Raw genomic sequence first — 108,625 nt, forward strand, 5'->3', positions numbered from 1 at the left:
GCCGCGGGCAGCCACCGCCGCCCGCGGCCCGCCGCCGCACCGTGCGCGGGGTCACGCCCCGCGCGGGGTCACGCCTTGAGGGGTGCGAGCTCCGCGGCCCCCGCGTACCGCGCCAACCGGTGCGGCAGCCGCCCGTACCACGCGAGGGTCAGCGCGTAGCCGAACGCCAGGCACAGCACCCCGCCCAGCGCGTCCAGCCAGAAGTGGTTGGCGGTGGAGACGATCACGGTCAGCGTCGTGGCCGGGTAGAGCAGGCCCAGCAGCTTGGCCCAGATCGGCTTCGCCAGCAGCGCGATGGTGAGGCCGCACCACAGCGACCAGCCGATGTGCATCGACGGCATCGCGGCGTACTGGTTGGACATCGACGCGAGGTTCCCGGACGCCATCGAGCCCCAGGTGCCGTGCTGGATGACGGTGTCCACGAAGCCGCCGTCCGGCATCAGCCGGGGCGGCGCCAGCGGGAAGAAGTAGTAGCCGACCAGGGCGACGCCGGTGGTGGCGAAGAGCGCCAGCCGGGCCGCCGCGTACCGCCCGGGATGCCAGCGGTAGAGCCAGACCAGTACGCCGATCGTCATGATGAAGTGCAGCGTCGCGTAGTAGTAGTTCATCGAGACGATCAGCCAGGTCACCGAGTTCACGGCGTGGTTGACGGTGTGCTCGACGGCGATGCCCAAGGAGTGCTCGGCCCGCCAGATCCAGTCGGCGTTCCGCAGTGCCTGCGCCTTCTGCTCGGGCACCGCGTTGCGGATCATCGAGTACGTCCAGTAGCTGACCGCGATCAGCAGGATCTCGAACCAGAGACGGGGGGAGCGCGGGGATCTCAACCGGGCCAGTCGCCCCTTGTCCGCCGGACGGACCGCGCGCTCCCCACTGGCTGGCGGGGTGGCTGACAGGTCGTCCAGAGTCCTCACATGCGCATCACCCATAGGCAGACAGTCTGCCAGAAAGCGACGCGCGACCGATCATCCTCCAGTCGGGTTAACGGCCCCCTGAATCGATCCGGAGGAGGAGAGGGGATCCCCCCTAGGGGGCTGCCCCGGCGGGCCGCCCCTCACACCCCCTACGGGCTCCGGGGGCGTCCCTCACCGCGAGGCGCGCAGCGCCCGGGGCACCTTCGCCGCCCCGGGCGTCGCCTTCGGCGCCGATGCCGTCGAACCCCGCACCACCAGCTCCGGATGGAAGACGAACTCACTGTGCGGCGCCGGGGTACCGCCGATCTCCTCCAGCAGCGCCCGCACCGCCGCCTGCCCCATGGCCTGCACCGGCTGCCGGATCGTGGTCAGCGGCGGGTCGGTGAACGCGATCAGCGGGGAGTCGTCGAAGCCCACCACGGACACCTCCCGCGGCACGTCCAGTCCGCGCTGCCGGGCCGCCCGGATCGCGCCCAGCGCCATCATGTCGCTGGCGCACACGATGGCCGTCACCCCCTGCTCGATCAGCGCGGCCGCCGCGGCCTGGCCGCCCTCCAGGGTGTAGAGGGAGTGCTGGACGAGCGGCTCCGCCGCCACCGGATCGATGCCCAGCTGCTCCTGGACGCAGCGCAGGAACCCGTCGATCTTCCGCTGCACCGGCACGAACCGCTTGGGCCCGAGCGCCAGCCCGATCCGCCGGTGTCCCAGCGCGGTGAGGTGGGTCACCGCCAGCTCCACCGCGGCCCGGTCGTCGGGGGAGACGAACGGCGCCTGCACCTTGTCGGAGAAGCCGTTGATGAGGACGAACGGCACCCCCTGGCCGCGCAGCCGCTCGTAGCGCCCCATGTCGGCGGAGGTGTCGGCGTGGAGTCCGGAGACGAAGATGATGCCGGCCACCCCGCGGTCCACCAGCATCTCGGTGAGCTCGTCCTCGGTGGAGCCGCCGGGGGTCTGGGTGGCCAGCACCGGGGTGTAGCCCTGGCGGGTCAGCGCCTGCCCGATGACCTGGGCGAACGCCGGGAAGATCGGGTTCTCCAACTCCGGGGTGATCAGTCCGACCAGGCCCGCGCTGCGCCGCCGCAGCCGCACCGGCCGCTCGTACCCCAGCACGTCGAGGGCGGCAAGCACGGACTGGCGGGTGGTGGCGGAGACACCGGGCTTCCCGTTGAGAACCCGGCTGACGGTGGCCTCGCTGACACCCGCCTGCGCTGCGATATCGGCCAGCCGGGCGGTCATGGAAATGGACTGTACCGGTCGTATGTCAGATTGCCCACCAGGTGCAGCTGTCCCCGGGCAGCACCGCCGACGCCTCGCCGGCCGGCACCGGCGCGCTGGCCAGCAGCAGTTCCCCGGGCAGCGGGATCTCGGCGTCCTGGGCGCGGGTGTTGACGGTGCACAGCACCCCGGGACGACGGAACGCCAGGACGCCCTCGGGGGCCGGCTGCCACGTCATCTCCCCGTCGCCCAGGCCCGGCAGACGGCGGCGCAGCTCCAGCGCACTGCGGTACAGCTCCAGGGTGGAGGCCGAGTCGCCGGTCTGCGCCGCGACGCTCAGCCGGTCCCAGTCGGCGGGCTGCGGCAGCCAGCTGCCACCCGGCCCGAAGCCGTACGGCGGCAGCTCGCCGGACCAGGGGAGCGGCACCCGGCAGCCGTCCCGGAAGCCGTCCTGGCCACTGACGCCGGAACAACCGTCGGCCGCCTGCCCGTCGCCGCCGACCCGACCGCGGAAGAACGCCGGGTCCTGGCGCACTTCGGCGGGCAGGTCGGTGACCTCCGGCAGCCCCAGCTCCTCGCCCTGGTAGAGGTACGCGGATCCGGGCAGCGCGAGCATCAACAGGGTGGCGGCGCGGGCCCGGGCCAGGCCGCCGCCGAGGCGGGTGGTGTGCCGGACGACGTCGTGGTTGGAGAGCACCCAGGTGGTGGGCGCGCCGACGGCGACGGTGGCGGCCAGCGAGGAGTCGATGACCCCGCGCAGCGCCTCGGCGTCCCACGCGGTGTTCAGGAACTGGAAGTTGAACGCCTGGTGGAGCTCGTCCGGGCGGACGTAGAGGGCCAGCCGCTCGATGCTGGGGGCCCATGCCTCGGCGACGCCGATGACCTCCCTGCCGGAGTTCTCGCCGTAGCCGTCCAGCAGTCGGCGCCAGGCGCGGTGGATGGCGTGTACGCCGTCCTGGTCGAAGAAGGGCAGCACCTGACTGCCGATCAGCCGGGCCTGCTCGCCGTGGCCGATGTCGGGCAGGCCGGGTGCCTTGACCATGCCGTGCGCCACGTCGATCCGGAAGCCGTCCACGCCCAGGTCCAGCCAGAAGCGCAGGATGGCGGCGAACTCCTCGTGCACCTCGGGCCGTTCCCAGTCCAGGTCGGGCTGTTCGGGCGCGAAGAGGTGGAGGTACCAGTCGCCGCGGTCGGTGCGGGTCCAGGCCGGGCCGCCGAAGACCGACTCCCAGTCGTTGGGCGGGAGTTCGCCGTGGTCGCCCTTGCCGGGACGGAAGACGTAGCGCTGCCGGGCCAGGTCCGGGTCCTGGAACCACGGGTGTTGGTCGGAGGTGTGGTTGGGGACGACGTCCACGATCACCCGCAGGCCCAGCGTGTGCGCGACGCGGATCAGTTCGTCGGCGTCCTGGAGGTCGCCGAAGAGCGGGTCGACGGCGCGGTAGTCGGCGACGTCGTACCCGCCGTCGGCCTGCGGCGAGGCGTAGAACGGGGTGAGCCAGACGGCGTCCACGCCCAGTTCCTTGAGGTAGGGGAGCCGGTCGCGCACCCCGCGCAGATCGCCGATGCCGTCGCCGTCGCTGTCGGCGAAGGAGCGGACGTAGACCTGGTAGATGACGGCGTCGCGCCACCATCCCCGACCTCGGTCCGGTCCGGCGGCCTGGGGGGCGGGGCTGGGGGAAGTGAGCTCCTGGGTCATCTGCCGTCCCTGTCAGGTCATGAGGCGAAGGTGCTTCCACGGAATCAACGCTCGGGCGGGCGGCGGGTGACGGTGCGCCAGGGGCTCGGTGGGTCCCGTTCCGGCCATCGCACCGCAACCTCTTCCAGATTTCTTGCAGAAAAATCTCGCAACATCTTTCGGTTTGTTTTCGGCGCTGTTACGTTCCAGACCGCCAACCGAGGCTTTCCCTAAGGAGTTCACATGCGGCGTGGCATACGTGGCGCTCTCGCCACCGCGCTGGTAGCGGGCCTGGCACTGGCGGCGACGGGATGCGGGAGCGGGGGTGACGGCGGCAGTGCGGCGGGCGGTGAACTGTCCGGAACCGTTACCTTCTGGGACACCTCCAACGACGCCGAGAAGGCCACCTACCGGAAGCTTGCGGAAGGCTTCCAGAAGGAACACCCCAAGGTCCACGTCTCCTATGTGAACGTCCCGTTCGGCGACGCCAACGCCAAGTTCAAGAACGCCGCGGGCGGCGGCGCGGGCGCCCCCGACGTGATGCGCACCGAGGTCGCCTGGGTCGCCGACTTCGCCAACCTCGGCTACCTCGCCCCGCTGGACGGCACCCCGGCCCTGGACAACACCGGCGACTACCTCCCGCAGGCCGTCGGCTCGACCAAGTTCGGCGGCAAGACCTACGCCGCGCCGCAGGTCATCGACACCCTCGCGCTCTTCTACAACAAGAAGCTCCTCAAGGACGCCGGCGTCCCCGTCCCCAAGACCGTCGCCGAACTCACCGCCGCCGCCCAGAAGATCAAGGCCAAGACCGGCGCCACCGCCCTCTACCTGCGCGGCGACGACCCCTACTGGTTCCTGCCCTACCTCTACGGCGAGGGCGGTGACATGGTCGACGCGGCCCATAAGAAGGTCACCATCGACAACGCCGCCGGCGTCCGGGCGTTCCGCACGCTCAAGCAGCTCGTCGACTCCAAGGCCGCCGTCACCGACGCCACCGACGGCCAGGAGAACCAGCTCAAGGCCCTCAAGGACGGCACCGCCGCGATGGCGATCGACGGCCCCTGGGACATCGAGGGCGCCCGCGCCGGCAAGGCGTTCCAGGACAAGGACAACCTCGGCGTCGCCCCCGTCCCCGGCGGATCCGCCGCCCAGGGCTCCCCGCAGGGCGGCTGGGACCTCTCGGTCTACGCCGGCAGCAAGAACCTCCAGGCCGCCTATGCCTTCGTGAAGTACATGAGCTCCGCGAAGGTCCAACAGGAGACCACCGAGAAGCTCAGCCTGCTGCCCACCCGCAAGTCGGTCTACGACGTTCCGTCGGTCAAGCGGAACGAGATGGTCGCCTTCTTCAAGCCCGCCGTCGACAGCGCCGTCCAGCGCCCCTGGATCGCCGAGGGCAACTCGCTCTTCGAACCGCTCAAGGTCCAGATGAACAAGGTGCTCACCGGCACCGCCACCCCCGAACAGGCCGCCAAGACCGTCGGGGACGCCTACCGGAAGCTGCTCAAGGACTACACGTGACGCTCACCGCCCGGATCCGTCGGGCGTTCGGCACCCACTGGTACGCCTGGACGATGGCCGCCCCGGTCGTCCTCGTCATCGGCGTCATCATCGGCATCCCCCTCGTCCGCGGCGTCTACCTCTCGCTCACCGACGCCAACGAGGCCAATGTCGAGCGCTCGATCGGCATGAACCACATCCCCGCCACCTACCACTTCACGGGCCTGGACAACTACCGGGCGGTGCTGACCGACGGCGTCTTCTGGGACCGCCTGGGCTGGACCGTGCTGTGGACCGTCGGGTGTGTCTCCCTCACCTTCCTCACCGGCCTCGCCCTGGCCAACCTGCTCAACCGCCAACTACGCGGCCGCACCGTCTACCGCCTGGCGCTGATCCTGCCCTGGGCCGTCCCCGCCTTCATCTCCGTCTTCACCTGGCGGATGCTCTACAACGAGAAGAACGGCATCCTCAACAAGCTGCTGACCGGCGGCGGCATCGACGCCGTCCCCTGGCTCAACGACCCGACCTGGGCCAAGCTCTCGGTCATCGCGGTCAACGTCTGGCTGGGCGTGCCCTTCATGCTCGTCGCGCTGCTCGGCGGGTTGCAGTCCATCCCGGGCGAGCTCTACGAGGCCGCCGAGATGGACGGTGCGGGCGCCTGGCAGCGCTTCCGCCACATCACCGTGCCCGGTCTGCGCGCGGTCAGCGGCACCGTGCTCCTGCTCTCCACCATCTGGACGTTCAACATGTTCCCGGTGATCTTCCTGCTCACCAGAGGCGGACCCGGCGACGCCACCGAGATCCTGGTGACCTACGCCTACCGGCTCTCCTTCGTCGACAGCCCCCGCAACTTCTCCGCCTCCGCCACCTGGGGCGTGGTCATCCTCGTCCTCCTCGCACTCGTCGCGGTCGGCTACCGCCGGGCGCTGCGCAAGCAGGGAGAGGTGTGGTGACCATGGCGCGCAAACGCTCCGAACGGCACTGGCTGGCCTCGGTCGGACTGCACCTGACCCTCACGCTCGCCGCGGTCATCGCGGTCTTCCCGCCGCTGTGGCTGCTGGTGACCTCCTTCAAGCCCAAGAACGACGCCTTCACCACCAGCCTCGTCACCCACTTCACCCTCGACAACTACACGCACGTCCTGACCGGTACCTCCTTCCTGACCTGGTTCGGGAACTCCGCGGTCGTCGTCGGCCTGACCACCGTCATCGGGGTCTTCACCGCCGCCACCACCGGCTACGCCGTCAGCCGCTTCCGCTTCCCCGGCATGCGGCCGCTGATGTGGCTGCTGCTGATCACCCAGATGTTCCCGGTCGCGGTGCTCATCGTCCCGCTCTACAACCTGCTCGCCTCCCTCGGTCTGCTCAACCAACCCCTCGGTCTGGTCCTCACCTACCTCACCATCGCCGTCCCGTTCTGCGCCTGGATGATGAAGGGCTTCTTCGACACCATCCCGGTGGAGATCGACGAAGCGGGCCGGGTCGACGGCCTCAACCCCTTCGGCACCTTCTGGCGGTTGGTCCTCCCGCTCGCCCGCCCCGGCCTCGCCGTCACCGGCTTCTACACCTTCGTCACGGCCTGGGCCGAGGTCGCCTACGCCTCCGCCTTCATGACCGGCGAGGAGAACCTCACCCTCGCCGGCGGGCTGCAGACCTTCGTCAACCAGTACAGCAGCGACTGGGGTTCGATGACCGCCGCCGCCGTGATCATCGCCGTACCGGCCGCGCTCGTCTTCGCCTTCGCCCAGCGCCACCTCGTCTCCGGACTGACCGCCGGCACCACCAAGGGATGACATGACCCGACAGCACAGCCCCACACCCGACGCCGCCCCTTCCGGGCGCTCCCACCCGGGGAACACCCCCGCCGGGACGGCCGCTCCGGCCACGGAGTGGTGGCGCGACGCCGTGATCTACCAGATCTACCCGCGCAGCTTCGCCGACGGCAACGGCGACGGCATGGGCGACCTGCCGGGCATCCGCAGCCGGCTCGGCCACCTGCGAGACCTGGGCGTGGACGCCGTCTGGCTGAGCCCCTTCTACTCCTCCCCGCAGGCCGACGCCGGCTACGACGTCGCCGACTACCGCGCCACCGACCCCCTCTTCGGCACCCTCGCGGATGCCGAGGCGGTGATCCGCGAGGCCCACCACCAGGGTCTGCGCATCATCATCGACATCGTCCCCAACCACTGCTCGGACCAGCACGCGTGGTTCCGCCGCGCGGTGTCCGAGGGGCCCGGCTCGGTCCTGCGCGAGCGCTTCCACTTCCGCAAGGGCCGGGGCGACAACGGCGAACTCCCGCCCAACGACTGGGAGTCCGTCTTCGGTGGCCCCGCCTGGACCCGCCTGTCCGACGGCGAGTGGTACCTCCATCTCTTCGCCCCCGAACAGCCCGACTTCAACTGGGACCACCCCGCCGTCCAGGACGAGTTCCGCTCGATCCTCCGCTTCTGGCTCGACCTGGGCATCGACGGCTTCCGCGTCGACGTCGCCCACGGCATGGTCAAGGCCCCCGGCCTCCCCGACATCGGCCACGGCGAACAGGCCCGCTTGATCGGCTCACAGGTTCTCCCCTTCTTCGACCAGGACGGCGTGCACGCCATCTACCGCTCCTGGCGGGCGATCCTCGACGAGTACCCGGGGGAGCGGATCGGCGTCGCCGAAGCCTGGGCCCCCAGCATCGAGCGGCTCGCCCGCTACGTCCGCCCCGACGAACTCCACCAGGGCTTCAACTTCCACTACCTGAGCACCCAGTGGGACGCCGGCGAACTCCGCACCGCCATCGACACCTCCCTCACCGCCCTGGGCGCCGTCGGCGCACCGGCCACCTGGGTCCTCTCCAACCACGATGTCGTACGCCACCGCACCCGCCTCGGCGACGACCTGGACCGCGCCCGCGCCGCCACCCTGCTGATGCTGGCGCTGCCCGGCTCGGCCTACCTCTACCAGGGCGAGGAACTCGGCCTCCCCGAGGTCACCGACCTCCCCGACGAGGTCCGCCAGGACCCGTCCTTCTTCCGCGCCAGCGGCCAGGACGGCCTCCGCGACGGCTGCCGCGTACCGCTTCCCTGGAGCGGCACGGAACCCCCGTACGGCTTCGGCGCCGGCGACACCTGGCTGCCCCAACCCGACGACTGGGCCACCCTCACCGTCGAGGCCCAGACCGGCGACCCGGCCTCCACCCTGGAGCTGTACCGCAGCGCCCTGGCGATGCGCCGCGCCCACCCCGGCCTCGGCGCGGGGGACGCGGTCGAGTGGCTGGCCGCCCCCGACGGCGTGCTGGTCTTCCGGCGACCCGGTGGTCTGCTCTGCACGGTGAACACCACGGCGGAGGCCGTGCGACTGGCGCTGCCGCCCGTACGCCAACTCCTCTCCTCCCGCGCCCCGTTCGCGGCAACCACCCCGGCTGCCCCGTCCACGACGTCCGCCCCGGCTCCGTCCCTTTCTTCTCTCGCATTCCCCGCATCCCCTTCCTCTTCCTCGTCGCCAGCCCCATCCCCGTCCCCATCCCCATCGCCTTCCCCTTCGTCCTCCGCTTCGGTGTCTCCGTCTCTCTCCGCCGCCTGTCAACTGTCCAACGCCCCGCGCGACAAGGCTGTTCCCGGAAATCGCGAAGTTTCTGAACTTCGTGAAATTCCCGCCGACACCACGATCTGGTGGGCGGAGTGACCCGTCCGGCATCCCGACCCACCCCGCGCCTCTCCGACATCGCCGCCCAGGCGCAGGTCAGCGAGGCGACTGTCAGCCGTGTCCTCAACGGCCGGGCCGGCGTGGCGGCAGGTACCCGCCAGCGGGTGCTCGCCGCGCTCGACCTCCTCGGCTACGAACGCCCGGTCCGGCTGCGACGGCGGAGCGCCGGACTGGTCGGCCTGGTCATCCCGGAGCTGACCAACCCGATCTTCCCGGCCTTCGCCCAGATCATCGAGCAGTCCCTGGCCGGCCACGGCTACACACCGGTCCTGTGTACCCAGATGCCGGGCGGCGCCACCGAGGACGAACTCGTCGAGCAGTTGGAGGAGCGCGGCGTCACCGGCATCGTCTTCCTGTCCGGCCTGCACGCCGACACCGCCGCCGACCCTTCCCGTTACACCCGCCTCACCTCCCGGGGTGTGCCCTACGTCCTGATCAACGGCTACAACGACCGGGTCGACGCGGCCTGCGTCTCGCCCGACGACCGGGCCGCGGCCCGGATGGCCGTGCGCCACCTCGCCGAACTGGGCCACGAGCGCATCGGACTGGCCGTCGGACCCGTCCGCTACGTGCCCTCCCGGCGCAAGGCGGAGGGCTTCGTGGCGGCCCTGGAGGAGTCGTTCGGCCTGTCGAGGGGGCAGGCCGAACGGCGCGTCCAGCACACCCTGTTCAGCGTCGAGGGCGGCCACGCCGCGGCCGCCGCGCTGCTCGACGACGGCTGTACGGCCATCGTCTGCGGCAGCGACCTGATGGCGCTGGGCGTGGTGCGCGCGGCCCGGCAACGGGGGATCGACGTCCCCGGCCGGCTCTCCGTCGTCGGCTTCGACGACTCCCCGCTGATCGCCTTCACCGCCCCGCCGCTGACCACGGTGCGGCAGCCGGTGCAGGCGATGGCGACCGCGGCGGTGGGTGCGCTGATCGAGGAGATCCAGGGAAATCCCGTCCAGCGCACCGAGTTCGTCTTCCAGCCCGAGCTGGTGGTGCGCGGCTCCACGGGGTCGGTCCGTAGCTGACGTTGCGTCAATCGGGCTGGTTGCGTCAATCGGGCTGTGGGGGGAGGGCCTCACTTGGCGGCCGGTCCGGCCGGCCGGGCGCGTAGGGACCACCGTGCGGTGGACCTCCGGCCGGCCGGACCGACTCGCCTGGAACGTAACACCGTTGCAATCTCTTGCGAAAGGTCTTGCAGCAATCCTTCGTCGCGACTACAACCAGGGGCCATGCCCTCCACCGCACACCGCGTCCGCCGCCGGATAGCCGCCGTCCTCGCCCTGTTGGCCGGCGCCGCCGCGCTGGCCCTCCCGCCGCAACCCCGGGCCCAGGCCGCCCCGCCAGGCGACCAGGCAAAGGCCGAGGCCCAGTGGATCGACCGCACCACCGTGGTCTGGAAGGGCGCCCAAGTTGCCGACGCCCAAATGGAGTTCGGTGAACCCGGAGCCCCTACAGGGCGCACCGCGGGCCGCATCCGCCTCACCCCCGGCACCCTCAGCCCCGCCGAACGGGTCGCCTACCCGCACCTGACCGGCTACCCGGCGTTCACCGTCGACCCCCGCGACCGCGCCCTGGCCCCCACCGCCCTACGGGAGCGGCTGATCGCCACCCAACGCACCACCGACGGGCCCCGCACCACCGGAGTGCAGATCCCCGGCGTCCTCGACGACCTCTACGGCACCCGCGCCCAACACGCCGCCCTGGGACCGGTGTTCCACGCCGGCCGCCCCACCCTCGCCGTCTGGGCGCCCACCGCCCGCACCGTCGCCCTCGAACTCGCCGGCCGCCGCGTCCCGATGCGCCGGGACGACGCAACCGGGGTGTGGAGCGTACGGGGCGGCCGGGACTGGACCGGGAAGCCGTACCGCTATCTGGTCACCGTCTGGGCACCGAGCGCCGGCCGGACCGTCACCAACGCGGTGACCGACCCGTACGCCACCGCCCTGACCGCCAACTCGGCCCGCAGCCTCGTCGTCGACCTCGCCGACCCCGAACTCGCCCCCAAGGGCTGGGCGACGCTGCGCAAGCCCGCTCCGGTACCGCTGCGCCGGGCGCGCATCCAGGAGCTGCACATCCGCGACTTCTCCATCGAGGACCGCTCCTCGCGCCACCCCGGCCAGTACCTCGCCTTCACCGACACCGACTCCGCCGGGATGCGTCACCTGAAGGCCCTGGCCGCGGCCGGTACCTCCCACGTCCACCTGCTGCCGGCCTTCGACTTCTCCTCCGTCCCCGAACGCCGCGCCGACCAGCAGCGCCCCGACTGCGACCTGCCCGCCCTGCCCGCCGACTCCGAGCGCCAGCAGGAGTGCGTGGCCAGGACGGCCGACCGGGACGGCTACAACTGGGGCTACGACCCGCTGCACTACACCGTCCCGGAAGGCTCCTACGCCTCCGACCCCGAAGGAACCGCCCGGACCGTCGAATTCCGCCGCATGGTGCAGGGCCTCAACGGCATCGGCCTGCGCACCGTCATGGACGTCGTCTACAACCACACCGCCGCCGCCGGACAGGACGACCCGCACTCCGTCCTCGACCGCATCGTGCCCGGCTACTACCACCGCCTGCTCGACGACGGCACCGTCGCCACCTCCACCTGCTGTGCGGGCACCGCACCCGAACACACCATGATGGGCAAGCTCGTCGTCGACTCCGTGGTCACCTGGGCCAGGCAGTACAAGGTCGACGGCTTCCGCTTCGACCTCATGGGCCACCACCCCAAGGCCAACATCCTCGCCGTCCGCAAGGCCCTCGACGCCCTCACCCCGGCCCGGGACGGCGTCGACGGCAAGTCGGTGATCCTCTACGGAGAGGGCTGGAACTTCGGCGAGGCCGCCAACGACGCCCGTTTCGTCCAGGCCACCCAGCGCAACATGGCCGGCACCGGCATCGCCACCTTCAGCGACCGGGCCCGGGACGCGGTCCGCGGCGGCAGCCCCTTCGACGCCGACCCCCGCATCCAGGGCTTCGCCTCCGGCCTGTACACCGACCCCAACTCCGCACCGGACAACGGGGATCCGGCCGCCCAGCGCGCCCGCCTCCTCCACTACCAGGACCTCATCAAGGTCGGCCTCACCGGAAACCTCGCCGACTACGCCTTCACCGACACCACGGGCCGACGGGTCACGGGCGCCCAGATCGACTACAACGGCGCCCCCGCCGGCTATGCCGCCGCCCCCGGTGACGCCCTCGCCTACGTCGACGCGCACGACAACGAAACCCTCTACGACGCCCTGGCCTACAAGCTGCCGCCCGGCACCCCCGCCGCCGACCGCGCCCGGATGCAGGTCGTCGCCCTGGCGACCGCCGCCCTCTCACAGGGCCCGGCGCTCTCCCAGGCCGGCTCCGACCTCCTGCGCTCCAAGTCCCTCGACCGCAACTCCTTCAACAGCGGTGACTGGTTCAACGCCCTGCACTGGGCCTGCACCGACGCCACCACCCGGGGCGGTACGGCCGACAACGGATTCGGCCGCGGACTGCCCCCGGCCGCCGACAACAAGGACAAGTGGCCCTACGCCAAGCCCCTGTTGGCCGACCCGGCCCTCCGCCCGGACTGCGCCACCCAGAACGCGGCCTCGGCCGCCTACCGCGACCTCCTGCGCATCCACGCCACCGAACCGGCCTTCGGCCTGGCCACCACCGCCGCCGTCCAGTCCGCCCTCTCCTTCCCCCTCTCCGGCCCGGACGAGACCCCCGGCGTCCTCACCATGCGCCTGGCCGACCTCGTCATCGTCTTCAACGCCACCCCACAACGACAGGCCCAGACCGTCCCGGCACTCACCGGCCGGCCCTACGCCCTCCACCCCCTCCAGGCCCACGGCGCCGACCACACCACAGCGACCGCCACCTACGACCCGGCCTCGGGCACCTTCACCGTCCCACCCCGCACCGTCGCCGTCTTCCGCCGCGGCTGACGCGGGGGTCGGGGAGGGGAGCGGGGGAGCAGGGGGAGGGGGAGGGGGCAGGAAGGCCCCCACCTACCCCACCTGCTTCTCCAACAACGTCACGCCGTACCGGCTGCCCCCGTTCCCCTCCTTGAACGGCTGCTCTCCCGCCACCGCATAGCCCGCCCCCTCGTAATACGTCCGCAGTCGCGGATTGCTCGTCATGCAGTCGAGGCGCGACCAGGCCCGCCCCGACTCCGCGATCCGCTGCTCGGCCCGGGCCAGCATCGCCCGCCCGGTCCCGGCCGGAGCGCACGAGCGGTCCACCATGAGCCGGTGCACATATCCCGCCACCGGCGGCTGCGGACCCCACGCCGGTTCGTCCTCCCACCACAGCTCGAAGCCGCCGACGACCCGCCCGGCCACCTCCGCCAGCCAGACCTCCCCCTCTTTGATCCGCAGCCGGAAGTGCTCCTCGTCCTTGCCCCCCGGCTTCCACTGGTCGATGCCGTGCTCCACCATCCAGCGGGCCGCCGTGTCATGTAGGCCGACCAGAACCGCCGGGTCGTCCCCCGCATCGGCCAGCCGATAAATGATCTCGTCCATGTCCGGATTCTGCCGCAGCCCTGCCCCCTCCCGTCACCCCCTCCCGTCATCCCCTCCGCACCGAGGTCCGCCCCGCTGACCTCGTCCTCCCGCCCGCACCACAGGCGTGGCTCGGCGGCCGTCCCGTGCGCGGTGTCGAGGACGAGCTCGCCCTCCGGAAGCGCCAGCCCCAGCGAACCACCGCTCGGATCCTCCGCGATCGCGAGCAGCGGACCGACCGGCGCCGCAGATGAATTCGCTGTCATGCCAACGACGTTAGAGCAGGGGTCTGACAATCGACCCCGACCATGATCGACACGGACACCACTCCCCGAGGCGTCCTCCGTGGCGATCCCGGAAGCACTCCGGAAGCACTCCGGAAGCACTCCCGAAGGTCTCCCGGAAGCACTCCCCGAAGCGCCCCCGAGACGCCCCCGAAGGGAAAGCGGGTTCGGCTCAGCCAGGGTCACGGCCGCTCACCGGCATCACGCCGGCTGCGGGAGCTCCAACAACCGCCCCACCAGATCCGCGAACATCCCGTCCGCGGGCTCGTCGGCCAGCATCCGGCGCACCACCTGCGCCATCCGCTCGTCGTACGCGGCGCTGACCGCCGCCAGGGCCGCGAAGTCGTGCACCAGCTGCCGTTCCAGCTCGGCGCGCGGTATCCGCCGTCCGTCCAGCCACAGCAGCGCCGTGGTCTCGGCGAGCGAGACCCAGGAACGGACCACCAACTCCAGCCGCGGCGAGGGGTCCTGGACGTCCAGGTGGGCGACGATCTGTGTGAACGCGGCCTGCCGTACGCCGTCGATGAGCGCGCCGGTACGGGTCGAGCCGATCGCCGGTCCGCCGCGCATCAACGCGGAGAATCCGGGCCCGTGCTCGTCCACGAAGTCGAAGAACCGCTGCATGACGCGCAACAGCCGGGCGCCGAGCGGGCCTTCGTGCGGCTCGACGAACCGGGCCGTCAACTCGTCCGCGGCCCGCCGCAGCGCCGCCTCGTAGAGCTGCTGCTTGCCCGGGAAGTAGTGGTAGACCAGCGGCCGCGATATGCCGGCCGCCTCGGCGATCTCGTCGATCGAGACGTCTTCGGGGGAGCGGTGGCTGAAGAGGTCGAGCGCAACGGCGATCAACTGCTCCCGTCGCTCCTCGACCCCCATCCTGCGGCGTGCCCCGGTGGTCATGCGCCCACCCTAACGACCGGCCGCACGGCGGCACCACCGCCCGAACCTCCCCCTCCTGCCTGCCTCCTGCTTCCCTTGCCCCTGCCTTCCCCTGCCTCCCTTCCTGACCCGCCCACCCCCCGAAGGGGGGTGGGCGGCGGGGGAAAAACCAGAGGCCCGGATGGGCGGCGGGGAAAACCCAAGGGGCGACCCCCTCCCACCAGCGCCCAAAGGAGCACACGCCCACCGGCCCCCAGGGAGAAAACCCCCACCAACCCCCAAGAGAGCACACTCCACCGGCCCGAAGGGAGACCGGCCCCAAGGGTTGAACGCCAACGCCAACGCCAACGCCAACGCCAACGCCAACGCCAACGCCAGCGCCCACCTCAGCCGCCCGGACTCAGCCGCCCGGACTCAGCCGCCCGGACTCAAAGGTCCAGCACCAGCCCCGTCCCCCGCTTCGCCCGGGACACACAGACCAGCAGCGAGTCCTCGCGTTCCGCGTCCGTCAGGAGTTCGTCGCGGTGCTCGACCTCACCGGCCAGGACCCGCTGCTGGCAGGTGCCGCAGAAGCCCTCCTCGCAGGAGTACGGCAGGTCCGGCAGGGCCTGTTCGCGGAGGGCGCGCAGCACGCTGGTGCCGGCCGGGACCGTCACCGTACGGCCGGTCCGGCGCAGTTCCACCTCGAACGCCACGTCCTCGAACGCCACGTCCTCGGTCGGCACTTCCCCCGACCCCGGCACGTCCTCCGCCCCTGGCGCGGCCCCCGACCCTGAGGCCGCCCCGGAGCCGACCCCTGAACCGGAAGCAGAACCCACCCCCGTGCCCCCCACCACGCGCCCCGTCGCGCCCCCCGCCGGTGCGAACCGCTCGGTGTACAGGGTCAGCCCCTCCGGCCCGTTGGGCAGCAGGTCGGCCACAGCGTTCATCAGTGCCTCGGGACCACAGCAGTACACGGCGGCGTGCGGGGGCGCGTCGGCGAGCGCCGCGGCCAGATCGGGCCGCCCGTCCTCGTCCTCCGCGACCACGGTCAGCCGTCCACCACCGGCCCCCGGCGCACCGCCGCCACCGGGCTGGACGCCGCCCCCGGCCCCGGCCCCGGCCAGCTTCTCGACCTCCTCCAGGAACGGCATCGAAGCGCGCGAACGCCCCGAGTACAGCAGCCGCCACGGCACCCCCTCCGCCTCGGCCTGCCGCACCATCGGGAGGATCGGGGTGATGCCGATGCCGCCCGCGATGAAGAGGTAGGCGTGGCAGTCCTCCAGGGGGAAGCGGTTGCGGGGACCGCGCACCTCGACGGTCAGGCCCGCGCGCAGCGCCTCGTGCACCTCCCGCGAACCGCCCCGACCGTCCTCGATCAGCCGGACCGCGAGGGTGTACGACCCGCCGTCCGCCCGTACGGCGTCGGCCGGTTCGCCGCACAGCGAGTACTGCCGCACGGTGCCCGAGGGCAGCACGAGATCGAGGTGCGCGCCTGGTTCCCAGTCGGGGAGCCGCTCACCCTCCAGGCGGACGGCCACCACCCCCTCGGCCACCTCCGTCCGCTCGGCCACCCGCAGCCACAGCGGGGCCGGACGCCCCTGCTCCGAGTCCGGCGGCAGGTGTGTCAGGTCGCGTTCACGGCTGGTCGCCCAGGCCCTTCCCCGGGCCGCCCCCCGGCCCCTTCCGGATATCGGCTGTTCCAGCGCGGGCAGCGGCCACAGCGGCGACCGCCGGATCCGTCGCCGCAGCGCCCGCCGGACCACCAGGGCGGTCCCGGCGACCGCCAACACGGTACGGAGCCGCGGCACGCCCGTGAGGGACGGGCCACCGCGGCCGGCGGGCTGGGGGACACGGTCAGGCGCGGACATCTCAGGCTCCTCCGGAGGCGGCAGCGGCGGCGGTCGCGGCGGGCGAACGGTCGAGGTAGGCGAGGGCCTGCTCGGTGCTGCCGTGCTGCGAGGGGTGGTAGGCGCGGCTCAGGTACTGGGGGATGGAGCGCGCTATCGCCCCGGTGGTGGGCAGGACACCCTGCCGTCCGCCCCGTACGAAGTCCTTCACGGCGGCCTTCCCGCCCACGAGCGTCGGGTCGTTCTCCATGAAGAACCGGGTGCCGCGCTGCCACAGGAATACCAGCGCGGAGAAGGCCGTTGCCCAAGTGCGCACCCGTCGCCGGTACCCGCCGTCCAGATGAATGAAGAGGTCGAACGCCACCGAGCGGTGCTCGACCTCCTCCGCGCCGTGCCAGCGCAGCAGGTCGAGCATGGTCGGATCGGCCCCCTTGGCGTCCAGCTCCTGGGCGTTGAGCACCCAGTCGCCCAAGAAGGCCGTGTAGTGCTCGATGGCGGCGATCATCGCCACCCGCTCCCGCAGCCACCACTCCCGGGCCCGCCCCGGCGGCAGCGTCCGGTCGCCCAGCAGCTTCTCGAAGAGCCAGTCGACCTGCGCGGTGTACGGGGTCGGGTCCAGGCCCTGCTCCTTGAGGTGCGGCAGGACGTCGTCGTGCGCCTGCGAGTGCATGGCCTCCTGGCCGATGAACCCGATGACGTCCGCGCGCAGTTCGGGGTCTCGGATATAGGGCAGCGCCTGCTTGTAGACGTGCACGAACCAGCGCTCGCCGGCCGGCAGCAGCAGGTGCAGGACGTTGATCGTGTGGGTGCTGGACGGATCGCCGGGGATCCAGTGCAGAGGGGTGTCCGCCCAGTCGAAGGCCACGTTGCGGGCCTTCAGCGGGGTGTGCTCGGACGCGACCGGCTGGGGCCGCAACGAGGCCGTATTAGACATGGCGTCAATGTACTGGCGGGTAAGGAATGCCGGTACCCCCCGGACACCGAAAGACGAGGAAACGGGAGGGGGAGAAAACGCCAGCGGGAGAGAACGGAAAAGGAGGAGCGGAAGGGGCGGGAGGAGGAGACGAGGAGACGAAGCGCCGGGCGGAGATGAAGATGCCGGCCGGCCGCATCGGCCGCCGCCGGCGCGACCGATGCCGCCGCCGGCGTGCCTGATGCCGGCGCCAGGGCTCAGCGCAGCGCGCGCATCTTCTTGCCGCCGGCCAGTTCGCCCTTCAGGTCGGCATGGGCGCCCGCCGTCGCGGGGACCGTCAGCAGCCGGCCGGACGTCCGCCCCTGCACCCCGCCGCTCACGCTGATCGACGTGACCTGTTCGCTGCCCGCCGCCAGCAGCCACCACTGGCCGCCGGTGCTCTTCCACAGCACGCCCGACAGCACCCGGGGCGCCCGCGGGCCGCAGGCGGTACCGCCGTCCGCGCGGGCGGTCACCGCACCCGCCGCGTACGGCTGCCCGCTCGGCGGCGGCGCCTGGAACTGCGCCATCGTCCGACTGCCCGCCCCGCGCCAGGTCTCCGCCCGGGTGCACAACCAGGCCGCGACGCCCGTGCCCCCGGGGAGCTGTTGCTGGGCGAACCGCCAGGTGTTCACCGTCCGCACGCCCTGCGAACGCACCGCGGGCAACTGGCAGGCGGTCCGCGCCCAGGCCGTCCGGCCCTCCGGCCCGGACACCGCGCCCGGCGCATCCGGCGGCCCGTAGGTGAGCCGGGCGGGGGACAGCTCCCCGAGGTCGGTCAGCAGCTCGCCGTCGGACCGGCCGCCCGGCACCCCGCCGGGCTGCCCGTCCAGACGGCCGCCGACCCGGAGGGCGGGCCAGCCGGTGCAGTTCTCCTCGGCGCGCGGCGCCGGAACGGGCGCGGTCAGACCGCCGGCGCCGACGGCGACCGGCTGGCCCGCCGCGGCCGGCTTCAGCAGGTCCACCAGGCGCACCGACGTCACCCAAGGGGCGGCCAGATAGCGGACGTTGCCCTCGGTGCGGCCCGCCACCAGGACGCTCGCCGCTTCCGCGGTCGCACCGTCCGTCCGTGCGAAGTCCAAGGTCGCCCCCGAGCCGTCGGCCCGCCCCTGGCCGTCGGTGGGCTCGGCGTACCGCACCACCCGTAGCCCGTCGTGGAAGAGCACCACCACGGCGTGGTCCACCACGCCCGCGAAGAGGAGTTGGGGCGGCCCGGCCGCGGGGCCGGTGGGCGTGCCGGGCGTCGCGGTGACCGGTACCCGGGCGCCGGGCCGGGCCCACACCGCCAACGCCCGCCGGAGCAGCGCCTTGTCGCCGGTCCGGTCGCCGCGGGCCGGCCAGGCCGAGAAGTCCGGCCGGGCCGCGGTCTTCCAGGCGGTCGCCGAGGACACCGTCAGCCGGCCCGGGTCCAGGGCCGCCTCGGCCGCGGCATTCTGGGCGTACGGCGGGGCCGCGGCGCCGTCCGGGCCCCACCCCTCGCCCGGCAGGCCCAGCAGCGCCCCGCACACCAGCACCGCGACGCCGGCCGCCAGCGCCGCCCGGCCGTGCTGACGGCGCCGGATCAGGTCCGTCGGGCGGGCCTGAAGGGCGCACGGGTCGAACTCCACCGACTCCAGCAGCGCCCGGTCCCGGCTCCCGGCCGGCAGCGCCGCCCGGTCCGCTTCGGCCAGTGCCTCCTGGGTGTCGGTGACGCCCGCGGCCTCCAGCACCCGCCGGGTCTCCTGGAGTGACAGCCGCTCCAGGTCGCGCAGCACGAACGCCGCCCGGGCCGGCCCGGAGAGCGTCGACAGGGCCTGGTCCAGGGCGAGTTCGTCGGCGCCGCCGGAGCGCGGGAACAACCGCAGGCCCCAGACCTGGGGGAGTGGTGCCGGCGGCTGCCACCGGCGCCGCCCGGCGGTCAGTGCCGCCCGCAGCACCCGCAGCCGCATCAGGGCGTAACCGGGGTCGACGGCCGGATCCCCGCCGCGCTGCGCGGGCAATACGGCCCCGGGGTCGGCCCGCCGGGGCAGGGCCCGCTGCACCACGGCGTGGGCGGCCAGCACCCGCCGACCGCGGCTGGGGCCCGGTGGCAGTACCAGATAGGCCAGCCGGGCCAGCCGGGGGTAGTGCTCGACCAGGGCCGCCTCGGCCTGCTCGACATCGATGGGCTCACCCCCGTCGGCGTGCCCGACGGGGGAGGTGCGGTCCGGGCGCGGGGTTGCCGCCTGCTGCTGCTCCACATTCCGTGGAACGAGTGAATCCTGTGATGGTCACCGGGTGGCCGGCCGACCCGGACGGGTGACCGCACCCCGAGCGGGCCCGATGGCGGGGTCAGGCCGACTGGTGACGGTCCAGGTCGAACTCCCCGTCCCGGGCGCCCAGGACGAACGCCCGCCACTCCGCCTCGGTGTAGCGCAGGACGACGTCGGGGTCGGTGGAGTTGCGCATCGCCACCGCGCCGCGCTCCAGGAAGGCGATCTCCACCGCCTCCGCGTCGGGGTCACCGGGCGGGCGCTGCCAGGTGACGTCGGAGATGTCGAGGCCGTAGAGCCATTCCTTGTCGGCTGCGGTGCCCATGTCTGCTCCCCTTGCTCGTGTGCAGTGCCGGTCAGCGTACGCGGCGCTCAGGAGACCTTCCAGCGGCGGAACCCGGCGGTCCGCGGTGCCCGTCACGGGAGTTGGCGACACACGGCGGCCGGTGCAGGGGAGGCGTGCCCCTCGGTTCACCGCGCCAATTGGCCGAAATTCGCCGCACCGGCGGCGACCGTACGCGGCAGCCGTACGCGGCGACCGCTCGGCGGCGCGTAGCGGGTCCGCGAGCGAGGCGTCGCCCGCGCACGCGAGCGGGCGTCAGCCCCTCGCCGTCCCTTTCCGGGCCGTTCAGCCGCGGTCCAGATAGGCCAGGACCGCCAGCACCCGGCGGTTGTCGTCGTCCGACGGCGGCAGCGCCAGCTTCCCGAAGATGTTGGAGGTGTGCTTGGCGACCGCCCGCTCCGTGATCACCAGCCGGGCCGCGATCGCCGCGTTGGACCGGCCCTGCGCCACCAGCTCCATCACCTCCACCTCGCGCGGCGTCAGCTTCGCCATCGGCCGGTCCCGGGCGCGCCGCGACAGCAGCTGCGAGATGACCTGCGGATCCATCGCGGTCCCCCCGGAGGCCACCCGGCGCACCGCGTCGACGAACTGTTCCGCGTCGAAGACCCGGTCCTTGAGCAGATAGCCCACCCCGCCGCTGCCGTCCGCCAGCAACTCCCGGGCGTACAGCTGCTCCACGTGCTGCGACAGCACCAGCACCGGCAGCCCCGGTCGGGCCTTGCGGGCGTGCAGCGCGCACTGCAACCCCTCGTCGGTGAACGACGGCGGCAGCCGGACGTCCACCACCGCCACATCCGGCTCCAGTTCGGCCAGCGCCCGGCTCAGCTCGGGTCCCGACGCCACCGCCGCCACGATCTCGAAGTCGAACGCCTCCAACATCCGGACCAGCCCGTCCCTCAGCAGGAAGAGGTCTTCGGCGATCACTACGCGCACGGGATCTCCATCGTCACCAGCGTCGGGCCGCCCGCGGGAGAGCTGACGGCGAGGGCGCCGTCGAATGTACCGAGCCGGCGCTCCACCCCCCGCAGCCCGGACCCTTCCGTACCACCACCGGCCGCCGCGGGACGCACCCCGGCGCCGCCCCGCCCGTTGTCGCACACCGTGACCAGCAGCCGCCCGTCGACGTGCCGGATGTCCACCTCGACCCGGTCGGCCCCGGAGTGCTTGGCGGCGTTCGTCAGCAGCTCACTGACCGCGAAGTACGCCGCCGACTCCACCGGCGCCGCCAGCCGCCGCGGCAGCTCCACCGTCACCTCCACCGGGACCTCCGCCCGTAGGGCCAGCGCCCGCACCGCGTCCCCCAGGCCGCGCTCGGCCAGTACCGGCGGGTGGATCCCGCGCACCAGGTCGCGGAGTTCGGTGAGGGCCTCCGCGGACGACGCCCGGGCCCGGCCCACCATCTCCTTGGCGCGCGCCGGATCCTTCTCGATCAGCGCCTCGATCGTGCCCAGGCTCATCCCCATCGCCACCAGCCGCGCCTGCGCCCCGTCGTGCAGATCGCGCTCGATCCGGCGGAGCTCGGCCGCGGAGACGTCCACCGCGTCGTGCCGGGTCTCGGTCAGCCGCGCCACCCGGGCCGCCAGCTCCGCCTTCGGCGGGGTCAGGAACGCCGCCGCCAACTGGAAGTGCGCCCGCAGCAGCGCCGGGTTGGCTCGCCACGCCAACGCCAACAGCCCCGCGCCGAGCACCGGCGCGACCGCCAGCAGCACCGGGTGGTCGGTGGTCAGCGACCCGAAACCGAGCAGTTCGCTGCCCAGTCCGGTCAGCCCCTGCGCCGCCGGCAGCAGCACGAACCCGGCACCGTAGACCAGCAGCGACGACGGCAGCAGCGCCAGCGCCAGACCGGCCGTCAGATCGACCAGCAGCCACAGCAGTTCACGCCACGTCGCCGGGTCCCGGAGCAACACCGCACAGCGCCGCCACTGGCCCACCGGCCCGCGCCGCAGCCCCGGAGGGAACGGGCGGTACCCGGCCGGGATCCGCACCCCGGTCTGCTCGTCCGCCCACACCCGTCGCAGATCGGCGTAGCCGCGGGCCCACGACAGCACCAGCGGCGTGGTCAGGATCCCCACGCCGATGACCATGAGCGCCATCGACAGCAGGATCAGCACCAACAGGACGACCGATCCCGCCTCCACCGCCACCGCCAGCGCCAGCCCCCTCGCCGCGACGACCAGTGTTCTGCGGACCCTCATCCGTACGCTCCCTGGGCTTCACGCGACCGGACCTCGGGCGCGGGGACAGTCTGCCGCGTAGGAGAACGCCAGGTCATTGGGTTGCGCACCCCTGAGGGGGTGTACCCAGCACCACCTACGGAGGCTCTGATGAGCACGGCACCCACCACGACCCGCGGAGCGGGCACCCCGGACACCCACGCCCCCGGTGCAAGCACCGTTCCCCAAGCTCTCAACTCCTCCCCCACTCCCAACTCCGTTCGAGCGGGTGGGCCCCCATGCGCAGGGGAGGCCCCGATCACCGGAGCGGCCGCCGCCGCACAGCCCGCCGCCCCGGCCGCCGCCCCCGACTACACCGCACTGATCGCCGACACCCCCGCCCTGGTCCGGGCCGCCCAGCGGCTGCGCCACCAGGTCTTCGGAGACGAGCTGGGCGCCACCCTCGACAGCTCGCTCCCCGGCCACGACATCGACCCGGTCGACGACCTCGCCGACCACCTCGTCGTCATCCACACCGCCACCGGCGCCGTCGTCGGCACCTACCGTCTGCTGCCCCCGGGCCGTAGCCAACGCCTCTACTCCGACGGTGAGTTCGACCTCACCGCCCTCGACGCGGTGCGCCCCGCCCTCATCGAGGCCGGCCGCTCCTGCGTCCACCCCGACCACCGCAACGGCGCCGTCATCAACCGGATGTGGGCGGCCCTGGCCCGCTACACCCTGCTCTCCGGCCACCGCTACCTCGCCGGTTGCGCCTCCGTACCGCTCGCCGACGGGGGCACCGCCGCCGCCCACGCCTGGGCGCTGGCCCGCACCCGCTACACCGCGCCGCCCGCGTTCCTGGTCGCCCCGCGCCGCCCCTGGCACCCCACCGCGCCGCTGCCCGAGCGCCCCGCCCTCGCCCAACTGCCCCCGCTGCTGCGCGGCTACCTCCGCATCGGCGCCTGGATATGCGGCGCGCCCGCCCACGACCCGGACTTCGGGGTCGCCGACTTCTTCACCGTCCTGGACATCGAGCAGCTCGGCGACCGCTACCGCCGCTTCTTCCTGGGGGAGCGGTGAACGGCCCCTTCGACGTCAGCGCGGTCTGCACCCCGCACTGCGCCGCGCACACCGCCCGGCCCGTCCCGCTCCCCGGAACAGCCCGCCGCGCCGCCGCGTTCACCGGCGCGGTGGGACGTGCCCTGGCGGCCGGCCCGCACCTGGCGGACCCGGTACGGCTCGGGGCGCACGCCCGGGCGTTGCTGGCGGCGCTGGCGGTCGGGCTGGAGGTCCGCGGGGCGGGCGCGACGGGCCGGCTGTCGGTTCCCGGGCCGGAGGAGCGCGCCCCCGGCACGGCCCGCGTCCCGGGCACCCTGATCGTCCTCAACCACGTCTCGTGGCTGGACATCGTCGCCCTGCTCGCCGTCGAACCCGCCGTCCTGCTCGCCAAGCGCGAGGTCGGCCACTGGCCGCTGGTCGGCGGCCTGGCCCGCCGCGCGGGTACGCACTTCATCGACCGCACCAGCCCCCGCCAACTCCCGCGCACCGTAAGGGAGCTGTCCGCGCTCCTGCTCGCCGGCCGTTCGGTGGCGGTCTTCCCCCAGGCCACCACCTGGTGCACCGCCGACCAGGGCGGCTTCCGCCGGGCCACCTTCCAGGCCGCACTGGACGCGGGCGCCCCCGTCCGCCCGGTCACCGTCGACTACGCGCAGCAGGGCCGCCCCACCACGGTGGCCGCCTTCTGCGGCGCCGACACCTTCGCCGCGTCCCTGCGCCGGGTGATCGCCGCCCGCGGGCTGACCGTACGGTTCACCGTCCATCCGGCGCTGCCGACGGCCGGCCGCGGCCTGGACCGCCGCGCCCTGACGGCCGCCGCCGAGCGGGTGGTGCTCGGCGGCGGCCGAGCGGCGCTCGACGCCGGCCAGGTGCCCGACCGGACCGGCCAGGTGCCCGACCGGACCGGCCAGGTGCCCGACCGGACCGGCCAGGTGCCCGACCGGACGGGTCAGGCGCTCGGCACGTACTTGTAGCCGACCCGGCGGACGGTGACGATCGATCCGCGGTACTCGACGCCCAGCTTCCGCCGCAGCCGGGCGACGTGGACGTCGACCGTGCGGCCGTCGCCGACGTGTCCGTAGCCCCACACCGTGGTCACCAACTGGTCCCGGGTGTGCACCCGGTGCGGATGCGCGACCAGATGGGCCAGCAGCTCGAATTCGAGGTACGTCAGGTCCAACTGCCGGCCCTGGACGTGCACGGTCCGCTGCTCGGGGTCGATCCGGACGGTCTGGTCGCCGGTCCGCGCCTCCGCGGCGGGCCCGGCGGGCGGCTGGGGCGCGGCGGGGGCCTGCTCGGCCGGCACCAGGACGAGGTAGCCGACCATCGGCGGCTGCCCGGGCAGGGCGGGCAGGCTGTGCTGCGGCGCGGGGAGCCAGGTCGCACCGGAGTGCAGCAACTCGGCGACCAGCTGGGCACTGTGGCGCGGAGCACCGCCAACGGGGGCGGTGGCGGGTGAGGGGAGGGCTTCGTCGGGTGCGACGGCGCGCAGCCGGTGGCGGTGGAGCGGATGCGGAACGGCGGCCGTGGCGGAACCGGCAGGAACGGTACGGAGATTGGTCATCGAACGTCAGCTCTTTCGCGCAGGGGATCGTCGGGGGACGTCATGCGCGCGGGCAGGGCTGGGGACACCGGTCAGCGGTGTCGGAGAGGGAGGTGCGGGCCCGCGCTCAGTGCGCGCGGCAACACAGACGGTCGAAAGCGTGCGCCTGCCGGGACGGCCAGAAAGGCTCAAGGTCGCTGCGACCCGTCGCGGTATCAGTAAGGCTGGCCATGGCCCTATTGAACCAGACAGTCATAGATCTGTCTTTCACACCGCCCCCCGTGGTGACGCGATCCCGCCGCGCGCCGGCCCCACGGTCCGCTGCGCCGGTGACGGGCCGGCCCCGACTGCCCGTGCCCGTACCGGAGTTGTGGACCGGACCGGTCCGGCGGCGCTCCGTCCGGTGGCCGGAATTCGCCCTCGGACGGGTATCCCGGCGGCCCCCATGGCCACTCCGAGCACCAGCGCCGTCAGATGTCCGGCGTCGGTGAACGTCCGGCCGCGGCGGACCACCGGCATCGCGCCCAGCGCCAGCAGCCCGCCGGTCGCCGCCGCCCGCGCGCCCCGGTGCGGCAGCGACGCGGCCAGCGCGCCGAGGGTGGCGTAGAAGCCGTAGCTCGCCCCGACGTCGATGGCGTGCGCGGTGCCGCCGGTCCCGCCGGGCGCCTCGGATATCTGCGGTGGGGTGGCGGCCCGTCGGGCCCCCGGGCGCGCCCGCAGACCGGCGTGGACCAGCAGGCTGGCGCCGAGGTGCCCGGCCGCGAACACCGCTGCCGCGCGCCCGGCGCCCCACCGCGCCTCGGCCGTCCCGAGCGTCGCCAGCAGCGCGGCCCCGTACGCCGCCGGCAGCGGCTCCTCCACGAGGGCCGCGCTGGTGGCCAGCGTGCTCCACCGGCCGGCGCGCAGATTGGCCACATTGGTGGAGTGCGCCCGGAGCAGCTCGGTGCGGCGCGGCCCCGGCAGCCGGGCGGTGGCACACGCCCCGAGGTGCAGCGCCCCCACGTACAACGGCGTCACCCAGGGCGGCAATCCGCGCCACGGCCCGCTCCGCACCCGGTGTCCGCCTTTGGTTCCGTACATCCCCGTGCCCCCTCCTCGTCGTCGCCTCACACCCCGGCCGGCAGCCGCTTGCGCCACTGGAGCGGGGTGACCTCGATGACCTTCGCCGGGTCGCCGTTCCACTCCACCGCCAGGCCGGCGTCGGTCAGCGCGGCCGCCACCGTCCGCCCGACCGCGGCGCCCTCCGCCCCGGAGTCCGCGTACGCGCCGTAGCGCACCGAGAGGCCGTACCCGTCCGCCGCGGCCGCGGTGTCCTGGTAGTGGAAGAAGGCGAAGCCCCGGTCGCCGTCGGCTCGTTCGGCGCCTATCTCGGCCAGTCCGCAGCCGCTGCAACAGGTGAAGTTCATCCGGGCCGTGAGCCCCTGCGCGGTCAGCGCGCCGAACGCCCGCGCCACCCGGTCCGGGTCCGTCTCCCGGGGCCACTGCGCCTGCTCGGCGAGCCGCTCCTCCCACAGGCCCGCCACGATCCGCCGCGCCTCCTCCAACGTGACCGGGGTCCCGTCGGGGTCGAAGGCGTCGCACACCCCCTGCGCGACCTCCTCGGACGTCCGGAAGCCGGACCGGATGTCCGTGCGGGCCTGCCGCTCGGCCGCCGCGCGGGTCGCCGGATCCAGCCCGGGCGTGGCGTACAGGTCCGCCGGCCGCCAGTCGAGCGCGGTCCGCCAGGACTCCGGGCCGCGCGCCCAGGCGAGGAAGACGTCGGTGACCGCGTCGGCGTCGGCGCATTCGGCCCGGAAGTGCCGGTCCGGTCCGCCGTCGCGGTACTCCACGGCGAACGGTCCGTCGCCCTCCCGCCAGGTCTGGAGGAAGACGTGGTCCGCGCCGGGGATCCGCTCGACGACGGCGAAGTGGTCGCCGTCGGCGCCGAGCCGCCGCAGCAGCGCGGCCAGTTCGTCCGCGGACGGGCGGGCGAGGGCCGGTCCGGACTCGGTCGTGACGGTGATCGCAAGCATGGGTCCAGCGTGCCATCCGGCACTGACAACCGGCCCCGGCCGTGCGGTCCGTGGCCGCCCGCCGGTGCTGTCCGGGCATGCGGAAGGGGCCGGACCCGCCGGTCCGGCCCCGTTCGGCCCCGCGCTCCGGCGGGCGGTGGGTCACACCTGCGCGCGCCGCTCCAGCTCCGTGCAGCAGGTTTCCACGATCAGCCGCGTCACCACGTACGGGTCCACGTTGGCGTTCGGCCGCCGGTCCTCGATGTAGCCCTTCTTCTCGACCTCGACCTGCCAGGGGATGCGCACCGAGGCGCCGCGGTCGGAGGCCCCGTAGGAGTACTGGTGCCAGGGCGCGGTCTCGTGGGCGCCGGTCAGCCGCTCCTCGATGCCGGTGCCGTACTGGCGGACGTGCTCCAGGGGCTTGTCACCCTCGCCCAGCGCCTCACAGGCGGTGATGATCGGGTCGTAGCCCTCGCGCATCGAGCGGGTGGAGAAGTTGGTGTGCGCGCCCGCGCCGTTCCAGTCGCCCTGGGCCGGCTTGGCGTCCAGGGAGGCGGTGACGTCGTACTCCTCCGCCGTGCGGCGCAGCAGCCAGCGCGCCACCCACATGTGGTCGGAGACCACCAGCGGCGCCAGCGCGCCCACCTGGAACTCCCACTGGCCGGGCATCACCTCGGCGTTGATGCCGGACAGGCCGAGGCCGGCCGCCAGGCAGCGGTCGAGGTGCTGCTCGACGATCTCCCGGCCGAAGATCTCGCCGGCGCCGACCCCGCAGTAGTAGCCACCCTGCGGAGCGGGGAAGCCGCCGCCCTCGGGGAAGCCCAGCGGGCGGTCGCCCTTGAGGAAGGTGTACTCCTGCTCGATGCCGAAGATCGGCTCCTGCCCGGCGAAGCGGTCCGCCACGGGGCGCAGCAGGGCCCGGGTGTTGGAGGAGTGCGGCGTGAGGTCGGTGTTGAGCACCTCGCACAGCACCAGCAGGTGGTCGCCGCCGCGGATCGGGTCCGGGCAGCTGAACACCGGGTCGAGCACGAGGTCCGAGGAGTGGCCTTCCGCCTGGTTGGTGCTGGATCCGTCGAAGCCCCAGCGCGGCAGCGAGCTCGCGTCCGTCAGGATCCTGGTCTTGGAACGGAGCTTGGCGGTCGGCTGGGTGCCGTCGATCCAGATGTACTCGGCCTTGATGGTCACGGGGGTCCTCTTATACGGGTCGGTGCGGGTACGCGTGCGGGCGTACTGGAGCACTCTTGCAACAGGCCGTTTCCCGTCCGTTGCCCGTATGTGAACCGCAGGTTACCCAGTCGGACATCCTCTGATTCTGCGACGATTCGGCGCAAAACGCCTAGCATTCCGTTGTGTGGCGCTCAGCCGTGCTCCCGCAGCAACCCCTCGAACCCCAAGTGTCGGACCCGGCGCATCAGTTCCGCGGCGTCGATGCCCAGGGTGGCCGCGGTGTCGCCGACGTGCCATGCGTGGGCGGCGAGCTGGTGCAGCACGTGGCCGCGCCGCACCTGCTTGTCGGAGAGCCGGAACGTCATGAGATACGCCACCTCACCCCGTTTGTCCGTGATGACCTCGCCGATGTGCTGCGGACGGTGCAGCGCGAACGGCGGCAGGAACCGGGACAGCCGGAACCGACCCATCCGGTACACCTGCCGCACGTCGTACGACGCGTCGAGCAGCTCCCCGGCCATCAACTCGGCGTGCTGCGCCTCCCACTCCTGCCGGGCCCGCTCGGCCGCCGCCCGCAGCTCCCCGAGCGAGGTGACGTACTCCCCGCCGATCCGGGCCGAGAACTCCGGCACCGGCCCGCCGTACAACGCGTACTGGTACATCAGCTCGCCATAGAGGTGGTGCAGCAGCGACGGGTGCAGCGCCCGGTAGTCGTCCGGGTGCGGCACCACGAACGCGGTGGCCAGCGCGTCCGCCACGTACACCAGCACCCCGCACTGACCCGGGTGGATCTCGAAGATCCGCAGCGCATCGGCCAGTCCGGCCACCTCCTCGCCGCGGTACGCCGTCTCCGCACGCGGTGACAGTCCCGCCCGCACCGCCCGGTGGGTCCACTCCTCCCACACCACGGACGGGCCGCCGAAGTGCAGCGCCAGATAGCCGTCGAGCGCCAGGTGGAGCGGCAGGAACCGCAGCCCCGCCGGGCCGGCCCCGTCGCGCGCCGGTCGCCGACCGCGCTGCTGCTGCCGCTGCACCAGCTTGCGCGGGAAGTGCAGCGGCGCGCAGGCCACCGGGCGGCTCCCGTCGCTCAGCTGCGCGCCGTACGAGGCCGCCGGCGACCCATCGGCCGTCCAGTTCGCCACGAAACCATGCGGAATGTACGAGGTGTACGCGGCACCCCGGTCCGCCGCCACCGTGGCCGGCCCCCCGCCCCCGTACACCTCCCGGTGCAGCCGCAGGTCCTCGACCGGCACGTCACGCACCAGCGGAACCAGCCGGACCGCACCCCACACCTGCGCCGGACGGGCCCGCAGCCCACCCAGATCCAGCCTGCTCACCCCGCACCGCCCCTCGTACCCGCCGCGGCCTGGGCCGCCCACAGGAACTGCCGCACCCGCTCCTCCAGATGGGCCCGCAGCTCCGCCAGCCCGGTGCGCCCCTCCGCGAACCGCGCGAGCTGCGCCAGCGCCGGAAGGTCCTCCGCGCGCCGCACGCCCACCGTGGGCACCGCGGCCGACAGCCGCCGGACGGTGAAGTCCGCCGCGTCGTACACCGGGTTGAGGTGCAGCACCGCAACCTCGCCCCGGGGGTCGAGCCGGGTCCGCCACACCCGTAGCACCTCGCCGGCCAGACCGGGCGGCGCGTTGTCCCAGCCGTCCGAGACGATCACCAGCCGCTCCGGCCCGGTCTCCAGCGCGTCCAGCACCCGCGTCCCCAGGGGCGTCGCCCCGTACGGGTACACCAGGAGCGCGTCCGCCCGCCGCGAGGTCCACAGCGGGCGATATGTCCCCGCCAGCGCTTCCAACAAGAAGTGACAGGCCAGCGCGACCGCCAGCGGGCGCTGCCGCTTCTGCCCCGACCCCGTCGCGGAGAAACTGTCGTCCAGGACGGCCGTCACCCGCCCCCAGGTGCCCGCCCACGCACCCGCCGCGCGCCGGGCCGCCGCCCGCAGCGCACCGGTCAGTTCGGCCCGGCGCGCGACCCGGTCGTCCAACGGGAGCCCGAGGACGTACGACGCCAACCGGGTCAGCGGCAGGGCGGCCAGATCGGTCGCCACACTGGCCCGATGGGTACGCGCCGACCCCTGGATCCGCAGCCGCTCCAGTCGGGTCATCCGGGGCGCGATCCGCTCCAGGAAGGCGCGGCGGTCGATCCCGTGCCGGGCGGCGAACCCCTCGGCCACCGTGAACGGCAGTGCGTACAGCGCGGCCTGCTCGTAGTGCGCCCGCCGCCAGGCATCCAGCAGTGGGGTTCCGTAGTGCGCGCGCCGGCCCGGCGCGAACAGGAAGTCCCCCAGCTCACCACCGGCGAGACCGGCCAGCGGCAGGTGCGCGTGACGCGCCGCCCCCGCCAGCCCCGCGCGGTACTTCACCGCGTCCAGCGCCGGGTCCGGGCGCGCGGCGAGCCAGTCCCGCATGATCGCGCGGGTCCGGCGGTTGTTCACCCGGGCGTCCCGCAGCGCCCGGAACAGCCGGTACACCCGAGGGGCCGGCAGCCGCGCCAACCGGGCCGCGATCAGCCGCCCTTCGGTGCGCCGCTCCTCCGGGGTCGCCGCACCGGCCGTCTCCAGCAGTCGGCGCACGATCAGCGCCGCGTTGTGGTCGTTGACGTCCAGTGCGAGCGAAGCGGCGTACAGGGGGCGGTAGTTGCCGCATACGTAGGCGTGCAGGAAGTCCAGCGACATCCGTTGCTCCGCCGCGTCGGACCGGAACTCGCGCTGCCCGGTGGCGGTGACCGCGGCATTCACGAACAGCAGCACGTCCTCGGCCGCCAGCGCCTCCGCCCGCGTCTCCCGGCTCCCCACGGCGTCCCCCCGAACCCGACTCTTCCCCGTTGCTGGAAACCGGCCGGGGAATAGGGGCGCGAACAGCGAATCGTTGCTTGACAGAGCAGGTCCGGAAGTCGCGCCGGAGTCCCGCGGCCGGCCCCGGGAACCTAGCACCGGCACCTCCGCACGGTCATGCGGAATCCCACCGTCACTGCGCCACCCGCTACCCCCTCCGGGCGCCACCTCATAACGCCAACTGCATGATCACATGGCGCATTTGGTCATGGAATACATGACCAACCCCGCCTAACGTCACAACCAACCGAGATGTCCCAGACCGCCCGCCCGAAGGAGCCCACCATGACCACCCACCAGTCCACCACCCCCGCCCCTCCCGCATCCCCCGACACCACGCCCTTCACCAGCTACGTCGACCTCGTCCTCACCGCCCTCGCCCGCGACCCCGACCGCCCCGCCGTCACCGCGGCCGACGGCCACGAGGTCACCGCCGGCGCCCTGCACGCCACCGTCCACCGCATGGCCGCCGTCCTCCGCACCCACGGCGTCGGCCGCGACCGGACCGTCTCCCTCCTCAGCCGCAACCGCCCCGAAGCGCTCGCCGCCCGCTACGCCGTCAGCCTCCTGGGCGCGCGGGTGGTGCTCCTCTACGACGGGATGGCCGCCGAAACACTGTCCGTGGTGGCCGAGAGCGCGGAGACCGCCGTCCTCCTGGTCGATCCCGAACTGCACGACACCGCCCGCGCCCTGCTCGACGGACTCACCGGCCCCCACCCCCGGGTCATGACCTTCGGCCCGCTCACCGCCGGCGCCGCCCCCCTCGGCCCCGACCTGCTGGCCGACTGCGCCGCCCTCCCCGCCACCCCGGCCGTCACCGGCGCGGCCCGCCCCGAAGACGACTGGTGCATCCGTCACACCGGTGGCACGACCGGTGTCCCCAAGGGCGTACGGATGGCGCACGGCCCGATGGCCGCGATGCTCGGCGGCTTCCCCTGGGAGGCCGCCGGCGACCCGCCCCGCCTCCTGGCCTGCACCTCACTGGCCCACCTGGCCGGCATCGTGGCCGACGCCACCCTCGTGGCCGGCGGCAGCGTCGTCCTCCACCAGGACTTCGACCCCACCGCCGTCCTGGCCACCGTCGCCCACGAACGCATCACCCACCTCTGGCTGCTGCCGCCGCTCCTCTACCGCCTCCTGGACGACCCCACCCTCCCCACCACCGACCTCAGCTCCCTCACCCGCATCTCCTACGGGGGCTGTCCCGCCTCCGCGCCCCGGATGCGCCAGGCGGCCGAGGTCCTCGGCCCGGTCCTCTACGGCTTGTACGGCCAGTCCGAGGCGCTGTCGATCACCGAGGCCGGTCCCGCCGACCACGCCGACATCCGCACCGACGGCCCGATGACCGTCGGCCGCCCGATGTCCGGGGTCACCGTCGCCATCCGCGACACCGAGGGCCGCGACCTGCCGCCGGGGGAGAGCGGCGAGATCCACGTCCACTCGCCCGGCGTGATGAGCGGCTACTGGAAGCGCCCCGACCTCACCGCCCAGGTCCTCCACGACGGCTGGGTGCGCACCGGTGACGTCGGCTACCTGGACGCCGACGGCCGCCTCTACCTCGTCGACCGCCTCAAGGACGTGATCATCGTCGTCGGCGGCCACGTCCACCCCGCCGAGCTCGAAGACCTCCTCCACACCCACCCCGCCGTCGCCCACGCAGCCGTCTACGGCGTCCGCACCCCCGACGAGACCGAGGAGGTGCACGTCGCCGTCGTCCCCGCCCCCGGCCACCCCGCCGACGCGGTCTCCCTCACCGCCCTCCGCGCGTTCATCACCACCCACAAGGGCACCCTCTACGCCCCCACCGCCGTCCACGTCCTCGACGCCATCCCCCTCACCCCCGTAGGCAAACCCGACAAGAAGCTCCTCCGCACCCGCACCGCCCCCACCTCCCGAACCGCCCCGGAACCCACCCCATAAAACCCTCCCTCCCGCTTCCTCCCCCGCACCGGCAAATCCCCCCTGGCCAGGGGCTTTTGTCAGTGCCCGGCGGTAAAATGGGAACCAGTAAGTGAGGGTTCATCGAAGCTCCAGGAGGTCCGCCGGATGGCTGCTGCCACACTCATGACGAAACCCCTCCCGGCCCACCCGCTGCCCAAGAAACCGCTCCCGGCCGGCTGGCCCCGCGAGCGGTACGAATCCCACAACCGCCGCCTGAAGGCCATGCGCCTGGCCATAGCCCTCCTCGACACCGGCGTCTACCGCCCCGAGCACGCGACCAACACCACGATCCGCACCACCGCCCTCGCCATCGGCGTCCACCGCCCGTCCGACACCACCTGCCGCCTGGTCCGCGCCTTGATCTACGACAACTGCTGACGGTCACCGCCCGGTTCACCCGATGGCCGCCCGGGGCGCTCAGTGCCCCGGGCGGCCATCGAGGCACGGTCACTGTTGGTCCGGCGCCGTGGGGCCGTCGTGGTGGATGTGCAACTCCCCGTTCATGACGGTGAAGACGCTCGCGTGATCCTTCGCGGTGTTGGTCTGGGTCGGGCCGGGCGGCTGCTCCTCCTGGGCGGGCGTGCTCCCGGTCCGGGCGTCGGGCGGGTCTTGATGGACCTCGACGTGATTCTCGTGGCCGGCCACGACGGGACCGGAGGCGTCGCCGCCGATCCGGATCGTGAACCGGTCGCCTGCTGCGGGTGCCATGGCGCAAGCTCCTTCGGGGAGATCGTCGTTGATCGGGGAGGTAGTCGTTCAGGGGGAGGAGACGCGGGTCCACGTTTGCGTCCCGCAGTTGTGGCACTCTCCGTGCAGACCTGACGGCAGGGTCTGCACGGCCTCGGCACTGGCGCCGTCGGAAGCGAGGGTGATCGTGATGCCGGTATGGGCGAGGACCGAGCTGCAGCCGCTGCTGTTCTCGTCGAATAGGGGCACCGAGCCGCTGTAGGTGCCGTCGCTGCCGGTGACCTGTGCGTCTTCTCCGGCGGTGCTACCAGCGCAGGGCGGGCGCACCCGGAACATGTACGAGTCGGATCCCGACGCGACGATACTGAACTCGTTGCCCTGGCCGTCCCGCCAGTTTCCCGCCAGGTCGGCGGCCCCCCGCGCGGGGCTCAGGAACGCGATTCCCCCGATGACGGCGGCGGTGACGGCGGCGGTCACGGCAAGGATCACGCTGAGCAACGAGACCCCCTTGGTGCCCACGGCGACCGCGGTGCCGATGGAGGCGGTTCCGGTGGCTCCGGCGGCTCCCGTGGCTCCCGCGGTTCCGGCGGCGATGCTGCCGGCGTGCCCCACGCCGTGCCCCAGGCCGTGCACCACATGCGGAGCGGCGCTCTTCCCGAGCGCTGCCATATGCGCCGCCGCCGGGTGGGCTGTCGCACCGTGTCCCACCGCGGCATGACTCGTTGCGGTCCCACCGTGCCCGGCTACGACATGGGTACCCCCACCGTGCCCGGCCGCGGCGTGGGTACCTCCACTCTGCCCGGCCGCGGCGTGAGTGCCTCCACTGCCACCGCCCTGCCCGGCCGCCGTATGGCTCCCCGCCGCGTGGCTCCCCGCGCCGTGTCCGGCCCCGCCGTGCCCGGCCGTCCCATGCCCGGTCGCGGCGTGCCCTCCGGCGTCGTGCGGTGCGGGAGGCCCGGCAGGATGCGCCGGCGGCGGTGCGTACTGCTGAGCGTGCACCGCGGCGTTCGCGCCGTGGGTGTCGCCCAACTCCCGCCACAACAGCACCGCCTCGGCCAACAGGACCGCGGAGATGACGCGCCGGCCGGTCAGCAGGGAGCGGATGCCTTCCTCGTGGGTGAAATACGCCATGGCGTTCTTGTCGCCCGCATGGTTGGCGGCGACCCAGCCACGGCCGAGCAGTCGGCCCCACACGCCGAACCGCAGGGAGCGGGCCAACGTGGGCGAAGCGGCCCTCGCGACCTTCACTGCGAGGTCCGGCCGGCCGGTGAGTTCGGCCAGCTCCACCGCCGCCTCCAACGCCCGGCCGTGGGCGGCGACTTGGTCGGGAGTCGTCGTCGACTGCGTCGCCCACCGGGCGAAGTATCCGCACAGCCGGTCGGCGGGGAAGGGCTTGGGGAGCCGCTGACGCAGGGCCTCGACGGCATCCGGCGCACAGCGGTACCCGAGCTCCGTGGGCATGACCAGGCCGAGGTCGGCCAGCCGACCGCACAGTGCGGCCGGGCCCGGTTCGTCGGTCAGGGCACCGACGTGGGTCGGGTCCAACTCGGCGTCGCCCAGCGTCGCGAAGAGATGCAGGGTGTTCATCGCCGCCGTGTCGAGCTGGTCGAACAACAGCGGCAGCAGGTCCGCGATCGCGCCGGGCCTGGGCAGTGCCGCTTCCCCCGAGGGGTCGAACCGGGCGAGCCCGGCGGCCCGCAACAGCAGCAGGGGCCGGCCGAGCGCGGTGCGCCACAGGTCGCCGGCGACATCGATTTCACTCTCCAGCAAGGGGCGTTGAAGCTCCCGGGTCAGCAGATCCAGTCCCGCCGCACGGCCCAGGCCCTTGATCTCCAGTGTCGTGCCGTCGCCCAGCAACGACCTCTCGCGGCTGGCGACGACGAAGGTGGCATCGGGGGCCGAGTCGGCCAGTTCCGTCAGCTGCTCGGAGGTCAGGTCGGCACTGTCGACATACACGGTCACCCGCACGCCGGTCATCAGCCGCCGCAGCTCGGCGGTCGACGGCGCGTACCCTGCGGCCTCGTAACAGGCTTCGAACAGCTCCTGGGCCAGGTCGCCGACCTCCCGATGCGCCGCGGTCAGGAACAGCACCCCGTCCGGTCCCGGCGCCAGGTGGCGTGCCGCATGCCGCAGGAGCGTGCTCTTGCCCACCCCCGGCGGCCCGAACAGCTGCACCGGACCGCCGGTTCGGACGGCGCCGGCCAGCGCGGCGACGTCGGCGTCCCGGCCCACGAGGTCGTGCTGGCGCCGCGGCAGCAGCGCGACCCGGTCCCGCCGCACCGGTCGCGGGCGTTCCTGTTCCACGAGCAGGGTCACGGTCGAGCCGTGCTGCGCATCGACCACCACGTTGTGGTTGCCCGCGATCACCGGCCCTGCCGCGTTCCCGCCGATACCGATCCGGTACGCGGCGCGTGCGTTTCCGTCGGGGCCGTCTGCACCCGGACCGCCTGTCCCCGGACCGCCTACGCCCGGAGTATCCGCACCCGGACCGGCCGCCGTGTCACCGGCCTCACCAGTTTCACTGGACTCACTGCACTCACCGGATTTGTCGGGCTCTTCGATCACCACTCCGCCTCTCCCGGTCGCGAGGAGTGCGACCGCCCCCTGACGGCTCGCCATGGCGAGTGCGCCACTACCGACACCTGTTCCGCGAGGGAAGGGCGGCGCCGCGCGAGTCCCATCCGCGCACCCGCTACCGGCCGTCGGCCTCCCAGCGCCACGCTAAGGGCCGTCCCCGGCGGCAAAACCGTCACACGACGGTTTCTGCTCAATTGCTCCACCGTCGCGCGCCCGCACCACCGGGCCCGGGCCACAACCGACGGTCGTCCCCCCTCCCTCTCCCCCTCCCCCCTCAGTCTTGATCGAAGGCGAGGCTGCTCAAGAGGGCGAGGTCGTCGACTCTGATGGACCGGTAGCCCGTGGAGACCACGCCGGTCTCGCGAAGTCTGCGCAGCGCCTTGTGCACGGTGGGCTCTGCCGCGCCGGACAGCGTGGCCAGTTCCGGTTGCGTGATCGGCCAGCGGATCACGGCCCCTTGGCCGGCCCGCTCCCCGTAGGCCATCGCGATCTGATGGAGCACCCGGGCCAACCTGGTGGAGGCGTCGCACCCGGTGAAGTCGATGCGATGGCTGTTGGCGGCGCGAAGTTTGGTGACGATGGAGGCGTTGACCGCGTGGGCGATCCCGGGATGCCGTCGCAGGCAGTCGAGGAAGTCGCCACGGGTGACGATCCGGGCGGCAACGGGCCCGCAGGTGGTGACCGTCGCGGAGCGCAACCCGCCGTCCATCACGGCGAGTTCACCGACCAGATCCCCGCCCATCCGGACGGCCAGCAGGGCATCCCGGCCGTCGTGGGTACGTCCGGTCGCCTTGACCACACCGTCGAGCAGGATCACCACGAAACCGGCCTGCTCCGACTCCCGCATGAGCACGCGGTCGGCCTCGTACCGCACTTGGGCGCCGAGGGCGAGCAGCCGCTCCCGCTCTCCCCGGACGAGGCCACCGAGCAGGCCGGACGCCGGCCAGGCCCACTCGTCCCGCGGCCTCCGACCACCGGTTCCTCGGCCGGTCTCCCTGTTGACCATGGATGCTCCGCCCCCACCAACGCCGAAGGTGTACCACCGGCGCCATTGTGCGCCTCCAGCACACCGACGACGCCGTCCCCGCCGACACACGCCCCGCCCCTCCGGACCGACACCCCCGTCGAACAACCCGTATCAGGCACCCGCACCGGACACCTCCCATACGGACATCCCGTATTGCGACGGGATGTCCGCCCCTCATCCGGGCCAGAGTGGCATGAGGCAGCGAGGGGTACCGCCGCGTCGGACGCAGCCGGACACTTGGCTCCGACGGCTACCTGCCCCAGGAGGAGCGCATGGCGCAAGAGGTGGAGTACCGGGCCTTGTTGGCCGTGGACATCGAGCACTCGGCCGGACGCGGAAACGTCGCGTTCTGGCAGATCCGCGACGTACTGTCGACGGCACTCAGGTCGTCGTTCGAGCAGAGCGGGTTCGACTGGGAGGCGTGCCTGCGCGACGACCTCGGCGACGGCATGCGGGTCACCCTGCCGCCCGGTGGGCAGAAGAGCGCGCTGATCCACCCCCTGGTGCACGAGCTCTCGGTCCGGCTCCGCGCGCACAACCGCACGGCGGGACCGCTGACACGGATCCGGGTACGGATCGCGCTGCACGCCGGTGACGTCCGCCTCGGTCCGGCAGGCGAGGTCACCGGCCACCCCCTGGAGGTCCTGGCCCGGCTGCTCGACGCGGCACCGGTGCGGACCGCCCTGGCACAGGCCCCGGAAACCGTGACCGCCGCGCTCCTCGTCTCACCGCACTTCTACGACGAGACGGTGCGGCACGGCTATCCCGGAGTCGATCCGGACGCCTTCCGCAACGTCACGTTCACCGAGAAGGAATACACCGCGCACGCCTGGCTCCACCTGCCCGGCGGCACGGCCGTGCCGCCGGCACCCACCCAGGACCGCGCGGACAGCGAACAGGCTGACGGCCGACCGAAGATGGTGAACAACGCATCGGGAAACGGCGTCGTCTACGCGACACAGCACGGTACGCAGAACATCCACATCACCGGAAAGCCGTGAAGGAGCGCTTGTGAACGACGAGCTGACCACGCTGGCCGAAGCGGGAGCCGCGGCAGTGGTCACGGCAATGGCCACAGACCTGTGGCAGGGCACAAGGGACGCCGTCCTCAGGCTCTTCCACCGGGCCGACCGAAATCGCCGGCCCGCGATCGAGGCCCAACTCGACGGCAACGCCGCCCTCGTGCGCGAGGCCGCCCTCCCGGACGACGTCCGGCAGGCGCTGTTCGGCTACTGGGTCCTGGAACTGGCGGCCCTGCTGCGCAGGGACCCTTCCTGCCGCGAGCCCCTCGCCCACCTGGCCGCCGAGGTCGGCGCCGCCCTACCGGACGCTCGCCCGGCATCCGTCCGCGCCCAGACCAACACCGCCCACGACTCCGGCAACGTCTTCGCGGTCCAGGGCGGCAACCTGCACGTACACAAGCCCGCCCCGTCCGCACCCCCACAAGCCCCAGGAGGCCCGGTCCCCGCAGAGATCCCACCCACGTGAATCCCACCACGCGACCGCCCCCGAGCCCTCCGCGAGCCAACACACCCCACACAGCGGCACGGCGGAATCCTCCGCATCCCGGAGGCCAGACACCTCACCGCGCCGCTGGCTCGCTGGGAGGTAGCTCGTCCCGCGGCTCTGCTCTCCCAGCCGTGTGCAATGAGGCAGCGAGGATCCGGCAGACCTCAACTCGTTGCCCTTGGTCACAGCCCGCTAGAAGTCGTTCCAGGCGGCGAAGCACCGCCAGATCCCGTACGTAGCGTGCGACGACTCCCAGGACCATGCACGCCGGTACTACGAGCGCCATCCCGGACAGGGTCATGACTCGTAACCCTCCTTGATGGACTCCACGACATCCTCAGCACTGCGGCCGTACAGACATGACCCGTGGCGATTCAAGATCACAGTGCGATCGCCGAGATGAGCAGAGTGCCGTGAGATCAACTCGATCGCCTTCGCCCGGGGCACGTCGTCAGCGAAGCCGTGGGCCAAGAGAACCGCACAGAGCGCTTCAACGGTGTCGCCGCAGCACCACTCGATCACGAGATCACCGGCGTGATGTGTGTAGCAGTTGGCGAATCCGTGTGGCTCTGCAGCCCTGTTGACCAACCCTGGGAGGCGCAGAATTCGACTCAGCAGCAAATCCCGCACCCGCAGGTCCTCGATCCCTCGCGAGACTGTCCACTCCTCAGCCTCCTGCCTTTCGTCGCGAGAGAGGCCACCGGGAACTCGTTTCCAGAGAAGCACCTCGCCGTCGCGCGCGGAAGGCAGACGGATGGGGCCACCATCCGCACGCGTTACGGTGACGTGAGCCGAGCTGGCCGCGTCATGGAGGTTCAACTCCCTTTCGTTGCCCCGAACGCGCAGGCCGGCGACCCCGCGCACGCCACCGTAGTAGTGGTCGAACCGCGGGAGGAGTTCACGTAGAACCTCGTCCGCCATGTCGGACTCCAGGGCCAGCTTCACGCTCTGACCCTCCGGCTCTGCTTCTCGCACACCAAGAAGAGCACCATTGAGCTGACGATCCTTGAAGCCGCTGGCCAACACGTGGGCAATGTGTGCTTCCAGACAGCGCTGGCGTGGGTCGGGGGAATCTACGACCGAGGACCCGAGGTAGACATGGACCTGCTTCGCCAGTCTTGAAGCAGTCGCCTGTTTGAGCGGCGTCCGGCGAACAAATTTCTTCGCCAGAGTGTTGGCATTGCGCGACTTGGACATACCTTGCCCCTTCCACTTGCCGCCCGGCGACGACAGGAGAGACAGATCGGATGTCCTGATGCGTACTAACTACCAACTGCGGGTGACTCTCAAGAGCCCACTGCTCGCTCCGGCGCCGGGACCGGATGCAGCGAGACACGCTGCCGCAGCGGCGCTGCGCCCAAACTACAGCAACAAACCCTTGGCGAGAACGTCAACGGGCGCCCGGCTGACGCAATGGTGCGGGATGCCGACGGCACCACGCACAGTGCCGTGCTCTTCGATCCGGGACCGGAGGAGACCGGCGATCCGGCACACCACCTACGGCTGAAGTCGCATCGTAGGAAGCTTCTGGACGGCGGCGAGCAAGGCAGCGCTCGTCGCTACCCAGCCTGGAGGCTTTACACGACCAACGTTGACTGAGAACAACCATAAGACGGCCTCGCGCTCGTGCGAGGCCGTCTCTCGCCGTACGCCTGCTTCCCGTGTGCCTGGGTGCTGTCATCCAGCCCTTCAGGACTTCGAATCAGCCGAAATGCGTGGGTCACAGGACGCCGGTCTTGCTTGCCCGTGACCATGTGCCCAGTGCACCGAAGGGGCGGGAGGGCACATGGCCAAGCAAGTCAAGTGCGGATCGACCAAGACCACGACAGGCAAGCCGTGTCAGAAGCCAGCGATGATCGGCTACTCCCGCTGCCAGCTCCACCGAGGTGAGTGGACGGCGAGGCAGAAGAGGAAGACCAAGAAGCGCTGACCGGGCCTGGGCCCGGACGCCACGCGCGCTGACGGCTGGGCCCCGGACGCGTCCCTGCGTGACCGACTCCCAGTGATGTGCACTCGGAGATGTGCACTCGGAAGTTCTCCACCCGTTCCGATCGCACTTTTGACCGCGTTCCCCCGTCCGGCTCGTTCGCTGGCGTTCCGGCTCGGTCCCTGGCGCGTGCCGGTGTGGTCTTCCGTGCCGCTACCGACTGACATCACGGCGCGCTTTGTCGCTCGAGGCGAACTTCGACCTGTGGAAAACGCGATGAGTGGTTGCTTCCATCGATGACGGACGGAAGCAACCACTCGAAGGCTCTCGGCTACTGCACGCCGAGTTCGAACTTTACTTTCTAGATGTCGAAGTACAGCACGGAAGCCATTCTGACCTGCGAATATGTGACCTTGATGACGGGCCTGGTGCACAACGGGTGCACACTGTGCACCCGCCGGGGGCTGCGGACCGGAGGGGCACCATCCGAGTAGCAGTCCGCCTACCGGGAGACCCCTGAGCGCCCATGCGCACTTGCGTGCGCCCGCTCTCCCCTCCATAACGTGACACACCATGTCAGTACCTGCGGAAAGCATCCTCGCACTACTGCGTCACCAGATCCCCGTACGCGTCAATTCGACAGCCTCGCTGGTGATGGACACCGACAGGGCAGCCACAGCCATCGCCCGCAAACGTGCACGCGAGCGAGGCGAGGAGGAACGAGTTCCTCGTAAGCCCGGGCTGGAACCGCTACAGACGGCCGAACAGAACGATCTCGCTACCACGCCTTGGGAGTTGCTCGGCGTCTTCGCACGAGCCGCCACCTTGGCTCGTCATGGGCGCGGAAGAGGCTTGGCCGAGCACTGGCAGGCCCTGAAGTACTGCCAGGCCCTGGGAGCCGGTGCCAGTGGCTACCTGGCTCTCACCGAGGAGGGGCAGAACCCAGAACTCTCCTACAGGGGGATGCAGGCCCGGGAGTTGGGACGAGCGCTGGGGTTGGCAATCGCAGAGCGCACGGTGCGGGCCCGCTTCCCGGATCACCTGGTCTCGACTGTCGACGCCGAGTCGGTGCTGCTGGCTGGATTCGCGCGCTCCGGCCCGCGGCCTTCCCTGGGCGCTCGACCACGGCCTGACTTCTTCATCGAGGCATGGAAGCCCGGCGAACCGTCCCGGCTCTTCGTGGTGACGGCCAATGGAAATCACCAGAAGACGACCAAGCGCACGGGGAAGACCGACCGCTCAGCCTTCAAGCAACTGGCCAGGGCCAGTGAGCGCGCTGAACATTTCCACCTCGCCGAGTGGAACACCACACCCTGCCTCTTGATGTCCACCGAGCTGCTGGCCAAGGAGGGCACCACAGTCCACGCTCTGCAGGCACCGGGCCAGGGGCTGTTACCTGAGCGATCGGTCACAGGACGCGATAGTGCGGACGCAGTGCCGTCGAAGAGGAACCCTCCGTATGCCAACGCTGTGAGGGTGCCTGCCCGCGCTGGCGAGGAAGGCTTCCACGACGGCTTCCTCATTCCACGAAAAGATCGCGCATGGTTCGGTCAGGTACTTGCCCGAACCGGTGCCGCGGGCCAACTGGCATTCGCCGGCGCCGGCATGGAGATCGCTCAGTACTTGACCAGCGATCAGGGTCGCAAGCACTACGAACAGCGAACATTCGCAGGATCATCCAGCGTCCGGGACGCAGAGCACTGCTTCGGCGCGACCCGCTTCTTCGGTACTGACCAGGTCTTCAGGTTGAACAGGACCCGCGTCGAGGCGTTCTCAGGGATGGCAGAGGACCTGTATCAGCTTCTGGTTGAAGGGAAGGTCGAGGCGTACCGGCGCCGCGCATACAAGCTCCGCCCCACGCTGCCGAATGGTGCGACCGCTCCGAAGTGGGGCGCGGTCTCCTTCGGTGAGGACGGCACTGTCATGGCTTTGCGTATTCTCCCGGAAAGAGACAAACGATGTGCTCCGTGAACCAGACCCGGAATGTCCGCGCTGGTGATACCACGCTGGAGACTGACTCAAAGCCCTGTCGGAGGTCGCTCGTAAGCTCTGGAGCATGGGGAGCACTGGAATCACTGAAGCCGATGTCGACAAGGCGATGGCCGTCGTCGAAAGCAGCAGGCAGTCACTTCGGCGGGATGATCCCGCCGTCCAAGCACTCGCCGCAGCGGTATCCGTGCGGCGCCGCTTACAGGGAGGAGAGGCGGTCACGGACGATGAACTGCTCGCGGCGCATGACCAGTTGCACGCAAAGATGCCTCTCAGGAACGGCGGCAGCCTGGAGGCACTTGCCGACGCGCTACTGGGCCGCGGGATGGCGCCCTCGCCAGGCGACTACGACGGCGACTGGTGGCTGTGGTGGCCCAAGAAGGGCTATGGGCCGTGTCGTGACTGCCGACAGAGTCGCTCACTAACGCGCTACTCCGCCAAGTGGGGCAAGCCGTACAGATACTTGTGCGCACGCTGCCGCAAGCAGGAACTGGCAGACGATACGGCGTATCTCAACAGCGTCACCGGTGTCACCCCGGAGGAAGGCGAGTCGGCCGAATCGCTCTTCAGCAGACGTACGGCAGCTCTCATCGGCCAGCTGGGAAGCCAGGAGGCAGCAGCACCCGAGAGGCAAGCGGGTCGCCCGGACACCGAACAGTGGGGCGAGTACGTAGACCGGCTCATGGAAGTGCTCGGCCCGCTCGACTGGGCTGGCTGGGAGGTCCCGGACGAATACGATTCGGACTGGGATGCCGAAACTGGCCCGATGCTCTTCGCCACGCTGTGGCGTACCAGCGCCGCGCTGGACATCGAGTACTACCCGCGTGAAAGCCGGCTCCGATTTCTTCCCTATGAAGACGTATGCGGCGATTTCCCGGAGTCTTTTTCCGCACTCGATGAAGAGGTCGAACTCACGGTCACCCTCCAGGGCGACGAGGCGGTCACGGTGGTCCAACATCAAGCCGGCGCGTTGGGATTGCTCGATGCAACTCGCGTCCGTGTGGTGGAGGGGGCTGATCCAGAAGCCGCGGAGGCGTTCGAAGCAGAATCGCTGCTGTCCCTCTTCAGCCCGGCAGCCTCCTACCGGAAGATCCCGGTTGCAGACGTCGTCAAGGAAGCTGTACAGCACCCCGATCTCAGCACCTATCTGCGCTGGGTTGTCGGTATGGCGGGCCGCAACGTGCACCCGGATCCGGTGCCCGATGCGGCGGCTCTGGGTATCGCGGCCTGGTGCTGGCGCAATGAAACGGCTGTGGAGGCTCACCATCTTCCCTCGGACGTGCTGATGGCTCGAGTGAACATTGCGGTGACTCGCGCGGTGCTGCCTCATGTCTGCCCGTACGAAGGTATCGACTGGGACGGGATCGAGCAGTCATTGACTGATACGGACTGGGAACTCCCCAATGGTCGGACTGTCTCCTCCCTGTTCGGCGACGGATGGCCGGAGGTGCAGTCGACGGTGCGTGACCAGATCCGTAAATGGCAACGCCTCGACAGCGAACTTCTTGGTCCGGATACCACTTTGAGGCTGATGACGATCGGGGGCTCGACAACCTACACGTGTCATTGGTGGGGCCAGGGACGGTGGCGCGCGATCTGCGAAGAGATTGTCCGCGATGCTGTCGAAGCTGGTTTCACGCTGCCACAGCCGTACGATTGCCGTGGTCCTGATGCCTTGATCGACGACTTGGAACACCCGGACATGCAGTCCGATGCCGTGCTGGACTGGCTTATCGACATGCCCGAAGCCCCCGTTTCAGGGCCTCACGGATTGCGCCACCATCCAGCTACCCAGCCGCTCGTGCGCGAATACGATCCGTGGTGGGCAATGGCGGAGGGAGACTGACTCCGCAGGCGTCGGCAGCCCAGTGCCCCTACGAGCAGATCGAGCGTCTGCCTCCAGCAGGACCTGCTGGAGGCAGACGCTCGGGGAGTCCTTCGGCCAACTACCCGCCGAGTTCGAGCTTTACTTCTAGATGTCGAAGTACAGCTCGAACTCGTGCGGGTGCGGGCGGAGCTGGATCGGGGCGATCTCGTTGGTGCGCTTGTAGTCGATCCAGGTCTCGATCAGGTCGGAGGTGAAGACGCCGCCCTGCTGGAGGTACTCGTTGTCGTCTTCGAGGGCGTGGAGGACCGCGGGGAGGGAGGTCGGGACCTGGGGGACGCCGGCGTGCTCCTCCGGGGCGAGCTCGTAGAGGTCCTTGTCGATCGGCTCGGCCGGCTCGATCTTGTTCTTGACGCCGTCGAGGCCGGCGAGGAGGAGGGCCGAGAAGGCGAGGTAGGGGTTGGACGACGGGTCCGGGGCGCGGAACTCGACGCGCTTGGCCTTCGGGTTGGAGCCCGTGATCGGGATGCGCATGGCGGCCGAGCGGTTGCGCTGCGAGTAGACCAGGTTGACCGGGGCCTCGAAGCCGGGGACCAGGCGGTGGTAGGAGTTCACGGTGGGGTTGGTGAACGCCAGCAGCGACGGGGCGTGCTTGAGGATGCCGCCGATGTAGTAGCGGGCGGTGTCCGAGAGGCCCGCGTAGCCCTGCTCGTCGTAGAAGAGCGGCAGGCCGCCCTGCCACAGCGACTGGTGGACGTGCATGCCGGAGCCGTTGTCGCCGAAGATCGGCTTGGGCATGAAGGTGGCGGTCTTGCCGTTGCGCCAGGCGACGTTCTTGACGATGTACTTGAACAGCATCAGGTCGTCGGCCGCGGCGAGCAGCGTGTTGAACTTGTAGTTGATCTCGGCCTGGCCGGCGGTGCCGACCTCGTGGTGCTGGCGCTCGACCTGGAGGCCGGACTTCTCCAGCTCCAGGGAGATCTCGGCGCGCAGGTCGGCGAAGTGGTCGACCGGCGGGGCCGGGAAGTAGCCGCCCTTGTAACGGACCTTGTAGCCGCGGTTGTCCTCCAGGGCACCGGTGTTCCAGGCGCCGGCCTCGGAATCGATGTGGTAGAAGCCCTGGTTCGCGGAGGTCTCGAAGCGGACCGAGTCGAAGACGTAGAACTCCGCCTCGGGACCGAAGTACGCGGTGTCCGCGATGCCGGTGGAGGCGAGGTACGCCTCGGCCTTCTTGGCGATGTTGCGCGGGTCGCGGCTGTACTGCTCGCCCGTGATCGGGTCGTGGATGAAGAAGTTGATGTTGAGGTGCTTTTCCTGGCGGAACGGGTCGAGGCGGGCCGTCGACAGGTCCGGGCGCAGGGCCATGTCGGACTCGTGGATCGCCTGGAAGCCGCGGATCGACGAACCGTCGAACGCCAACTCCTCGTCCGGGTCGAACGCCGTAGCGGGGATCGTGAAGTGCTGCATCACGCCCGGCAGGTCGCAGAAACGGACGTCGACGAACTTCACGTCCTCATCCGCGATGAACTTCTTCGCGTCGTCGGCGTTCTGGAACATCCAACTCCTCCTAGCCCGGTCACCGCTCGGCGGACGCGGGGTTGCGACTCGGAGCGCGGCCAAGTGCGGGGCGCGCTCGCCCGACCATAGGCAGGCGGGATTTCCCAAGCATGACCCATTTGTTTCGCCGAGGTTAACCGGCACGCTGTTGGGCTCACCCCCAGTGTGCGCCTGCGGGGACGGGCGCGGGAGGGGCCTCCGCCGGCCCCGGGGAGTGGCGGGAAGCGGTCGGAAATCCGGGTCCGGGAACCCACCACCCGAGGAACGTATGCGGTCGCAGTACCGTGGACGGGTGGACAACAGGCAAGCAATCGGATCGTGGATCTCCGGGCCCCGGGCGGCAGCCGAGGACATGGGCGTCGACTTCGGCTACCGCGGGCAGCAGCTCGGGCTGCCCGAGGAAGGCCCGGGCTCGATCGCGCGGGTCGGTCGCCGCTTCGGCGCGCTCTTCATCGACTGGGCGCTGTGCCTGCTCATCGCCTACGGGCTGCTCAGCGGCGGCAAGGCACAGTCGGCGAGCAACTGGGCGCTGGCGGTGTTCGCGGTGCTGAGCGTGCTGACCGTCGGCACCGTCGGCTGCACCCCCGGCAAGCGGCTGGTGGGGCTGCGGGTGGTCGCCGAGGGCGGCGGCCGGATCACCCTGCCGCGGGTGGTGCTGCGGACGCTGCTGCTGGTGCTGGTCATCCCCGCGGCGATCTGGGACCGCGACGGCCGGGGGCTGCACGACCGGCTCAGCCGCTCGGTCCAGGTGCGGATCTGATCCGTCCGTCGTGACCTGTGCGGTGTGACCTGCGCGTCGTGACCTGTGCGGTGTGACCCCGCCGCCGCGCCTCGTCCGCGCAGGGTCGGTTGGACTGATCGGTCCGCTCCGAGTCGGTTGCCCGGACCGGAACGACCGCCCCTGACAACGACAACACGTGACGCCCCGAACAACGTGTGACGCCCCGAGGCTCGGCCTCGGGGCGTCACACGTTGTTGGAGGTACCGGCCGGGCAGCTGCTGCCGGCCGGCCGTGGAGGGGTCAGCGCGCCTTGCCGCCGCCCTTGGGCATCCGCATGCCCTTGGGCATCGGGCCCTTCGGTACCGGCATGTTGCTCATCAGGTCGCCGAGCGCACGCAGGCGGTCGTTGGTGGCCGTCACCTGGGGGCCGGGGAGGACGCGCGGGAGCTTCAGCAGGTGGGTCCGCAGTTTCTTGAGCGGAACCTGGTCCTCGCCGTCGCCGACGATGATGTCGTGCACCGGGGCGTCCGCGACGGTGCGCGCCATGCGCTTCTTCTCGGCGCCCAGCAGACCGCGCAGACGGTTCGGGTTGCCCTCACCGACCAGGACGATGCCGGCCTTGCCGACGGCGCGGTGCACCACGTCCTGGCTGCGGTTCATGGCGACCGCGGGGGTCACCGTCCAGCCGCGGCCGACGTTCTCCAGAACGGCGGCCGCCGCACCGGGCTGGCCCTCCATCTGTCCGAACGCCGCCTTCTCGGCACGCCGGCCGAAGATGATCGCCATCGCGAGGAACGCCAGGACGAAGCCCAGGACGCCCGCGTAGACGGGGTGGCCGATCAGGAAGCCGATGGCGAGGAGTACGCCGAAGACGACGATTCCTGTGCCAGCGACGACAAGACCGACCTTGGAATCGACCCGACGGGTCATCTTGTAGGTCAGGGCGATCTGCTTCAGCCGCCCAGGGTTCTCAGCGCCGCCAGCGCCGGTTGCGTTTGCCTTCCTCGCCATACAGCGAAGTTTACGTGGCGTGCGGACGTCGGGTGGCCGCGGCCTCCAGGACGTACTCGGCGTCGTACCGGTCCTTGGCGCGGCGGCGGTCCTCCAGGACCGACGTCCAGGCGTTGCGGCGGGCGGTGCGCTGGCCGCTGCGCAGCAACACGGCCTCGATGGCCCGCAGGGCACCGGTGACGGAGGGGATGGGGCGGGGGGTGGCGCGGAGCGGCGCGGCCTCCATGGTGGCGGTCTCCCTCGAACGAACGGAACGAGCAGGGGGTACGGGTGGGAGGTATCGAGCGGTGCGTACATCCATCGTCACTGAACGGTGTTACCAACGGATGACCTGCCGGTCAAACACCTATGAAACGTTGACGCGGCCCCCACGCCCTCCAGCCTGGGGGAGTGCGGGGCCGCGTTTCTCAGCATGTGCCACGATTCACAAGATGGCGCGCCGGGCGCGTCAAACCGCCTGACTGGCCGCCTCGACCTCGCGTCGTTCGACGGCCTGCTGGTAGAGGCGGCCGGCGCGGTAGGAGGAGCGGACCAGCGGGCCGGACATGACGCCGGCGTAGCCGATCTCGTCGGCCTCCTCCTTGAGCTCCACGAACTCGGCGGGCTTGACCCAGCGCTCGATGGGGTGGTGCCGCACGGAGGGGCGCAGGTACTGGGTGATCGTGATCAGCTCGCAGCCCGCGTCGTGCAGGTCCTGGAGTGCCTGGCTGATCTCCTCGCGGGTCTCGCCCATGCCCAGGATCAGGTTGGACTTGGTGACCAGGCCGGCCTCGCGGGACTTGGTGATGACCTCCAGCGACCGCTCGTAGCGGAAGCCGGGGCGGATCCGCTTGAAGATCCGCGGAACCGTCTCGACGTTGTGGGCCAGCACCTCGGGGCGCGAGGAGAAGACCTCGGCGAGCTGCTCGGGGACCGCGTTGAAGTCGGGGATCAGCAGTTCCACACCGGTGTCGGGCATCGCGGCGTGGATCTGGCGGACGGTCTCGGCGTAGAGCCAGGCGCCGCCGTCCTCCAGGTCGTCGCGGGCGACGCCGGTGATCGTGGCGTACTTCAGACCCATGGTCTGCACCGACTCGGCGACCCGGCGCGGTTCGTCCCGGTCAAGCGCCTGCGGCTTGCCGGTGTCGATCTGGCAGAAGTCGCAACGGCGGGTGCACTGGTCGCCACCGATGAGGAAGGTCGCCTCGCGGTCCTCCCAGCATTCAAAGATGTTGGGACAGCCTGCCTCCTGGCAGACCGTGTGCAGACCCTCGCTCTTGACCAGGCCCTGGAGGTGGTTGTACTCGGGACCCATTTTCGCCCGGGTCTTGATCCACTCGGGCTTGCGCTCGATGGGGGTCTGGCTGTTGCGGACCTCCAGGCGCAGCATTTTGCGTCCGTCGGGTGCGACTGCGGACACGTCGGCTCCCTAACAACTTCGATTCTTCGGCGTACCCCAGGGTACGCCCGTCAATTCGCACGTATTTCCACGTGCGGGTCGTGCTGGCCAACCTCGGAGGGGAGGGCGGCATTCCCGCACGGTGGGACGCGCGGGGCGGATGGTGCGCCGGGGCGCGGTCCTCAGACCGCCCGGGGGAGGAGCTCGGCGTGCTCCAGGACGGCCCGCAGGTGCTTCTCGATCACCGGCAGGACCTCGGCGATGGTGACCTCGCGGCCCAGCTCGCCGGAGAGCGAGGCGACCCCGGCGTCCCGGATGCCGCACGGCACGATCTTGTCGAACGAGGTGGTGTCCGGGTTCACGTTGAGTGCGAAGCCGTGCATGGTGACACCCTTGGCGACGCGGATGCCGATCGCGGCGAGCTTGCGGTCCTCACCGCGCTGGCCGGCGTTGGACGGTGCGTACTCGGGGCCGTTCAGCCGCGGGTCGAAGAGCTCGTCCGCGGTCCGCGGGTCGAAGTCGAGCTGGAGGCCGCCCAGGGCCGGCCGCCGCTCCAACGGGTCGCCCAGGACCCACACGCCGCTGCGGCCCTCGACCCGGGTGCCCTCGATGCCGAACTCGGCGCAGACGGCGATCAGGGCCTCCTCCAGCCGGCGGACGTGCGCGACCACGTCGACCGGGCGCGGCAGCTTCTGGATGGGGTAGCCGACCAGCTGGCCGGGGCCGTGCCAGGTGATCTTCCCGCCGCGGTCCACGTCGACGACCGGGGTGCCGTCCAGCGGGCGTTCGTCGTCGGAGGTGCGCCGCCCTGCCGTGTAGACCGCCTGGTGCTCCAGGAGCAGGCACGTGTCGGGGACCTCGTCGGCGAACCGGGCGGCGTGGATGCGGCGCTGTTCCTGCCACGCCGGCTCGTACTCGACGGCGTCCGCCCCGAAGCCCAGGTGCACAAAGCGCAGCCCCTCGGGTACGGGGGTCTCCCCCCGAGAGATCGCAGTCACGGCAGCTCCTCTTCGAACCTTTGTCGCAGTTCGTTGCGACGTTTGATGCCTCTCGCGAAGCACTTCTGATGCCACATCGCGCCCATGCCACTGTACGGCCGCCGTATGCGCTCCCCGCAGGGGGCCGGTGCGCCGCACGGCCCCCGACGTGCCTGTGACGTGCTCACACGATCGGATGAACGCGGGGCGCAAGCCGGGAGAAAGGCGCTGAAGGCCGTTACATTCACGCCGTTCCACAAGGGCGAAGAGCATGCCGGACAGGGTCAGCGAGCCGGCGGCCCGGCCCGGAAGGCAGGAGACCGGTAAAGCTGATGACGGAACGACCCCCGCACCACACGCCCAACCGCCAGCTCGCCGCGCTCATCGCCGAGGCGGGCTTCTCCAACGCAGGGCTGGCCAGACGGGTTGATCAACTCGGCATCGAGCACGGCCTCGACCTGCGCTACGACAAGACGTCCGTGACGCGCTGGCTGCGCGGCCAGCAGCCCAGAGGCACCACCCCCGCACTGATCGCGGAGGTCTTCACCCGCCGGCTGGGGCGCCGGCTGTCCGCCCAGGACCTCGGCCTGGACGCCTGCGCGCCGGTGTACGCCGGGCTCGAATTCGCCTCGACCCCCGCCGAGGCGGTGGACATCGTCAGCGGGCTGTGGCGCAAGGACTCCGGTAGCCACGCCGAGCTCCGCAAGATCGCCTTCACCCCGGCCGGGCTGGTGGTGCCCAGCCGGGACTGGCTGATCGGCCGCCCCGACGAACGCGTCGCGCACGGCGAGCTGCCCGGCGACGCCGGCGAGCGGGTCCCGGCCCAGGGCGGCCGGACGTCGGTGCCCCGGCAGCGCCAGACCGAGCGCGTCGACCGCACCCAGGGCGGCCGCGTCACCTCCGGTGACATCGCGGCGCTGCGGTCCGTCGGAGAGCTGTTCCGCGCCCTGGACCACGCCTACGGCGGCGGCCACGCCCGCCAGGCCCTGGTGCGCTACCTGGAGCACGAGGCCGAGCCGATGCTCCGCGGCACCTACGGGGAGGCGATCGGCCGCCGGCTGTTCGCGGCCGCCGCCGACCTGACCCGGCTGGCCGGCTGGACCTCGTACGACATCGCCGCGCACGGGCTGGCGCAGCGGTACTTCGTGCAGGCGCTGCGGCTCTCCCAGGCCGCCGGGGACCGGGGGTACGGCGCCTATGTCCTGGTGACGATGAGCCGGCAGGCGGTCTATCTGGGGCACGGCAGGGAGGCCGTCCAGCTGGCCCGGGTCGCCCAACAGGGCGTCGGCAGCAGCCTGCCGCCCACCGTGCAGGCGCTGCTGCACGCCGCCGAGGCGCGCGGCCACGGCGTCCTGAGCGAGGTCCGGGCCTGCACGGCCGCGCTGGCCCGCGCCGAACGGGCCCTGGAGAGCGCCCGGCCCGGGGACGACACCCCCTACTGGGCGCGCTTCTTCGACGAGGCCCAGCTCGCCGACGAACTCGCGCACTGCCACCGCGATCTCCAGCAGTACCGCGCGGCCTCCCAGCACGCCGAGCGCTCGCTCCAGCTGCGCGCCGCCGGATTCGCCCGCAGCCGGTTGTTCTGCCGGGTGGTGCTGGCGACCGCACGGCTGGGCCTGGGCGAACTGGAGCAGGCGTGCACGCTCGGCGCCGAGGCGGCCCTCCAGGCGTCCGAGATGCGCTCCGTCCGGGCCCACGAGTACGTCCGGGACTTCGAGCGGCGGCTGGAGCCGTACCGGGACGCGGCGGCGGTGCGCGGCTATCGGGAGCGGGTGGCGGCGCTGGGGTGACGGGCGGTCGGCCGTCGGGGCCCGGTTACGCCGCGGCCCGGACGGCGTCCGGTTCCGGGCGGGCCGGCAGGCCGAAGTCCTGGAGCAGCGCGCGGGCGGCCCGGTGGCCGGAGCGCAGCGCCCCCTGGAGCGTGCTGGTGTCGCGATGGTCGCCGCACACGTAGAGCCCGGCCAACACCCGTACGGTGCGCTGCGGATCGTGTGGGGTGGCCATCGCGGGCACCGCGTACGGGTCGTGATGGCCGGTCAGCAGTTGCCAGTCGTCGGTCCGCACCCCGTAGATCCGGTCCAGCTGCGGCCGGACGGTCTTGTCGAGGACGTCCAGTGGTAGCGCGGCGGCGGGGCCGAGGGCGACGGTGGTGACCAGCGGGCGGCCGGGCGGGGTGCGGGACGGGTCGATCGCGCCGGCGAGGTAGCTGAAGCCGATGGGGCCCTCGGTCGGCAGGATCAGGGCGGTGTCCCGGCCGGGGCCGCCGCGGGTGCCGGCGGGGGCGTCGGCGGTGTGGTGCAGCACGGTGACCGGGTGGAAGGCGGGCCGGCGCAGCCCCGGCAGCAGTTCGACGGCGTCCCGCGCGCCGGTCGCCACCAGCACCGCCCGGCACGGTATCCGGCCGTGTTCGCGGGTGCCGACCCCGTTGGTGTCGACGGCCGTGACCTCCACGGACGTCCGGACCGTGCCCGGCGGCAGACCGGCCGCCAGCAGCTCCGGAACGGCCGAGGCACCGCCCGCCGGGAGCGCCAGCCGCCCCTCCGCGAAGGCCCGCAGCACCTGCGCGGCGCCCCGACTGGAGCCGTGCAGCCGCGGATCGCAGAGCAGCGCGCCCAACAGCGGCCGCAGGAAGGTGTCGTGGGTGCGCGGCGGGAACGCCGGGCGGCCGGCCAGGGCGTCACTGACCGGACGGTCGGCGGTCCGCTCCGTACGACGGTCGGCGCGCGTGAGGGCGCGCGCTGCGGAGAGTGCGCCCCTCGTGCACCGCAGCGGACTGATGCGCTGGGCCCGCTGGCCGTTGTGCAGGCTCACCCCGGCCGCGAACGGACGTAGCGCCAACTCGCCCAGGCCGGGCGTGCGGCGCAGCGCGACCGGGGAGACCGCCAGCGGGCGGCCGCAGCGGTCCAGGCGGAAGCCGTCCACCTCGTCCGTGACGGACCGGCCGCCGACCCGTGCCGCGGCCTCCAGGACGGTGACCGCGAGCCCTGCCCCGGTCAGATGGCGGGCGGCGGCGAGGCCGGCCGGCCCGGCCCCCACGATGACGACGTCGACGGCCGAAGCGGAGCGCAGCACATGCCCCTCCCGAGGTCGGTCCCAGCGGCAGCGCACGGTTCTCATGCCCGGTGCGGCCGTCCGGGATGCCCAGTGATGTGTCCGAGGACCGTAGGGAGCGCCGCGGCCCGGCCGACAGGGGCGCCCTGGGGGCGCGTCGGAGCGCCCCCGCGCCCCGCTCCGGCCCGCGGCGCCCTACGACGCCAGTGCGGCGCGCACCGCGTCGCCGATCCGCGGATGCGCGAAGCCGAAACCGGAATCCAGCAGCCGCCGCGGCACGATCCGCTGACTGCCCAGCACATCCCCCGCGAACTCTCCGAGGACGATCCGCAGCACCGGCGCCGGCACGGTGCACAGCGTGGGGCGGCGCAGGAGGTGACCCATCACCGCCGTCGCCTCGCGGTTGGTGACCGGCTCCGGCGCGGTGAGGTTGACCGGCCCGGACACCTCCTCGGTGGCCAGCAGGTGGCGGAGCGCCGCGATGTGGTCCCGCAGCGAGATGAAGCTCCAGTACTGGCCGCCGTCGCCGAGCCGGCCGCCCAGCCCCAGCCGGAAGAGCGGGAAGAGCCGTCCCCAGGCGCCCCCGGAACGCGCCACGACCAGACCGGTCCGGGCGAGGACGGTCCGGATTCCGGCGTCCTGGGCGGGCGTCGCGGCGTCCTCCCACGCCACGCACAGCTCCGGCAGGAAGCCCGCACCGGCCGGCGCGTCCTCGTCGGTGCGCCGGTCCCCGGTGTCGCCGTAGTAGCCGATCGCGCTGCCCGAGACGAAGACCCGCGGGGGGACGTCCATCGCGGCCAGCGCGGTGGCCAGCGTCCGGGTGCCCAGCACCCGGCTGTCGCGGAGCTCCTGCTTGTACGCGGGGGTCCAGCGGTGGTCGGCGACGCCCGCCCCGGCGAGGTGCACCACCGCCTCGCAGCCGGCCAGGGCCGCCGGGTCCAGCCGCCGCCCCTTGGGGTCCCAGGTCACCTCGTCGGCCGCCGCCGGCTGCCGGCGGACGAGCCGGACGACGTCATGGCCGTCCGCGCGAAGGTTCCGGACGAGCGCCGTGCCGATGAGTCCGGTCGAGCCGGTGATCGCGATCCGCATGGGGCCATCCTGCCCGCAATCCGGGGCACCGCCGGGGAACGGCCCGGGTGAGCCGGTCGGCAGAACGCCGACCCGACCGCACGGACGAGCCCAGGCCCTGCCGCCGCCCGGCCCGGGGGAGTTCACGACCGGACGGGCCTTACGGGCCGGTCCGGTGGATCAGGGTCGGACCGGCCCTAGGGCCTGTCCGGTGGATCATGGCCGGGTCCGCGGCGTCTGGCACGGCACCTCGCCGCGTTGCCGAAACGCCCTAATAGCTCCGCTATCAGGCCGCTCCAGCGCCTTGCGATGCACCGCGCCAGACGCCGCGGCCTATCCGACCCTGATCCACCGGACAGGCCCTAGCCGCGGAAGCGGTCCCACAGCTGCGGGAAGCGTTCGGCCAGGGTCGCGTCGTCGTCGAGGTCGAGGTAGGTGCCGAGCGGTTCCGGCGGGGCCGGGCGCAGGCCCAGGTCGGGCATGACGGTGCCGGTCAGCTGCTCGTACGCCTCGTCGGCCGCGTAACCCAGCTCCTCGGCGTCGCCGTCGGTCTCCTCGTCGAAGTCGTGCAGCAGACGGGCCAGCTGGTCCGGGTCGTGCAGCGCGCCCTCGAAGACGTGCCGGCCCTGGCCGATCAGCCAGCAGCGGAAGAAGTCGAAGGCGTCGTCGCTCGCGCCGTCCAGCATCAGTGCGGCGGCGGCCCACAGGTCCCAGGTGTACGCCCGGTTGTAGCGGGCCTCGAAGTGGCGGGCGAAGTCGATGATGCGCTCCGGGTCGAGCCCGAGCAGCCGCTCGACCAGCGCATCGGCCTGTTCCTCGGGGTCACCCGCGGCGGCCGTGCGGGAGCCGTCGACCAGCTCCCAGAACTCCGTCTCGTCCATCACCGCTCCAGCATCCGTCCTGCCGCCGCGGCCCGCACGCGGAGTGCCCCGGATGCGGCGGGGCGCTCCCCGGGCCGGTGCGCCGGGGCGTCAGGAGTGGTGGCCCGGCGGGTGACCGCGTCGGGATTTCCTCGTTGTGCGGCATGCAACGACGGCAGCGCAGAGCCAACTGCATCTCCCCACCGCACCCCCACCCTGCATCCCCCCACCGCACCCCCATCCCGTATTCCCCACCGCACTCCCACTCCGTGAAGGGCGCATCCCGCCATGCCCATGGACGAACGAACCCGGGCCGAGGTCGAACGCGCCGAGGCGGCCCTCGTCGAGCACTACCCGCGGCTGGTCCGCCTCGCCTATCTCGTCCTGCCCCCGTCGATGGGCCGCCACCGCAAGGTCCTCACCGCGCACGGCCTGGTGCAGCGGGCGCTGCCGTGGCGCGGGCCGCGCCGACCGGCCGGTGCGCTGCCCGCCCAGCGCGGCCCGGACACCGGCGCCGGCTACGACTTGGTCCGCCAGCGCACGGTGGAACTGGCGCTGGCCTACGAGGAGCGGCAGCGCCCCGCGGTCCTGCTGCCGACGGTGCCGTTCGTCTGGGGGCTACGGCTCTTCCCGCGCGCCGGCGGTGCCGACGAACTCGCCCTGGACCAGGCCCTGTCGGCGGTCCCGGCCACAGTGCGGGCCGCCCTGGGACTGTGGCACCTGGAGGGGCTGGACGCGGACGCGGCGCGCGCCGTCCTGGTGCGGGCCGGGGTCGCCGACCCCGACGCGGCACAACGGGCGGCCGGCCAGCTGGACCGGCGGACCGGGGCCGGGGCCGCGGCGCTGCTGAACTCCGGGGAGTTCGACCCCTGCACGGTCCAGGCCCGGCCGACGGACCTGCTGCGCCGCCGGCAGCGGGTGCGGGCCACCGCGGTGCTGGCGGCGGTACTGGCGGTCGGGGCGGTCGTGGTGGCACTGCCCGTCGGCGGATCCCCGGACGGCTCGACCGGGCCCGTCCCCACCGCCGCCCAGCAGGCCCTCGACCCCGGCCGGCTGCTGCGGGCGCCCCACGAGCAGTGGGCGGAGGCCTCCCGGGTGGACTTCACCGCCTGGCCGCCGCGCGGCCGCCAGGCCGGCGACCGGCAACTGCTGGCGCGGGCGCTGCGGGTCTGGGCCGCCCCGCCCGCCGGCACCCGGATCGTCGCCGCGGCGGACACCTCCGCCCGCCCGCCCGCCGCCCCGCCCCGGCTGCTGTACGCGGGCCTGATCGACAACGTCATGGTGGTGGTCTTCTACGACGGCGAGCGGCTGGTGCGCTACGCCGAACCCGAAGGGGCCACGCCCACCCTGCACTTCGCCCGGGTCGACAACGCCGACCTCACCACCGCCGGCGGGCTGGTCATCGGCCGCGGAAACGGCTGGCTGCGGTATCTGATCGCCCCCTGGGTCTCCGACGTCGCCGTACGGGACCTGCTCGCCCCGGACGCCCCGCCGCACGGGCTGCACCTGGCCCCGGACGGCGTCACCGACCGCATCCCGATCCCGCCCGCGGACGGCGCCACCTGCGGGCACTGGCCGGCGACCGAATTCCGCTCCTCGCCGCGGATCGACGACCGGCGCTCCTTCCTGGTCACCGACCTCGGTGACCTGGCGCCGGTGCACCTGACGTACCTGCCGTCGCCCGCCGCGGGCGGTCCGGGCGGCCCGGGCGAGGCGACCGGCGCATCCGCCCTGCACAGTTGGGCGCGCACCGCGTGCACCCTGCGGTCGCTGCGCGGCACCGGCGTACGGTCCGTCAACAACTGGGCCTACGCCCGGCAGGACCTCCCGGAGGGCGGCGGCACCGCGACCTGGGTGTGCAACCGGGCCGACACCTGGCGCGGACCCGGCCGGGCCGTGGTGCAGTTCCAGCCGCCCGCCGCCGGGCCGGTCGACCCGGGGCGGATCGCCGGCCGGGCCGTCGGCACCGCGGTGTGCAGCCCGTTCGGCCGGCATGTGCTCGGCGACGTCCACTGGCAGGCGAAGTCCGGGAAGTGGTACCTGCTCGCGGCGGGCAGCAGCGAGGTGGCCGGGATCGACGTGACCGGTGGGGTACGGGCCGGTGCCGAGGCGGCGACGCTGGCGGTACCGGCCACACCGACCGCCTCGGCGCAGGTCGAGGGGCGGCTGCGGGACGGCCGTAGCCTGCGGGCGCTGCGGCCGTAACCGTGAACAGCCCTGTCGGCCCCGCCGGCCCCGTCCGAAGGTCCGCGGACGGGTTCGCGGGGGAAGCCGGCAACGGTCGTTGAATCCCGACAGAAGGTGTCGGGATTGGCTGTCAGGGTCGCCGTGTACGACCGCACGGAAGACAGCAGCGAGGAGCGACACGTGACGGCGCAAGAGAACGCGACGGGGCAGGCGACGGACGGGCGGACGGCGGCCGCGGCGCCCGGCGGGCGGATGCCCGGGGGTGATCTGACCGGCCGGGTGGCGCTGGTCGCCGGGGCCACCCGGGGCGCGGGCCGGGCGATGGCGGTGGAACTGGGCCGGGCCGGCGCGGTGGTCTACGTCACCGGTCGCACGACCCGGGACGCGGTCAGCGAGGTCGGGCGGCCCTCGGAGACCATCGAGGGGACGGCGGAGCGGGTGACCGCGGCGGGCGGCACCGGGGTTGCGGTGCCCACCGACCATCTGGTGCCGGACCAGGTCGAGGAGCTGATCGCGCGCATCGACCGGGAGCAGGGACGGTTGGACGTCCTGGTGAACAGCGTCTGGGGCGGCGACCGCCTGATCCAGTTCGACACCAAGGTGTGGGACCTGGACCTGGCCGGCGGGCTGCGGATGTTCCGGCTCGGCGTCGACACCCACATCATCACCCACCACTTCGCGCTGCCGTTGCTGATCCGGCGGCCCGGCGGGCTGGTCGTCGAGGTCACCGACGGCACCGCCGAGTTCAACCGCACCTACCGCGACAGCCTCTGCTTCGACGTCACCAAGAACGTCCCGCACCGGATCGCCTTCGGACTCGCCGGCGAACTGGCGGAGTACGGCGGCACGGCGGTCTCGCTCACCCCGGGCTTCCTGCGGTCCGAGGAGATGCTGGACCACTTCGGCGTCACCGAGGAGACCTGGCGCGACGCGATCGCCCGGGAACCGCACTTCGCCATCGCCGAATCCCCGGCCCTCATCGGCCGCGCGGTGCGGGCCCTGGCCGCCGACCCGGACAAGGCGCGCTGGACCGGCCGGTCGCTCTCCAGCGGCCAGCTGGCGAAGGAGTACGACTTCACGGACGCGGACGGCACCCGGCCCGACTGCTTCGGCTACTTCGCGGACGTGGTGAGTGGCGGCAAGGACGCCGGTCCCGATGACTACCGCGAGGCGGCTCCCTCCTCCGCCGGGGAGTAGAGCGCGGCGGCGCGGCGGGCGGCCGCCGCGAACCGCTCCCGCAGCCCGGGGGGCGAGCGCACCTCGCACTCCGGGCCGAGGCCCAGCAGTTGGGCGTAGGCGACCTCCTCGGACTCCACGGCCAGGGTGACCGTCAGCCACCCCCGCTCGTCCGGCGCGCCCTCGGCCCTCGCCCGCTCGACGGCCTCCCGGGCCGCGGCCGGCTCGGTGACGTGGGGCAACTGCCGGACCCCGGGCGGGGAGAGCCGGACCACCACCTCCTCGCGCAGCAGCGACCGCCGGAACTGCGCGGCCCGCTCGGCCCAGAACGCCGGCAGGTCGAACTCCGGGTCGCGGACGAAGCGCCCGGCGCCCGCCGCGTCCCCGGCGGCCGGGACGCTCCGTGGGCCCGCGGACGGGAGGGTCGGCTCCGCCGCGGTGAAGCGGTCGACGCGGTAGACCCGGAAGCCGGTCCGCTCCCCGTCACCGTCGGCCGGTCCCGCCGGACCGGCCACCGCCGCGGCGGGCGGCGCCTCGGGGTGCTCCGGTGCCGCCCGGGCCGCCAGATACCAGACGCCCGCCTTCAGCACGAGACCGTACGGCTCCAACTCCCGGACCACCGCACGGTCCCGGCGGAGATAGCGGACCGTCAGCCGGCGGTCGTCCCACACCGCGTCGGCGAGCACCGGCAGCAGCTCGGGCGTCTGGGGATCGTGGTACCAGCGCGGCGCGTCCAGGTGGAACCGTTGGGCGGCGCCCGACGCGGCGTCCCGCAGCTCCGGCAGCAGCGCGGCGGAGACCTTCAGCCGGGCCGCGGACGCGACGTCGGCCAGGCCCATCTCGCGCAGCGCGGAGGGCACTCCGGACAGGAAGAGCGCCTCCGCCTCGCTGCGACCGAGCCCGGTCAGCCGGGTGCGGTACCCGCCTATCAGGCGGTAGCCCCCGGACCGGCCGCGGTCGGCGTAGACCGGCACTCCGGCCTCCGAGAGCGACAGCACGTCCCGGGCGACCGTGCGCTCCGAGACCTCCAGCTCCCGCGCCAGCTCACCGGCCGTCATCGACGGCCGGGACTGGAGCAGCAACACCATCTTGATCAGCCGTGCGGCACGCATGGATCCATCATGCGGGGCGGCACTGACAACGCCCCGCGGAAGCGGGACGGAAGGATCCCGTGCGAAGACCCCGGGCGCGGTGGGTGATCTTCGCACGGGAGTTTGTGGGCGGGCGGCGCCCGGTGTCGGCCGAGGCCGCCCGCGTCCCAGGGGCCCCGCGGTGCACGCACCGTCGAGGGCCCGGTGTCACAGCCCGTAGCGCTCCCGGGCCTCCTTGACGGTCTCCGGCTTGACGTCCCCGCGCCGGGCGAGGGCCGCCAGCGCCTGGACGACCACCGACTGCGGGTCGACGCCGAAGTGGCGGCGGGCCGCGTCCCGGGTGTCGGACAGGCCGAAGCCGTCCGTCCCGATGGAGGTCCAGTCCTGCTCGACCCACGGCGCGATCTGGTCCGGAACCGCCCGCATCCAGTCGCTCACCGCGACGACCGGGCCGGGCGCACCGGCCAGCGCACGGGTGACGTAAGGAACCCGGTCCTCGCCCTCCAGGCGGGCCGCGTCGCACTCCAGGGCGTCGCGGCGGAGCTCCGTCCAGGACGGCGCGGACCATACGTCCGCCGCCACGCCCCAGTCGGCGGCGAGCAGTTGCTGCGCCTCCAGGATCCAGTGGATCGCGGTGCCGGAGGCCAGCAGCTGGAGCCGCGGGACCTCGGCGCCCTCGATGGTGGTGGCTTCCTTGAAGCGGTAGAGGCCCTTGAGGATGCCCTCCTCGACGCCCTCCGGCATCGCCGGCTGCACCTTGGTCTCGTTGTAGACCGTCAGGTAGTAGAAGACGTCCTCGGCGTCCGGACCGTACATCCGGCGCAGACCGTCCTTGACGATCACCGCCACCTCGTAGGCGAACGCCGGGTCGTACGAGAGCGCCGCGGGGTTGGTCGAGGCGATCAGGTGCGAGTGGCCGTCGGCGTGCTGGAGGCCCTCACCGGTCATCGTCGTCCGGCCGGCGGTGGCGCCGATCACGAAGCCGCGGCCCAACTGGTCGGCGAGCGCCCAGAACTGGTCGGCGGTGCGCTGCCAGCCGAACATCGAATAGAAGATGTAGAAGGGGATCATCGGCTCGCCGTGCGTCGCGTACGACGTCGCGGCGGCGGTGAAGTCGGCCAGCGAACCGGCCTCGGTGATGCCCTCGTTGAGGATCTGGCCGTTCTTGGCCTCCTTGTACCAGAGCAGCTGGTCCCGGTCGACCGGGTCGTAGGTCGCGCCCTTGGGGGAGTAGAGGCCGGCGGTCGGGAAGAGCGACTCCATGCCGAAGGTGCGGGCCTCGTCCGGGACGATCGGGACCCAGCGCTTGCCGGTCTCCTTGTCCCGCATCAGGTCCTTGATCAGCCGGACGAACGCCATGGTGGTGGCGATCTCCTGGCTGCCGGAGCCCTTCTTCAGCGCGTCGAAGGTCTTGTCGGCGGGCATCGGCAGCGGCCTGGCCACGACCTGGCGGGCCGGGGCCGGGCCGTCGAGGGCGGCGCGCCGGGTGCGCAGGTACTGCATCTCCGGGGAGTCCTCGGCCGGGCGCCAGTACGGCACCAGGTCGCCTTCCAGCGCGCTGTCCGGGATGGGGAGTTCGAGCAGGTCCCGCATGGTGCGGAACTCCGCCATCGTCAGCTTCTTCATCTGGTGGTTGGCGTTGCGGGACTCGAAGCCCGTGCCGAGGGTGTAGCCCTTGACGGTCTGCGCCAGGATCACCGTCGGCGCGCCCTTGTGCTCGGCGGCGGCCTGGTACGCGGCGTACACCTTGCGCGGCTCGTGGCCGGCGCGGGAGGTCTGGAACAGCTCCAGCAGCTTGGCGTCGGAGAGCTGCGCGCCGATCGCCTTGAGGGCGTCGTTGGCGCCGAAGAAGTGCTCGCGCAGGTAGGCGGCGTCCCGGGTGGCGTAGGTCTGGAACTGCGCGTCCGGCGTCTCACGGAGGCGCTGGATCACCGCGCCGTCGGCGTCGAGCGCGAAGATCTCGTCCCACGCCTGGCCCCACAGGGCCTTGACGACGTTCCAGCCGGCGGCGCGGAACTGCGCCTCCAGCTCCTGCACGATCTTGAAGTTCGGGCGGACCGGGCCGTCCAGGCGCTGGAGGTTGCAGTTGATGACGAAGGTCAGGTTGTCCAGGCCCTCGCGGCCGGCCAGGGCCAGTGCGGCGGTCGACTCCGGCTCGTCCATCTCGCCGTCACCGAGGAAGGCCCAGACGTGCGAGTTGCTGGTGTCCTTGATCTCGCGGTGCTCCAGGTAGCGGTTGAAGCGCGCCTGGTAGATCGCGGAGAGCGGGCCGAGGCCCATGGAGACGGTGGGGAACTCCCACAGCCAGGGGAGGCGCCGCGGGTGCGGGTACGAGGGCAGGCCCTCGCCGCCGGCCTCCTGGCGGAAGTGGTCGAGCTGCTCCTCGGTGAGCCGGCCTTCGAGGAAGGCGCGGGCGTAGATGCCGGGGGAGGCGTGGCCCTGGATGTAGAGCTGGTCGCCGGAGCCGTCGCCCTCCTTGCCGCGGAAGAAGTGCTGGAAGCCGGTCTCGTAGAGCCAGGCCGCCGAGGCGAAGGTGGCGATGTGGCCGCCCAGGCCGAGCTTGGAGCCGCGGGTGACCATGGCGGCGGCGTTCCAGCGGTTCCAGGCGGTGATCCGGGCCTCCAGCGCCTCGTCACCCGGGAACGCGGGCTCGGCGGAGGTCGGGATGGTGTTGACGTAGTCCGTCTCCAGCAGCGAGGGCAGGTCGGTGCCTTCGGTGTGGGCGGTGTGCTCCAGGGCGCGGCGCATCAGGTATGCGGCGCGATGCGGGCCCGCTGCCTTGGCGACGGCGTCCAGCGACTCGCGCCACTCGGCCGTCTCCTCGGGGTCGCGGTCCGGGAGTTGGTCGAGCTGGCTGTACGGCAGGCGCACGGGGTCGGGCATGGGTGGCCCCTTTCCGGACGGGTGGGAATGCGAGTTCGGCAGGCATTCGGCAGGCAGGGGTGTCGCGCCCCAGTCATTGACGATAACTCTCTGATCGATGATCGATCAACGCCGGACGGAGGAAAAACCGCAGGTCGGCACGGGGTGCCGCAATCCAGGGCACCGCGTGCCAGCTCCGGAGTCTCCCTCCGTTACGCCCCGGAGTTCCCTCGGCACGCCCCGGAATCAATTCCTCCGCATGCCTCCGCCCGGCACGGCGAAGCGGCCCCGCGGAACGCTCCGCGAGGCCGCCCGACCGCCGTCCGGTACGCCCGCTAGACCCGCGGCGCGCAGCTCAGCACGTGCGCCTTCAACAGCGCGCCGATCCGCGGATCGCGCCGCCGGAACGCGTCCACCAGCTCCTGATGGTCCTGGGCGTGCGACCGCGGCTCCGGGCTGAACCAGCGGATCGACAGCGTCGTCCAGACCTCCACGCCCAGCGACTCCCAGGTGTGCAGCAGCACGGCGTTCCCGGCCGCCCGGACGACCTCCCGGTGGAAGGCCACCGTGTGCCGCACCTGCGCCTCGCCGTCGCCCACCGCGTCCGCCTCCCGCAGCGCCGCCACCTCGCGCTCCAGCGCCGCGGTGTCCTCCGCCAGCCGCTCCGCCGCCAGCTCCGCGGCCACCTGCTCCAGCCCGGCCCGGACCGGGTAGCTCTCCTTGAGGTCGTCGGCGGTGAGGTTCCGCACCCGGACGCCCTTGTTCGGCGCCGACTCGATCAGCTGGAGCGACTCCAGCTCCCGCAGCGCCTCCCGTACCGGCGTCTGGCTGACCTCCAGCTCCACCGCGATCCGCCGTTCCACGATCCGCTCGCCCGGCTGCCAGCGGCCGCTGACGATCCCCTCCAGGATGTGCTCGCGGATCTGTTCGCGCAGCGAGTGGACGACGGGCGGGGTCATGAGGTGCTCCTTCAGAGCGGGTGGGGCCGCGAGGCGTGGTGCGGGGCCATTATCGCCGGACGTGGGCACGCAAAAGGGCCGGCCCCGGCTCGTCGGAACGAGCCGGGGCCGACCCCTGTGCACAACTACCGCTTCCCTGACGGGAGTCGGAGTCAGAGACCGATCTCGGTCTCGAACTCCGCGGCCTCCAGGATCTGCTTGACCGTGGTCAGGTAACGGGCCGCGTCGGCGCCGTCCACCAGACGGTGGTCGTAGGAGAGCGCGAGGTAGGTCATGTCGCGCACCGCGATGGTCTCGCCGAGGTCCGGGTGGTTGATGACCACCGGGCGCTTGACGGTGGCACCGATGCCCAGGATGCCGACCTGGTTCGGGGGCACGATCACCGTGTCGAACAGGGCGCCGCGCGAACCGGTGTTGCTGATGGTGAAGGTCGCGCCGGACAGCTCGTCCGGGGTGATCTTGTTGCCGCGGACCTTGCCCGCCAGCTCCGCCGTCTTACGGGCGATGCCGGCGATGTTCAGGTCGCCCGCGCCCTTGATGACCGGGGTCATCAGGCCCTTCTCCGCATCCACCGCGATACCGACGTTCTCGGTGTCGAAGTAGGTGATGGTGCCCTCGTCCTCGTTGATCCGGGCGTTGACGACCGGGTGGGCCTTCAGCGCCTGGACAGCGGCCTTGACGAAGAACGGCATCGGGGAGAGCTTGACGCCCTCACGCTGCGCGAAGGCGTCCTTGGCCTTGTTGCGCATCCGCATGATCGCGGTGATGTCCACCTCGACCACGGAGGTCAGCTGCGCCTGGCCGTGCAGGGCCTTCATCATGTTGTCGCCGATGACCTTGCGCATCCGCGGCATCTTGACGGTCTGACCGCGCAGCGGCGACGCCTCGATGACCGGGGCGCCCGCCTTGGCCGGGGCGGCGGCCGGCGCGGCCGGAGCCGGCACGGCGGCCTTGAGGGCCTCGGCAGCGGCGATGACGTCCTGCTTGCGGATCCGGCCGCCGACGCCGCTGCCCTTGACAGTGGCGAGGTTCACACCGTTCTCCGCCGCGAGCTTGCGGACCAGCGGGGTGACATAGGCGCCGTCCGCCTCACCGGCCGCCGGGGCGGGGGTGACGGGGGCGGCGACCGGGGCCGGAGCCGGAGCCGGCGCGGGGGCCGGGGTCGGCGCGGGGGCCGGAGCCGGAGCAGCGACCGGCGCCGGGGCGGGCGCGGGGGCCGGAGCGGGCGCCGGGGCGGCGACCGGGGCGGCCGGGGCCGGGGCAGCGGCCGGAGCCGCACCCTTGACGCCGATCACCGCGAGCTTGGCGCCGACCTCGGCGGTCTCGTCCTCGGCCACGAGGATCTCCAGCAGGGTGCCGGAGGTCGGGGCCGGGATCTCGGTGTCGACCTTGTCGGTGGAGACCTCAAGAAGCGGCTCGTCCTCCGAGACCTCCTCGCCGACCTCCTTCAGCCAGCGGGTGACGGTGCCCTCGGTGACGCTCTCGCCGAGCGCCGGGAGGACCACGTCAGTGCCCTCGGCAGCGCCCGCGGGGGCGGCGGCGGGGGCCTCGGCCACGGGGGCCGGAGCCGGCTCGGGCTGCGCGACCGGGGCCGGAGCCTCGGCGGCGGCCGGCGCCGCTACAGGCTGCGCGGCGGCAGCCGCTCCAGTGGAGCCGGTGCTCGCACCGGACGGTGCGCCGGTGCCGTCGTCGATGATGGCCAGCTCGGCGCCGACCTCTACGGTCTCGTCCTCGGCCACCTTGATGGAGGCCAGCACGCCGGAAGCCGGAGCCGGGATCTCGGTGTCAACCTTGTCGGTGGAGACCTCGAGCAGCGGCTCGTCGGCCTCGACGCGCTCGCCCTCGGCCTTCAGCCAGCGGGTGACGGTGCCCTCGGTGACGCTCTCGCCGAGCGCCGGCAGGGTTACGGAAACCGCCATGGTTTCAGTTGCTCCTATCGCAAGTACGGATGTGGTCGCGCCCGGGACTGGGGGTCAGTCGTGGGAGTGGAGGGGCTTGCCGGCCAGGGCCAGGTGGGCCTCGCCGAGCGCCTCGTTCTGCGTCGGGTGCGCGTGGATGAGCTGCGCAACCTCGGCCGGCAGGGCCTCCCAGTTGTAGACCAGCTGGGCCTCGCCGACCTGCTCGCCCATACGGTCACCGACCATGTGGACGCCGACCACGGCACCATCCTTGACCTGGACGAGCTTGATCTCGCCCGAGGTCTTGAGGATCTTGCTCTTGCCGTTGCCTGCAAGGTTGTACTTCAGAGCCACGACCTTGTCGGCGCCGTACAGCTCCTTGGCCTTGGCCTCGGTGATGCCCACCGAAGCGACCTCGGGGTGGCAGTACGTGACGCGCGGGACGCCGTCGTAGTCGATCGGGACGACCTTCTGGCCGGCCACTCGCTCCGCCACCAGCATGCCCTCGGCGAAGCCGACGTGCGCGAGCTGGAGGGTCGGGACGAGGTCACCGACGGCCGAGATGGTCGGCACGTTGGTCTGCATGTACTCGTCGACCAGGACGTAGCCGCGGTCCATCGCGACGCCCTGGTCCTCGTAGCCCAGACCGGCGGAGACCGGGCCGCGGCCGATGGCGACCAGCAGCACCTCGGCCTCGAAGGTCTTGCCGTCGGCGAGGGTGACCTTGACGCCGTCGGCGGTGTACTCGGCCTTGTCGAAGAAGGTGCCGAGGTTGAACTTGATGCCCCGCTTGCGGAAGGCCCGCTCCAGCAGCTTGGAGCTGTTCTCGTCCTCGACCGGGACGAGGTGCTTGAGGCCCTCGATGACGGTGACGTCGGTGCCGAAGGACTTCCACGCCGAGGCGAACTCGACGCCGATCACGCCGCCGCCCAGGATGATCGCGGACTTCGGGACGCGGTCGAGCTTCAGCGCGTGGTCGGAGGAGATGATGCGGTTGCCGTCGATCTCCAGGCCCGGGAGCGACTTCGGCACGGAGCCGGTCGCGAGCAGGACGTGGCGGCCCTGGACCTGCTGACCGTTGACCGCGACGGAGGTCGGCGAGGACAGCCGGCCCTCGCCCTCGATGTAGGTCACCTTGCGGGAGGCGATCAGACCCTGGAGGCCCTTGTACAGGCCCGAGATGACCTCGTCCTTGTACTTGTGGACCGCGTCGATGTCGATGCCCTCGAAAGTGGCCTTGACACCGAACTGCTCGCTTTCGCGAGCCTGGTCCGCGATCTCACCGGCGTGCAGCAGAGCCTTCGTGGGGATGCAGCCGTTGTGCAGGCAGGTACCGCCGACCTTGCCCTTCTCGATCAGGGCGACGTCCAGGCCCAGCTGCGCCCCGCGCAGGGCAGCTGCGTAACCGCCGCTACCGCCTCCGAGGATCACTAGGTCGAAAACGGTGCTGGCGTCGTTCGCCACGTCACGTCCTCCATGCATGGGTGCGCCGGAGCCGGTCTTCGATGACCGGACCGCGGCTGTTGTTCGGCCGCTTTAACTCGGCCCTGGTAAGGGGGGCCCTGTCCTGCCGAGAACCCATCTTCGCACTTGTTCAACGAAGGCGGGACGCGGGGCCGGGCTCCGGGCGGCCGATCAGCCGCCCCATCGGGGTTGCGCCTGTGTACGAAAAGGTACAGCGGCGCGAAGCGCCACCTGGGAAGGGTGGTGGCGGGTGACGGGTGGGAGGATTTCGTCGAGGGCGAACACGATGCGGCAAGCGTACCGACGGCCCCGGGCGAGACCCGGGGCCGTCGCCGGCACGGTGGACCGAGCGGCCGGATCAGCCCAGGTCGCCCTCGGCCGTGCGCTCGGCCAGCCGCAGCAGGGTGCGGACCGAGGAGCCGGTGCCGCCCTTGGGGGTGTAGCCCCAGGGCGCCCCCTCGTGGAAGGCCGGGCCGGCGATGTCCAGGTGCGCCCAGGCGATGCCCTCGCCGATGAACTCCTTCAGGAAGAGCCCGGCGACCAGGCCGCCGCCCATCCGCTCGCCCATGTTGGCGATGTCGGCGACCGGGGAGTCCATGCCCTTGCGGAGGTGGGCGGGCATCGGCATCGGCCAGGACTCCTCGCCGACCTCCTCGGCGATCTCGTGGATCGAGGTACGGAAGGCGTCGTCGTTCGCCATGATCCCGAAGTGGCGGTGGCCCAGCGCCAGCACCATCGCCCCGGTCAGCGTCGCCACGTCGACGATCGCGTCCGGCGCCTCCTCCGAGGCCCGGGTCAGCGCGTCGGCCAGGACGAGCCGGCCCTCGGCGTCGGTGTTGAGCACCTCGACGGTCTTGCCGCTGTACATGGTCAGCACGTCACCGGGGCGGGTGGCGGAGCCGGACGGCATGTTCTCGGCGAGCGCCAGCCAGCCGGTGACGTTCACCGGGAGGTCCAGCCGGGCGGCGGCGACCACCGTGGCGAACACCGCGGCGGCACCGCTCATGTCGCACTTCATGGTCTCGTTGTGGCCGGCCGGCTTGAGCGAGATGCCGCCCGAGTCGTAGGTGATGCCCTTGCCGACCAGCGCCAGCGTGCGCTCCGCGTCGGCGTGCGTGTGCGCGATCCGCACCAGCCGCGGCGGCGCCTCCGAGCCCTGGCCGACGCCCATCAGGCCGCCGTAGCCGCCCTTCTTGAGCGCCTTCTCGTCCAGCACCTCGACGGTGAGGCCGAACTCCTTGGCGGCGGCCTGCGCTTCGGCCGCGAACTGCTTGGGGTCCAGGGCGTTGGAGGGCGTGTTGATCAGGTCGCGGGCGCGGTTGATCTCCGAGGCCAGCACCTGGGCGCGCTCCGCGGCGGCCTTGAACTCCTTGTCCCGCGGCTTGCCGCCGAGGACCGTGGCCTCGCCCAGCGGCTCCGACTTGGCGTCGTTCTTCCGGGCCTTGGCGCCCTTGCCGTTCGCGCCGTTGCTGCGGAACGCGGTGAAGGTGTACGCGCCCAGCAGCGCGCCCTCGCCCACCGCGGCGGCCGCCCCGGCGTGCTCGACCGGCAGCGCGAAGGCCGCCTTCTTGGCGCCGCCCAGCGCCCGGGCGGCGGTGCCCGACGCGCGGCGCAGTGCTTCGTGGTCGTAGGAGTCGTCCTTGGCCGGGGCGTCGCCCAGGCCGACCGCCAGCACGACCGGCGCCTTGATGCCGTCGGCTGCGGGCAGCTTGGTCACCTCGCCCTCGGCACCACTCGCGCCGAGGGTCTCCAGCACGGCGGCGAGCTTGCCGCCGAACGCCTTGTCCACGGCCTCGGCGCCGGGGGCCACCACGACGCCCTTGGCGCCCTTGGCCACGCCGACGACGACGGCATCCGCGCGCACCGTTGCGGCGGAAGAAGTACTGAGGGTCAGTGCAGTCACGGTGATGAAAATCCTGTTCCGTCCGGGGAATCCGTTTCGCGCGTACGCGCTGCTGCGGCCGAGCCTACGCTCGGCGGCGCCTCCTGGCCCGGCCGGTTACGGCACCGGGACCTGAGGAGGCGTCGGCCGACACCGGGCGGATGCGTCAACTATCCCGCCATATTGCCGAGTTGTCGGTTCCGTCGGATGTTCAGCCGAGGGTGAGCAGTACCAGCGCGGTGAGTCCGGCGCTCTCCGCGAGGGCGCCGAAGACATCACCGGTCACCCCGCCGAACCGCCGCCGGCAGTGCCGCAGCAGCAGTTCCCCGGCCGCCAGCCCCAGCAGCGCGGCCAGCCCCGCGTGCAGTGCCCCGTACGGTCCGCCGGCCCCGGAGCCGAACGCCGCACAGCCGGCCGCCACCAGCGCCGCGCACCCCACCGCCGCCGGCACCGGAACGGTTCCGGCGACCGCCGCGCCCAGCCCCTCCGGACGGGCCGCCGGCACCCCCGCCCGGGAGGCCAGGGTCAGTGCGCCGCGGGCGGTGACCGCCGCCACCACTGCCCCGACCGCGCCGGCCGCCCAGCCCGCCGCATACAGCCCGGACAGCGCGGCCACCTGGGCGAGCAGCGCGAACAGCAGGGTGATGACGCCGAACGGCCCGATGTCGGACTGCTTCATGATGCGCAGCGCCTCTTCGGCCGGTTTGCCGCTGCCCAGGCCGTCGGCGGTGTCCGCGAGCCCGTCCAAGTGCAGACCGCGGGTGAGCACCGCCGGCACCACGGCACTGCCGATCGCGGCCAGCAGCGGCCCGCCGCCCAGCAGCAACAGCGCCCCGCCGAGCGCCGCCGCGCACAGCCCGACCACCAGCCCGGCCACCGGCGCGCACAGCATCCCGCCGCGGGCCGCGGCCCGGTCCCAGCGGGTCACCCGCACCGGCAGCACGGTCAACGTGCCGAACGCGAACCGGAGACCGTGCAAGGGGGAGCCGGGGGAGCCGGGGGAGTCAGGGGAGGGAGGTACGGGTGCGGTGTCGGTCACCGCGGCAGGGTACCCGGGGCGGCCGCGCGGCGGACGCGCCCGCCCGGGCCGCTCACCAGGGCCGGTGCCGGTCCCGGCCCCGGGCGTACTGGACGTCCCACGGCTTCCGCGGCCGCCACCAGTCCCACACCACGCACAGCACCAACACCACCAGCAACGCCGCGACGTGCTCCTTGCCCGCCAGGTTGTTCTTGATGAACGCCACCTCGACGAGCATCGCGACGACCACCCCGACGCAGGTGAAGCGGGCCCGGTAGCGCCAGCAGACGACCACCGCCAGGCCGACCACCGCCGCCGACGGGCCGGTGTCGACCACGAACTTGTCGACGTCCGACAGCCCGATCGGGCTGTCCGGGCCGAGCCACAGGCCGATCCGGGCGTACATCGTCCCGGCGAGCGTGGCCGCGTAGGCGACCAGCAGCGTCTGCCACCGGCCGAGGCAGATCTCGGCGATCCCGAACACCACCAGGATCTGCACCAGCGCGCCCCACACCGGCAGGTCCAGCGCCGGCACGAACAGCGACAGCGGGGTCCGCAGCAGCGCCAACCACAGGTGCTCGTACGCCTGCACCGAGCCGATGTCCTGGACGGGCCGGTAGCCCCAGGACTGGTTCTGCACGAAGTGGAAGGTCAGCGTCAGGCACACCGCGAACAGGGTCAGCGGGATCGCCCGGAGCCGGCGTCCCACCAGCGTCGGCCACACGGTCCGCAGGAGCGGGCCCCACTCGGTACGCGCGGCGCGCCGCAGGGCGGGCACCGTCCCCCGTCTCCCCCCGGGCTCGCTCATCTCCCGTGCTCCAAATGCTTGCGGTTCAGCCACTTCGGCAGACCTGGCGCTTCGAGGAAGCCTTCGGCGCGGGCCGCGGCGATGCCGATCCGCAGTACATCGGTGCTCTTCTCGAAGAGCATGTACCGGGGTTCCCAGACGGGTCGGTATTTCGCGTTGGCGCGATAGAGCGATTCGATTTGCCACCACCGGGAGAAGAAGCCGAGCAACGAGCGCCACAGGCGTAGCACCGGGCCCGCGCCGAGCCGCGATCCCCGTTCGAAGACGGAGCGGAACATCGCGAAGTTGAGCGAGAGCTGAGTGATCCCCACCTCGCCCGCCCGCTGGATCAGCTCCAGCACCATGAACTCCATGAGCCCGTTGTCCGAATCCCGGTCCCGCCGCATCAGATCCAGCGACAGCCCCTTCGCCCCCCAGGGCACGAAGCTCAACAGGGCCCGCAACTCGCCCTCGGCATCGGTGCATTCGAGCATCACGCACCGGCCGTCCGCGGGGTCGCCCAGCCGGCCCAGCGCCATCGAGAAGCCCCGCTCGGTGTCGCCGTCGCGCCAGTCGTCCGCCAGCCGCACCAGACGCGCCATCTCCTGCGCGGGGATGTCCTCGTGCCGCCGGATCCGCACGGTGTGGCCGGCCCGCTCGATGCGGTGGTACGCCTGCCGCACGGTACGCATGGCCCGGCCGGCCAACGTGAACTCCGCGCATTCGACGATCGCCTCGTCGCCCAACTCCCACGCGTCCAGCCCGTGCCGGGCGTAGATCGTGCCGCCCTCCTCGCTCGCGCCCATCACCGCCGGCGCCCAGCCGTGCTCCCGGGCCTCGGCCAACCACCGCTCGATCGCCCCCGGCCACGCCTCCGGATCGCCCAACGGATCGGCGGACGCCAACGACACCCCACCCACCACCCGGTACGTCACCGCAGCCTTCCCACTGGGCGAGAACACCGCACTCTTGTCCCGCCGCAGCGCGAAATACCCCAGCGAATCCCGGTCACCGTGCCGCGCCAGCAGCCCCCGCAACCGCTCCTCGTCCTCCGCGGTGATCGGATCAGTGCTCCGCACCGACCGGAACGCCGCCCACAACACCGCCACCAGCAGCGCCGCGCTGAGCACGTTGATCGTGCCGTTGACCCAGTTCGGGGTGGCGATCCCGGGGAACCCGCGGTCGTCGGCGGCCAGCGACACCAGCCGCAGCAGGCCGTACCGCCAGCGCTCACCGAACGTCGAGGCGCCCGGGGCGTCGTTGGTGACCGTCACCAGCAGCGCCGCCAGCAGGGAGGCGACCAGCAGCCCGCCGCCCGCGGTCAGCGCCGCCAGCTTGGGGTTGGCCCGGTCGCCCTTGGCGTAGAACTCCCGCCGCCCGGCCACAAGGGACGCCGTGAACAGCAGCGTCAGCGCCAGCGAAAGCCAGTTCTGCGGATGCGCCCGGTACTCCGGGGCGAGCACCATCACCACGGCCACCAGCAGCAGGAACAGCCCGGACAGCACCAGGTTCAGGATCCACGCCGCCCGCTTCCGGCGCCGCAGCGTCACCGCCAGGAACAGCGAGAAGGCGCCCGAGGCGAACCCCGCGGTGAGCAGGTACGGCGTGAAGAAGTCCGCGGCGTTGTGGCGCCGGATGTCGTTGCCGAACGACACCCACACCGCCCCGAGGACGTTGATGAAGGCGACGGTGCGCAGGTACCAGATCCCGAACGCGGCGCCGCGCCGCGCCCATCGGCCGTGGGGGCGCTCTTCCTCCGGACTCAAAGCGATGTCTCCCGATAAAAACGTGCAAAACGCGATCTTATGGGGAGCCGTCGCCGGACCGGTGTGGTGCGGTCACGGGCGGGCGGTGCGCGGGCGCGTCCGGTGGATCAGTCGTGCACCGGAAGCTCCGCGGCCAGGGCGGCCGCCGCCCGTACCAACGGCAGGGCCAGCAGGGCCCCGGTCCCCTCGCCCGCTGTGACGCCGTGATCGAGCAGAGGGTTGAGTGCGATCCGGTCCAGCGCCTTGGCCTGCGCCGGTTCCCCGCTCGCCTGCCCGGCCACCCACCAGTCCGGCGCCCGGAACGCCGCCCGCTGCGCCACCAGGGCACAGGCCGCGGACACCACGCCGTCCAGGATCACCGGGGTACGGCGCACCGCACTCTGGAGCAGGAAGCCGGTGGTCGCGGTCAGGTCGGCGCCGCCGACGGTCGCCAGCAGCGCCAACTGGTCGCCCAGGACCGGCCGGGCCCGGCGCAACGCGTCCCGGATCGCGGCGCACTTGCGCATCCAGGCCAGATCGTCGATCGGCCGGCCGCCCCGCCCGGTGACGACCGAGGCGTCCGTCCCGCACAGCGCGGCGATCAAGGTGCCCGCGGCGGTGGTGCCGCCCACGCTCAGATCGCCCAGGACGACCAGGTCGGTGCCGGCGTCCGCCTCCTCGTCGGCAACCGCCATACCGGCCCGGAACGCCGCCTCGGCCTCCTCGGCGGTCAGCGCGTCCTCGACGTCGATCCGCCCCGAACCCCGGCGGACGCGGTGCCGGGTGACCTCGTCCGGCAGCTCCGCCGGATCGCAGTCCACCGCCATGTCCACCACCCGCACCGGCACCCCGGCGTCGCGCGCCAGCACGGCCGTCGGGCTCGCCCCGTCCAGGACGGCCCGCACCAGGTCCTTGGCGCCACCGGCCGGCCGGGCCGAGACGCCCAGCTGCGCCACGCCGTGGTCGCCGGCGAACAGCAGCACCCGCGGCCGCTCGACGGGCCGCACCGGCACCCGCTGCTGTACGGCGGCCAGCCACCCGCCCAGGTCGTCCAGCCGTCCCAGGGCGCCGGGCGGCACGGCCGTCCGGGCCCGCCGATCCTCGGCGGCACGGCGCACGTCGCCGTCGGGGCGCTCGATCAGTTGGGAGAAGTCATCGAGGTTCAGGGCGCTCATTGGGCGCAGATTACCGGCAACGGCGCGGCGACGGGCGCGCTACGGGCCCCGGCCGACACCGCCGACGGCTCGTCAGGCGGCGCCCCGGGCCGCGAACCGCACCTCGCACACCACCGTCCGCAACGGCCACCGCCGCCACCGACGGGACCGGCCGGCCGGCGGGCGGCCCACCGACAGGGGGAGGGCGCGCACCGCGGCGACGGCCGGGTGGCGACGGGCCGACCGGGCCACCGCCGCCGCCCATCGGGGCAGCGCGTCCACCACCAGCGCCCCGCCGGGGAACCGCACCGCACACACCGTCACCAGCTCCCGCACCGCGCCCGCCGACAGACCCGCGGGCGTCCCGGGCACCGCCACGACCACCCCGCGCTCCGGTGTGTCCACCAGCGCCGGCCAGTCGGCGCCGGGTCCCGGGCGGCCCACGGTGCGCCAGCGGGGGCCGTCCGGCAGGAGCAGCCGGCGGGCCGCCGCGTCCCCGGGCGGCAGCACCGAAAGCCAGGTCAGCCGCCCGTTGTCCAGTCGCCGGAAGCCGGTTCCCAGGCCCTCGCCGAGCACCACCACGGTGGCGTCCGGCCGGCGCGCCAGATAGCCGCGGACGGCCGCCTCGGCGGTGGCGCTCAGCTCGCCGGGACCGCCCGGACCGGGGCACCCGGCGGGTGGCAGCGGCAAAAGGAAGGGATACCCGTCATGACGGGAGAGTTCGGTCACCTTCCCAGCGCACCCGCCGCGGTGCCCCCGGGCAAGCGGACACGGGCCGCGCCGGGCCGCCGTCAGCCGCGCAGCGCAAGCGCCTGGCCCGCGACCACCCACAGCAGCTGCTCGCACTCGGTACCGAACGCGGCGTTCAGCCGGCCGAGTTCGTCGCGGAAACGGCGGCCCGCCGGGGTCGCCGGGACCACCCCCGAACCGACCTCGTTGCTCACCGCCACCACCCGCCGCCGGGTCTCCCGCACGGCCGTCACCAGCGCGTCGCAGCGCTCCCGCAGCGCCCGCCGGCCGCCCGCCTCCCAGGTCGCGTCGTCCCACGCCCCGGCCTCGTCCATGGCGTGCGTCAGCCACAGCGCCAGGCAGTCGATGAGCAGCGGCGGCGCGGTCGCGGGCTCCGCCAGCAGCGGCACCAGGTCACAGGTCTCGACGGTCCGCCAGCCCGCCGGGCGCCGCTCGCGGTGCAGCGCCACCCGCTGCGCCCAGTCCTCGTCCCCCTCCCGGGTGCCGCCGGTGGCCACGTACACCACCTCGGGGAACGCCAGCAGCCGCTGCTCGGCCTCCACCGACTTACCGCTGCGCGCCCCGCCCAGCACCAGCGTCCGGCGCGGGAGGTCGGGCACCGCGTGGTACTCGCCGACCACCAGGGAGGCGCCGTCCGGCACCGCGCGGGCGCCCAGCGCCGCCAGCCGGCGGTGGAGTTCGGGCCCGGGCGGCACGGTGTGGTCCAGGTGCACCGCGACCACGTCGGTCGCCGCGTCCACCGCGCCGCTCGCCCGCAGCCGGGCCAGCGCGTCCGGCCGCGCCACCACGTCCAGCAGCACCAGGTCGTACGGTCCGGGGCCGCCCGGTGCCGCGGACCCGTTGCCGGGGCCGCCGTGGGTCTCGGCCAGCCCGGCGGGTGCCGCGCCCGGCGGCAGGTAGAGCAGCCGCTCGCCGTCGCCGCCGGTGACCTCGTAGCCGGTGCCGGGGACGTCCACCGCGACCGCCCGCACCCGGTGCCCGTCCAGCAGCGCGAGCTCCCGCCCGTCGGCGACCCGGCCCGGCTGCGGCAGCCCCGCCGGCACCTCCAGCGCCGGCCCGTCGTGCGGATGGGAGAGCAGGACCTGGCGGACCCCGGCCAGTGACCGGCCGGCGCGGGCGGCGGCGAACGCCGGGCCCGGGGTCAGGTCGATCAACAGCGCGCCGTCGATGAGCAGGGCGGTCGCCGCGCGTGCCGCGTCGCCGACCGCGGTCGCGCAGGCGGCGCACGGACAGTCGGGGCGCGGCAGCCCCTGCGGGGCCCCGGTGCCGAGAAGAGTCAGGTCCACCCGGGTAAGTCTCTCGCGTCCGGCCTGCACCAGCGCGGCGGGGCGCCCGGTGGCACCGCCGCCCGGGCTTCCGGAGCGGGCCGGGGCACCCCTCGACACGGCCGTTAGGCTTCCGATCAAGCGGGCAAGCACGATCCGCAGGCACGGCGTACGGCGGGTCCCCGGCGTACGCAAGCGGGATCGGCGGACCCGGCGGACCCGGTGGGACTCCAGGAGGCGCACATGGCGTGGACGTGGCGGTTCGAGAAGGCGGACGGTTCGGAGGCGGTGCCCACCGTGGAACCGGAGGAGTTCACGACCCAGGGGGACGCCGAGTCCTGGGTCGGGGAGCAGTGGCGCGACCTCCGCGACGGCGGCGTCGACCAGGTCCGGCTGTTCGAGGACAGCACGGAGATCTACGCCGGGCCGATGAGCCTGCACGCCGACGAGGAGTGAGGCGCGGCGGGGGCCGGCGCCGCCGGCCCCCGTCCGTAAGCCGTCCGGGCTCAGGGCCGCTGGCCGCGCTTGACCTGCGGCTTCGGCAGCCGCAGCCGGCGCATCTGGAGCGTGCGCATCACGGCGTAGGCGCGGGCGCCCTTGACGTTCTCCTTGGGGAAGCGCTCCTGGAGTCGCTTGCCCAGCCGGACCCAGATCACCACCGAGTCCAGCACGATCAACACGATGATCACCAGCCACAGCAGCAGTGCGAGGTTCTGCATCTGCGGGACCCGGATCATGGTCAGCACCAGGATCAGCACGGCCACCGGCAGGAAGAACTCCGCCGCGCACCACCGGGAGTCGACGTAGTCCCGGGCGAAACGACGCACCGGTCCCTTGTCACGCACCGGGAGGTAGCGCTCGTCGCCGTTGGCCAGGGCCTCGCGCTGGCGGGCCATGTCGGCGCGGCGGGCCTCCCGCTGCGCCTTCGCGGCGTCCTTGCGGTTGCTCGGTGTCTGCGCACGGGTGCGGCGCTGCGACTGGGAGTCGCTGCGCTTGGGCGTCGGGCGGCCTTTGGGGGCCTGCGGGTCGCGGGGCTGCTGGGGCTGGGACGCGGTCACCTTGGCGGCTGCGGCCTGCTCATCCTTCGAACGGCTTCGGAACACAACACCCAAGAGTACGTGCTTGCCGGGAATGAGCCATGGGTCGACGGGGAACGATCCGGCAACGGCACCGGCCATACCGCGGGGGCACATGCGGACAGACCGGGCGGTCCGGCAGTACTTCGGGGCCGCTCTACTCCCTGGGCTGGAGAAGCCGGACGGTCTGATCGTCCTGGAGGAGGAGCGCATCCGGGCCCGAACAGTGCGGTAATGGAACCAAGGCCCGTACTGTGGGGTCTGTAGATGTGCTGGAGCCTAAGCCCGATGCAAGTCGGCCAGAAGGGGGCGCGCGAGGCCCATGAGCGATGGTGTCATGAAGCGGATGGGGATGATCTTCCGCGCGAAGGCCAACAAGGCCCTTGACCGGGCTGAAGACCCGCGCGAGACCCTCGACTACTCGTACCAGAAGCAGCTCGAACTGCTGCAGAAGGTACGCCGCGGCGTCGCCGACGTGGCGACCTCCCGCAAGCGCCTGGAGCTACAGCTCAACCAGCTCCAGGGCCAGTCCACCAAGCTGGAGGACCAGGGCCGCAAGGCGCTGGCGCTCGGCCGCGAGGACCTGGCCCGCGAGGCGCTGACCCGGCGCAGCGCGTTGCAGCAGCAGGTCACCGACCTGGAGACGCAGCACCAGACGCTCCAGGGCGAGGAGGAGAAGCTCACGCTGGCCGCGCAGCGGCTCCAGGCCAAGGTCGACGCCTTCCGTACGAAGAAGGAGACGATCAAGGCCACGTACACGGCCGCCCAGGCGCAGACCCGGATCGGTGAGGCGTTCTCCGGCATCTCCGAGGAGATGGGCGACGTCGGTCTGGCGATCCAGCGGGCCGAGGACCGCACCGCGCAGCTCCAGGCCCGGGCCGGTGCCATCGACGAACTGATGGCCTCCGGCGCGCTGGACGATCCGACCGGTATGGCCAAGGACGACATCACTGCCGAGCTCGACCGGCTCTCCGGCGGCAGCGACGTCGAGCTGGAGTTGCAGCGGATGAAGGCCGAGCTGGCGGGCGGCCCGTCCGCCCAGCAGCAGGCCATCGAGGGTGGCCAGGGCGGTGCCGCCCAGCAGGCCCCGCAGCAGCAGCACCCGCGTCTCGACAAGCAGTGACCGACGGCGCCGGACCGCTCCGCACGGTGCGGTCCGACGCCGACGCCGCGACCCCGCCCGATCGGAAGAAGTCGGAACAAGGGAGACCGTCGTGATCGTACGGATCATGGGGGAGGGCCAGGTGAAGCTGGATGACGCCCACTTCATCGAGCTCAACAAGCTGGACGACGAACTGCTCGCCGAGATGGAGAGCGGCGACGAAGCCGGGTTCCGCCGCACCCTCGGTGCCCTGCTGGACTCCGTCCGCCGCCTCGGCACCCCGTTGCCTGACGACGCCCTGGAACCCTCCGAGCTGATCCTGCCCGCCCCGGACGCCAGTCTGGAAGAGGTCCGGGAGATGCTCAGCGACGACGGTCTGATCCCGGGCTGAGCCCGCCGGCACACCGCACCCCAGCGCACTACGGACAGCGCCCCGGCCCCTTGAGGGGACCGGGGCGCTACCGTTGCCTCCCGTGACAGTCCCCGTTGCAGCCCAGGACGCGACCCGCGTCGCCCGGCTCCGCCAGTGGCACCGGACGCACCAGCTCGCGTTCGACGCCGCCGTCGCGGCGGTGGCGTTCGTGGCGATCCTGTGCGGGGCGGTGGCCGGGCCGCACGGCCCGCACGGCACGCACCTGCCCCGGTTCGCCGCCCACGAGCTCACCGCCACCACGGTGGTGCTGGCCGCCCTCGCCTGCGGCGCGCTGATGCTGCGCCGCCGGCTGCCCCGCACGGTGCTGGCCGTGACCGGCGCGCTGACCATCGTCGAACTGGTCGCCCAGTCCAGCGCCCCGCGCGCCCCGGTCGCCGGCGCGGCGGTGATCGCCCTGTTCACCGTGGCCTCCCGCACCGACCGGCCCACCACCTGGCGGATCGGCGCGCTCACCTGCGTGGTGCTGACAGCCGCCGCGATGTTCTTCGGGCACCGCGCCTGGTACGCCCAGGAGAACGTGGCGATCCTCGCCTGGACCGGGATGGCGGCGGCCGCCGGCGACGCGGTCCGCAGCCGCCGGGCCTACGTGGACGCCATCCGCGAGCGGGCCGAACGCGCCGAGCGCACCCGTGAGGAGGAGGCCGGCCGCCGGGTCGCCGAGGAGCGGTTGCGCATCGCCCGCGAACTGCACGACGTGGTCGCCCACCACATCGCCCTGGTCAACGTGCAGGCCGGGGTCGCCTCACACGTCATGGACAACCGCCCCGATCAGGCCAAACAAGCTCTGGCGCACGTCCGGGAGGCGTCCCGGTCGGCGCTGGAGGAGCTGCGCGCCACGGTCGGGCTGCTGCGCCAGTCCGACGACCCGAGGGCGCCCACCGAGCCGGCGCCCGGCCTCGGCGTCCTGGACCAGCTGATCGACGGATTCGTCCGGGCCGGCCTGCCGGTCGCCCTGGAACTGCCGCCCGCACCGCAGCCCGCGCTGCCCGCCTCGGTGGACCTGACCGCCTACCGGGTCGTCCAGGAAGCGCTGACCAACGTCCACAAGCACGCCGGCGACGGCGCCCGCGCCGCGGTGCGGATCATCCGCACCGAGGGCGCACTGACCGTGACCGTCCAGGACGACGGCCGCGGCGCCGGATCGCACGCCTCGGCCGCCCCGGGGGCGGGGGCCGTGCCGGAGGCCGGCGGCGGCCATGGTCTGATCGGGATGCGCGAACGCGTCCAGGCGCTGCGCGGCACGGTCGTCACCGGCCCCCGCGCGGTGGGTGGCTTCCAGGTGCGGGTCACCCTGCCGCTGGGCGGCGCGCGTACCGGCGGGACGACATGAGCGCGAGGGCGACGCGGATGACCATCAAAGTGCTGCTGGCCGACGACCAGACGCTGCTGCGCAGCGCGTTCCGCATCCTGGTCGACTCCGAGCCGGACATGCAGGTGGTGGGCGAGGCGTCCGACGGGGCGCAGGCGTACGAGCTGGCCCGCACCGAGCGCCCCGACGTCGTCCTGATGGACATCCGGATGCCCGGCACCGACGGCCTGGCCGCCACCCGCCTGATCAGCCAGGACCCGGAACTGGTCGGTGTCCGGGTGGTCATCCTCACCACCTTCGAGGTCGACGACTACGTCGTGCAGTCGCTGCGGGCCGGCGCCAGCGGCTTCCTCGGCAAGGGCGCCGAGCCGGACGAGTTGCTGCACGCGATCCGGATCGCGGCCGGCGGGGAGGCGCTGCTCTCGCCCGCCGCGACCAAGGGCCTGATCGCCCGGTTCCTCGCACAGGGCGACGGCGCGGACGGGGACCGGCGCGGCGGCGCGGGCACCGAGCGGCTGGCCACGCTCACCGGCCGGGAGCGCGAGGTGCTGGTTCTGGTGGCCGGCGGACTGTCCAACGACGAGATCGCCGAGCAGCTGGACGTCAGCCCGCTCACCGTCAAGACGCACGTCAACCGCGCGATGGCCAAGCTCGGCGCCCGCGACCGGGCCCAACTGGTGGTCATCGCCTACGAGTCGGGACTGGTCCGCCCGCGGGCGCACTGAGCGCGGGCCGGGCCCGTACGCCCAGGGGTGCAGGACGGGTGGAGCCCCCCGTACTCCGAACGCGGTACGGGCGGCGGCCGGAAACCGACCTGCGAGCGAGGAAAACCGGCCTGGCCATGGCGGAGGGTGTAAGTGGGCCGGTGTCGGCCCTCCCGCCGGGCCCGAACACGGCTCCCGCCGCCGTTCCCCGCCCCCGGTACCCGCTTTTCTGAACCGAAGAGAGAGACCCCTACCCATGTCCTGGCTGTCCCGAATCAGCCTCGTACAACGGGGCCTGATAGCGCTGATGTCGATCGTGGCGATCGCTTTCGGCGCCATCGCGATCCCGCAGCTCAAGCAGCAGCTCCTGCCGTCCATCGACCTGCCGATGGTCTCCGTGATCGCCCCGTACCAGGGCGCCTCGCCCGATGTCGTCGAGAAGCAGGTGGTCGAGCCGCTGGAGAACGGCATCCAGGCGGTCAACGGCATCAAGAGCGTCACCTCGACGTCGAGCGAGGGCTCCGGCGTCATCATGGCGCAGTTCGACTACGGCAACGACTCCAAGACCCTCGTCGCCGACGTCCAGCAGGCCGTCAACCGGGCCCGGGCCAAGCTGCCCAAGGACGTGGACCCGCAGGTGGTCTCCGGCGGCACGGACGACCTGCCCACCGTCGTCCTCGCCGTCTCCTCCACGACGAAGGACCAGCAGACCCTCGCCGACCAGCTGAACCGCAGCGTCGTCCCGGACCTGAAGAACATCGACGGCGTCGGCCAGGTCAACGTCGGCGGCGTGCAGGACCGGATCGTCGCGGTCACCCCGGACCAGGCGAAGATGGCCGCCGCGGGCCTGAACTCCGCCGCGCTCGGCCAGGCGCTCCAGGCCAACGGCACGTCGGTGCCGGCCGGTGCCTTCTCCGAGGACGGCCGTAGCAAGACCGTGCAGGTCGGCGCCGGATTCACCTCGGTTGCGCAGATCAGGGACCTGATGGTCACCCCGGCGGCCGGCCCGATGGGCGGCGGCCAGGGCGGCAAGCCGGTCCGGCTCGGCGACGTGGCCACCGTCAAGGAGGCGTCGGCCACCCCGACCTCGATCACCCGCACCGACGGCAAGCCCAGCCTCTCGGTCACCGTGACGATGAACCAGGACGGCAGCGCGGTCGCCATCTCCGACGCCGTCAAGGGCAAGCTGGACGGCATCCGCAAGGACCTGGGCGCCGGCGCGAGCGTCACCGTCGCCTCCGACCAGGGCCCGCAGGTCTCCAAGTCCATCGAGTCGCTGACCACCGAGGGCCTGCTCGGCCTGGCCATGGCCGTGATCGTGATCCTGGTCTTCCTGCTGAGCCTGCGCTCGACCCTGGTCACCGCGGTCTCCATCCCGCTGTCCGTGGTCATCACGCTGATCGTGCTGTGGACCGGGAACCTCTCCCTCAACATGCTCACCCTCGGCGCGCTGACCATCGCCATCGGCCGCGTCGTCGACGACTCGATCGTCGTCCTGGAGAACATCAAGCGGCACCTCGGCTACGGCGAGGAGCGCCGCGAGGCCATCCTCACCGCCGTCAAGGAGGTCTCCGGCGCGATCACCTCCTCCACCCTCACCACCGTCGCGGTCTTCCTCCCGATCGGTGTGGTCGGCGGGATGGTCGGCGCCCTCTTCGGTTCCTTCTCCATCACCGTCACCGTCGCCCTGCTGTCCTCGCTGCTGGTCTCGCTGACCGTGGTGCCGGTCCTGTCGTACTGGTTCCTGCGCGCCCCGCAGCTCCCGGAGGGCGCCGACCCCGAGGAACTGCGCCGCAAGGCCGAGGAGAAGGAGGCCCGCAGCGCGTTGCAGCGGCTCTACGTCCCGGTGCTGCGGTTCGCCACCCGCCGTCGCGCGATCAGCCTGCTGATCGCCGTGGTGGTCCTCCTCGGTACCTTCGGCATGGCCCCGCTGGTCAAGACCACCTTCTTCGACCAGGGCAAGCAGGACACCCTGAGCATCAAGCAGGAGCTGAAGCCGGGCACCAGCCTGAGCGCGGCCGACGCGCAGGCCAAGCGGGTCGAGAAGGTGCTCGCGGCCGACAAGGACGTGCAGGACTACCAGGTCACCGTCGGTTCCTCCGGGATGATGGCGGCCTTCGGCGGCGGCTCCGCCGCCAACCAGGCCAGCTACCAGGTCAAGCTCAAGAGCTCCGCCGACTCCGACAAGGTCACCGAGGACCTCCGTGCCGAGCTGGCCAAGCTCGGCCCGGCCGCCGGCGACGCCTCCGTCTCCTCGGGCGGCGGCGGCTTCGGCAACCAGAACCTCAGCGTCGTCGTCAAGGCCGGCGACGCCGACGTCCTGGCGCAGGCCAGCGAGCAGGTCCGGAAGGCCGTCGCGAGCCTGGACCACGTCACCGACGTCCAGAGCGACCTGTCGCAGAGCGTGCCGCGGATCTCCGTGACGCCCAACGAGAAGGCCGCCGCGGCCGGTTACACCCAGGCCACGCTCGGCCAGGCCGTCGCCCAGGCGGTCAACGGCACCCCCAGCGGCAAGGCCGTGCTCGACGACACCGAGCGCGACGTGGTGATCAAGTCGGCCCACCCGGCCACCACCGAGGCCCAGTTGAAGGACCTGCCGCTGCCGACCCCGTCCGGGATGGCCCGGCTCGGTGACCTCGCCACCGTCAAGACCGTGGCCGGCCCGGTCCAGATGACCCGGATCGACGGTGCCCGCTCGGCGACCGTCAGCGGCAAGCCGACCGGCGACAACACCGGCGCGATCTCCACCAAGCTCCAGAGCAAGATCAACTCGCTGAAGCTGCCGGCCGGCGCCACCGCCACCGTCGGCGGCGTCTCCCAGGACCAGTCCGATGCGTTCGGCAACCTCGGCCTGGCCATGCTGGCGGCCATCGCGATCGTCTTCCTGCTGCTGGTGGGCACCTTCCGCTCCATCGTCCAGCCGCTGATCCTCCTCATCTCCATCCCGTTCGCGGCGACCGGCGCGATCGGCCTGCTGGTCGCCACCGGCACCCCGATGGGCGTCCCGGCCATGATCGGCATGCTGATGTTGATCGGCATCGTGGTCACCAACGCCATCGTGCTGATCGACCTGATCAACCAGTACCGGGCACAGGGCTACGGCGTCGTCGAAGCGGTCATCGAGGGCGGCCGGCACCGCCTCCGCCCGATCCTGATGACCGCCCTGGCCACGATCATGGCGCTGCTGCCGATGGCGCTGTCCATCACCGGCGACGGCGGCTTCATCTCCCAGCCGCTGGCCGTGGTCGTGATCGGCGGCCTGATCACCTCCACCCTGCTCACCCTCCTCCTCGTCCCGACGCTCTACGCGATCATCGAGCTCCGCAAGGAGCGCCGGGCGAAGAAGAAGGCGGCCAAGCGGGCCGGGACGGACGGCGGTACCGCGGCCCCCGCGGACGCCGACCGGACCCCGGAGCCGGCCGGGGTGTGACGCCCACCCGCACCGCGTAACCCCACGGAGCCCCCGCGACCGCACCCGACGGCCGCTGTTGGCGAATTCGGGGCTTGAACACTTCGTCCCGTCGGATTCATCCGGCGGGACGAAGTGCTGCCAGGTGGGAGGTCCGGGTGCGGGCCCGGGCCTGTCCGCGGTCCAGGCATCGAGGCGGGAGAGGTTGATCGAGGCTGCGGTGAACTGGTGTTGGAGCCGGGTCTTACAGCGTTGCCGGCCATGGAAACCGGGGCATGCTGTCCTGACCGTTCGGCTGGTGAGCACTGTCCGGCAGAAGCCGCTGTGGCCTTCGGCCTGGCGCCTGACGTACGTTTCGGCGTGATCAACATTTCAGGAGCAAGCGATGTCTCTCTTCATCCCCGACTTCGACGAAACCGTCGTCGTACGCGCTGCTGACGCCGAATTGACAGGCGTGGGTGGCCCGGTGACCAACCAGCTGCTCGTCGACAGCCCCGCCACGGGCGGCGCGCTCTCCAGCATGCGTGTCACCCTCGGCAAGGGCGCGAACGGCGCCCGTCCGCACCACCACGGCAAGTCCGCCGAGATGTTCTATGTCCTCGATGGCACCGCCCAGCTACTGTCCGGCGATCAAGTAGTTACCGCGGAGCGCGGAGACGTGGTCGTCGTACCGCCCGGCACGCAGCATGCCTTTGCCGCCGCGCCCGGCGAGATTGCGGACATGCTCGTCATCATCACGCCCGGGGTGGAGCGCTTCGAGTACTTCCGCCATCTCGACCGCATCCGCTACGGCAAGGTGCCGCCGGAGAGCCTTCTCGAAGTCCAGGAACTGTACGACTCCTACTTCGGGACCAGCGCGGTCTGGGACGCCGCCCGCGGATAACCCGGATACTGGTCACCTTGGTCCACCTGCGCCGCACGTCGCGCCCCCCGGCGCAGGCCGAGCACGGATCAACGTACTGAGGCTCAGGCGATTCAGTGGAAGGCGTTGGCGTTCTCCGAAGCCCACTGCTGAAACGGGCGGGCCGGCGTTCCAGTGACCTGTGAAACCGTGTCGCGCACCATCAGCAACTCGTCGTTCACGTCTCCGCCTGTGACGTCGAGCACCGCGTCCGCGGCCTCTGTCCCGAAGACCGTCGCCATCTGTGCGTGGGCCTCCTGGCGGCTGATCTCGGCGAAGGGAACCTCTCGGCCTAGGGCTGTCGCGATGGCCTCGACCTGCTGCCGGGCGGTCACCGGCTCCGGACCGGTCAAGGCATACGTGTGCCCCTGGTGGCCGGGCTCGGTAAGTGCCACCCGCGCCACCGACGCGATGTCCGCAGGGTGGATGGTTGGCAGTGCGGTGTCCGCGTACGGCGCGCGTACGGTCTCGTGGCCACGGATGGAAGCCGCCCACATGAGGGCGTTCGAGGCGAACTGCGTCGGCCGCAGAATCGTCCAGGCCATGCCGCTTGCCTTGAGCAGTTGCTCCACCGCCAGGTTCTCGCCGGCAGGGCCGAGGCGGGGGTGGGTCTGGACGGTAATCGACGACACCAGCACGACATGCTCCACACCCGCCTGCCGGGCAGCTTCGAGGATGTCGGCGTCCGAGCCCAGACGCGACACAAGAAACAGCGAGCGCACCCCGTCCAGCGCGGGCTTCAACGACGCCGGCTCCGCGAAGTCGCCCTCCACGGCCTCGACCCCTTCAGGGAAGACGACCTGCGCGGCATCACGGGTGAGCCCTCTGAGCGGACCGACACCGCGTGCGTGCAGTTCCTTGAGCAGGGCACTGCCTATGTTTCCGGTGGCTCCGGTCACGAGGATCATGAGCGTGTCTCCCGTCGTCAGATGATCAACCAGACGAGACGCTAGAACCTCAATCGCGCTTTAGGTCAAGGAGCCCCTTGGCCATCCGGGCTGCTGGGCACGTTTGTTCACGTGTACGCCGACACCGGGCCCCGAATTCGCCAACGGCATCCGCACCCGACGGCCGCGGGGGCTCCCGTCTCACCGGCCCGTCCCGGCCCCCCTCACCACCGGACCGCCGTGAAGTCCACCGGCCGGGGCCGCAGTGACTGCGTCCGGGCCGTCAACTCCCGCATCCGCCGGGCCATTTCGGCCGCCGGCAGCCGCGTCCGGTCCCCGTGCCCGGGGAGCAGCCACTCGAAGCGCAGCCGGCCGGTGGTCCGGGCCAGCGACGCGGCCAGCTCGGTGATGGAGTACCAGGTGACGCTCTCCGCCACCTCGACGTCCCCGGTGGCCCGCGACCAGTAGAAGCTGTCTCCGCTGAAGCAGTACCGCTCGTCCGCGACGTAGAGCACGCTTCCTTGGGTGTGACCGGGCAGGGGGTGGACCACCACGCCCTCGGCGACCTCTACGGGATCGGTGCCCCGCAGTACCCGGTCCGCGTCCGGGGCCGCGTCCAGGTCGCCCTCGTGGATCCACAGCCGGGCGCCGAAGCGGTCGGCGTAGCGGCGGCCGTGCGCGGCGTGGTCCCGGTGGGTGAGCAGGACGTCGGTCACCGTCCCGTCCGCCTCGAAGCGGGCCGCCAGGGCCTCGCTGTAGCGCGGGGTGTCGATCATCATCTGCGTCCCGCCCGGCCGCCGCAGCAGGTACGCGTTGGCCCCGGCGGTGTGCCGCGAGTTGTGCCCGCAAAAGCTCACCGCGTCGTCCAGCCGCAACGGGAACGGGTCCCACTCCGCCGCCACCCGACCGCCGCGCCGCCGCACCGAGCGCGTCGGACAGGCGAACGCCACCGCGTGCATCCGCTGCTCCTCCGCCGCCCCGCGCGGCTGCCGGACCACTTCGGACCGGCCACCGACCTCCTCGATCAGCTCCGGCGCGAGCTGCCGCGCCACATCGCAGTTGGTGCACCGGTCGTCCACGTACCAGTCGCCGCTGCCGTCCCCCGTTAAGGGCGCCGACCGGTCGTCCTCTGTGGTGTTCACGGTCCGTCTGCCTCCTTGACCCTGTGCCCTGCCGGGCCCGTTGGTTCCCCGGGGCACGAGGTTGCCCCGGCGCGCCCGGAAAGAGGAAGGGGTGCCGAGTCTTGTTTCTGCTGGTCACAGCGTCTCTCACGGCGGATTCAGGCGCATGTTGTCATGCCTGCGCCAAACGCAAAGGCGTCAGCCCGTCCCGACAGTGGGTCGGGACGGGCTGGCCTGGGGTTTCTTGCGCTGTCTGGGTGTCTGCGTCAGCCTTTGAGCGTTTCCACGAACGCCGTCCAGGCGGCGGCCGGGAGGATGAGCGTGGGGCCGTCGGGGGTCTTGCTGTCGCGGACGGGGACGACGCCGGGGAAGTGGTCGGCGATCTCGACGCATTCCCCGCCATTGGTGTTGCTGTAACTGCTCTTGCGCCAGCGGGCGGTGCTCAGTTCGGGGGTGTGTCGCACGGCTGGTAGTCCTCCATCGCGCGTTCTCGGCTTTCTGCCTCAGCCCTTGAGCGTCTGGACGAAGGCTGTCCAGGCGGTGGTCGGGAGGATGAGCGTGGGACCGTTGGGGGTCTTGCTGTCGCGGACGGGGACGATCCCGGGGAAGTCCTCGCTGATCTCGACGCAGTTGCCCCCGTTGGAGTTGCTGTAGCTGCTCTTCCGCCAGTGGGCGGTGCTCAGTTCGGGGCTGTGTCGCATGGCCTGTAGTCCTCCATCGCCTTCCGGATCAACTCCGCTGACTCCACCAGCGAGAGGGCGTTCGCTCGCAGTTCTTCGTACTGCCACCGCCACTTCCTCGCGGCTCCTGCATCCTCATAGAGGTGGCCGGCCTTGATGCCCTCTTCATAGGCCACAGTGGAATCGTTGGGAAGTGTCAGCAGGGTCAGTGCGCCGCCCATCATCGAGTGCCCACCCGCGGCGAACGGCATCACCTGAACCCTACTGTTGGGAGTATCTGCCTCTTCAAGCAGCCGAGCCAGCTGTTTGTGCATGCACTCCCTGGAGCCCATCCGGCGCCGGAGCACGGCCTCGTCGATGATTGCCCACCGGTGCGGCGGTGCCTCCGAACGCTGTCGTTCCTGGCGGGTCATCCGGGCGGTAACCAGTTCCTCGACCTGCTCTGCCGAGAGGTCACGCTGGCAGCTCAGGAATGCACGGGCGTATGCCTCCGTTTGGAAGGGCCCCGGAACCACCTGCGGCTCGTAGTTCTCGATGACCACGGCCTGCGTCTCGCAGTCCATGAACCGCCGGTACTGATCCGGATGCACCTCCCGTTTCGCCAATTGGTACAGCCCGTGGAAGTGCTCGCCCGTGCCGAACGCCGCGTCCAGGGCGGACGGGAGTTCCGGCGGCGGCATCATCTCCGCCGTCTCGACGCGGGCCAGATTGCTCTTGCTGGAGTTCACGATGTCGGCCAGCTGTACCAGCGACATCCTGACCTCCTCGCGGTGGCGGCGCAGCTCCGAGCCGAAGTAGTGCCGGGCCGATACGTACGGGGTCAGGTACTTGGGTGCGAACTTCACTGTGCCGCCTTTCGGGCTTTCGGGCTTTCGAATGTTCCCGCTCTCAACGCGGGGACGGCGCGCGCCTGTTGGGGCCATGTCCCGTAGCGCGACGATGCCGATACAGACGGTAAGCACAGCCGAGATCCGAACTCCAGCCCCCGCAAGCGTGACCCGCGCCAGGGGGCGGAGCCCGCCGAAAGGACAGCTCTTCATGGCCCAACCCACCCTTCCGCCGCGGCTGTTGCCCTGGACCCGGGACGACGGGGCACCGTGCTTCCTCATCACGGACGATCCGCACAGCCGGATGTCGCTGCTCGCCGACGACGTGGAGGAGGAGATGCTCGCCGCCGCCGGGAAGCTGCTCGCGGCAACCGACCCGCTGCCCGGAGCGGAGGCCGGCCGGCCGGAGTTGCGCGGGCTGGTCGCCGGGTTGCGCGCGGCGCTGCGCGACGTCCGGCGGATCGCCGTCAGCCGGGGCGAGCGGTTGCCGGAGCCCGGTGACCACGACGACCACGACGAGGCCGGGTAACGGGTTGGCGTCCCCTCCGTGCATCGTGCAACCGTTCGAGCCGCTGCGTGGTCTGGACTCCCATGAAGTCATCACGAGTGAGTGTGCGGCGGCCCCGGCCGGGGCCGAAGGCCGCCGTCCTGTTGGCCGGGCTGGCGTTAGGGGCGGCCGCTTGCGGCGCGCCGCCCGCCGCGGACGCGGGGAAGCCGGCCCCCGTGCCGGTGCGGCAGGCGTCGGAGACGACGCAGCGGACCTCGGAGCCGGGGCTGGCGATCACCCGCGCGATGCGCACGTACTACCTCCCGCGGCCCACCGGAACGGGGCAGGAGGACAGCCCCACCGAGTACCAGTTCTTCCTCCAGGCGACCGGGAAGACGCCCGGCGGGGACCCGGTGGCCGTCAGGGGCGTCAAGGTCGCCTTCGACCTCTCGGCGTTCAACGGCAGGGCGAAGGTCGGCGGGGTGAACAAGGGATACGGATGCGTCCGGTCCGGCGACCAGCTCACCTGCTCCATAGGGGACGTCGAACTCGGCGCGGGCTTCACGCCGTTCACGCTGGACGTACTGCCGGACGCGCCGAAGGGCCCCGCCGGACCCATGGCCATCACCGTGTCCAGCGCCAACGCCCCCACCGTCCGGCGCACCGCACAGATCGTGGTCGGCGCGCCCGTCCTGACCGCCCGCCAGAACAAGCCGCTGACCGACGTGAAGCCCGGCTCCGAGGTGCCGCTGACCCCCGCCTTCGGCAACCGGGGGGACACCGACGTCGCCGACGACGTCCTCGTGAAGGTCGTCGCGACCGAGGCCACGCTGCGCCCGCAGTACCGCAACTGCCGCTACGACAAGGCCGTGGCGCCCACCCGGGCGGAGTGCACCTTCCCCGGGCCGCTCAAGGCCGGCACGGCGTACGAGACCGCCGGGCAGCTCACCGGGGTGGCCGACGCGACCGCGATGCACGGCAAGCTCGGCTACTCCGTGTACCGGGCCCACGACCGGTACGACGAGGGCTTCGCCGACGCGCATCCGCTGCCGCCCTCGGCCGTGCGGGGCACCGGCGCGCCGCTGGGCCTGAAGCCCGTCGACGGCAGCGGCGACGGGTTCGCGACGTCCGCGCACTGGAAGGCCGAGATGGCAGGCGGCGAGCTGGCCTTCGACACCGACCAGATCCACGACGTCCAGGCGGTCGGGTTCGCCATCAAGGGCAGGGTCGGCGAGGTCGTCGAGGTCGGCGTGCCGTGGCCGCGCAACTTCGGCGACGGCGACGTCCGGGTGACGCTCCCCGAGGGCGTGAGCGCGGTGCGCGTGAACCCCGAGGACCACCCCAGCGAAATGACCTTCTGCCGGCCCGCCGACGGGGGCGCGAGCTGCCCCTGGGGCGCGTACGGCACGACCCTGGTGGTCCGCATCGACAAGCGGGTCGACGGCGCCCGGGGCACGGTCTCCGCGCCCTCCGACCCCGTGGTCGACCCCAACCAGGAGAACAACTCCGCGCCGGTGACGGTGGAGTACACCGACTAGCGGGCAGCAGGCGGCGGAAACAGGAGGGCGGGGCCGCCCCAAAGGGACGCCCCGCCCTGCTGCGCCTACGCCCCTACGGCAGCGCCAGCATCCGCTCCAGCGCCAGCTTGGCGAAGCGCTCGGTCTCCTCGTCGACCCGGATGCGGTTGACGACCTTGCCGTCCGCCAGCGACTCCAGCGTCCACACCAGGTGCGGCAGGTCGATGCGGTTCATGGTCGAGCAGAAGCAGACCGTCTTGTCGAGGAAGACGATCTCCTTGTCCTCGGCCGCGAAGCGGTTGGCCAGGCGGCGGACGAGGTTCAACTCCGTGCCGATCGCCCACTTCGAGCCGGCCGGCGCGGCCTCCAGGGCCTTGATGATGTACTCGGTCGACCCGACGTAGTCCGCCGCCGCCACCACCTCGTGCTTGCACTCGGGGTGGACCAGGACGTTCACGCCCGGTATGCGCGCACGGACGTCGTTCACCGAGTCCAGCGAGAAGCGGCCGTGCACCGAGCAGTGGCCGCGCCACAGGATCATCTTCGCCGCCCGCAGCTCCTCGGCGGTCAGTCCGCCGTTCGGCTTGTGCGGGTTGTAGACCACACAGTCGTCCAGGGACAGGCCCATGTCCCGCACGGCGGTGTTGCGGCCCAGGTGCTGATCCGGCAGGAAGAGGACCTTGGTGGTCGCGGGGTCCCCCTGCCCGAAGGCCCACTCCAGCGCCCGCTTGGCGTTGGAGGAGGTGCAGATCGTGCCCCCGTGCTTGCCGGTGAACGCCTTGATGTCCGCCGAGGAGTTCATGTACGAGACGGGCACGACCTGCTCGGCGACGCCGGCCTCGGTCAGCACGTCCCAGCACTCGGCAACCTGCTCGGCGGTGGCCATGTCGGCCATCGAGCAGCCCGCGGCCAGGTCCGGGAGGACCACCTGCTGGTCGTCACCGGTGAGGATGTCGGCCGACTCGGCCATGAAGTGCACACCGCAGAAGACGATGTACTCGGCGTCCGGCCGGGCCGCGGCGTCCCGCGCGAGCTTGAAGGAGTCGCCGGTGACGTCCGCGAACTCGATGACCTCGTCGCGCTGGTAGTGGTGCCCGAGGACGAAGACCTTGTCACCCAGCTTGGCCTTGGCGGCGCGGGCGCGCTCGACCAGGTCCGGGTCGGAGGGTGCCGGCAGGTCACCGGGGCAGTCCACACCGCGCTCGCTCTTCGGGTCGGCCTCGCGGCCGAGGAGGAGCAGCGCCAGCGGGGTCGGCTGGACGTCCAGGGGCTGGGCGGTGGTCACGACACGCACCCTCTCTTCTCTGCGGAAAGTCCTTGCGGACGGTCTCTGCGGGGACGGCGGGATGCGCTGCGGCACCGCCTTTTCGTCTATTTGACGCTATCTATCATAGCTGGTTCACGTCACTTTGACGATGGCCATAGTGTCGATGTGACGCATCAGCCGCGAGGTTCCCGGGCTGCTCCACGTGCCGGCCGGGCCTGGGGTGTCCGCCCGTCGGTGTGCGAGCATGAAGAAAGAGAAGGACACATCACGCGCAGCCGGAATTAATCCGGGACGCCGCCGGTTGGAACTGTTCGCAACCGATGGCAAGCGGTCCGTACAACCCGGGAGAGATGTAGATGAGCGTTCAGGACGAGACCACCGTCACCGACGGCATCATCCTGTCCGACGCGGCCGCGTCGAAGGTCAAGAGCCTGCTGGAGCAGGAGGGCCGGGACGACCTCGCGCTGCGCGTCGCGGTCCAGCCCGGCGGCTGCTCGGGCCTGCGCTACCAGCTCTTCTTCGACGAGCGCTCGCTCGACGGCGACGTCGTCAAGGAGTTCGACGGCGTCAAGGTCGTCACCGACCGGATGAGCGCCCCCTACCTGGGCGGCGCCTCCGTCGACTTCGTCGACACGATCGAGAAGCAGGGCTTCACGATCGACAACCCGAACGCCACGGGCTCCTGCGCCTGCGGCGACTCCTTCAGCTAATCCGGCCCGGGCCCACGGGCCACGGCGCGCGAAAGGCGGCACTCCCGGCCGGGGGTGCCGCCTTTCGCGCGTCCTACCGCGCGGTCACCGCAGCGAGACCGTCTTGCCGGATGTGGCGTCCACCACCTTCCGGCCGTCCAGCGGCTTCTCCAGCGTCACCGTCTTGCTGAAGTCCTTGGCGATCTTCACGCACATCTGCCCGGGGTTCTTGTCCTTCCCGGTGACCGTGACCCGCACCGTGCTGCCCGACTCCTGGACGCCGGCCTCGTAGGTGCTGCACACCCCGCCCCAGAAGTGGACGGTCAGCGTCCGGCCGCCGTCCGCCACCTCGTAGCCGGACAGTGCCATCGCCCTCGTTCCGGGCGTGGACGGCTTCGGCCCCGCCGGCTCGCTGGCGCGCAGGAACTTCGGGTCCACCGCGGTCCCGGCGATCGTCGAGGTGCTGCCCGTCGTGCCCCCGGCGCCCGGCGTGCGCAGCGTGTACAGCCAGGACGGCACCAGTACCTCCCCGCCGTGCGAGTACCGCGCGGCGAGCCCGAAGACCGCACCGGTCACCTCGGAGGCCGGCTGCTTGCCGGTCGGGTCCGGCTCGCACGGCGCGATCCCGCCGCCCTGGGGTGCCTTGCCGTCCTTGTGCTGGAAGGTCGGCACCGAGGGGCAGTGGGCCAGCGGCCGCATCGTCCGGCCGCCGCCGCCGTTCAGGTCGCCCAGCGTCGCCCGGGCGTCCCGGACGGGGTAGGTCGCGCCCTTCACCGGGTTCGCCAACTCGCCGCTGCCGCCCACCAGTTGCCCGTCCGAGCCGACCTGGAGCCGACTCTGCCATCCGTACGTCGGCAGCCCGCCGATCACCGGGTCGGCGGTCACCACCCGCATCGCGGCGTACGTCTGGTGCGCGTCGAGCCGGGCGTCCGGCTGGCCGAGCGCCGCCAGCACCGGCCGGACCGCCTGCCGGGCCTTCGCCTCGGACGCCGGCCCACTGCCGGCGTCCCCGCTGCCGGTGTCCCCGCCCCCGCCGTCCGTGCCGCCGCGGTACGAGGGGCAGCCCGGCCGGCCGTCGGTCAGCGGGCATTTGGTCCCGCCCCCACCGCCGAACCGGCTGAACACCCAGTTGCCCGCACCGGTCTTGGCGACCCGCAGCGTGGTGCCCCGGCCGTCGGGGCCCGGCGTGCCGACCGTCCACCAGTTGCCGTCCGACCGCACCGATCCGGCCACGTCCAACGCCTTCGCCAGTCGTTCCACGGCGGACTGGTCGATTCCGCCCGCGGGCCGGTAGACGGGCGCGGATCGCGGGCCCTCGGGGAGCTTGCCCACCACGCGGTACTGGTCGTGGTGCGGACTGGGCTCGCCGATCGCGATCGACGCGGAGTCCAACGCCAGCGGCGGTGGCCCGCCGTCGGCCGCACCGGCCTGATCGGTGCCGCCGGACGCGGACGAGGCCCAGTAGGCCGCGCCGCCCCCGATCGCCAGCACCGCGCCGGCCACCGATGCGACCACCAGGGGAGTGCGCCGCCCGCGCCGTTCGGGTCGGGGGGCCTGGGGGATGTCCTGGGTATCCGGGGTGTCCTCGGTGCTCACCGCTTCGCTCCTTCAGCTCCGCCGGTCATCTGACGTGCCACCCGGCAGGGTGGACGCCGATGGGACGGAACGGGGGCGCATGCGGTTCCCTGCGCGCCGGACACCCCACCACCCCGCGCCGCCTGTGACGGCCCTCACAGCCCGGGGTGTGCGGCGAAAGGGGCGCCCCCGCACCACCGGCGAAACGCCCTATCATGAGATGATTTCTCGCTTTTCCAAGTGTCCAGGAATGGGCAGATGCCGGGCCCCCTGCCGGGTAGCGTTGCCCTCCGTCCGCAACCCCACGCCGTCCGCAGGAGCAGACCCGTCGTGCGTATCGCAGTCTCCGGCTCCATCGCCACAGACCACCTGATGACCTTCCCCGGCCGCTTCGCCGACCAGTTGGTCGCCGACCAGCTGCATACGATCTCCCTCTCCTTCCTGGTCGACCAGCTCGACGTCCGCCGCGGCGGGGTCGCCCCCAACATCTGCTTCGGCATGGGCCAGCTCGGCATCCGGCCGATTCTGGTCGGTGCCGCGGGTACCGACTTCGAGGAGTACCGCGCCTGGCTCGACCGGCACGGCGTCGACACCCACTCGGTGCACATCTCCGAGGTCCTGCACACCGCCCGCTTCGTCTGCACCACCGACGCCGACCACAACCAGCTCGGCTCCTTCTACACCGGCGCCATGAGCGAGGCCCGGCAGATCGAACTCCAGACCGTGGCCGAGCGGGTCGGCGGCCTGGACCTGGTCCTGATCGGCGCGGACGACCCCGAGGCGATGCTCCGGCACACCGAGGAGTGCCGGACCCGCGGGATCCCCTTCGCCGCCGACTTCTCCCAGCAGATCGCCCGGATGGACGGCGAGAACATCCGCCTCCTCATGGAGGGCGCCACCTACCTCTTCAACAACGAGTACGAGGCGGGGCTCATCGAGTCCAAGACCGGCTGGACCGCCGAGGAGATCCTCGCCAAGGTCGGCACCCGCGTCACCACCCTCGGCTCCAACGGCGTCCGCATCCAGCGGGTGGGCCAGCCGGACATCGAGGTCGGCGTCCCCGAGGAGAAGGTCAAGGCCGACCCGACCGGCGTCGGCGACGCCTTCCGGGCCGGCTTCCTGTCCGGCCTGGCCTGGGGCGTCGGCCTGGAGCGCGCCGCCCAGGTCGGCTGCATGCTGGCCACCCTCGTCATCGAGACCGTCGGCACCCAGGAGTACGAGCTGCACCGCAGCCCCTTCATGGACCGCTTCACCAAGGCGTACGGGCACGACGCCGCCGCCGAGGTCCGGCAGTACCTGCTCTGACCGCCGGGGCCCCACCTCAGACGCGGCGCCGCACCACGTACGCGGCGCCGCGTTCCGCGGACTCCTCACCGACGTACTCCTGCTCCCGCATCGCGCACCACGCGGGGATGTCCTGCCGGGCCGCCGCGTCATCGGAGAGCACCGTCACCGTGCCGCCGACCGGCACCCGGCCGATCGCCTTCGCCAGCTCGATGACCGGAACCGGGCAGCGCCGGCCGAGCGCGTCCACCACCACACCGGGTGGCGCCGCCTCCGCCACGGCCTCCGCCGGCACCGCGGCCGCCCGGTGCGCCGGCTCCTCCGCCGGCACCCCGAACCGCTCCCGCACCGACCGCACCGCCTCCGGCAGCACCGTCAGGAACCGCTCCACGTCCGCCGCCTCGGTGCCGTACGGCAGCGAGATCCGGACGTTCCCCTCCGACAGCACGCCCATCGCGCGCAGCACATGGCTCGGCGTCAGGGTGCTGGAGGTACACGACGAACCGGAGGAAACGGAGAAGCCGGCCCGGTCCAGCTCGTGCAACAGCGCCTCCCCGTCGACATAGAGACAGGAGAAGGTGACGAGGTGCGGCAGCCGCCGCGCCGGATCGCCGACCACCTCCACGTCCGGCACCAGCTCCGGCACCCGGGCCCGGATCCGGTCCACCAGCCCCCGCAGCCGCGCCGCCTCGTCCGGCCCGCTCTCCGCGGCGGCCCGCAGCGCACGCAACGCCGCCGCCGCGGCCACCACCGCCGGGAGGTTCCCGAAGCCCGGGCTGCGCCCCGACTCCCGTTCGTCCAGCGGCCCCTGGGGCGCGAACCGGGTCCCCTTACGGACCACCAGCAGTCCCACCCCGGGCGGCCCGCCCCACTTGTGCGCGCTCGCCGTCAGCACCGACCAGGCACCGGGCACCGGCCCCCACGGCACCGACTGCGCCGCGTCCACCAACAGGGGCACGCCGGCCTCCTGACAGTCCGCGGCCACCTCCTCCACCGGCTGGGCGGTGCCCACCTCGTGGTTGGCGGACTGGAGGCACACCAGCGCCGCGTCCCCGCCGAGCGCTCCGGCCACCGCGGCCTGTGCCACCCGGCCCGTCCGGTCCACCGGAACCTCCGTCACCGTGCCGCCGGCCGCCGCGTGCACCTCCGCGGCGTGCAGGACGGCGGAGTGCTCGACGGCGGAGTGCACCAGCCGCCGTCCGACACGCCGACGGGCCGCCAATACGCCGAAGATGCCCGAATGCACCGCATGCGTCCCCGAAGGGGTGAACGTCAGCTCGTCGGGGCGACACCCCACGGCACCGGCGGCGGCCTCCCGCGCGGCGTCCAGCAGCAGCCGGGCCCGCCGCCCCTCGCGGTACAGGCGGGCCGGATCGGCCCACCCCTCGTCGAGCGCGGCGAGCAGGGCCTCCCGGGCGACGGGATGCAGCGGAGCGGTGGAGGCGGCGTCGAAGTAGGGCACGTACGAGACGGTAGAACACCGGCCGCCGGGCCGCCGGGCGGGCCGTCAGATGCCCGGCGGCGGGCGGCGATCGGGGCCCGGAACGGCGGTCCGGGAAGGGCTCGGCCACCCCTTAGGGGTGCCTCGCGGCGCGTTGGGCACCCTCCCCGCGCGACCCCAAATAGCGTCCAGTAGGGTTTGGTCCGCATAAACATCCAAACCCCTGCCCGAAGCAGGGCGGCGACCGACCAGCGAGTAAGGCCGCAGCCGACCGCTCGGGCGAGACTCTCGGGAAGGCGCTACGTGAGTCCCAACGGCTCCGACCGCTCGTCGCGGCGCCCGATGCGGCGGAAGCTGCCGCAGGTGCTTGCTGCGGGCCTGGTCCTGGCGACCGCGACTGGTTGCACATACAAGGACTTCCCCCGCCTCGGCATGCCAACGCCCGTCACCGAACAGGCGCCGCGGATCCTCTCTCTTTGGCAGGGCTCCTGGGCCGCCGCCCTCGCAACGGGCGTGCTGGTGTGGGGCCTGATCATCTGGAGCGTGATCTTCCACCGCCGTAGCAGGACCAAGGTGGAGGTCCCCGCCCAGACGCGGTACAACATGCCGATCGAGGCGTTGTACACCATCGTCCCGTTCATCATCATCGCGGTGCTGTTCTACTTCACCGCGCGTGATGAGAGCGCGCTCCTCAAGACGTCCAAGAAGCCGGACCACGTCATCAACGTCGTGGGCTTCCAGTGGAGCTGGGCGTTCAACTACTTGGAGAACGTCGACGGCAATCCGGCGACCACGAACATCAATTCTCCGGAGCTCGCGGCGATCCCGGACAAGTGGAAGAAGTCCGCGCCGCAGGGCGCGGACGGTGTCTACGACTTCGGCACGCCGGCCACGCGGAACCCGCAGACCGGCAACCCCGGGCCGACGCTCTGGCTGCCGAAGGGCGAGACGGTCCAGTTCGTGCTGACCTCGCGTGACGTCATCCACTCCTTCTGGGTGGTGCCGTTCCTGATGAAGCAGGACGTCATCCCCGGCCACACCAACGTCTTCGAGGTGACTCCCAACAAGGAGGGCACCTTCATGGGCAAGTGCGCCGAACTCTGCGGTGTCGACCACTCTCGGATGCTCTTCAACGTCAAGGTCGTTTCGCCTGCCAAGTACCGGCAGCACTTGAAGGACCTGGCGGCGAAGGGTCAGACCGGGTACCTGCCGGCGGGTATCAAGCAGACTGACCACGCCAGGAATGCGGAGACCAAGAACCAGTGAGCATCCTCAACGAACCTCAGGGTGCCGCCGCCGAATCGGCTCCGGCAGCACCACCCGTACGCAAGAAGCAACCCGGTATCGCTGCCGTCAAGTGGCTCACGACCACTGACCACAAGACCATCGGCACGATGTACCTGGCTACGTCGTTCGCGTTCTTCTGCATCGGCGGGGTGATGGCGCTCCTCATGCGCGCCGAGCTGGCCCGCCCGGGTACGCAGATCATGTCGAACGAGCAGTTCAACCAGGCGTTCACGATGCACGGCACGATCATGCTGCTGATGTTCGCGACGCCGTTGTTCGCCGGTTTCGCGAACTGGATCATGCCGTTGCAGATCGGCGCGCCCGACGTGGCGTTCCCGCGGCTGAACATGTTCGCCTACTGGCTCTACCTCTTCGGCTCACTGATCGCGGTCGCCGGCTTCCTCACGCCGCAAGGTGCCGCGGACTTCGGCTGGTTCGCCTACTCGCCGCTCTCGGACGCGGTGCGTTCGCCGGGCGTCGGCGCGGACATGTGGATCATGGGTCTGGCCTTCTCCGGCTTCGGCACGATCCTCGGTTCGGTCAACTTCATCACCACCATCATCTGCATGCGCGCCCCGGGCATGACGATGTTCCGGATGCCGATCTTCACCTGGAACGTGCTGCTGACCGGTGTGCTGGTCCTGCTCGCTTTCCCGGTGCTGGCCGCCGCGCTGTTCGCCCTGGAGGCGGACCGTAAATTCGGTGCCCATGTCTTTGACGCGGCCAATGGCGGCGCATTGCTCTGGCAACACCTCTTCTGGTTCTTCGGCCATCCAGAGGTGTACATCATCGCCCTACCATTCTTCGGCATCATTTCCGAGGTCATTCCGGTCTTCTCCCGGAAGCCGATGTTCGGTTACATCGGCCTGATCGCCGCGACGATTTCCATCGCCGGCCTTTCGGTGACGGTGTGGGCGCACCACATGTATGTGACCGGCGGTGTACTGCTGCCGTTCTTCTCCTTCATGACGTTCCTCATCGCCGTGCCGACCGGTGTGAAGTTCTTCAACTGGATCGGCACGATGTGGAAGGGCTCACTGTCCTTCGAGACGCCGATGCTCTGGGCGATCGGCTTCCTGATCACCTTCACCTTCGGTGGTCTGACCGGCGTCATCCTGGCGTCGCCGCCGATGGACTTCCACATCTCCGACTCGTACTTCGTCGTGGCCCACTTCCACTACGTGGTCTTCGGCACGGTCGTCTTCGCGATGTTCGCCGGATTCCACTTCTGGTGGCCGAAGTTCACCGGCAAGATGCTCGACGAGCGGCTCGGCAAGATCACGTTCTGGACGCTGTTCATCGGCTTCCACGGCACGTTCCTGGTCCAGCACTGGCTGGGCGCCGAGGGCATGCCCCGCCGTTACGCGGACTACCTCGCCGCCGATGGCTTCACCACCCTGAACACCATCTCGACGATCAGCTCGTTCCTGCTGGGCATGTCGATCCTGCCGTTCCTCTACAACGTCTGGAAGACCGCCAAGTACGCCGAGAAGGTCGAGGTGGACGACCCGTGGGGCTACGGCCGTTCGCTGGAGTGGGCGACGTCCTGCCCGCCGCCGCGGCACAACTTCCTCACCCTGCCGCGAATTCGTTCCGAATCCCCGGCGTTCGATCTGCACCACCCGGAGATCGCGGCGCTGGACGCGCTGCACAACGGCCGCGAGGGTGACAAGGCGCTGGCCGGCGGCAAGGAGGCGGGCAAGTGAAGATCCAGGGCAAGATGTTCATCTGGCTGAGCGTCTTCGTCCTCGCCATGGCGATCGTCTATGGCGTGTGGTCGAAGGAGCCGGCCGGTACCACGGCGCTCTTCCTGGCCTTCGGCCTGTGCATCATGGTCGGCTACTACCTGGCCTTCACGGCCCGGCGGGTCGACGCGGGTGCCCAGGACAACGAGGACGCCGAGGTCGCGGACGACGCCGGTGAGCTGGGCTTCTTCAGCCCGCACAGCTGGCAGCCGCTCTCCCTCGCCATCGGTGGCGCGCTCGCCTTCCTGGGCGTCGTCTTCGGTTTCTGGCTGCTGTACTTCTCCCTGCCGGTGATCCTCGTGGGTCTCTTCGGCTGGGTCTTCGAGTACTACCGCGGCGAGAACCGCACCCAGTAGTACGCACCAGGCGAGAACCGCGGCAGACACGCCGCACGGCCGGGCCCGGACACCCCAACCGGTGTCCGGGCCCGACCCGTTTGCAGTCCTCCAGCGCGCCGCCGAAAGGGATACTTCGTACGTTTGGGGCATGAGTCACAGACCTCGAACCCGGACGGTGCTGAGCTGCGGCCTCCTGCTCGTGCCCCTCGCGGTGAGCGCCACCGCGTGCGGTGGCTCGTCGTCGGAACCGCTCTCGGTCAATCCCTACGACGCGTCCGACCAGATATCGGCGAACATCCCGACGGACGGCAGACACAAGGCGGACCCGGACAAGCCCCTTGAGGTCTCCCTCAAGGGCGACGATTCCCGGATCACGGATGTGACCGCCACCGACGCGACCGGCCGCTACGTCCGCGGCGAACTGAGCGCCGACGGCCGGCACTGGCGCACCACCGTGCCCCTGGCCGCCGGTACGCGCTACACGGTGCAGGTCAGCACCGAGGAGGAGGACGGCACCCCGGGCCGCAAGACCCTGGTGGTCAACACCAAGGACGTGGACGACCGGCTGACCGTCAAGTTCGGCCCGGAGACCGGCGAGTACGGCGTCGGCCAGCCGATCACCGCCGAACTCAGCAAGCCGGTCACCGACCCCAAGGCCCGGGCCGTCGTCGAAAGCGCCCTGAAGGTCGACTCCGCGCCCCGCGTGGAGGGCGCCTGGCACTGGGTGGACGGCAAGAAACTGCACTTCCGCCCCAAGGACTACTGGCCCGCCCACGCCAGCATCGCCGTCCACAGCAACCTCGACGGCCTGAAGATCGCCGGCGGGCTCTACGGCGGCCCCGCCAAGCCCGTCCGGCTCACCACCGGCGACCGGGTCGAGGCCGTCACCGACGCCGCCGCGCACCAGATGACCGTGCTGCGCAACGGCAAGGCCATCAACACCATCCCGGTCACCACCGGCAAACCCGGCTTCTCCACCCGCAACGGCGTCAAGGTCGTGCTCGGCAAGGAGAGCTTCGTCCGGATGCGCAGCTCCACCGTCGGCATCGCCGCCGGGAGTTCGGACGCCTACGACCTGCCGGTCTACTGGGCCACCCGGGTGACCTGGAGCGGCGAATACGTGCACGCCGCGCCCTGGTCGGTCGGCTCCCAGGGCGCCGCGAACGTCAGCCACGGCTGCACCGGCATGTCCACCGGCAACGCCCAGTGGTTCTTCAACACCGTCCGGGTCGGCGACATCGTCAAGGTCGTCAACAGCGGCGGCGACACCATGACGCCGTTCGACAACGGCTTCGGTGACTGGAACATGCCCTGGAAGGACTGGCGCTCCGGCAGCGCGCTCAAGAACAGGGCCGCAACGACCACAGGCGCGGCCGGGCGGGAGCAGAATCCTGCCGCCGACGCACGGCTGCGCCCACAGGTCTGAGGACCGCTCAGGAGCCGCTCAGGGACCCCTGGAGGGCCTTGCTCAGGCCGGCACAGCGTCCTGGGTGACCTGGGCGAGCCGTCGGCGGCGCAGCAGCCCGGCCAGCGCGTCGGCGAACGCCACCGGGTCGAGGGGATGGGTCACCGCGGCGTCCGCGCGGCTCCACGTGGCCAGCCAGGCGTCCTGCGGACGGCCGATCAGCAGCAGCACCGGCGGGCACTGGAAGATCTCGTCCTTGATCTGCCGGCAGACGCCCATACCGCCCGCCGGCGCCGTCTCGCCGTCCAGTACGCAGACGTCGATCCCGCCCTGCTCCAGGGCCTCCAGGACCGCCGGGGCGGTGGCGCACTCCAGGATCTCGATCTGCGGGGCGTCGGGGGCCGGGCGTCGCCCGGCCGCCAGCCGGACCTGCTCGCGGGTGTTGGCGTTGTCGCTGTAGACCAGCACCGTGGCAGTCGCCTGCATCGTTCCTCCACCTTTGTCGCGGACCTGCGTAGCGGATACGGCTCCGGATCAAACCGTTGCGCGATGCTACTCCCGGACGGGCCCTCGGCAGGAGAGGCCGTACGGCCCCGAAATGCGGCCGACGGCCCGTCAGGACCGGCTTTCCCAGGGCCCGTGCGCTGTGCGGCGGTGCGCACTTCCTCCCTTCGGGCGACCGCCGAGCCGGCCCGAACGAGCAGGGCATATGGCCTTGACACACCGAACGGCACCCCCCGGAGTGAGGGCGGGATAAGCGACCGACATAATGTCGGTCGTGGCGACAGCAACGACAGTAGAAACCGGGCACGCGCACCCGTCGGTCAATCGGCCGAACCTCACCAGCGTCGGAACCATCATCTGGCTGAGTTCCGAGCTGATGTTCTTCGCGGCCCTCTTCGCGATGTACTTCACCCTTCGATCGGTGACGGGCGAGGCGTATTGGAAGCACTCCGCTGATGCGCTGAATCTTCCGTTCTCCGCGACCAACACCACGATCCTGGTGCTCAGCTCGCTGACGTGTCAGCTCGGCGTATTCGCGGCCGAGCGCGGCGACGTCAAGAAGCTGCGAACCTGGTTCTCGATCACCTTCATCATGGGTGCCATCTTCATCGGCGGTCAGGTCTTCGAGTACACGGAGCTGGTCAAGCACGAGGGCCTCTCGCTCTCGTCCGGCCCGTACGGCTCGGTGTTCTACCTGACCACCGGTTTCCACGGACTGCACGTGACAGGCGGTCTGATCGCCTTCCTGCTGGTCCTGGGCAGGACGTACGCGGCAAAGAGGTTCACCCACACACAGGCCACCGCGGCCATCGTCGTGTCCTACTACTGGCACTTCGTCGATGTCGTCTGGATCGGCCTCTTCGCCACGATCTACCTCATCCGGTAAGAGGTCCGACCGGACCCGCATATCGGACAGACATAGCCAAAGCATCGACGCAGAAGATCCTGACACCGGGGTAATCCGTGAAAAAGCTCTCCGCACGACGGCGCCATCCGCTGGCGGCGCTCGTCGTCCTACTCTTCGCGCTGGCGGTCACTGGGGGGCTGTACGCCGCGTTCGCGCCGGCGAACAAGGCTCAAGCCGATGACACCGCCCAGTCCCTTGCCATCAAGGAGGGCAAGAAGCTCTTCGCCGTGGGCTGCGCAAGCTGCCACGGCACCGGCGGTCAGGGCAGCTCCGACGGCCCGAGCCTGGTCGGCGTGGGCGCTGCCGCCGTCGACTTCCAGGTGGGCACCGGGCGTATGCCGGCCCAGCAGCCCGGCGCCCAGGTGCCGGCGAAGCGGAACATCTACAACAACGCCCAGATCGACCAGCTCGCGGCCTACGTCGCGTCGCTGGGCCCGGGCCCCTCCGTGCCCGACAAGTCGCAGTACAGCGCGGACGGCGCCGACATCGGCAAGGGTGGCGAGCTGTTCCGCACCAACTGCGCTCAGTGCCACAACTTCACCGGTAAGGGCGGCGCCCTCACCAACGGCAAGTTCGCACCGACGCTTGAGGGCGTGGACCCGAAGCACATCTACGAGGCCATGCAGACCGGCCCGCAGAACATGCCCTCCTTCGGTGACGGCACGCTGAGCCCGCAGAACAAGAAGGACATCGTCGCGTACCTCGGCGCCGTCAACGGCGACAAGACCGCGAGCCCCGGCGGTATGGAACTCGGTGGTCTGGGCCCGGTGACCGAAGGTCTCTTCGGTTACATCTTCGGCCTGGGTGCGTGTGTCGCGGTCGCCATCTGGGTCGCAGCCCGGACTACGAAGGCCAAGAAGTCATGAGTGAGACAGAAGAAAACCTTCCCAGTGAGCGGGAGACGACTCACGAGGGCGCGGTAGGGAAGGCGGACAACCCCTTCGCTGACCCCGGGCTGCCGGCCCACGAGCACCGCGTCCAGGACATCGACGAGCGGGCTGCCAGGCGCTCCGAGCGCACCGTTGCCTTCCTCTTCCTGGTGTCCATGCTCGCCACCGTCGCGTTCATCGCGTCGTACGTGGCCATCCCGATCGACAAGATCGTCTACATCTTCCCGCTGGGGCACGTCAGCGGGCTGAACTTCGCGCTCGGTCTGACGCTGGGCGTGGCGCTCTTCTGCATCGGCGCCGGCGCGGTCCACTGGGCCCGCACGCTGATGTCGGACGAGGAGGTCGCCGACGAGCGGCACCCGATCGAGGCCACGCCCGACGTCAAGGCCAAGGTCCTGGCGGACTTCGCGCAGGGTGCCAAGGAGTCGCAGTTCGGTCGGCGCAAGCTGATCCGCAACACGATGTTCGGTGCGCTGGCCCTGGTGCCGCTCTCCGGCGTCGTCCTGCTGCGCGACCTCGGCCCGCTGCCCGAGAAGAAGCTGCGGACCACCGGCTGGAAGAAGGGCATCCGCCTGGTCAACCAGTCGACCAACCTCCCGCTGCGTCCCGAGGACATCGCGGTTGGCTCCCTCACGTTCGCCAAGCCCGAGGGCCTGGAGGAGAACGACGAGGAGTTCGCCAACAAGATCGCCAAGGACGCCCTGATGCTCGTGCGGATCCAGCCGCAGAACATCAAGGACAAGCAGGAACTCGCCTGGTCGCACGACGGCATCGTGGCCTACTCGAAGATCTGCACCCACGTGGGTTGCCCGATCAGCCTGTACGAGCAGCAGACGCACCACGTGCTCTGCCCTTGTCACCAGTCGACCTTCGACCTTTCCGACGGTGGTCGGGTGATCTTCGGTCCGGCCGGCCACGCCCTGCCGCAGCTGCACATCACGGTGAAGGACGGCTTCCTTGAGGCCGCAAGCGAGTTCGCGGAGCCCGTCGGCCCGAGCTTCTGGGAGCGCGGATGAGTAACGAGACAACCGCGACCACTACGCGCCGTGGCCAAGCGCCACGGGGCGAGCGGATCGCCGACTGGGCCGACGGCCGGCTGGGTATCTACAGCCTCGCCAAGTCCAACATGCGCAAGATCTTCCCGGACCACTGGTCCTTCATGCTGGGTGAGGTCGCGCTCTACAGCTTCATCATCATCATCCTGACCGGTGTCTACCTGACGCTGTTCTTCCACCCGAGCATGGCCGAGGTCACCTACCACGGGTCCTACGTGCCGATGCACGGGATCAGGATGACCCAGGCCTTCGAGTCGACGCTGAACATCAGCTTCGACGTGCGCGGTGGTCTGCTGATCCGGCAGATCCACCACTGGGCGGCGCTGGTCTTCCTGGCCGCGATGATGGTCCACATGATGCGGGTGTTCTTCACCGGTGCGTTCCGCAAGCCGCGTGAGGTCAACTGGCTCTTCGGCTTCCTGCTGTTCGTCCTGGGCATGTTCACCGGCTTCACCGGTTACTCGCTCCCCGACGACCTGCTGTCCGGTACCGGTGTCCGCTTCATCGAGGGCGTCATCCTGGCGATGCCGCTGGTCGGCTCGTACCTGCAGATGTTCATCTTCGGCGGCGAGTTCCCCGGGCACGACATCATCCCGAGGTTCTTCACGGTCCACGTGCTGCTGCTGCCGGGCATCATGCTCGGCCTGCTGGTGGCGCACCTGATCCTGGTCTTCTACCACAAGCACACGCAGTTCCCGGGTGCCGGCAAGACCAACAACAACGTGGTCGGCATGCCGCTGCTGCCGGTCTACATGGCCAAGGCCGGAGGCTTCTTCTTCCTGGTCTTCGGTGTGATCTCGGTGATCGCCGCGGTCGCCAGCATCAACCCCGTGTGGGCCATCGGCCCGTACCGGCCGGACCAGGTGTCCACCGGTGCGCAGCCGGACTGGTACATGGGCTTCGCCGAGGGCCTGGTGCGTGTCATGCCGGGTTGGGAGTGGAACTTCTGGGGCCACACCATCAACTTCGGTGTGCTGATCCCGATCCTGGTCTTCCCGCTGGTCCTGATCGCCATCGCGGTCTACCCGTTCATCGAGTCCTGGGTCCGCGGCGACAAGCGCGAGCACCACATCCTGGACCGCCCGCGCAACGTGCCCACCCGCACCGGCTTCGGTGTGGCCTGGCTCGTCGCGTACTTCGTGATGCTGATCGGTGGCGGCAACGACCTGTGGGCGACGCACTTCCACCTGTCGATCAACTCGATCACCTGGTTCGTCCGGATCGGGTTCTTCGTCGGGCCGGTGCTGGCCTTCATCGCCACCAAGCGGATCTGCCTGGGTCTCCAGCGCCGCGACAAGGACAAGGTGCTGCACGGACGCGAGTCCGGCATCATCAAGCGCCTGCCGCACGGTGAGTTCATCGAGGTCCACGAGCCGCTCAACCAGGAGCAGCTGCACGTTCTGACGCAGCACGAGCAGCCCGAGCCGCTTGAGCTCGGTCCCGAGGTCGACGAGAACGGCGTCCAGCGCAAGCTCAAGCGCTCGCAGAAGCTGCGCGCCAAGCTCTCCAAGGGCTACTACGGCGAGGACAACGTCATCCCCAAGCCGACCGTCGAGGAGTACAAGGAGATCACCAGCGGCCACGGCCACCACTGATCCCCGCGGGCGCGACACCGCGCACCGCTGGTAGTACGCCACCCAGAGGGCCCCGTCCACGAAGAGGACGGGGCCCTCCGGCGTTCCCGGAGGTCGATAGGGTGACGGCACAAGCAGGAGACGAACCAGGAGCGTGGACCATGAACGTTGTGACCCCGGCAGGCGGCGGCAGCGTGGCGGACCGCTCCTGGCCGGCCGTGCTGAACGCCCTCCTCGACGGCCGCGACCTCACCGCGGACGACACCGCCTGGGTCATGGACCGGATCATGCGCGGCGAGGCCACCGACGCGCAGATCGCCGGTTTCGCGGTCGCGCTGCGCGCCAAGGGCGAGACGGTCGCGGAGATCTCCGGCCTGGTCCGGACGATGTACGCGCACGCCAGCCTGATCGAGGTGCCCGGCCCCAGCGTCGACATCGTCGGCACCGGCGGTGACGGGGCGAACACCGTCAACATCTCCACCATGGCGTCGATCGTGGTCGCCGGCACCGGAGCCAGGGTCGTCAAGCACGGCAGCCGGGCCGCGTCCTCGACCAGCGGCGCCACGGACGTCCTGGAGAAGCTGGGCGTCAACCTGAACCTGTCGCCGCGACGCGTCGCCGAGGTCGCGGAGGAGGCCGGGATCACCTTCTGCTTCGCGGCCAAGTTCCACCCCGCGCTGCGCCATGTGGCGGCCGCCCGCGGCCAGCTGGGCATCCGGACGACCTTCAACGTACTGGGGCCGCTGACCAACCCGGCCCGGGTCAAGGCCCAGGCGACCGGCGTCGCGGACGCCCGGATGGCGCCGATCCTGGCCGGGGTGCTGGCCGAGCGCGGTTCGTCGGCGCTGGTCTTCCGCGGCGACGACGGACTGGACGAGCTGACCACCACCGCCACCTCCCGGGTGTGGATCGTGCGGAACGGCACGGTCCGCGAGGAGCCCTTCGACCCGCGGGACGTCGGGATCGGCCTGGTCCCGGTGGAGGCGCTGCGCGGCGCGGACGCGTCGTACAACGCCGAGGTGGCCCGCCGGCTGCTGGACGGTGAGACCGGGCCGGTGCGGGACGCGGTGCTGCTGAACTCCGCGGCCGCGCTGGCCGCACTGGAGCCGACCGACGCCCCGCTCACCGAGCGGATCCGCGACGGCCTGGCCAAGGCCGCCGAGGCGATCGACTCGGGCGCCGCCAAGCGGACCCTGGAGCGTTGGGCGGCGGCCAGCAACGCCTGACGGCGGAGGTGACGCAGGTCCCGGTCCGGAATACGGACCGGGGCTTGCGCGTCGAAGATCGTGTGGCATGATTCAGCCCAGGTCACGAGTGACAGCGACGTAGGCCCCGGCCCGCTGTCCGGCAACCCTCCTTCCGTGGCGGGGTGCCCCGGGTGATGACCAGGTCGCAGGCAGCGAGGTCTGCGGCAAGCGCGGATCCCTCGCCAGGGATCCTGGTCCTCGAGGGAGTCCTTCCGTGATGAAGCGAATGCGCTAGGGCCGTCGGCCCCCTTTTCCGCGCCACCTTTCTCTCTTTTCCTTCACGCTGCGGTGCCGTGCCGGGCGGATCCTCCGTGCCTTACGCGTACCGTGCGACGCCCCCCGCCGCAGCGCATTCGCTCATGCCTCCCGGGAGTTCGCCATGTCTGTTTCCGCTGCCGCCGACCGTGCCGTCTGTGCCCCGCTGCCCGTTCTGGGGCGGGACGTCCTGGTCCCGCTGGTGACCGGGGGCGAGGCCGTCTACGCCGCGTTGGACTACGCCGCCAGCGCGCCGGCGCTCCAGCGGGTCTGGGACGACGTCGCCGCGTACGCCCCGTACTACGGCAGCGTCCACCGCGGCGCCGGCTACCTCTCCCAGCTCTCCACCGACCTCTTCGAGAACGCCCGCGAGACCGTCGCCGACTTCCTCGGCTGCCGCCCCGACGACCAGGTGGTCTTCACCCGCTCCACCACCGACTCGCTGAACCTGCTGGCCGCGGCCCTGCCGCAGGGCACCCGGGTCTTCGTCTTCGAGACCGAGCACCACGCCTCGCTGCTGCCCTGGGAGCGCCGCGCGGACCTGGCCGTGACCTACCTGAACGCGCCGCGTACCCCTCAGCAGGCGGTGGACAGCCTGGAGAAGGCGCTGGCCACCCGCGAGCCGTACGGACCGGCGCTGGTCTGCGTCACCGGTGCCTCGAACGTGACCGGTGAACTGTGGCCGGTGCGGGAACTGGCGGCCGCCGCGCACGCCCACGGCGCCCGGATCGTGCTGGACGCGGCCCAACTCGCCCCGCACCACCCGGTGGACCTCGCGGAACTCGACGTCGATTGGGTCGCGTTCTCGGGTCACAAGCTCTACGCGCCGTTCGGCGCCGGCGTGCTGGCCGGCCGCGCCGACTGGCTCCAGGAGGCCGAGCCGTACCTCGCCGGCGGCGGCGCCAGCCGGAAGGTCGCCCGGCGGACCGACGGCGGGGTGGACGTCGAGTGGCACACCAACGCGGCCCGGCACGAGGCCGGTTCGCCCAACGTCATCGGCGCCTACGCCATCGCCTCCGCCTGCCGGGCACTCGCCGACGCGGGGTTCGACGGCCTCGTCGCCCGCGAACAGGAACTGATCACCGCGGTCCGCGCGGGCCTGGCCGAGGTCCCCGAGGTACGCATCCTCTCCCTCTTCGGCGACGACGCCCCACGGGTCGGCGTCCTCTCGTTCGTCGTCGAGGGCTGGAACAGCTCGCACTTCGCGGCCGCGCTCTCCGCCGAGTACGGGATCGGCGTCCGCGACGGCCTGTTCTGCGCACACCCGCTGGTGCGGACCCTCCTGGGCAGCGAGCCGCAGGAGCCCGGCGAGTGCGGGGCACCGGAGGCGGCGCCGGGGGAGCGGTCGCTGAACGCGATCCGGGTCAGCTTCGGCGCCGGCACGCCCGATGAGCACGTCGAACGGTTCGTCCGGGCGGTCAAGGAACTCGTCGCGGACGGCGCACGCTGGAACTACCAGGTGGAGGACGGCCGTTGCGTCCCGGCGCGTGCCGGCGCGTAGCGCCGGTTGATTTCCCGCGTTTTCGGCTTTCCCGCCGTGGGGGTTCGCGTTCTGCGCCTGGCGGCGCGGGCTGTTGTCCGCTGCGCGGGGCTGTTGGGTGCGGTGTCGGGTCGGAGGGGTCGGTGTGCAGGACTGCTGCGCTTTACGTCCTGCACAC

90 protein-coding genes and 1 riboswitch are annotated in these 108,625 nt (G+C 71.7%); of the genes, 39 read left to right on the forward strand and 51 right to left on the reverse strand.

Annotated elements, in window-relative coordinates:
* Positions 1-68: 68 nt before the first annotated feature.
* The 3 genes from ACFVT2_RS25300 to ACFVT2_RS25310 form a co-directional block, all read right to left on the reverse strand.
* Positions 69-926 (reverse strand): phosphatase PAP2 family protein, encoded by an 858-nt coding sequence (locus tag ACFVT2_RS25300; protein ID WP_390021576.1) that lies wholly within the window; start codon positions 924-926, stop codon positions 69-71.
* Positions 927-1,082: 156 nt separating this feature from the next.
* Positions 1,083-2,147, reverse strand: a complete 1,065-nt coding sequence (locus ACFVT2_RS25305; protein WP_390021577.1) for a LacI family DNA-binding transcriptional regulator — start codon at positions 2,145-2,147, stop codon at positions 1,083-1,085.
* A 25-nt stretch (positions 2,148-2,172) separates the two neighbouring features.
* Positions 2,173-3,822, reverse strand: coding sequence for a glycoside hydrolase family 13 protein (locus ACFVT2_RS25310; RefSeq protein WP_390021579.1), 1,650 nt, complete (start codon positions 3,820-3,822; stop codon positions 2,173-2,175).
* 222 nt (positions 3,823-4,044) lie between these two features.
* Between ACFVT2_RS25310 and ACFVT2_RS25315 the strand changes: the two genes are divergently transcribed.
* From ACFVT2_RS25315 to pulA, 6 genes are all read left to right on the forward strand, one after another.
* On the forward strand, positions 4,045-5,319 hold the full coding sequence (locus ACFVT2_RS25315; protein ID WP_390021580.1) for an extracellular solute-binding protein: 1,275 nt from the start codon (positions 4,045-4,047) through the stop codon (positions 5,317-5,319).
* On the forward strand, positions 5,316-6,251 hold the full coding sequence (locus ACFVT2_RS25320) for a carbohydrate ABC transporter permease (RefSeq protein WP_390021582.1): 936 nt from the start codon (positions 5,316-5,318) through the stop codon (positions 6,249-6,251). Before ACFVT2_RS25315 ends, ACFVT2_RS25320 begins: the two co-directional genes overlap by 4 nt.
* A 2-nt stretch (positions 6,252-6,253) precedes the next feature.
* A complete protein-coding gene (locus ACFVT2_RS25325) occupies positions 6,254-7,090 on the forward strand; it encodes a sugar ABC transporter permease (protein ID WP_390021583.1) in 837 nt (278 codons plus the stop codon).
* Position 7,091: 1 nt separating this feature from the next.
* Positions 7,092-8,963, forward strand: coding sequence for a glycoside hydrolase family 13 protein (locus ACFVT2_RS25330; RefSeq protein WP_390021584.1), 1,872 nt, complete (start codon positions 7,092-7,094; stop codon positions 8,961-8,963).
* Positions 8,951-9,997: a LacI family DNA-binding transcriptional regulator gene (locus ACFVT2_RS25335; protein ID WP_390021585.1), complete on the forward strand. Its 1,047-nt coding sequence runs from the start codon at positions 8,951-8,953 to the stop codon at positions 9,995-9,997. Before ACFVT2_RS25330 ends, ACFVT2_RS25335 begins: the two co-directional genes overlap by 13 nt.
* Before the next feature lie 258 nt (positions 9,998-10,255).
* Complete coding sequence (gene pulA / locus ACFVT2_RS25340) at positions 10,256-12,886, forward strand: pullulanase-type alpha-1,6-glucosidase (protein WP_390021696.1); 2,631 nt, start codon at positions 10,256-10,258, stop codon at positions 12,884-12,886.
* A 63-nt stretch (positions 12,887-12,949) separates the two neighbouring features.
* Here the strand turns inward: pulA and ACFVT2_RS25345 are convergent, their stop codons facing one another.
* The 8 genes from ACFVT2_RS25345 to ACFVT2_RS25380 form a co-directional block, all read right to left on the reverse strand.
* Positions 12,950-13,462, reverse strand: a complete 513-nt coding sequence (locus ACFVT2_RS25345) for a GNAT family N-acetyltransferase (protein ID WP_390021586.1) — start codon at positions 13,460-13,462, stop codon at positions 12,950-12,952.
* Between the two features lie 464 nt (positions 13,463-13,926).
* Entirely contained in the window at positions 13,927-14,622 is a 696-nt protein-coding gene (locus ACFVT2_RS25350; protein ID WP_390021587.1) for a TetR/AcrR family transcriptional regulator, read from the reverse strand.
* Positions 14,623-15,029: 407 nt separating this feature from the next.
* Entirely contained in the window at positions 15,030-16,451 is a 1,422-nt protein-coding gene (locus ACFVT2_RS25355) for a PDR/VanB family oxidoreductase (RefSeq protein ID WP_390021589.1), read from the reverse strand.
* Position 16,452: 1 nt separating this feature from the next.
* The gene (locus ACFVT2_RS25360) at positions 16,453-17,364 is read right to left on the reverse strand and encodes a metal-dependent hydrolase (RefSeq protein ID WP_390021590.1); all 912 of its coding nucleotides are present in this window, start codon (positions 17,362-17,364) and stop codon (positions 16,453-16,455) included.
* Positions 17,365-17,600: 236 nt separating this feature from the next.
* Positions 17,601-19,601, reverse strand: a complete 2,001-nt coding sequence (locus ACFVT2_RS25365; protein ID WP_390021592.1) for an RNA polymerase sigma factor — start codon at positions 19,599-19,601, stop codon at positions 17,601-17,603.
* Positions 19,602-19,692: 91 nt separating this feature from the next.
* Positions 19,693-19,938: a DUF397 domain-containing protein gene (locus ACFVT2_RS25370; RefSeq protein ID WP_362302111.1), complete on the reverse strand. Its 246-nt coding sequence runs from the start codon at positions 19,936-19,938 to the stop codon at positions 19,693-19,695.
* Positions 19,939-20,241: 303 nt separating this feature from the next.
* The gene (locus ACFVT2_RS25375) at positions 20,242-20,889 is read right to left on the reverse strand and encodes a LuxR C-terminal-related transcriptional regulator (RefSeq protein ID WP_390021594.1); all 648 of its coding nucleotides are present in this window, start codon (positions 20,887-20,889) and stop codon (positions 20,242-20,244) included.
* On the reverse strand, positions 20,880-22,151 hold the full coding sequence (locus ACFVT2_RS25380; protein ID WP_390021596.1) for a histidine kinase: 1,272 nt from the start codon (positions 22,149-22,151) through the stop codon (positions 20,880-20,882). The genes ACFVT2_RS25375 and ACFVT2_RS25380 overlap by 10 nt, the downstream gene beginning before the upstream one ends.
* Before the next feature lie 129 nt (positions 22,152-22,280).
* Between ACFVT2_RS25380 and ACFVT2_RS25385 the strand changes: the two genes are divergently transcribed.
* Positions 22,281-23,189: a GNAT family N-acetyltransferase gene (locus tag ACFVT2_RS25385; protein ID WP_390021597.1), complete on the forward strand. Its 909-nt coding sequence runs from the start codon at positions 22,281-22,283 to the stop codon at positions 23,187-23,189.
* Positions 23,186-24,139, forward strand: coding sequence for a lysophospholipid acyltransferase family protein (locus ACFVT2_RS25390; protein ID WP_390021598.1), 954 nt, complete (start codon positions 23,186-23,188; stop codon positions 24,137-24,139). Before ACFVT2_RS25385 ends, ACFVT2_RS25390 begins: the two co-directional genes overlap by 4 nt.
* Here the strand turns inward: ACFVT2_RS25390 and ACFVT2_RS25395 are convergent.
* From ACFVT2_RS25395 to ACFVT2_RS25420, 6 genes are all read right to left on the reverse strand, one after another.
* Complete coding sequence (locus ACFVT2_RS25395) at positions 24,115-24,729, reverse strand: winged helix-turn-helix domain-containing protein (protein ID WP_390021600.1); 615 nt, start codon at positions 24,727-24,729, stop codon at positions 24,115-24,117. The two genes, ACFVT2_RS25390 and ACFVT2_RS25395, sit on opposite strands and share 25 nt — an antisense overlap.
* 246 nt (positions 24,730-24,975) lie before the next feature.
* Positions 24,976-25,788: a rhomboid-like protein gene (locus ACFVT2_RS25400; RefSeq protein ID WP_390021602.1), complete on the reverse strand. Its 813-nt coding sequence runs from the start codon at positions 25,786-25,788 to the stop codon at positions 24,976-24,978.
* A 26-nt stretch (positions 25,789-25,814) separates the two neighbouring features.
* Positions 25,815-26,720 (reverse strand): DUF6891 domain-containing protein, encoded by a 906-nt coding sequence (locus ACFVT2_RS25405; RefSeq protein WP_390021604.1) that lies wholly within the window; start codon positions 26,718-26,720, stop codon positions 25,815-25,817.
* 141 nt (positions 26,721-26,861) lie between these two features.
* Positions 26,862-27,884 carry a glutamine synthetase gene (gene glnII, locus ACFVT2_RS25410; RefSeq protein ID WP_390021606.1) on the reverse strand — a complete coding sequence of 341 codons (1,023 nt, stop codon included), beginning with the start codon at positions 27,882-27,884 and terminating at the stop codon, positions 26,862-26,864.
* A gap of 173 nt (positions 27,885-28,057) precedes the next feature.
* Positions 28,058-29,203, reverse strand: coding sequence for a hypothetical protein (locus ACFVT2_RS25415; protein WP_390021607.1), 1,146 nt, complete (start codon positions 29,201-29,203; stop codon positions 28,058-28,060).
* Positions 29,200-30,669 carry a hypothetical protein gene (locus ACFVT2_RS25420; RefSeq protein ID WP_390021609.1) on the reverse strand — a complete coding sequence of 490 codons (1,470 nt, stop codon included), beginning with the start codon at positions 30,667-30,669 and terminating at the stop codon, positions 29,200-29,202. Before ACFVT2_RS25420 ends, ACFVT2_RS25415 begins: the two co-directional genes overlap by 4 nt.
* A gap of 324 nt (positions 30,670-30,993) precedes the next feature.
* Here ACFVT2_RS25420 and ACFVT2_RS25425 point away from each other — a divergent pair, with 324 nt between their 5' ends.
* The gene (locus ACFVT2_RS25425) at positions 30,994-32,628 is read left to right on the forward strand and encodes an AMP-binding protein (RefSeq protein WP_390021611.1); all 1,635 of its coding nucleotides are present in this window, start codon (positions 30,994-30,996) and stop codon (positions 32,626-32,628) included.
* Between the two features lie 126 nt (positions 32,629-32,754).
* On the forward strand, positions 32,755-33,027 hold the full coding sequence (locus ACFVT2_RS25430) for a hypothetical protein (protein ID WP_390021613.1): 273 nt from the start codon (positions 32,755-32,757) through the stop codon (positions 33,025-33,027).
* Between the two features lie 69 nt (positions 33,028-33,096).
* On the opposite strand, the gene ACFVT2_RS25435 is transcribed toward ACFVT2_RS25430, so the two are convergent.
* From ACFVT2_RS25435 to ACFVT2_RS25445, 3 genes are all read right to left on the reverse strand, one after another.
* Positions 33,097-33,357, reverse strand: a complete 261-nt coding sequence (locus ACFVT2_RS25435; RefSeq protein WP_390021614.1) for a hypothetical protein — start codon at positions 33,355-33,357, stop codon at positions 33,097-33,099.
* A 48-nt stretch (positions 33,358-33,405) separates the two neighbouring features.
* On the reverse strand, positions 33,406-35,703 hold the full coding sequence (locus tag ACFVT2_RS25440) for an ATP-binding protein (protein WP_390021616.1): 2,298 nt from the start codon (positions 35,701-35,703) through the stop codon (positions 33,406-33,408).
* A 484-nt stretch (positions 35,704-36,187) separates the two neighbouring features.
* Positions 36,188-36,919, reverse strand: coding sequence for a Crp/Fnr family transcriptional regulator (locus ACFVT2_RS25445; protein WP_390021618.1), 732 nt, complete (start codon positions 36,917-36,919; stop codon positions 36,188-36,190).
* A gap of 293 nt (positions 36,920-37,212) precedes the next feature.
* Between ACFVT2_RS25445 and ACFVT2_RS25450 the strand changes: the two genes are divergently transcribed.
* The gene (locus tag ACFVT2_RS25450; protein ID WP_390021619.1) at positions 37,213-37,941 is read left to right on the forward strand and encodes a hypothetical protein; all 729 of its coding nucleotides are present in this window, start codon (positions 37,213-37,215) and stop codon (positions 37,939-37,941) included.
* A gap of 10 nt (positions 37,942-37,951) precedes the next feature.
* On the forward strand, positions 37,952-38,428 hold the full coding sequence (locus ACFVT2_RS25455) for a hypothetical protein (protein ID WP_390021620.1): 477 nt from the start codon (positions 37,952-37,954) through the stop codon (positions 38,426-38,428).
* 318 nt (positions 38,429-38,746) lie between these two features.
* On the opposite strand, the gene ACFVT2_RS25460 is transcribed toward ACFVT2_RS25455, so the two are convergent.
* The gene (locus ACFVT2_RS25460; protein WP_390021621.1) at positions 38,747-39,646 is read right to left on the reverse strand and encodes a hypothetical protein; all 900 of its coding nucleotides are present in this window, start codon (positions 39,644-39,646) and stop codon (positions 38,747-38,749) included.
* A 1,303-nt stretch (positions 39,647-40,949) separates the two neighbouring features.
* Between ACFVT2_RS25460 and ACFVT2_RS25465 the strand changes: the two genes are divergently transcribed.
* Both ACFVT2_RS25465 and ACFVT2_RS25470 read left to right on the forward strand, forming a co-directional pair.
* Positions 40,950-42,347: a hypothetical protein gene (locus ACFVT2_RS25465; RefSeq protein WP_390021623.1), complete on the forward strand. Its 1,398-nt coding sequence runs from the start codon at positions 40,950-40,952 to the stop codon at positions 42,345-42,347.
* Positions 42,348-42,432: 85 nt separating this feature from the next.
* The gene (locus tag ACFVT2_RS25470) at positions 42,433-44,211 is read left to right on the forward strand and encodes a hypothetical protein (RefSeq protein WP_390021625.1); all 1,779 of its coding nucleotides are present in this window, start codon (positions 42,433-42,435) and stop codon (positions 44,209-44,211) included.
* Between the two features lie 126 nt (positions 44,212-44,337).
* Here ACFVT2_RS25470 and glnA read toward each other — a convergent pair whose 3' ends face one another.
* Positions 44,338-45,747: a type I glutamate--ammonia ligase gene (glnA, locus tag ACFVT2_RS25475; RefSeq protein ID WP_390021626.1), complete on the reverse strand. Its 1,410-nt coding sequence runs from the start codon at positions 45,745-45,747 to the stop codon at positions 44,338-44,340.
* Between the two features lie 292 nt (positions 45,748-46,039).
* On the opposite strand from glnA, the gene ACFVT2_RS25480 reads away from it, so the two are divergent.
* Positions 46,040-46,507: an RDD family protein gene (locus ACFVT2_RS25480; protein ID WP_180985483.1), complete on the forward strand. Its 468-nt coding sequence runs from the start codon at positions 46,040-46,042 to the stop codon at positions 46,505-46,507.
* A 261-nt stretch (positions 46,508-46,768) separates the two neighbouring features.
* Here the strand turns inward: ACFVT2_RS25480 and ACFVT2_RS25485 are convergent, their stop codons facing one another.
* The 4 genes from ACFVT2_RS25485 to lipB all read right to left on the reverse strand — a co-directional run bounded on the left by ACFVT2_RS25485 (position 46,769) and on the right by lipB (position 49,855).
* A complete protein-coding gene (locus ACFVT2_RS25485; protein WP_390021628.1) occupies positions 46,769-47,479 on the reverse strand; it encodes a DUF4191 domain-containing protein in 711 nt (236 codons plus the stop codon).
* 10 nt (positions 47,480-47,489) lie between these two features.
* Positions 47,490-47,705, reverse strand: coding sequence for a hypothetical protein (locus ACFVT2_RS25490; protein WP_390021630.1), 216 nt, complete (start codon positions 47,703-47,705; stop codon positions 47,490-47,492).
* 222 nt (positions 47,706-47,927) lie between these two features.
* Complete coding sequence (gene lipA / locus ACFVT2_RS25495; RefSeq protein ID WP_390021631.1) at positions 47,928-48,878, reverse strand: lipoyl synthase; 951 nt, start codon at positions 48,876-48,878, stop codon at positions 47,928-47,930.
* Between the two features lie 161 nt (positions 48,879-49,039).
* Positions 49,040-49,855 (reverse strand): lipoyl(octanoyl) transferase LipB, encoded by an 816-nt coding sequence (gene lipB, locus ACFVT2_RS25500; protein WP_390021633.1) that lies wholly within the window; start codon positions 49,853-49,855, stop codon positions 49,040-49,042.
* A gap of 311 nt (positions 49,856-50,166) precedes the next feature.
* On the opposite strand from lipB, the gene ACFVT2_RS25505 reads away from it, so the two are divergent.
* Complete coding sequence (locus ACFVT2_RS25505) at positions 50,167-51,624, forward strand: regulator (protein WP_390021635.1); 1,458 nt, start codon at positions 50,167-50,169, stop codon at positions 51,622-51,624.
* 25 nt (positions 51,625-51,649) lie between these two features.
* Here ACFVT2_RS25505 and ACFVT2_RS25510 read toward each other — a convergent pair whose 3' ends face one another.
* The 3 genes from ACFVT2_RS25510 to ACFVT2_RS25520 all read right to left on the reverse strand — a co-directional run bounded on the left by ACFVT2_RS25510 (position 51,650) and on the right by ACFVT2_RS25520 (position 54,834).
* Positions 51,650-52,906, reverse strand: coding sequence for an FAD-dependent oxidoreductase (locus ACFVT2_RS25510; protein ID WP_390021636.1), 1,257 nt, complete (start codon positions 52,904-52,906; stop codon positions 51,650-51,652).
* Between the two features lie 174 nt (positions 52,907-53,080).
* Positions 53,081-53,974, reverse strand: coding sequence for a TIGR01777 family oxidoreductase (locus tag ACFVT2_RS25515; protein ID WP_390021637.1), 894 nt, complete (start codon positions 53,972-53,974; stop codon positions 53,081-53,083).
* Positions 53,975-54,315: 341 nt separating this feature from the next.
* The gene (locus ACFVT2_RS25520) at positions 54,316-54,834 is read right to left on the reverse strand and encodes a DUF4240 domain-containing protein (RefSeq protein WP_390021639.1); all 519 of its coding nucleotides are present in this window, start codon (positions 54,832-54,834) and stop codon (positions 54,316-54,318) included.
* A 273-nt stretch (positions 54,835-55,107) separates the two neighbouring features.
* Here ACFVT2_RS25520 and ACFVT2_RS25525 point away from each other — a divergent pair, with 273 nt between their 5' ends.
* Both ACFVT2_RS25525 and ACFVT2_RS25530 read left to right on the forward strand, forming a co-directional pair.
* A complete protein-coding gene (locus ACFVT2_RS25525; protein ID WP_390021640.1) occupies positions 55,108-57,018 on the forward strand; it encodes a hypothetical protein in 1,911 nt (636 codons plus the stop codon).
* Positions 57,019-57,252: 234 nt separating this feature from the next.
* A complete protein-coding gene (locus ACFVT2_RS25530; protein WP_390021697.1) occupies positions 57,253-58,197 on the forward strand; it encodes an SDR family oxidoreductase in 945 nt (314 codons plus the stop codon).
* Here the strand turns inward: ACFVT2_RS25530 and ACFVT2_RS25535 are convergent.
* From ACFVT2_RS25535 to ACFVT2_RS25590, 12 genes are all read right to left on the reverse strand, one after another.
* A complete protein-coding gene (locus tag ACFVT2_RS25535) occupies positions 58,161-59,288 on the reverse strand; it encodes a helix-turn-helix transcriptional regulator (protein ID WP_390021642.1) in 1,128 nt (375 codons plus the stop codon). The two genes, ACFVT2_RS25530 and ACFVT2_RS25535, sit on opposite strands and share 37 nt — an antisense overlap.
* Before the next feature lie 186 nt (positions 59,289-59,474).
* The gene (aceE, locus tag ACFVT2_RS25540; protein WP_390021643.1) at positions 59,475-62,150 is read right to left on the reverse strand and encodes a pyruvate dehydrogenase (acetyl-transferring), homodimeric type; all 2,676 of its coding nucleotides are present in this window, start codon (positions 62,148-62,150) and stop codon (positions 59,475-59,477) included.
* Between the two features lie 314 nt (positions 62,151-62,464).
* Positions 62,465-63,088, reverse strand: coding sequence for a GntR family transcriptional regulator (locus ACFVT2_RS25545; RefSeq protein ID WP_390021644.1), 624 nt, complete (start codon positions 63,086-63,088; stop codon positions 62,465-62,467).
* Between the two features lie 152 nt (positions 63,089-63,240).
* On the reverse strand, positions 63,241-65,007 hold the full coding sequence (gene sucB, locus ACFVT2_RS25550; RefSeq protein WP_390021645.1) for a 2-oxoglutarate dehydrogenase, E2 component, dihydrolipoamide succinyltransferase: 1,767 nt from the start codon (positions 65,005-65,007) through the stop codon (positions 63,241-63,243).
* A gap of 54 nt (positions 65,008-65,061) precedes the next feature.
* A complete protein-coding gene (gene lpdA, locus ACFVT2_RS25555) occupies positions 65,062-66,450 on the reverse strand; it encodes a dihydrolipoyl dehydrogenase (protein ID WP_390021647.1) in 1,389 nt (462 codons plus the stop codon).
* 358 nt (positions 66,451-66,808) lie between these two features.
* Complete coding sequence (locus tag ACFVT2_RS25560) at positions 66,809-68,353, reverse strand: leucyl aminopeptidase (RefSeq protein WP_390021648.1); 1,545 nt, start codon at positions 68,351-68,353, stop codon at positions 66,809-66,811.
* Positions 68,354-68,543: 190 nt separating this feature from the next.
* The gene (locus tag ACFVT2_RS25565; RefSeq protein ID WP_390021698.1) at positions 68,544-69,311 is read right to left on the reverse strand and encodes an adenosylcobinamide-GDP ribazoletransferase; all 768 of its coding nucleotides are present in this window, start codon (positions 69,309-69,311) and stop codon (positions 68,544-68,546) included.
* A 112-nt stretch (positions 69,312-69,423) separates the two neighbouring features.
* Entirely contained in the window at positions 69,424-70,158 is a 735-nt protein-coding gene (locus ACFVT2_RS25570; protein ID WP_390021649.1) for a hypothetical protein, read from the reverse strand.
* Positions 70,155-71,903 carry a phosphatidylglycerol lysyltransferase domain-containing protein gene (locus tag ACFVT2_RS25575; RefSeq protein ID WP_390021651.1) on the reverse strand — a complete coding sequence of 583 codons (1,749 nt, stop codon included), beginning with the start codon at positions 71,901-71,903 and terminating at the stop codon, positions 70,155-70,157. The genes ACFVT2_RS25570 and ACFVT2_RS25575 overlap by 4 nt, the downstream gene beginning before the upstream one ends.
* 107 nt (positions 71,904-72,010) lie before the next feature.
* Complete coding sequence (cobT, locus tag ACFVT2_RS25580; RefSeq protein WP_390021652.1) at positions 72,011-73,057, reverse strand: nicotinate-nucleotide--dimethylbenzimidazole phosphoribosyltransferase; 1,047 nt, start codon at positions 73,055-73,057, stop codon at positions 72,011-72,013.
* A 72-nt stretch (positions 73,058-73,129) separates the two neighbouring features.
* Positions 73,130-73,765: a class I SAM-dependent methyltransferase gene (locus ACFVT2_RS25585; protein ID WP_390021654.1), complete on the reverse strand. Its 636-nt coding sequence runs from the start codon at positions 73,763-73,765 to the stop codon at positions 73,130-73,132.
* A 62-nt stretch (positions 73,766-73,827) separates the two neighbouring features.
* The gene (locus ACFVT2_RS25590; protein WP_390021655.1) at positions 73,828-75,072 is read right to left on the reverse strand and encodes a bifunctional adenosylcobinamide kinase/adenosylcobinamide-phosphate guanylyltransferase; all 1,245 of its coding nucleotides are present in this window, start codon (positions 75,070-75,072) and stop codon (positions 73,828-73,830) included.
* A gap of 222 nt (positions 75,073-75,294) precedes the next feature.
* Here ACFVT2_RS25590 and ACFVT2_RS25595 point away from each other — a divergent pair, with 222 nt between their 5' ends.
* Positions 75,295-75,507, forward strand: coding sequence for a hypothetical protein (locus ACFVT2_RS25595; RefSeq protein ID WP_390021656.1), 213 nt, complete (start codon positions 75,295-75,297; stop codon positions 75,505-75,507).
* A 50-nt stretch (positions 75,508-75,557) separates the two neighbouring features.
* Here ACFVT2_RS25595 and ACFVT2_RS25600 read toward each other — a convergent pair whose 3' ends face one another.
* Entirely contained in the window at positions 75,558-76,154 is a 597-nt protein-coding gene (locus tag ACFVT2_RS25600) for a DUF3043 domain-containing protein (protein WP_390021657.1), read from the reverse strand.
* A 310-nt stretch (positions 76,155-76,464) separates the two neighbouring features.
* Between ACFVT2_RS25600 and ACFVT2_RS25605 the strand changes: the two genes are divergently transcribed.
* The 6 genes from ACFVT2_RS25605 to ACFVT2_RS25630 all read left to right on the forward strand — a co-directional run bounded on the left by ACFVT2_RS25605 (position 76,465) and on the right by ACFVT2_RS25630 (position 83,967).
* Positions 76,465-77,250 carry a PspA/IM30 family protein gene (locus ACFVT2_RS25605; RefSeq protein ID WP_390021699.1) on the forward strand — a complete coding sequence of 262 codons (786 nt, stop codon included), beginning with the start codon at positions 76,465-76,467 and terminating at the stop codon, positions 77,248-77,250.
* A gap of 91 nt (positions 77,251-77,341) precedes the next feature.
* Entirely contained in the window at positions 77,342-77,620 is a 279-nt protein-coding gene (locus ACFVT2_RS25610; RefSeq protein WP_275309528.1) for a hypothetical protein, read from the forward strand.
* Positions 77,621-77,702: 82 nt separating this feature from the next.
* Complete coding sequence (locus tag ACFVT2_RS25615; protein WP_390021658.1) at positions 77,703-78,992, forward strand: sensor histidine kinase; 1,290 nt, start codon at positions 77,703-77,705, stop codon at positions 78,990-78,992.
* Between the two features lie 17 nt (positions 78,993-79,009).
* Positions 79,010-79,696, forward strand: a complete 687-nt coding sequence (locus ACFVT2_RS25620; RefSeq protein ID WP_390021659.1) for a response regulator — start codon at positions 79,010-79,012, stop codon at positions 79,694-79,696.
* A 235-nt stretch (positions 79,697-79,931) separates the two neighbouring features.
* Positions 79,932-83,105, forward strand: a complete 3,174-nt coding sequence (locus ACFVT2_RS25625) for an efflux RND transporter permease subunit (RefSeq protein ID WP_390021660.1) — start codon at positions 79,932-79,934, stop codon at positions 83,103-83,105.
* Positions 83,106-83,469: 364 nt separating this feature from the next.
* Positions 83,470-83,967, forward strand: a complete 498-nt coding sequence (locus ACFVT2_RS25630; RefSeq protein ID WP_390021661.1) for a cupin domain-containing protein — start codon at positions 83,470-83,472, stop codon at positions 83,965-83,967.
* A 92-nt stretch (positions 83,968-84,059) separates the two neighbouring features.
* On the opposite strand, the gene ACFVT2_RS25635 is transcribed toward ACFVT2_RS25630, so the two are convergent.
* The 5 genes from ACFVT2_RS25635 to ACFVT2_RS25655 form a co-directional block, all read right to left on the reverse strand.
* The gene (locus tag ACFVT2_RS25635) at positions 84,060-84,893 is read right to left on the reverse strand and encodes an NAD(P)H-binding protein (RefSeq protein WP_390021662.1); all 834 of its coding nucleotides are present in this window, start codon (positions 84,891-84,893) and stop codon (positions 84,060-84,062) included.
* Positions 84,894-85,096: 203 nt separating this feature from the next.
* Positions 85,097-86,014 (reverse strand): MBL fold metallo-hydrolase, encoded by a 918-nt coding sequence (locus ACFVT2_RS25640; protein ID WP_390021664.1) that lies wholly within the window; start codon positions 86,012-86,014, stop codon positions 85,097-85,099.
* Between the two features lie 245 nt (positions 86,015-86,259).
* The gene (locus ACFVT2_RS25645; protein WP_390021665.1) at positions 86,260-86,457 is read right to left on the reverse strand and encodes a DUF397 domain-containing protein; all 198 of its coding nucleotides are present in this window, start codon (positions 86,455-86,457) and stop codon (positions 86,260-86,262) included.
* A gap of 39 nt (positions 86,458-86,496) precedes the next feature.
* Positions 86,497-86,694, reverse strand: coding sequence for a DUF397 domain-containing protein (locus ACFVT2_RS25650; protein ID WP_390021666.1), 198 nt, complete (start codon positions 86,692-86,694; stop codon positions 86,497-86,499).
* On the reverse strand, positions 86,673-87,518 hold the full coding sequence (locus ACFVT2_RS25655; protein ID WP_390021668.1) for a helix-turn-helix domain-containing protein: 846 nt from the start codon (positions 87,516-87,518) through the stop codon (positions 86,673-86,675). The genes ACFVT2_RS25650 and ACFVT2_RS25655 overlap by 22 nt, the downstream gene beginning before the upstream one ends.
* A gap of 193 nt (positions 87,519-87,711) precedes the next feature.
* Here ACFVT2_RS25655 and ACFVT2_RS25660 point away from each other — a divergent pair, with 193 nt between their 5' ends.
* On the forward strand, positions 87,712-88,029 hold the full coding sequence (locus ACFVT2_RS25660) for a hypothetical protein (RefSeq protein WP_390021669.1): 318 nt from the start codon (positions 87,712-87,714) through the stop codon (positions 88,027-88,029).
* 62 nt (positions 88,030-88,091) lie between these two features.
* Complete coding sequence (locus tag ACFVT2_RS25665; RefSeq protein WP_390021671.1) at positions 88,092-89,525, forward strand: hypothetical protein; 1,434 nt, start codon at positions 88,092-88,094, stop codon at positions 89,523-89,525.
* 73 nt (positions 89,526-89,598) lie between these two features.
* Here ACFVT2_RS25665 and nadA read toward each other — a convergent pair whose 3' ends face one another.
* On the reverse strand, positions 89,599-90,798 hold the full coding sequence (nadA, locus tag ACFVT2_RS25670; protein ID WP_390021672.1) for a quinolinate synthase NadA: 1,200 nt from the start codon (positions 90,796-90,798) through the stop codon (positions 89,599-89,601).
* Positions 90,799-91,127: 329 nt separating this feature from the next.
* Here nadA and erpA point away from each other — a divergent pair, with 329 nt between their 5' ends.
* Complete coding sequence (gene erpA / locus ACFVT2_RS25675) at positions 91,128-91,481, forward strand: iron-sulfur cluster insertion protein ErpA (RefSeq protein ID WP_351474286.1); 354 nt, start codon at positions 91,128-91,130, stop codon at positions 91,479-91,481.
* 84 nt (positions 91,482-91,565) lie between these two features.
* Here the strand turns inward: erpA and ACFVT2_RS25680 are convergent, their stop codons facing one another.
* Positions 91,566-93,056, reverse strand: coding sequence for a hypothetical protein (locus ACFVT2_RS25680; RefSeq protein ID WP_390021674.1), 1,491 nt, complete (start codon positions 93,054-93,056; stop codon positions 91,566-91,568).
* 309 nt (positions 93,057-93,365) lie between these two features.
* On the opposite strand from ACFVT2_RS25680, the gene ACFVT2_RS25685 reads away from it, so the two are divergent.
* On the forward strand, positions 93,366-94,340 hold the full coding sequence (locus ACFVT2_RS25685; protein WP_390021676.1) for a carbohydrate kinase family protein: 975 nt from the start codon (positions 93,366-93,368) through the stop codon (positions 94,338-94,340).
* A gap of 16 nt (positions 94,341-94,356) precedes the next feature.
* Here the strand turns inward: ACFVT2_RS25685 and ACFVT2_RS25690 are convergent, their stop codons facing one another.
* Positions 94,357-95,781, reverse strand: coding sequence for a cysteine desulfurase/sulfurtransferase TusA family protein (locus tag ACFVT2_RS25690; protein WP_390021677.1), 1,425 nt, complete (start codon positions 95,779-95,781; stop codon positions 94,357-94,359).
* Between the two features lie 282 nt (positions 95,782-96,063).
* On the opposite strand from ACFVT2_RS25690, the gene coxB reads away from it, so the two are divergent.
* The 4 genes from coxB (at position 96,064) to ACFVT2_RS25710 (ending at position 100,556) form a co-directional block, all read left to right on the forward strand.
* Positions 96,064-97,026 carry a cytochrome c oxidase subunit II gene (coxB, locus tag ACFVT2_RS25695; RefSeq protein ID WP_390021678.1) on the forward strand — a complete coding sequence of 321 codons (963 nt, stop codon included), beginning with the start codon at positions 96,064-96,066 and terminating at the stop codon, positions 97,024-97,026.
* Positions 97,023-98,753 carry a cytochrome c oxidase subunit I gene (gene ctaD, locus ACFVT2_RS25700; RefSeq protein WP_390021680.1) on the forward strand — a complete coding sequence of 577 codons (1,731 nt, stop codon included), beginning with the start codon at positions 97,023-97,025 and terminating at the stop codon, positions 98,751-98,753. Before coxB ends, ctaD begins: the two co-directional genes overlap by 4 nt.
* The gene (locus ACFVT2_RS25705; protein WP_390021682.1) at positions 98,750-99,148 is read left to right on the forward strand and encodes a cytochrome c oxidase subunit 4; all 399 of its coding nucleotides are present in this window, start codon (positions 98,750-98,752) and stop codon (positions 99,146-99,148) included. Before ctaD ends, ACFVT2_RS25705 begins: the two co-directional genes overlap by 4 nt.
* Before the next feature lie 130 nt (positions 99,149-99,278).
* Positions 99,279-100,556, forward strand: coding sequence for an Ig-like domain-containing protein (locus ACFVT2_RS25710; RefSeq protein WP_390021683.1), 1,278 nt, complete (start codon positions 99,279-99,281; stop codon positions 100,554-100,556).
* 42 nt (positions 100,557-100,598) lie between these two features.
* On the opposite strand, the gene ACFVT2_RS25715 is transcribed toward ACFVT2_RS25710, so the two are convergent.
* Positions 100,599-101,021 carry a hypothetical protein gene (locus ACFVT2_RS25715; RefSeq protein ID WP_390021685.1) on the reverse strand — a complete coding sequence of 141 codons (423 nt, stop codon included), beginning with the start codon at positions 101,019-101,021 and terminating at the stop codon, positions 100,599-100,601.
* Positions 101,022-101,304: 283 nt separating this feature from the next.
* On the opposite strand from ACFVT2_RS25715, the gene ACFVT2_RS25720 reads away from it, so the two are divergent.
* The 6 genes from ACFVT2_RS25720 (at position 101,305) to ACFVT2_RS25745 (ending at position 108,468) form a co-directional block, all read left to right on the forward strand.
* Positions 101,305-101,925, forward strand: coding sequence for a heme-copper oxidase subunit III (locus tag ACFVT2_RS25720; RefSeq protein ID WP_390021686.1), 621 nt, complete (start codon positions 101,305-101,307; stop codon positions 101,923-101,925).
* A gap of 77 nt (positions 101,926-102,002) precedes the next feature.
* Positions 102,003-102,812 (forward strand): c-type cytochrome, encoded by an 810-nt coding sequence (locus ACFVT2_RS25725; RefSeq protein ID WP_390021687.1) that lies wholly within the window; start codon positions 102,003-102,005, stop codon positions 102,810-102,812.
* Positions 102,809-103,852, forward strand: a complete 1,044-nt coding sequence (locus tag ACFVT2_RS25730; RefSeq protein ID WP_390021689.1) for a Rieske 2Fe-2S domain-containing protein — start codon at positions 102,809-102,811, stop codon at positions 103,850-103,852. Before ACFVT2_RS25725 ends, ACFVT2_RS25730 begins: the two co-directional genes overlap by 4 nt.
* Positions 103,849-105,486, forward strand: a complete 1,638-nt coding sequence (locus tag ACFVT2_RS25735; RefSeq protein WP_390021691.1) for a cytochrome bc complex cytochrome b subunit — start codon at positions 103,849-103,851, stop codon at positions 105,484-105,486. Before ACFVT2_RS25730 ends, ACFVT2_RS25735 begins: the two co-directional genes overlap by 4 nt.
* A gap of 140 nt (positions 105,487-105,626) precedes the next feature.
* A complete protein-coding gene (gene trpD / locus ACFVT2_RS25740; protein ID WP_390021693.1) occupies positions 105,627-106,691 on the forward strand; it encodes an anthranilate phosphoribosyltransferase in 1,065 nt (354 codons plus the stop codon).
* A gap of 80 nt (positions 106,692-106,771) precedes the next feature.
* Positions 106,772-106,889, forward strand: a riboswitch (SAM riboswitch).
* Positions 106,890-107,091: 202 nt separating this feature from the next.
* Positions 107,092-108,468 (forward strand): aminotransferase class V-fold PLP-dependent enzyme, encoded by a 1,377-nt coding sequence (locus ACFVT2_RS25745; RefSeq protein WP_390021694.1) that lies wholly within the window; start codon positions 107,092-107,094, stop codon positions 108,466-108,468.
* The last annotated feature ends 157 nt before the right edge of the window (positions 108,469-108,625 follow it).

This window comes from Streptomyces sp. NPDC058000 (assembly GCF_042886435.1).
In the GTDB taxonomy this organism is placed as follows: Bacteria; Actinomycetota; Actinomycetes; order Streptomycetales; family Streptomycetaceae; genus Streptomyces.

What these genes read in the sequence shown, in the direction of transcription:
- ACFVT2_RS25300 (WP_390021576.1), bottom strand. Translation starts at nt 926, where the DNA reads ATGGGTGATGCGCATGTGAGGACTCTGGACGACCTGTCAGCCACCCCG.
- ACFVT2_RS25305 (WP_390021577.1), bottom strand. Translation starts at nt 2,147, where the DNA reads ATGACCGCCCGGCTGGCCGATATCGCAGCGCAGGCGGGTGTCAGCGAG.
- ACFVT2_RS25310 (WP_390021579.1), bottom strand. Translation starts at nt 3,822, where the DNA reads ATGACCCAGGAGCTCACTTCCCCCAGCCCCGCCCCCCAGGCCGCCGGA.
- ACFVT2_RS25315 (WP_390021580.1), top strand. Translation starts at nt 4,045, where the DNA reads ATGCGGCGTGGCATACGTGGCGCTCTCGCCACCGCGCTGGTAGCGGGC.
- ACFVT2_RS25325 (WP_390021583.1), top strand. Translation starts at nt 6,254, where the DNA reads ATGGCGCGCAAACGCTCCGAACGGCACTGGCTGGCCTCGGTCGGACTG.
- ACFVT2_RS25330 (WP_390021584.1), top strand. Translation starts at nt 7,092, where the DNA reads ATGACCCGACAGCACAGCCCCACACCCGACGCCGCCCCTTCCGGGCGC.
- ACFVT2_RS25345 (WP_390021586.1), bottom strand. Translation starts at nt 13,462, where the DNA reads ATGGACGAGATCATTTATCGGCTGGCCGATGCGGGGGACGACCCGGCG.
- ACFVT2_RS25350 (WP_390021587.1), bottom strand. Translation starts at nt 14,622, where the DNA reads ATGACCACCGGGGCACGCCGCAGGATGGGGGTCGAGGAGCGACGGGAG.
- ACFVT2_RS25355 (WP_390021589.1), bottom strand. Translation starts at nt 16,451, where the DNA reads ATGTCCGCGCCTGACCGTGTCCCCCAGCCCGCCGGCCGCGGTGGCCCG.
- ACFVT2_RS25360 (WP_390021590.1), bottom strand. Translation starts at nt 17,364, where the DNA reads ATGTCTAATACGGCCTCGTTGCGGCCCCAGCCGGTCGCGTCCGAGCAC.
- ACFVT2_RS25370 (WP_362302111.1), bottom strand. Translation starts at nt 19,938, where the DNA reads ATGGGCACCGCAGCCGACAAGGAATGGCTCTACGGCCTCGACATCTCC.
- ACFVT2_RS25380 (WP_390021596.1), bottom strand. Translation starts at nt 22,151, where the DNA reads ATGAGGGTCCGCAGAACACTGGTCGTCGCGGCGAGGGGGCTGGCGCTG.
- ACFVT2_RS25385 (WP_390021597.1), top strand. Translation starts at nt 22,281, where the DNA reads ATGAGCACGGCACCCACCACGACCCGCGGAGCGGGCACCCCGGACACC.
- ACFVT2_RS25395 (WP_390021600.1), bottom strand. Translation starts at nt 24,729, where the DNA reads ATGACCAATCTCCGTACCGTTCCTGCCGGTTCCGCCACGGCCGCCGTT.
- ACFVT2_RS25400 (WP_390021602.1), bottom strand. Translation starts at nt 25,788, where the DNA reads ATGTACGGAACCAAAGGCGGACACCGGGTGCGGAGCGGGCCGTGGCGC.
- ACFVT2_RS25405 (WP_390021604.1), bottom strand. Translation starts at nt 26,720, where the DNA reads ATGCTTGCGATCACCGTCACGACCGAGTCCGGACCGGCCCTCGCCCGC.
- ACFVT2_RS25425 (WP_390021611.1), top strand. Translation starts at nt 30,994, where the DNA reads ATGACCACCCACCAGTCCACCACCCCCGCCCCTCCCGCATCCCCCGAC.
- ACFVT2_RS25430 (WP_390021613.1), top strand. Translation starts at nt 32,755, where the DNA reads ATGGCTGCTGCCACACTCATGACGAAACCCCTCCCGGCCCACCCGCTG.
- ACFVT2_RS25435 (WP_390021614.1), bottom strand. Translation starts at nt 33,357, where the DNA reads ATGGCACCCGCAGCAGGCGACCGGTTCACGATCCGGATCGGCGGCGAC.
- ACFVT2_RS25445 (WP_390021618.1), bottom strand. Translation starts at nt 36,919, where the DNA reads ATGGTCAACAGGGAGACCGGCCGAGGAACCGGTGGTCGGAGGCCGCGG.
- ACFVT2_RS25450 (WP_390021619.1), top strand. Translation starts at nt 37,213, where the DNA reads ATGGCGCAAGAGGTGGAGTACCGGGCCTTGTTGGCCGTGGACATCGAG.
- ACFVT2_RS25460 (WP_390021621.1), bottom strand. Translation starts at nt 39,646, where the DNA reads ATGTCCAAGTCGCGCAATGCCAACACTCTGGCGAAGAAATTTGTTCGC.
- ACFVT2_RS25465 (WP_390021623.1), top strand. Translation starts at nt 40,950, where the DNA reads ATGTCAGTACCTGCGGAAAGCATCCTCGCACTACTGCGTCACCAGATC.
- ACFVT2_RS25470 (WP_390021625.1), top strand. Translation starts at nt 42,433, where the DNA reads ATGGGGAGCACTGGAATCACTGAAGCCGATGTCGACAAGGCGATGGCC.
- glnA (WP_390021626.1), bottom strand. Translation starts at nt 45,747, where the DNA reads ATGTTCCAGAACGCCGACGACGCGAAGAAGTTCATCGCGGATGAGGAC.
- ACFVT2_RS25485 (WP_390021628.1), bottom strand. Translation starts at nt 47,479, where the DNA reads ATGGCGAGGAAGGCAAACGCAACCGGCGCTGGCGGCGCTGAGAACCCT.
- ACFVT2_RS25490 (WP_390021630.1), bottom strand. Translation starts at nt 47,705, where the DNA reads ATGGAGGCCGCGCCGCTCCGCGCCACCCCCCGCCCCATCCCCTCCGTC.
- ACFVT2_RS25505 (WP_390021635.1), top strand. Translation starts at nt 50,167, where the DNA reads ATGACGGAACGACCCCCGCACCACACGCCCAACCGCCAGCTCGCCGCG.
- ACFVT2_RS25515 (WP_390021637.1), bottom strand. Translation starts at nt 53,974, where the DNA reads ATGCGGATCGCGATCACCGGCTCGACCGGACTCATCGGCACGGCGCTC.
- ACFVT2_RS25520 (WP_390021639.1), bottom strand. Translation starts at nt 54,834, where the DNA reads ATGGACGAGACGGAGTTCTGGGAGCTGGTCGACGGCTCCCGCACGGCC.
- ACFVT2_RS25525 (WP_390021640.1), top strand. Translation starts at nt 55,108, where the DNA reads ATGGACGAACGAACCCGGGCCGAGGTCGAACGCGCCGAGGCGGCCCTC.
- ACFVT2_RS25530 (WP_390021697.1), top strand. Translation starts at nt 57,253, where the DNA reads ATGCCCGGGGGTGATCTGACCGGCCGGGTGGCGCTGGTCGCCGGGGCC.
- ACFVT2_RS25535 (WP_390021642.1), bottom strand. Translation starts at nt 59,288, where the DNA reads ATGCGTGCCGCACGGCTGATCAAGATGGTGTTGCTGCTCCAGTCCCGG.
- aceE (WP_390021643.1), bottom strand. Translation starts at nt 62,150, where the DNA reads ATGCCCGACCCCGTGCGCCTGCCGTACAGCCAGCTCGACCAACTCCCG.
- ACFVT2_RS25545 (WP_390021644.1), bottom strand. Translation starts at nt 63,088, where the DNA reads ATGACCCCGCCCGTCGTCCACTCGCTGCGCGAACAGATCCGCGAGCAC.
- sucB (WP_390021645.1), bottom strand. Translation starts at nt 65,007, where the DNA reads ATGGCGGTTTCCGTAACCCTGCCGGCGCTCGGCGAGAGCGTCACCGAG.
- ACFVT2_RS25570 (WP_390021649.1), bottom strand. Translation starts at nt 70,158, where the DNA reads ATGAGCGAGCCCGGGGGGAGACGGGGGACGGTGCCCGCCCTGCGGCGC.
- cobT (WP_390021652.1), bottom strand. Translation starts at nt 73,057, where the DNA reads ATGAGCGCCCTGAACCTCGATGACTTCTCCCAACTGATCGAGCGCCCC.
- ACFVT2_RS25595 (WP_390021656.1), top strand. Translation starts at nt 75,295, where the DNA reads ATGGCGTGGACGTGGCGGTTCGAGAAGGCGGACGGTTCGGAGGCGGTG.
- ACFVT2_RS25605 (WP_390021699.1), top strand. Translation starts at nt 76,465, where the DNA reads ATGAAGCGGATGGGGATGATCTTCCGCGCGAAGGCCAACAAGGCCCTT.
- ACFVT2_RS25620 (WP_390021659.1), top strand. Translation starts at nt 79,010, where the DNA reads ATGACCATCAAAGTGCTGCTGGCCGACGACCAGACGCTGCTGCGCAGC.
- ACFVT2_RS25625 (WP_390021660.1), top strand. Translation starts at nt 79,932, where the DNA reads ATGTCCTGGCTGTCCCGAATCAGCCTCGTACAACGGGGCCTGATAGCG.
- ACFVT2_RS25630 (WP_390021661.1), top strand. Translation starts at nt 83,470, where the DNA reads ATGTCTCTCTTCATCCCCGACTTCGACGAAACCGTCGTCGTACGCGCT.
- ACFVT2_RS25635 (WP_390021662.1), bottom strand. Translation starts at nt 84,893, where the DNA reads ATGATCCTCGTGACCGGAGCCACCGGAAACATAGGCAGTGCCCTGCTC.
- ACFVT2_RS25650 (WP_390021666.1), bottom strand. Translation starts at nt 86,694, where the DNA reads ATGCGACACAGCCCCGAACTGAGCACCGCCCACTGGCGGAAGAGCAGC.
- ACFVT2_RS25660 (WP_390021669.1), top strand. Translation starts at nt 87,712, where the DNA reads ATGGCCCAACCCACCCTTCCGCCGCGGCTGTTGCCCTGGACCCGGGAC.
- ACFVT2_RS25665 (WP_390021671.1), top strand. Translation starts at nt 88,092, where the DNA reads ATGAAGTCATCACGAGTGAGTGTGCGGCGGCCCCGGCCGGGGCCGAAG.
- erpA (WP_351474286.1), top strand. Translation starts at nt 91,128, where the DNA reads ATGAGCGTTCAGGACGAGACCACCGTCACCGACGGCATCATCCTGTCC.
- ACFVT2_RS25710 (WP_390021683.1), top strand. Translation starts at nt 99,279, where the DNA reads ATGAGTCACAGACCTCGAACCCGGACGGTGCTGAGCTGCGGCCTCCTG.
- ACFVT2_RS25715 (WP_390021685.1), bottom strand. Translation starts at nt 101,021, where the DNA reads ATGCAGGCGACTGCCACGGTGCTGGTCTACAGCGACAACGCCAACACC.
- ACFVT2_RS25720 (WP_390021686.1), top strand. Translation starts at nt 101,305, where the DNA reads ATGTCGGTCGTGGCGACAGCAACGACAGTAGAAACCGGGCACGCGCAC.
- ACFVT2_RS25730 (WP_390021689.1), top strand. Translation starts at nt 102,809, where the DNA reads ATGAGTGAGACAGAAGAAAACCTTCCCAGTGAGCGGGAGACGACTCAC.
- ACFVT2_RS25735 (WP_390021691.1), top strand. Translation starts at nt 103,849, where the DNA reads ATGAGTAACGAGACAACCGCGACCACTACGCGCCGTGGCCAAGCGCCA.
- trpD (WP_390021693.1), top strand. Translation starts at nt 105,627, where the DNA reads ATGAACGTTGTGACCCCGGCAGGCGGCGGCAGCGTGGCGGACCGCTCC.
- ACFVT2_RS25745 (WP_390021694.1), top strand. Translation starts at nt 107,092, where the DNA reads ATGTCTGTTTCCGCTGCCGCCGACCGTGCCGTCTGTGCCCCGCTGCCC.